Source organism: Microbacterium sp. EYE_78 (assembly GCF_023149035.1).
Lineage (GTDB): Bacteria > Actinomycetota > Actinomycetes > Actinomycetales > Microbacteriaceae > Microbacterium.
This window is the reverse complement of sequence record NZ_JAHXMY010000002.1, coordinates 170474-285118: the sequence shown is the minus strand read 5'-3', so window position 1 is coordinate 285118 and position 114645 is coordinate 170474. Positions and strand designations below refer to the sequence as shown.

At 69.9% G+C, this 114645-nt stretch carries 105 protein-coding genes and 1 pseudogene (2 of these 106 only partly in view); 47 read left to right on the top strand and 59 right to left on the bottom strand.

Annotation, left to right across the window (positions count from 1 at the left end; all coding sequences use genetic code 11):
* Positions 1–608, top strand: the 3' portion of a protein-coding gene (gene rsgA / locus KZX17_RS08390; protein WP_248172053.1) for a ribosome small subunit-dependent GTPase A. 436 nt of this gene lie to the left of the window's left edge; only the last 608 of its 1044 coding nucleotides appear in the window; the start codon falls outside the window, past its left edge; it ends in the stop codon at positions 606–608.
* A 22-nt stretch (positions 609–630) separates the two neighbouring features.
* Positions 631–1095: a thioredoxin-dependent thiol peroxidase gene (gene bcp / locus KZX17_RS08385; protein ID WP_248172052.1), complete on the top strand. Its 465-nt coding sequence runs from the start codon at positions 631–633 to the stop codon at positions 1093–1095.
* On the opposite strand, the gene KZX17_RS08380 is transcribed toward bcp, so the two are convergent.
* Positions 1096–1497, bottom strand: coding sequence for a histidine kinase (locus KZX17_RS08380; RefSeq protein WP_282443654.1), 402 nt, complete (start codon positions 1495–1497; stop codon positions 1096–1098). It abuts the gene before it with no gap.
* Between the two features lie 234 nt (positions 1498–1731).
* Between KZX17_RS08380 and KZX17_RS08375 the strand changes: the two genes are divergently transcribed.
* Positions 1732–1980 carry a WhiB family transcriptional regulator gene (locus tag KZX17_RS08375; protein WP_248172050.1) on the top strand — a complete coding sequence of 83 codons (249 nt, stop codon included), beginning with the start codon at positions 1732–1734 and terminating at the stop codon, positions 1978–1980.
* Between the two features lie 51 nt (positions 1981–2031).
* Here KZX17_RS08375 and KZX17_RS08370 read toward each other — a convergent pair whose 3' ends face one another.
* The 3 genes from KZX17_RS08370 to KZX17_RS08360 are packed head-to-tail and all read right to left on the bottom strand — an operon-like array spanning position 2032 to position 5449.
* Positions 2032–3525, bottom strand: coding sequence for a PAS domain-containing sensor histidine kinase (locus tag KZX17_RS08370; protein WP_248172048.1), 1494 nt, complete (start codon positions 3523–3525; stop codon positions 2032–2034).
* Between the two features lie 53 nt (positions 3526–3578).
* On the bottom strand, positions 3579–4823 hold the full coding sequence (locus KZX17_RS08365; RefSeq protein ID WP_248172046.1) for a hypothetical protein: 1245 nt from the start codon (positions 4821–4823) through the stop codon (positions 3579–3581).
* Positions 4820–5449, bottom strand: a complete 630-nt coding sequence (locus tag KZX17_RS08360; protein ID WP_248172044.1) for an SAF domain-containing protein — start codon at positions 5447–5449, stop codon at positions 4820–4822. The genes KZX17_RS08365 and KZX17_RS08360 overlap by 4 nt, the downstream gene beginning before the upstream one ends.
* A gap of 120 nt (positions 5450–5569) precedes the next feature.
* Between KZX17_RS08360 and KZX17_RS08355 the strand changes: the two genes are divergently transcribed.
* Positions 5570–5818, top strand: a complete 249-nt coding sequence (locus KZX17_RS08355; protein WP_248174742.1) for a helix-turn-helix domain-containing protein — start codon at positions 5570–5572, stop codon at positions 5816–5818.
* 20 nt (positions 5819–5838) lie between these two features.
* Here KZX17_RS08355 and KZX17_RS08350 read toward each other — a convergent pair whose 3' ends face one another.
* Complete coding sequence (locus tag KZX17_RS08350; RefSeq protein ID WP_248172042.1) at positions 5839–6303, bottom strand: hypothetical protein; 465 nt, start codon at positions 6301–6303, stop codon at positions 5839–5841.
* Positions 6304–6523: 220 nt separating this feature from the next.
* Between KZX17_RS08350 and KZX17_RS08345 the strand changes: the two genes are divergently transcribed.
* The 3 genes from KZX17_RS08345 to KZX17_RS08335 are packed head-to-tail and all read left to right on the top strand — an operon-like array spanning position 6524 to position 8829.
* Positions 6524–7072 (top strand): hypothetical protein, encoded by a 549-nt coding sequence (locus KZX17_RS08345; protein ID WP_248172040.1) that lies wholly within the window; start codon positions 6524–6526, stop codon positions 7070–7072.
* 35 nt (positions 7073–7107) lie between these two features.
* Positions 7108–7989 (top strand): hypothetical protein, encoded by an 882-nt coding sequence (locus tag KZX17_RS08340; RefSeq protein WP_248172038.1) that lies wholly within the window; start codon positions 7108–7110, stop codon positions 7987–7989.
* Positions 7990–8004: 15 nt separating this feature from the next.
* Positions 8005–8829 carry a DUF3800 domain-containing protein gene (locus KZX17_RS08335; RefSeq protein ID WP_248172036.1) on the top strand — a complete coding sequence of 275 codons (825 nt, stop codon included), beginning with the start codon at positions 8005–8007 and terminating at the stop codon, positions 8827–8829.
* A gap of 14 nt (positions 8830–8843) precedes the next feature.
* Here KZX17_RS08335 and KZX17_RS08330 read toward each other — a convergent pair whose 3' ends face one another.
* Entirely contained in the window at positions 8844–9626 is a 783-nt protein-coding gene (locus KZX17_RS08330) for a hypothetical protein (protein ID WP_248172034.1), read from the bottom strand.
* A 411-nt stretch (positions 9627–10037) separates the two neighbouring features.
* Complete coding sequence (locus KZX17_RS08325) at positions 10038–10403, bottom strand: hypothetical protein (protein ID WP_248172032.1); 366 nt, start codon at positions 10401–10403, stop codon at positions 10038–10040.
* Between the two features lie 128 nt (positions 10404–10531).
* On the opposite strand from KZX17_RS08325, the gene KZX17_RS08320 reads away from it, so the two are divergent.
* A complete protein-coding gene (locus KZX17_RS08320; protein WP_248172031.1) occupies positions 10532–10735 on the top strand; it encodes a hypothetical protein in 204 nt (67 codons plus the stop codon).
* A 105-nt stretch (positions 10736–10840) separates the two neighbouring features.
* Here the strand turns inward: KZX17_RS08320 and KZX17_RS08315 are convergent, their stop codons facing one another.
* From KZX17_RS08315 to KZX17_RS08305, 3 genes are all read right to left on the bottom strand, one after another.
* On the bottom strand, positions 10841–11716 hold the full coding sequence (locus tag KZX17_RS08315) for a hypothetical protein (RefSeq protein ID WP_248172030.1): 876 nt from the start codon (positions 11714–11716) through the stop codon (positions 10841–10843).
* 224 nt (positions 11717–11940) lie between these two features.
* A complete protein-coding gene (locus tag KZX17_RS08310; RefSeq protein ID WP_248172029.1) occupies positions 11941–12222 on the bottom strand; it encodes a hypothetical protein in 282 nt (93 codons plus the stop codon).
* Between the two features lie 395 nt (positions 12223–12617).
* A complete protein-coding gene (locus KZX17_RS08305; RefSeq protein ID WP_248172028.1) occupies positions 12618–14204 on the bottom strand; it encodes a recombinase family protein in 1587 nt (528 codons plus the stop codon).
* 195 nt (positions 14205–14399) lie between these two features.
* On the opposite strand from KZX17_RS08305, the gene KZX17_RS08300 reads away from it, so the two are divergent.
* Positions 14400–14837: an Rv3235 family protein gene (locus KZX17_RS08300; RefSeq protein WP_248172026.1), complete on the top strand. Its 438-nt coding sequence runs from the start codon at positions 14400–14402 to the stop codon at positions 14835–14837.
* 11 nt (positions 14838–14848) lie between these two features.
* On the opposite strand, the gene KZX17_RS08295 is transcribed toward KZX17_RS08300, so the two are convergent.
* On the bottom strand, positions 14849–16072 hold the full coding sequence (locus KZX17_RS08295) for a pyridoxal phosphate-dependent aminotransferase (RefSeq protein WP_248172024.1): 1224 nt from the start codon (positions 16070–16072) through the stop codon (positions 14849–14851).
* Between the two features lie 93 nt (positions 16073–16165).
* A complete protein-coding gene (gene secA, locus KZX17_RS08290; RefSeq protein ID WP_248172022.1) occupies positions 16166–18946 on the bottom strand; it encodes a preprotein translocase subunit SecA in 2781 nt (926 codons plus the stop codon).
* 177 nt (positions 18947–19123) lie between these two features.
* Here secA and KZX17_RS08285 point away from each other — a divergent pair, with 177 nt between their 5' ends.
* Both KZX17_RS08285 and KZX17_RS08280 read left to right on the top strand, forming a co-directional pair.
* Entirely contained in the window at positions 19124–20452 is a 1329-nt protein-coding gene (locus KZX17_RS08285) for a hypothetical protein (protein ID WP_248172013.1), read from the top strand.
* Positions 20452–21279, top strand: a complete 828-nt coding sequence (locus KZX17_RS08280; protein ID WP_248172010.1) for a serine hydrolase — start codon at positions 20452–20454, stop codon at positions 21277–21279. Before KZX17_RS08285 ends, KZX17_RS08280 begins: the two co-directional genes overlap by 1 nt.
* A gap of 73 nt (positions 21280–21352) precedes the next feature.
* Here the strand turns inward: KZX17_RS08280 and hpf are convergent, their stop codons facing one another.
* From hpf to KZX17_RS08220, 12 genes and pseudogenes are all read right to left on the bottom strand, one after another.
* The gene (gene hpf, locus KZX17_RS08275; protein WP_248172008.1) at positions 21353–22012 is read right to left on the bottom strand and encodes a ribosome hibernation-promoting factor, HPF/YfiA family; all 660 of its coding nucleotides are present in this window, start codon (positions 22010–22012) and stop codon (positions 21353–21355) included.
* Positions 22013–22150: 138 nt separating this feature from the next.
* Positions 22151–22798, bottom strand: coding sequence for a ComF family protein (locus KZX17_RS08270; protein ID WP_248172006.1), 648 nt, complete (start codon positions 22796–22798; stop codon positions 22151–22153).
* Between the two features lie 94 nt (positions 22799–22892).
* Positions 22893–24563, bottom strand: coding sequence for an LpqB family beta-propeller domain-containing protein (locus KZX17_RS08265; RefSeq protein WP_248172004.1), 1671 nt, complete (start codon positions 24561–24563; stop codon positions 22893–22895).
* Complete coding sequence (mtrB, locus tag KZX17_RS08260) at positions 24560–26239, bottom strand: MtrAB system histidine kinase MtrB (protein ID WP_248171995.1); 1680 nt, start codon at positions 26237–26239, stop codon at positions 24560–24562. Before mtrB ends, KZX17_RS08265 begins: the two co-directional genes overlap by 4 nt.
* A gap of 38 nt (positions 26240–26277) precedes the next feature.
* Positions 26278–26958, bottom strand: coding sequence for an MtrAB system response regulator MtrA (mtrA, locus tag KZX17_RS08255; protein WP_248171986.1), 681 nt, complete (start codon positions 26956–26958; stop codon positions 26278–26280).
* A gap of 142 nt (positions 26959–27100) precedes the next feature.
* Complete coding sequence (gene katG, locus KZX17_RS08250; RefSeq protein ID WP_248171977.1) at positions 27101–29440, bottom strand: catalase/peroxidase HPI; 2340 nt, start codon at positions 29438–29440, stop codon at positions 27101–27103.
* 40 nt (positions 29441–29480) lie between these two features.
* The gene (locus KZX17_RS08245; RefSeq protein ID WP_248171975.1) at positions 29481–29918 is read right to left on the bottom strand and encodes a Fur family transcriptional regulator; all 438 of its coding nucleotides are present in this window, start codon (positions 29916–29918) and stop codon (positions 29481–29483) included.
* Positions 29919–29978: 60 nt separating this feature from the next.
* The gene (ahcY, locus tag KZX17_RS08240; protein WP_248171973.1) at positions 29979–31436 is read right to left on the bottom strand and encodes an adenosylhomocysteinase; all 1458 of its coding nucleotides are present in this window, start codon (positions 31434–31436) and stop codon (positions 29979–29981) included.
* Between the two features lie 22 nt (positions 31437–31458).
* Positions 31459–31665, bottom strand: coding sequence for a DUF3499 family protein (locus KZX17_RS08235; RefSeq protein ID WP_248171972.1), 207 nt, complete (start codon positions 31663–31665; stop codon positions 31459–31461).
* Positions 31666–31736: 71 nt separating this feature from the next.
* Entirely contained in the window at positions 31737–32333 is a 597-nt protein-coding gene (locus tag KZX17_RS08230; RefSeq protein WP_248171970.1) for an energy-coupling factor transporter transmembrane component T, read from the bottom strand.
* Positions 32327–32923: pseudogene (locus tag KZX17_RS08225) on the bottom strand (energy-coupling factor ABC transporter ATP-binding protein); the annotation flags it as partial. The pseudogene KZX17_RS08225 and the gene KZX17_RS08230, both read right to left, overlap by 7 nt.
* An 83-nt stretch (positions 32924–33006) precedes the next feature.
* Positions 33007–33606 (bottom strand): biotin transporter BioY, encoded by a 600-nt coding sequence (locus KZX17_RS08220; protein WP_248171966.1) that lies wholly within the window; start codon positions 33604–33606, stop codon positions 33007–33009.
* 52 nt (positions 33607–33658) lie between these two features.
* Here KZX17_RS08220 and KZX17_RS08215 point away from each other — a divergent pair, with 52 nt between their 5' ends.
* Together KZX17_RS08215 and KZX17_RS08210 are read left to right on the top strand one after the other, a co-directional pair.
* Positions 33659–34261 (top strand): TetR/AcrR family transcriptional regulator, encoded by a 603-nt coding sequence (locus tag KZX17_RS08215; RefSeq protein WP_248171964.1) that lies wholly within the window; start codon positions 33659–33661, stop codon positions 34259–34261.
* Between the two features lie 26 nt (positions 34262–34287).
* A complete protein-coding gene (locus KZX17_RS08210) occupies positions 34288–34713 on the top strand; it encodes a metallopeptidase family protein (protein WP_374107963.1) in 426 nt (141 codons plus the stop codon).
* Positions 34714–34738: 25 nt separating this feature from the next.
* Here KZX17_RS08210 and KZX17_RS08205 read toward each other — a convergent pair whose 3' ends face one another.
* The 4 genes from KZX17_RS08205 to manA form a co-directional block, all read right to left on the bottom strand.
* Complete coding sequence (locus tag KZX17_RS08205) at positions 34739–36133, bottom strand: DUF5719 family protein (RefSeq protein WP_248171963.1); 1395 nt, start codon at positions 36131–36133, stop codon at positions 34739–34741.
* Entirely contained in the window at positions 36130–38970 is a 2841-nt protein-coding gene (locus KZX17_RS08200) for a glycosyltransferase (RefSeq protein ID WP_248171961.1), read from the bottom strand. Before KZX17_RS08200 ends, KZX17_RS08205 begins: the two co-directional genes overlap by 4 nt.
* 66 nt (positions 38971–39036) lie before the next feature.
* Positions 39037–39357, bottom strand: coding sequence for a WhiB family transcriptional regulator (locus tag KZX17_RS08195; protein WP_248171959.1), 321 nt, complete (start codon positions 39355–39357; stop codon positions 39037–39039).
* 153 nt (positions 39358–39510) lie between these two features.
* Positions 39511–40662 carry a mannose-6-phosphate isomerase, class I gene (gene manA, locus KZX17_RS08190; protein WP_248171957.1) on the bottom strand — a complete coding sequence of 384 codons (1152 nt, stop codon included), beginning with the start codon at positions 40660–40662 and terminating at the stop codon, positions 39511–39513.
* A 39-nt stretch (positions 40663–40701) separates the two neighbouring features.
* On the opposite strand from manA, the gene KZX17_RS08185 reads away from it, so the two are divergent.
* From KZX17_RS08185 to KZX17_RS08170, 4 genes are read left to right on the top strand one after another with little or no spacing between them, the layout of a single operon-like run.
* Complete coding sequence (locus KZX17_RS08185; protein WP_248171955.1) at positions 40702–42102, top strand: O-antigen ligase; 1401 nt, start codon at positions 40702–40704, stop codon at positions 42100–42102.
* A complete protein-coding gene (locus tag KZX17_RS08180) occupies positions 42099–43418 on the top strand; it encodes an O-antigen ligase (RefSeq protein ID WP_248171949.1) in 1320 nt (439 codons plus the stop codon). Before KZX17_RS08185 ends, KZX17_RS08180 begins: the two co-directional genes overlap by 4 nt.
* 37 nt (positions 43419–43455) lie before the next feature.
* Positions 43456–45837: a CDP-glycerol glycerophosphotransferase family protein gene (locus tag KZX17_RS08175; RefSeq protein ID WP_248171947.1), complete on the top strand. Its 2382-nt coding sequence runs from the start codon at positions 43456–43458 to the stop codon at positions 45835–45837.
* A 55-nt stretch (positions 45838–45892) separates the two neighbouring features.
* Positions 45893–47287, top strand: coding sequence for a bifunctional cytidylyltransferase/SDR family oxidoreductase (locus tag KZX17_RS08170; RefSeq protein ID WP_248171945.1), 1395 nt, complete (start codon positions 45893–45895; stop codon positions 47285–47287).
* 18 nt (positions 47288–47305) lie between these two features.
* On the opposite strand, the gene KZX17_RS08165 is transcribed toward KZX17_RS08170, so the two are convergent.
* From KZX17_RS08165 to KZX17_RS08150, 4 genes are read right to left on the bottom strand one after another with little or no spacing between them, the layout of a single operon-like run.
* Complete coding sequence (locus tag KZX17_RS08165; protein ID WP_248171943.1) at positions 47306–48019, bottom strand: IspD/TarI family cytidylyltransferase; 714 nt, start codon at positions 48017–48019, stop codon at positions 47306–47308.
* Complete coding sequence (locus KZX17_RS08160; protein ID WP_248171941.1) at positions 48016–49812, bottom strand: CDP-glycerol glycerophosphotransferase family protein; 1797 nt, start codon at positions 49810–49812, stop codon at positions 48016–48018. Before KZX17_RS08160 ends, KZX17_RS08165 begins: the two co-directional genes overlap by 4 nt.
* The gene (locus tag KZX17_RS08155) at positions 49809–50927 is read right to left on the bottom strand and encodes an NAD-dependent epimerase/dehydratase family protein (protein WP_248171939.1); all 1119 of its coding nucleotides are present in this window, start codon (positions 50925–50927) and stop codon (positions 49809–49811) included. The genes KZX17_RS08160 and KZX17_RS08155 overlap by 4 nt, the downstream gene beginning before the upstream one ends.
* A gap of 51 nt (positions 50928–50978) precedes the next feature.
* A complete protein-coding gene (locus tag KZX17_RS08150) occupies positions 50979–52910 on the bottom strand; it encodes a glycosyltransferase family A protein (RefSeq protein ID WP_248174738.1) in 1932 nt (643 codons plus the stop codon).
* A gap of 87 nt (positions 52911–52997) precedes the next feature.
* Between KZX17_RS08150 and rfbA the strand changes: the two genes are divergently transcribed.
* From rfbA to KZX17_RS08135, 3 genes are read left to right on the top strand one after another with little or no spacing between them, the layout of a single operon-like run.
* Positions 52998–53867 (top strand): glucose-1-phosphate thymidylyltransferase RfbA, encoded by an 870-nt coding sequence (gene rfbA, locus KZX17_RS08145; RefSeq protein ID WP_248175594.1) that lies wholly within the window; start codon positions 52998–53000, stop codon positions 53865–53867.
* Positions 53868–53869: 2 nt separating this feature from the next.
* Entirely contained in the window at positions 53870–54868 is a 999-nt protein-coding gene (rfbB, locus tag KZX17_RS08140; protein WP_248174736.1) for a dTDP-glucose 4,6-dehydratase, read from the top strand.
* Positions 54865–56268, top strand: a complete 1404-nt coding sequence (locus KZX17_RS08135) for a bifunctional dTDP-4-dehydrorhamnose 3,5-epimerase family protein/NAD(P)-dependent oxidoreductase (RefSeq protein ID WP_248171937.1) — start codon at positions 54865–54867, stop codon at positions 56266–56268. The genes rfbB and KZX17_RS08135 overlap by 4 nt, the downstream gene beginning before the upstream one ends.
* A gap of 51 nt (positions 56269–56319) precedes the next feature.
* Here KZX17_RS08135 and KZX17_RS08130 read toward each other — a convergent pair whose 3' ends face one another.
* From KZX17_RS08130 to KZX17_RS08080, 11 genes are all read right to left on the bottom strand, one after another.
* Positions 56320–57099, bottom strand: coding sequence for a polysaccharide pyruvyl transferase family protein (locus KZX17_RS08130; protein WP_248171936.1), 780 nt, complete (start codon positions 57097–57099; stop codon positions 56320–56322).
* Positions 57074–57664 carry a hypothetical protein gene (locus tag KZX17_RS08125; protein ID WP_248171935.1) on the bottom strand — a complete coding sequence of 197 codons (591 nt, stop codon included), beginning with the start codon at positions 57662–57664 and terminating at the stop codon, positions 57074–57076. The genes KZX17_RS08130 and KZX17_RS08125 overlap by 26 nt, the downstream gene beginning before the upstream one ends.
* 61 nt (positions 57665–57725) lie before the next feature.
* Positions 57726–58475, bottom strand: a complete 750-nt coding sequence (locus tag KZX17_RS08120) for an ABC transporter ATP-binding protein (RefSeq protein WP_248171934.1) — start codon at positions 58473–58475, stop codon at positions 57726–57728.
* Complete coding sequence (locus KZX17_RS08115) at positions 58475–59365, bottom strand: ABC transporter permease (RefSeq protein ID WP_248171933.1); 891 nt, start codon at positions 59363–59365, stop codon at positions 58475–58477. Before KZX17_RS08115 ends, KZX17_RS08120 begins: the two co-directional genes overlap by 1 nt.
* A 105-nt stretch (positions 59366–59470) precedes the next feature.
* Entirely contained in the window at positions 59471–61627 is a 2157-nt protein-coding gene (locus KZX17_RS08110) for an SH3 domain-containing protein (protein WP_248171932.1), read from the bottom strand.
* An 80-nt stretch (positions 61628–61707) separates the two neighbouring features.
* Positions 61708–62820 carry a glycosyltransferase gene (locus KZX17_RS08105; protein WP_248171930.1) on the bottom strand — a complete coding sequence of 371 codons (1113 nt, stop codon included), beginning with the start codon at positions 62818–62820 and terminating at the stop codon, positions 61708–61710.
* A 19-nt stretch (positions 62821–62839) separates the two neighbouring features.
* A complete protein-coding gene (locus tag KZX17_RS08100) occupies positions 62840–64291 on the bottom strand; it encodes an LCP family protein (RefSeq protein ID WP_248171929.1) in 1452 nt (483 codons plus the stop codon).
* 22 nt (positions 64292–64313) lie between these two features.
* Entirely contained in the window at positions 64314–64781 is a 468-nt protein-coding gene (gene purE / locus KZX17_RS08095; RefSeq protein ID WP_248174734.1) for a 5-(carboxyamino)imidazole ribonucleotide mutase, read from the bottom strand.
* A 97-nt stretch (positions 64782–64878) separates the two neighbouring features.
* The gene (locus tag KZX17_RS08090) at positions 64879–66006 is read right to left on the bottom strand and encodes a 5-(carboxyamino)imidazole ribonucleotide synthase (protein ID WP_248171927.1); all 1128 of its coding nucleotides are present in this window, start codon (positions 66004–66006) and stop codon (positions 64879–64881) included.
* Between the two features lie 54 nt (positions 66007–66060).
* Positions 66061–66627, bottom strand: a complete 567-nt coding sequence (locus KZX17_RS08085; protein WP_248171925.1) for a PH domain-containing protein — start codon at positions 66625–66627, stop codon at positions 66061–66063.
* A gap of 64 nt (positions 66628–66691) precedes the next feature.
* Positions 66692–67474, bottom strand: a complete 783-nt coding sequence (locus tag KZX17_RS08080) for a biotin--[acetyl-CoA-carboxylase] ligase (protein ID WP_248171923.1) — start codon at positions 67472–67474, stop codon at positions 66692–66694.
* A 139-nt stretch (positions 67475–67613) separates the two neighbouring features.
* Between KZX17_RS08080 and KZX17_RS08075 the strand changes: the two genes are divergently transcribed.
* Positions 67614–69203 (top strand): acyl-CoA carboxylase subunit beta, encoded by a 1590-nt coding sequence (locus tag KZX17_RS08075; protein WP_374107956.1) that lies wholly within the window; start codon positions 67614–67616, stop codon positions 69201–69203.
* Positions 69200–69427, top strand: a complete 228-nt coding sequence (locus tag KZX17_RS08070; RefSeq protein ID WP_248171919.1) for an acyl-CoA carboxylase subunit epsilon — start codon at positions 69200–69202, stop codon at positions 69425–69427. Before KZX17_RS08075 ends, KZX17_RS08070 begins: the two co-directional genes overlap by 4 nt.
* Before the next feature lie 291 nt (positions 69428–69718).
* Here KZX17_RS08070 and KZX17_RS08065 read toward each other — a convergent pair whose 3' ends face one another.
* Genes KZX17_RS08065 through KZX17_RS08050 form a run of 4 tightly spaced genes read right to left on the bottom strand, consistent with a single transcriptional unit; the run spans position 69719 to position 73931 of the window.
* Positions 69719–70777: a hypothetical protein gene (locus KZX17_RS08065; protein ID WP_248171917.1), complete on the bottom strand. Its 1059-nt coding sequence runs from the start codon at positions 70775–70777 to the stop codon at positions 69719–69721.
* Positions 70774–71988 carry an ATP-binding protein gene (locus KZX17_RS08060; RefSeq protein WP_248175596.1) on the bottom strand — a complete coding sequence of 405 codons (1215 nt, stop codon included), beginning with the start codon at positions 71986–71988 and terminating at the stop codon, positions 70774–70776. Before KZX17_RS08060 ends, KZX17_RS08065 begins: the two co-directional genes overlap by 4 nt.
* Positions 71978–72634 (bottom strand): response regulator transcription factor, encoded by a 657-nt coding sequence (locus KZX17_RS08055; protein ID WP_248171912.1) that lies wholly within the window; start codon positions 72632–72634, stop codon positions 71978–71980. The genes KZX17_RS08060 and KZX17_RS08055 overlap by 11 nt, the downstream gene beginning before the upstream one ends.
* A gap of 22 nt (positions 72635–72656) precedes the next feature.
* The gene (locus KZX17_RS08050; protein WP_248171910.1) at positions 72657–73931 is read right to left on the bottom strand and encodes a class I SAM-dependent RNA methyltransferase; all 1275 of its coding nucleotides are present in this window, start codon (positions 73929–73931) and stop codon (positions 72657–72659) included.
* A gap of 143 nt (positions 73932–74074) precedes the next feature.
* Here KZX17_RS08050 and KZX17_RS08045 point away from each other — a divergent pair, with 143 nt between their 5' ends.
* The 7 genes from KZX17_RS08045 to KZX17_RS08015 all read left to right on the top strand — a co-directional run bounded on the left by KZX17_RS08045 (position 74075) and on the right by KZX17_RS08015 (position 81506).
* Positions 74075–75337: an extracellular solute-binding protein gene (locus KZX17_RS08045; protein WP_248171908.1), complete on the top strand. Its 1263-nt coding sequence runs from the start codon at positions 74075–74077 to the stop codon at positions 75335–75337.
* 20 nt (positions 75338–75357) lie between these two features.
* Positions 75358–76302 (top strand): sugar ABC transporter permease, encoded by a 945-nt coding sequence (locus tag KZX17_RS08040; RefSeq protein ID WP_308194629.1) that lies wholly within the window; start codon positions 75358–75360, stop codon positions 76300–76302.
* A gap of 8 nt (positions 76303–76310) precedes the next feature.
* The gene (locus KZX17_RS08035; protein WP_374107957.1) at positions 76311–77150 is read left to right on the top strand and encodes a carbohydrate ABC transporter permease; all 840 of its coding nucleotides are present in this window, start codon (positions 76311–76313) and stop codon (positions 77148–77150) included.
* Between the two features lie 57 nt (positions 77151–77207).
* On the top strand, positions 77208–78455 hold the full coding sequence (locus KZX17_RS08030; RefSeq protein ID WP_248171904.1) for an ABC transporter ATP-binding protein: 1248 nt from the start codon (positions 77208–77210) through the stop codon (positions 78453–78455).
* Positions 78456–78477: 22 nt separating this feature from the next.
* Entirely contained in the window at positions 78478–79125 is a 648-nt protein-coding gene (locus KZX17_RS08025) for a nucleoside triphosphate pyrophosphatase (protein WP_248171902.1), read from the top strand.
* 78 nt (positions 79126–79203) lie between these two features.
* The gene (locus KZX17_RS08020; RefSeq protein ID WP_248171900.1) at positions 79204–80988 is read left to right on the top strand and encodes a biotin carboxylase N-terminal domain-containing protein; all 1785 of its coding nucleotides are present in this window, start codon (positions 79204–79206) and stop codon (positions 80986–80988) included.
* A 44-nt stretch (positions 80989–81032) separates the two neighbouring features.
* Positions 81033–81506, top strand: a complete 474-nt coding sequence (locus KZX17_RS08015) for a hypothetical protein (protein WP_248171898.1) — start codon at positions 81033–81035, stop codon at positions 81504–81506.
* Between the two features lie 23 nt (positions 81507–81529).
* Here KZX17_RS08015 and KZX17_RS08010 read toward each other — a convergent pair whose 3' ends face one another.
* Entirely contained in the window at positions 81530–83695 is a 2166-nt protein-coding gene (locus KZX17_RS08010; protein ID WP_248171896.1) for an FG-GAP-like repeat-containing protein, read from the bottom strand.
* A gap of 105 nt (positions 83696–83800) precedes the next feature.
* Entirely contained in the window at positions 83801–85261 is a 1461-nt protein-coding gene (locus KZX17_RS08005; RefSeq protein ID WP_248171894.1) for an NAD(P)H-quinone dehydrogenase, read from the bottom strand.
* Between the two features lie 70 nt (positions 85262–85331).
* Here KZX17_RS08005 and KZX17_RS08000 point away from each other — a divergent pair, with 70 nt between their 5' ends.
* Genes KZX17_RS08000 through KZX17_RS07990 form a run of 3 tightly spaced genes read left to right on the top strand, consistent with a single transcriptional unit; the run spans position 85332 to position 88422 of the window.
* Positions 85332–86162: a purine-nucleoside phosphorylase gene (locus tag KZX17_RS08000; RefSeq protein ID WP_248171887.1), complete on the top strand. Its 831-nt coding sequence runs from the start codon at positions 85332–85334 to the stop codon at positions 86160–86162.
* Positions 86159–87826, top strand: a complete 1668-nt coding sequence (locus KZX17_RS07995) for a phospho-sugar mutase (RefSeq protein WP_248171885.1) — start codon at positions 86159–86161, stop codon at positions 87824–87826. The genes KZX17_RS08000 and KZX17_RS07995 overlap by 4 nt, the downstream gene beginning before the upstream one ends.
* An 11-nt stretch (positions 87827–87837) precedes the next feature.
* The gene (locus KZX17_RS07990; protein ID WP_248171883.1) at positions 87838–88422 is read left to right on the top strand and encodes a GNAT family N-acetyltransferase; all 585 of its coding nucleotides are present in this window, start codon (positions 87838–87840) and stop codon (positions 88420–88422) included.
* Positions 88423–88429: 7 nt separating this feature from the next.
* Here the strand turns inward: KZX17_RS07990 and KZX17_RS07985 are convergent, their stop codons facing one another.
* Positions 88430–90322, bottom strand: a complete 1893-nt coding sequence (locus KZX17_RS07985) for a transcription antiterminator (RefSeq protein ID WP_248174730.1) — start codon at positions 90320–90322, stop codon at positions 88430–88432.
* A gap of 141 nt (positions 90323–90463) precedes the next feature.
* On the opposite strand from KZX17_RS07985, the gene KZX17_RS07980 reads away from it, so the two are divergent.
* From KZX17_RS07980 to KZX17_RS07950, 7 genes are all read left to right on the top strand, one after another.
* Complete coding sequence (locus KZX17_RS07980; RefSeq protein ID WP_248171881.1) at positions 90464–90799, top strand: PTS sugar transporter subunit IIB; 336 nt, start codon at positions 90464–90466, stop codon at positions 90797–90799.
* Positions 90796–91071 carry an HPr family phosphocarrier protein gene (locus KZX17_RS07975; RefSeq protein ID WP_248171878.1) on the top strand — a complete coding sequence of 92 codons (276 nt, stop codon included), beginning with the start codon at positions 90796–90798 and terminating at the stop codon, positions 91069–91071. Before KZX17_RS07980 ends, KZX17_RS07975 begins: the two co-directional genes overlap by 4 nt.
* 7 nt (positions 91072–91078) lie before the next feature.
* Complete coding sequence (gene ptsP, locus KZX17_RS07970; RefSeq protein ID WP_248171876.1) at positions 91079–92746, top strand: phosphoenolpyruvate--protein phosphotransferase; 1668 nt, start codon at positions 91079–91081, stop codon at positions 92744–92746.
* A 6-nt stretch (positions 92747–92752) separates the two neighbouring features.
* Complete coding sequence (locus KZX17_RS07965) at positions 92753–94330, top strand: PTS mannitol transporter subunit IICB (RefSeq protein ID WP_248171874.1); 1578 nt, start codon at positions 92753–92755, stop codon at positions 94328–94330.
* An 80-nt stretch (positions 94331–94410) separates the two neighbouring features.
* Positions 94411–94851, top strand: a complete 441-nt coding sequence (locus tag KZX17_RS07960) for a PTS sugar transporter subunit IIA (RefSeq protein ID WP_248171872.1) — start codon at positions 94411–94413, stop codon at positions 94849–94851.
* Complete coding sequence (locus tag KZX17_RS07955; protein WP_248171870.1) at positions 94848–96011, top strand: mannitol-1-phosphate 5-dehydrogenase; 1164 nt, start codon at positions 94848–94850, stop codon at positions 96009–96011. The genes KZX17_RS07960 and KZX17_RS07955 overlap by 4 nt, the downstream gene beginning before the upstream one ends.
* Positions 96008–96769 carry an alpha/beta hydrolase gene (locus KZX17_RS07950; RefSeq protein ID WP_248171869.1) on the top strand — a complete coding sequence of 254 codons (762 nt, stop codon included), beginning with the start codon at positions 96008–96010 and terminating at the stop codon, positions 96767–96769. Before KZX17_RS07955 ends, KZX17_RS07950 begins: the two co-directional genes overlap by 4 nt.
* A 70-nt stretch (positions 96770–96839) precedes the next feature.
* Here the strand turns inward: KZX17_RS07950 and KZX17_RS07945 are convergent, their stop codons facing one another.
* From KZX17_RS07945 to KZX17_RS07905, 9 genes are all read right to left on the bottom strand, one after another.
* A complete protein-coding gene (locus KZX17_RS07945) occupies positions 96840–97673 on the bottom strand; it encodes an endonuclease domain-containing protein (protein WP_248171867.1) in 834 nt (277 codons plus the stop codon).
* A gap of 238 nt (positions 97674–97911) precedes the next feature.
* The gene (locus KZX17_RS07940; RefSeq protein WP_248171865.1) at positions 97912–99027 is read right to left on the bottom strand and encodes an adenosine deaminase; all 1116 of its coding nucleotides are present in this window, start codon (positions 99025–99027) and stop codon (positions 97912–97914) included.
* Between the two features lie 23 nt (positions 99028–99050).
* Complete coding sequence (locus KZX17_RS07935; protein ID WP_248171863.1) at positions 99051–100343, bottom strand: thymidine phosphorylase; 1293 nt, start codon at positions 100341–100343, stop codon at positions 99051–99053.
* A complete protein-coding gene (locus KZX17_RS07930; RefSeq protein WP_308194628.1) occupies positions 100340–100765 on the bottom strand; it encodes a cytidine deaminase in 426 nt (141 codons plus the stop codon). The genes KZX17_RS07935 and KZX17_RS07930 overlap by 4 nt, the downstream gene beginning before the upstream one ends.
* Positions 100766–100787: 22 nt before the next feature.
* Positions 100788–102074: an ABC transporter permease gene (locus KZX17_RS07925; RefSeq protein WP_248171861.1), complete on the bottom strand. Its 1287-nt coding sequence runs from the start codon at positions 102072–102074 to the stop codon at positions 100788–100790.
* Positions 102071–103381: an ABC transporter permease gene (locus KZX17_RS07920; protein WP_248171859.1), complete on the bottom strand. Its 1311-nt coding sequence runs from the start codon at positions 103379–103381 to the stop codon at positions 102071–102073. The genes KZX17_RS07925 and KZX17_RS07920 overlap by 4 nt, the downstream gene beginning before the upstream one ends.
* Entirely contained in the window at positions 103378–104892 is a 1515-nt protein-coding gene (locus KZX17_RS07915) for an ABC transporter ATP-binding protein (protein ID WP_248171857.1), read from the bottom strand. The genes KZX17_RS07920 and KZX17_RS07915 overlap by 4 nt, the downstream gene beginning before the upstream one ends.
* 112 nt (positions 104893–105004) lie before the next feature.
* Entirely contained in the window at positions 105005–106126 is a 1122-nt protein-coding gene (locus tag KZX17_RS07910) for a BMP family protein (protein WP_248171855.1), read from the bottom strand.
* A gap of 194 nt (positions 106127–106320) precedes the next feature.
* Positions 106321–107436, bottom strand: coding sequence for a mannose-1-phosphate guanylyltransferase (locus tag KZX17_RS07905; protein WP_248171853.1), 1116 nt, complete (start codon positions 107434–107436; stop codon positions 106321–106323).
* 291 nt (positions 107437–107727) lie between these two features.
* Here KZX17_RS07905 and sdhC point away from each other — a divergent pair, with 291 nt between their 5' ends.
* The 8 genes in view from sdhC to KZX17_RS07865 are tightly spaced (at most 59 nt apart) and all read left to right on the top strand, a layout consistent with a single transcriptional unit that may run on beyond the window.
* The gene (gene sdhC, locus KZX17_RS07900) at positions 107728–108162 is read left to right on the top strand and encodes a succinate dehydrogenase, cytochrome b556 subunit (RefSeq protein ID WP_248171851.1); all 435 of its coding nucleotides are present in this window, start codon (positions 107728–107730) and stop codon (positions 108160–108162) included.
* Complete coding sequence (gene sdhD / locus KZX17_RS07895; protein ID WP_248171849.1) at positions 108162–108626, top strand: succinate dehydrogenase, hydrophobic membrane anchor protein; 465 nt, start codon at positions 108162–108164, stop codon at positions 108624–108626. Before sdhC ends, sdhD begins: the two co-directional genes overlap by 1 nt.
* A gap of 49 nt (positions 108627–108675) precedes the next feature.
* A complete protein-coding gene (gene sdhA, locus KZX17_RS07890; RefSeq protein ID WP_248171847.1) occupies positions 108676–110502 on the top strand; it encodes a succinate dehydrogenase flavoprotein subunit in 1827 nt (608 codons plus the stop codon).
* Positions 110502–111269 (top strand): succinate dehydrogenase iron-sulfur subunit, encoded by a 768-nt coding sequence (locus KZX17_RS07885; RefSeq protein ID WP_248171845.1) that lies wholly within the window; start codon positions 110502–110504, stop codon positions 111267–111269. The genes sdhA and KZX17_RS07885 overlap by 1 nt, the downstream gene beginning before the upstream one ends.
* Before the next feature lie 22 nt (positions 111270–111291).
* Complete coding sequence (locus KZX17_RS07880) at positions 111292–112431, top strand: YhjD/YihY/BrkB family envelope integrity protein (protein WP_248171843.1); 1140 nt, start codon at positions 111292–111294, stop codon at positions 112429–112431.
* 51 nt (positions 112432–112482) lie between these two features.
* Positions 112483–113322 carry an exodeoxyribonuclease III gene (locus KZX17_RS07875; protein ID WP_248171841.1) on the top strand — a complete coding sequence of 280 codons (840 nt, stop codon included), beginning with the start codon at positions 112483–112485 and terminating at the stop codon, positions 113320–113322.
* Between the two features lie 59 nt (positions 113323–113381).
* Positions 113382–114386 carry a tryptophan--tRNA ligase gene (gene trpS / locus KZX17_RS07870; RefSeq protein WP_308194555.1) on the top strand — a complete coding sequence of 335 codons (1005 nt, stop codon included), beginning with the start codon at positions 113382–113384 and terminating at the stop codon, positions 114384–114386.
* A protein-coding gene (locus KZX17_RS07865) for a hypothetical protein (RefSeq protein ID WP_248171840.1) crosses the window boundary here: on the top strand, positions 114379–114645 show its 5' portion. 183 nt of this gene lie beyond the right edge of the window; 267 of the gene's 450 nt are visible here — the first part of the coding sequence; the start codon lies at positions 114379–114381; the stop codon falls past the right edge of the window. Before trpS ends, KZX17_RS07865 begins: the two co-directional genes overlap by 8 nt.

The following is a 114645-nucleotide window of genomic DNA, read 5'->3' as shown; positions in this document are numbered from 1 at the left end:
CTCGCCCCCGACTCGTCGACCGCTACCTGATCGCGGCCCTCGACGCAGGGATGCATCCGATGCTCGTCGTGACCAAGACGGACCTCGCCGACCCGAGTGGCTTCCTGGCCCACTTCGAGGGTCTCGACGACCTGGAGGTGTTCCGCAGCGGGCGGGAGCAGATGCCGGTGGACGCCATCGGCGAGCGTCTCGCGGGGCACGCCACGGTGTTCGTCGGGCACTCCGGCGTCGGCAAGTCGACGCTCGTGAACGCCCTCGTCCCGACGGCTCTGCGCGCGACTGGACATGTCAACGAGGTCACCGGCCGCGGCCGGCACACGTCCAGCTCCGCGGTGTCGCTGCGCTACGCCGGGCCGGCGGGCCGCGGATGGGTCATCGACACCCCGGGCGTGCGGTCGTTCGGACTCGGACACGTCGACCCGGCGAACATCCTCAAGGCGTACACCGATCTCGCCGTCATCGCCGAGGAGTGCCCACGCGGCTGCACCCACCTCCCCGATGCCCCCGACTGCGCGATCGTCGAGGCCGTCGCGGAGGGCAGACTCGGCGACCGCGGCGCTGCGCGCCTGGACTCGCTGCAGCGGCTGCTGGCGACGTTCGCCTCCTAGCGGACCGGCCTACACTGGGCGGATGCCCCGACTCGAGACCGGAACACCCGCGCCCGACTTCTCCCTCGTCGATCAGGACGGCGCGCCCGTCGCACTCGCGGATCTTCGCGGGCGGAAGGTCATCGCCTTCTTCTACCCCGCGGCGATGACCCCCGGCTGCACGACCGAGGCCTGCGACTTCCGCGACAGCATCGCGCCCCTGCAGGACGCCGGATACACCGTCGTGGGCATCTCGCGCGACGATCCGTCGAAGCTCCGCGAGTTCCGCGAGCGGGACGCACTCCCCTACTCGCTGCTGAGCGACCCCGATCACGCCGTCCATGAGGCGTACGGTGCGTGGGGCGAGAAGATGAACTACGGCAAGCTCGTCGAGGGCGTCATCCGCTCGACGTTCGTCATCGACGAAATCGGAACCATCACCCACGCCCTGTACAACGTGAAGGCGACCGGCCACGTCGCACGGATCCGGGGCCTGCTCGAGGTCTGATCAGGCGTCGGACGATGCTCCACGGGACCGCGCACCGGCGGCGCGCGCCGCAGCGATGAGCAGGACGAGTCCCACGATCGCCGGCACCGCGACGGCTGCGGCACGGGAGGCATCCGCCCCTTCACCGGTCAGCAGGCCGATCGCGATCGACAGCACGAGGAGCTGCACGACGACACCTCCCGAGCGCCCCCAGGACCCTCCCCGCCAGACGGCGACGGCGAATCCCGCCACCGCGGCCGCGCCGATCAGGGTGAGGACGAGGAGAGCGACCGAGCTGCTCGCCGACCCACTGTCGCCGCGCACCAGCGCGACGAGCTCCCACACGGCGAGGGTCAGGATCGCTGCGGCCTCGAGTCCCAGCCAGACGGCTGCGCCGCGCTCCACGCCGGTCGTCCGGATCATCGCCACCTCCTGGGCGGGACTGCCCCGCGGCGCCGGGCGCACCCGGTTCCGGGCAGGGCGACGCGCCGAAATACTCCGTTAACCCTTGATTCACATGCCGGGGCATGGGAATATTGACGGGCAAGTGTGCTCCCACAGCGGCGTGGGGCGAGCGTCTGCTCGCACACCACCACCAGGTTAGACGACGTCGCCCGGCGTCGCATCCCGACCAATGATCCCCCAAGGAGCACCGCTATGGATTGGCGCGACAAAGCCGCCTGCCTGACCGTCGACCCGGAACTGTTCTTCCCCGTGGGGAACACCGGCCCCGCCGTCGACCAGATCGAGAAGGCGAAGACCGTCTGCGCCCGGTGCACCGTCACCGAACTCTGCCTCCAGTACGCCCTCGAGACCGGTCAGGACTCGGGCGTGTGGGGCGGCCTCTCCGAAGACGAGCGCCGCGCGCTCAAGCGCCGCGCCGCTCGCGCCCGCCGCGCCTCCTGAGCCGGCTCGCCGCGGCGCGCAGTGCCGTGCCGCGGCCGGACGGGTTCTCCGTCAGCTCCGCGACCGCTGGATGTAGCGCAGCGGGATCTCGATCGTCACTTCGGTGCCGCTGCCCATCAGGGTGTGCCAGTCGATGGTCCCGCTGAGCTCGCCCTGGATGAGCGTGCGGACGATCTGCGTCCCGAGCCCGCGACCCACCTGACCCTCCGGCAGGCCGACGCCCGTGTCCCGCACGCGGACGAGGAGTCGTTCCTCGTCGCGCTCCGCGATGATCTCGACCTCGCCCTCCTTGTCGGCGAGACCGTGCTCGACCGCGTTGGTCACGAGCTCGGTCAGCGCCAACGCGAGCGGCGTCGCGTATTCGCTCGGCAGCGTGCCGAACGTCCCCGTCTTCAACGTGCGCGCGCGGGTGTTCGGTGCGGCCGCGACCTCGGCGACGAGCTTGAGCACCCGCTCGAAGACGTCGTCGAAATCGACGACCTGCGCGAGTCCCTCCGAGAGGGTGTCGTGAACGACGGCGATCGCCGAGACACGACGCATGGCCTGGGTCAGCGCGTCGCGACCCTCGTCCGAGTGCGTGCGGCGCGCCTGGATGCGCAGCAGCGAGGCGACCGTCTGCAGGTTGTTCTTGACGCGGTGGTGGATCTCGCGGATCGTCGCGTCCTTCGTGATGAGCTCCTGCTCCTGGTGACGGATCTCGCTCACGTCGCGGCACAGCACGATGGCGCCGATGCGGTTGCCGTTCTCCCGCAGCGGGATCGTCCGGAGCGACACCGTGACGCCGCGGGCTTCGACGTCGGCGCGCCACGGCGCGCGCCCCGCCATGACGATCGGCAGCGACTCGTCGAACTGGCGCGACGCCGGCATGAAGGTGCTGGCGACCTCGACGAGCGACTCGCCCTCGAGTTCGTCGTCGAACCCGAGTCGATTGAAGGCGGACAGGGCGTTGGGACTGGCGAAGGTGGTGATGCCGTCGACGTCGAGACGGATGAGTCCGTCCGATGCACGCGGCGCGCCGCGGCGCGGGGAGGTCGGCGCCGTGAGGTCCGGGAAGTCCGCCGACGCGATCATGCCGAAGAGGTCGTCCGCGCATTCGTTGAAGGTGATCTGCTGCCGCGACGGCGTGCGAGCCTCGCCGAGGTTGGTGTGGCGCGTGAGGACGCCGATGACCCGGGCATCCCTCCCCTGCGCCGCGCGCTCCCGAACGATCGGCACCGCGCGGACGCGCGTCGGGGTCTCCTCGAACCAGTCCGGCGACGCGGAGTCGACGACCCGGCCCTGCACGAAGGCGTCCTTGACCTGCGTGCGCCACTGCGGTCGGACGAGGTCGCCGACGATGTCGCGGTAGAACAGGGTCGCGGCCCCGCTCGGGCGGGTGTGGGCGACGGCGATGAACGAATCGTCTGCGGTCGGCACCCACACCACGATGTCCGCGGAGGCCAGGTCGGCGAGCAGCTGCCCGTCTCCGGCGAGGCGATGCAGCCATTCGACGTCTTCCGCCGTCGATCGGCCTTGGGCGTAGACGAGGTCGCTGAGCGTGGACACGACCTCCAGCCTAGATGCTGGAGATCGCCGGGCATCGAGGACTCGGGTCGCCCTCAGGCGGTGCGCGCGAGTCGGCGCCGCGACTGTCTGCGCAGTGGGAGCTCGCTCTCCTCGCGCGGGACTCGGACGGACTCGGAGACGAACCGTCGGACGGCGGCGGGCACCGCCGAACGCGGAGCGACGTGGGCGATCGGGCGCGCGGAGAGCATCGCGGCATCCGTCCCTCGCGGGTCCCACGGCACGAATGAGACGTCCGAGACGCCGGTGTAGCGCTCGAGCGTCCGGCGCACCTGGCCCCGCGCGTCGACGCCGAGGGCGCCGGCGCGCGTCTTGTTCACCACCACCCGCACGGGGGCGGTGCCGGTGGCCGCGCGGAGGTCCGGCCACGCCCGCACGAACCGCGACACGCCGACCGCGTCCGCCGAGAGGACGGCGACGACGAGATCCGCGGTCTCGAGGGTCGCGAGGGTCGCCGCGTTGCGACGCGGGCCGTCGACCAGGTCGCTGACGATCTCCTCGTCGCGCTCGAGGGGCGCCGCCAGGTCGACGACGGTGTCGTCGACCCAGTCACGGCAGACGTCGAGGGCCGCCAGCACCCGGGGGTGGGAGAGCTCGGGCCAGCGGCCCGGACGGTTGAGGCCGGCGAGGACCTCGACGTCGCCGAGGGTCGCGGCGATGCGCGCGAGTTCGGCGACCGTCAAGGCGCCGCGCTCGGCCTGACGGCACGCGGCCGCGAACCCCGGGCCCTCGTCGGGCAGCCCGGTCGCCAGTGCGACCGACGGAGCGTGGGAGTCGGCGTCGACCAGCGCCACCTGCCGCGTGCCGTCCGCGAGCGCGCAGGCGATCTCGACGGCGAGCGTGGTGCGCCCCGGTGCCCCGTGGGGTCCCCAGACGGCGATCACGCGTCCTCGCCCGGGGGCGGTCACGGCCTCGGAGGGGACGGGGATGGCCAGCAGCACGGATGCCGGCGCATCGAGCTCGTGCGGGATGAGACCGAGCGAGGTGGCGAGCCGCCGCTCCGATCCGTTCGCGCACAACGGCACGAGCCGGACGGAGAGTCGATCGCACGCCGCGACGAGCGCCGCGGTGACCGTCGCAGACCGCCCCTCGACGATCAGCAGGTCGGCGCGGGAGAGTTCGGCCAGCAGCTCTGCCGCGTCGGGCCCGGCCGTCGCGTCCTGCACCGCAGCGGCGGGTGCGGACGCGGCGACCACCGCGCGCACCTCGACGCCCTCGGCCGCAGCATCCGCCGCGAGTTCGCGACCGCGGCGCCCGTCGACGGCGACGACGACCCTCATCCCTCGGCTCCCGCGACCGGGACGACCGACAGCCCGCTGCCGTCCGCGATCGCCGCGAGCGTCGCGGCGACGTCGGCGCGCGGGATGACGAGTTCGAGCGAGACCTCCCGGCCGGAGACGACGGCGTCGTCCCGCGCGACCGAGACGACGGTGGCCGAGGGGACGAGGATGGCGGGCACGGCGAACGCACCGCCCTCCTCGGGGGCGGCCGCCCAGACCTCCACGAGCGAGCCCGCGTCGATCGACGCGGAGATCTCGCCCGCGGTGTCGATCACGACCGTCGTCGTGGTCGCGGCATCCGCCTCGTCCACGGCGGCGACCGGGACGAGTTCGCCCTCCTCGATCGTGCGGGTGGCGATCACGCCCGGTGCGAGCGACGCGGGCGAGACGTAGGCCTCTCCCGAGGGGCCGAGGGCGACGTCGACGACGCGCAGGTCGTCGGCGGTCACGGCCTGACCCGGCACGATCGTCCGCGCGGCGGCGAAGACGGGGGCCGTCTGGCGGGCCGACGCGACGACCAGCCACACCCCCGCGACCGACGCGACGATGAGGACGATGCCGAGCAGGAAGCGCGCGTCCGCCCAGAACGCACGGGGCTTCGGGCGGACCGTATCCGGTGTGGTCATGAGGTCATGCTGACCCAGCGGCGGTCGACGCGATCCGATTATCCACAGCCCGGTGCGGCTCGGATCGTGCCCCGCCACCGGCACCATAATGGCCTCATGCCCGACGGAACGCCTGTGCGCATGCTCACGCCGTCCCAGGTCGCCGACATGCTCGCCCTGGACGTCGACGAGGTCGTCGCCCTCGTGCTCGACGGACGGCTCCGCGGTGCGAAGCTGGGCTCGCCCGCCGTGTGGCGGATCGAGGCGGACAGTGTCGAGGACTATCTCGACGATCAGGCGGAGGATGCTCGGCTGCACGCGCTGTGGCGCGAGTCGAACGCCGCGAGCTTCCCGGAGCTGTGGGGGCGAGGGCGCCGCGGCCGCGAGTGACGCGCGACTGCACGGCACGATCACACCAAGTCGACCGTGGCCTCCAGCCGGATCGACGAGATCGCCGCGAAGGGGACCAGGCGGTGCCCGCTCACGAGGTCGCGGCGACGAGGAGCGCCGCGGTCGTGGAGTGCGAGATCGAGGTGATCGGATGCCGCACGGTCGATCGTGCCGGCCAGTTCCCGCCCGCCTCGGAGTGACACGGTGACGGGGACGCGTCGACGGGCGAGGTCACGTAGGACGAAGCCGAGGGTCATCCTCTCGCGCAGACGGCTCGGTGATGCCCCGCGTGCGCTGAGCAGCACATCCTCATGACGCGCGCCGATCGCGACGACGGCCTCGACGGGCACGATGAGCGCGCCGCGCGCCGGGCCGTCGCCGAGCGCGAGCCAGTCGGGACCGGTCGCGGCGACGGTTCCGTCGACCCCCGTCCCGTCCGTGAGCTCGCACGTGATCCGCGCGTCCGACGCGGCGAGCGCCGTCATCCGTTCGCGCAACGACAGGCGCGCGACTCGGAGACGCTCTGCCTCGGTGTCCAGCGCAGCGCGCTCGGCCTCCCATTCGGAGTCGAGCTGATCCTCGAGGTCTTCGAAGACTCAAAACCTAATTATCGACATATTTCTGATCAGGTTTTTTCGAGTTCGACGCCCGTTTCGCATGCCGCCAATAGCCGATCGCGCTCAGCCCGCTTATTATGCTCCGACTGTGGCCCCGAACCTCCCTGGCATCGATCCGCTGACCCTCGCTCTCTTATCCATCTTCGGCGGCGCCGCGCTGACTGCGGGCGCTGGCCTTCTCGGCGCCTGGCTGCAGGGCAGGAAGGAACATAATCGGTGGGTTCGTGAACGTCGATTCGAGGCGTACGTTGCCTATAGTCAGGCGGATGATTCGTACAACCTCGTCCGGAAGAAGCTAGATCGCCTTGGGGAAGCGAAAACGGATATCGAGGAGTGGCTGAGGCTTCGCGCTCAATCTCCGGGGGCTGCGGGTGAGGCACCAACGGGCCTTCGGGAACTCGGGACCACGGTCGAACGTCAACTAGAGGCTTTCCAAGAACTCGAGGCGCGGTTGGAGGCAGCCCACGCAGTCACCATCCATGCGATCGCGCCATTCACGATCCTTGGTCCCGAGTCGGTGATCGACAAGGCGCGTGCGGTAGTGACAGCGGACGTCAAGGGCCGGCAGGCCGCCGTGTTCGCGCTGGAGGCGGAGATGAGTCGAACGCTGGGAATCAAGCGCAAGCGTCGACGGTAATGAGTCGTGACTTTCCCGCCGTGTAGCTTGACCTCGTGACTGTTCTTGACGACATCATCGAGGCGAGCACTAGCGCTGAGGTAAGCACGGCCGATCTACTCCGGAAGGTGAAGGTCGTCGCGCATCGGCTGGGTGCAGTCGATGTATTGCGGTGGGTCGACTACGAACTCAGCGGCTATCCGGAGGACGCTCCGCTGCCTGACTACAGAATCCGGAAGACGAACGTCATTGGTCAATATTCCGGGCCTATGCGCACTTTCACGCCGTATCCGTTGGTCCCGCCCGCTGGCATGGAGGACTTGTGGCAAGTCAATCTGCGGGAGCCTCTGTCGCAGATACAAGGCCTATCCGAGATGGACGAAGATCCGGGTAGGTCGTGGACACCCTTCGACATCCAACGCTACGAGAAGAGCGGGATTTTTCGGCTCGAGTTTCATTTCCTCTACTCAGCACACAATGTCCTCCCGCGTGAGATGCTCCGCGGGATTCTCGACATCATCCGGACGAAAGCCCTGGACCTCGCGCTTGATCTTCAGTCAGTGGATCCCCAGGCCGGGAGCGCTGGCGGTCCAACGATCGAGTCACCCGCCGTTTCGACAGTGGTGTTCAACGTCAAGCAAAACATCTACGGGAACGGCAACAACATCGCGACGGGGCGGGATATCACCCAGGAGGCCGCCGTCGCGATCGGTGACGTCGAGGCGCTGCGCAAAGTCGCAGTTCAACTCGGATTGACCGACAGAGATGCGAATGAGTTCGTGTCCATCGTGCAGGAAGAGCGTTCGCTTGAGAGCACCCGGGTACGAGGGTTTCTGGAGCGCGTGAGAGATGGGGCGATCTCGCTCGCCGGAGGCGTCGCTTCGAACGCTGCGGCGACCGGTTTGATTGAAGCGACCTCAGCCTTCCTTGGACTTTGAGGGAGGATCGCGACCATGCACTTCGCATTCGCTGACGACACTAAGCAGAGGGGCCTGCGCGATGGCATGGGGCAGCTCCTAGCGCTAGGGGCGGTTGTGTTCCCAGAGGACCAGCTTCGCCCTTTCTCGCAAGGAATGAGCGATCTGCGTAGCGCGCATTCGATACCCGCTGATGTTGAGCTCAAGTGGTCGATGCCAGCCGGAGCAGCAAACTACTTCCGCCAACGCGACGAGCCGGGACTGCAAGATGAGGTCCGAAGGCGAACGCTAGAACTGGCCGCGGAGCACGGCGGCAAAGCGGTCGTAGTCGTGTTCGATCTCGGAAGGACGACGGTGCAGGGCCGGCAGGCGGAGGCTCAGGTCCTGAAGTATCTCTACGAGAGGATCGTCGGTGCGCTCGAACGCACGCACATGGGCGTTGTCGTCTTTGACAAGCCTGGGGGCGATCATCGAGCGGAAGACACGTGGATCGCCGAGACGCTGACCCTCACGAACTACGGCACGGAGTACGTCGACCCCGACGCCATCGTCCTCCCAATCTTGACTGCGCCCTCACACCACCACGAGCATCTGCAGTTGGCAGACCTCGTGGTCGGAGCTGTTACCGCGGCTTGCGCGGGTAACCGCTACGGCATGCAGCTGGTTCCATCTCTTCTTCCGTTGCTGCACCGCAATGCCCTGAACACCATCGGTGGTGCTGGGTTGAAGGTGTTTCCCGACACTCTCACCAACTTGTACTTCCATGTCCTCGGTGAGGACACCTTCTGGAAGGTCGCGGGGAGGAATGGATACACCCTGCCAAGCGAGCGCGCCGCCTACTATGCGAACGACGGACTCTAGGGCGTTGAGATCCGCTACGCCTCACGAAGTCGAGCAAAGCTCAAATGAGCCCACGGGTCGCGGTTCGGCTTTGCAGCGTACCCGAGGGCAGCCCAACCCCGGAGGTTCTCGAGTTCCAGCATTCCTAGGTTGACTCTCTCCATACCCAAATGCTTCACGACAGCCCGAGACATGGCGGGCTCCCCCACTGCCCCGACAACCCAAATTGCGTGCGAGCACGGTGGGCAGGTCACGCCGTAGATCAGTTCTGAAGATGGCGCCCCGCCGAGGCTACGAGCGCTCGCACTTTGTTCCATCCACAGGCTGTCGGCAGCGCTACGCGGTGCCCGGAACGCGCCGACGCCGCAAAGCATGCAGGCGACATAACCCTCCGGCGGCGAGATTGGGATGGGTGTGTCCACGCGCTGCGCCATCAGTGCAACGTAGGCGTCGCGAAGTTCCTGGCGCGCCGCCTCTCCGACATGTGCCCATCGTCCACTTCCCGAGGCCTTCGAGGTTGCCGCCTTGAAGGGCGAGTAGCGACGCACCCACATAGTCGCCACCCCAACACTCGTCATCCCTGCGATCAGCATCCGGATATCGCGTGCGGTCGCGGTGAGCCGGTCGATCGTCCCAGCATCCTTCACCCCAAGCGCATCGAGCGCGTAGAGCGCGGCGCTCACGCGGTGCTGCGCAATCTCGCGTGAACCAATCCGCTGACGAACCTCGGGCATCGCCATCAGCAGGTTGTCGGCCGCCTCAAGGATCGAACGGCACTGGTCACACCGGGTCACCGTCACCGTGTAGACCTCCGGCACCCCAGTGCTGGTCAAAAGTGCAACTTCTACTTCCTCAACCCGGCCTGGGCGTACCAATGTGTGCACCCCGCACGCCAGGCAGGCCAAGAATCCGGACACCTCCGGAGCAATTTCAGAAGCCGGTCTGCTCAGTAGCCCCATCATCGTCTCCTCGCTCGTGCTGCGTCCTCCTGCGCCTGAAACCGCGCAATGTGACTTCGCACCTGACGCGCGTACTCAGCGGACGCCCGCCGTTGGAGCGTCATCTGCTGCGTCCGGTTTCTCACATCGACCGCCGGCGATGCCTCCGGTGCTGGCGCGGGCGCTGCGGGAGCGGCAGGAGGCTCCGATCGCGAGCGCGGGGTTCGGAGAATTTCTGCCCTCACGGTGGCGGCGTGCGAGGCGGGAATGTGTGAGACGAGCCCGAAGCGCTTAGGCATCCGTGGTCACCACCGACGCGGCGTGCACGTCGTGCATCGCTCGAATGCGTCGCCGGACGCGGCGGCGCTGGCTCGCAGCCTTCGCCTCTCGCGCACCCCGTTGCCGCTCGAGATTGGCGCGTTCCTCGCGAGTGTCGATTTCGAGCGCGATCCGCTCGAAGCACACGCGCCCCCAGGGATGGGCATCAGTTGGCTCCTCGCACGGGATGCCCACCGCAACGGTCCTGTGCTGGTTGTTCGAGCAGCGCACGCGGAGCGTCTTGAGGATCAGGCGCCGTTCCGCGGCCAGCTGCTCGAGCCTGGACCAGGAGCGGCGGATGGGTGAAGGGGTGGTGGTCGTCGGACTCGCAGGGATCATGGCAGGCCAATCGGCTCGTGCCCGGCCCAAGGTCCAGCGGCATCTGGAGGACGCAGTACGTCTAGGTCACTAGCGTACTACGTATGTATGCGTTTGAATGGAAATGAGAACGAGCGAGGAGCCTTGAGATGACCACTCAGCAGATGAACGCCAAGACGATGTCCATGACGGCAGGGGCGAACCCGCGGTCGCAGAACGTGATCGTGACTGCCGTACGAGAGATCAAGGAAGCGCAGTCGTCACTCACCGCACGCCAACAGGCGATCCGCGATGCGGGCCGACGACGGGTGGCCGCGCTCGTGGCGACGGGCGCCTATTCGCTGTCGCGCTAGCCCCGGCTACGGCCTCGGAGTGCTGGAGACGTTGCCCTGCACTGACCTGCCCTGCCCCCTTGTACGTAGTACAAGAAGGGGCAGGAAGCAGGTCAGTGCGGGGCGTTAGTCTCCTGTGCTCCGAGCCTTGCGAACGCTCTGCGCCTTCTCGAGGACATTCTTGGGAGGTCTGCCCACCATCCCCTCAGTCAGCCTCAACGCTTCCCTCTGCGTGACGCGAGGAAGGACGAGCGGCGCCCCGTCCTCGGTCGTCAGCCTGTCGAGCCAATCGACAGCGCGTTCGACCGTCCACGGTGCCTCCTTCGTAGCCAGCGGCGCGCCGCATCCGGTCCCCAGCCGCTCCTGGGCCCACCTGCGCTCGAACTCGCCTCGCGTGATATCGCCGAACTTCGTTCGAACGCGACGATCGACGTCCATCCCGTCGGCGCGGGCGTAGTGGACGGCCTCCTCGTAGCGCTCGACCCACACACGAGCCCGAGCGATCCCCGCCCGACGCTTCATCTCGTGCTGCACGCGAGCAAGGATGGAACGATCGCCGTCTTCCCAGCAGAACGCCTCATGCTCCGGGTCGTGGTCGTCGCTGTCATCACCCACCTCGCAGAGCGGACAGGTCAGCAGGTACGTCTCGAGGGAGGCCGCGTCACACTCCATGCACGGCGAATCCGCATCGAGGCCGACCCACCCGTCGTCATCCACAATCAGGCGCACCTTCGCGTAGTCGCGTCGGTCCTCAGTCCGATGGTCGAACGGACACGGAAGCTCGATCACGAACGGCAGCGCGGCGCGGTACTTACCGGCCCAGGCGCCGGTCGCATGCTTCGCCTGTACGCCCGCAGCCTTGAGCTCAGAGATCCAGACGTCGGTAGCGTGATGCGGTCGCCACGGCTCGTCGAGCCGCCGCAGCCACGTGACCAGGGCCCCGAGCGTGCTGACGAACTCGGCGGGGACCGCGAGCGGTTCAAGCTGATACTGCTCAGTCATCGGACAACTCCTTAATGATTGGTCGATTCAGAAGCTCCTCAAGCGCCGCGATCGCAGCCTCGAGCCTGGGGCGCCATACCTCGCTGTCGAAGGCTTCTGGCTCGGTCATCACTTCCTCCCCTTCGGCTTGTGAGTGACCGAGGCGAGCAACGCCGCAACGCGGCGGCACTGCTCGTCGGTGAGCACGAGTCGGGGCCGGGTGGTCGTCGCCTCGGTGGGCGCGTTCACTCTGCGCTCACCTTCGCGGTGATGAGACGGACGACCTGGCCCTTCGTGCCGCGGCGGCGTCCGTCGCGCATCTTTGAGCCGCGCAGCTTCAATGCGCGCTCGATCTCATCGAGGTCATAGAACAGCGAGCGGCTGAAGTCGAGGCGGTACGCCTTGATGTAGCCACGACTGAGCCAGTTGTCGATGGTCGCCGGGTTCACCTGGAAGTGCAGCGCGGTGTTGCGGCGGTCGAGAAGCCGAGGTGCGGACGGGGTATCGGTAATCGGATCGGAGGACATGAAAAAGCTCCCTGAGGTGCTCGTTCGACGTCTTGGCTGTCGCTGTGCCGCTACTGGCCGATTCGTCTAGTCATGCACCGCAGGGAGCTCGAGTGAGTCCCGCATGCGCCACCGGAGGGCGCTCGATCCGTCCTTTTCGCCTCCCACCCCGTGCGCGGGGTTGGCTCCTACTTCGACCGCTTCGAGAGGTCCGACGGCTAGCTCGAGCGACCCGGTCGGCGTGGCCTTGGGCCCGCCTTCCGATAGGTCTAGTTTACGGCGTGATTGGGTTCCTGCACTAGTTCGAAAGTCCGTCAAATGCGCCCTTCTCCGCCGTTCTGACGAATCGGAAATCCACCCCGAACCTCGGAGCTGACGAACGCCGGAGAAGCCCGCATATGCCAGATTTCGAACAGCTACGCGAGACTCGGGCTGAACTTCACACGCGCCTCCGTCCACGCGGACCCTCGGCGCATGTTCGGCTCAATCTGAACGCGCACGACTGAAGCGACCACCGAACGCTGCACGTCGAGAGGCGCATCGAGGAACGCTTGACCAGGGTCGACGGCGGAAAGCACGTCCGACGACGTCGAGCGTCGGACAGCCGCCGCGATCTTCGCCTCGATCTCGTTGATCTCCGCCTGCACGACCGTCTCAGCCTTCTTCCGCTGAGCTCCGTCGATGTTGCCCTCAATGTAGTCGCGTTCGAACCGACCGAGACGCGCTCTCAGTGTTGCCTGCCGCTCGCGGTCGGCAGTCAGATCCGGAGCCGCGGGCGTCAGCGCAGCGACCACACGCGGGTCGCGAATGAGTTCAGCCACCTCCCGCCGCACGAGTTCATCGGTCTTCTCGAGAACGACCATGACGTGCCCCTTGCCTGGCAGCCGACACCGATAGTGACCGTGCCCGCCGCCATGCGTGCCAGAGCGCATGAGCGTGCCGCACACCACCGGATCTCCAGCCTCATCGAATGTCTCGTTGCCGTCAGCATTAAGGACTCGACCCCCGCACACGTAGAGGCCGCTCCCGAGGTGCTTGCGGTCCCGAACTCCATCGGAGGATCGGCGAGAGGACTGCATGAGGTGAGCGACAACGGCGCGCCACTCATCCTCCGGAACGATCGCCGGCCACTTCGCCGCACCCAGTTCCTCGTACCCCCGCTGCCGCGAGACGGTCGCGTCCGAGGCCTTTCGATCGGGCATGCCGTGGGCCAGGATGCCCGCATTCCGAGGGCGCAGGAGCAGTTCGCGCACGGTGAGCGCAGTCCACTCCTTCTTCTCAATGCGCGTCAACGTCCGACCCCGCTCGTCGCGGACCTTCTGGCCAGCGTCATCTCGGACGAACCGGCGACGCCTAGCCTGCTTGCCTGCTTCATTCCATTCAGTCGCGATGCCGCGGAGCGAACGCCCGGCGAGAACTGCCCGGGTGGCCTCGAGGACCATTGCCGCTTCGGGCTCGCGCACTCTCATCCCGTCCTTCTCATAGCCGAAGGGGCGCGGACCGCCGCGGTACTCCCCCGCCTGTGCGGCTCTGAGTTTCTGTGCCGCGATGCGCGTGCGCGTCTGATCGACCTCGTGGCGGGCGGCGGCACCGAGCATCCGAGCAACCATCTGGCCCGAAGGTGTCGAGAGATCGACCGTTCCCGCCTTCACCGTCTGGATGAGCAACCTGTGAGCCTCCGCCACGCCGATGAACTCTTCGAGCTCAACCGGACGGCGGTGCAGACGGTCGGTGTGCCACGCGAGGATCGCGTCGACGCGCCCCGCGCGCACGTCGTCCAGCATCCGGCGGTACTCCGGGCGCACCTTTCCCGAGGCGGCGGAGATGTTGTTATCGATGTAGATCGCCACGGCGTCCCACCCGAGACGGTCGGCCAGTGCCTGGCAGTCAGCGACCTGACGCTCGACGCCGAGCCCGTCGCCGTCCCGGTCTGCCGAAATGCGCGCGTAGATAGCCGCTCTCGGTCGATCTGCGACGCGATCACTTGCCGACTTATCGTCCATATGTCCATTTTATTGGTTTGCAGAAGCGATCCCAGCGCACGCGGGCGACGTTAGGCCATCCGGCGGCGGGTCGCAGCGTTCGTCCACAGGTTGGAGTATTCTCATCCCTCCTCTCCACGGGCTGTGTTGTACTCGATCCACTTACCGAGCACCACCCGACCGAACACCGACACCTGTCGCCCGAGAGGAACCGACATGGCCCTTTCCGTCACCGACGACATCCGCATCCCGCGCTCCGGCACCGCTCTCGAGGTCGCCGAATACTTCGCACCGCAGCGGAGCTCGTCCCGCGACCTCCCCGACCCGCTCCCCCTCGTCAAGAACCTGACGATCGGGGTCCTCGAAGTCCTGGCGGGAGTGAGAGACGTCGATCAACTGGCTCGGTGGCTCGGCGAGGACGCCTATCGTGCTCTCGTGACACGTGCGAACCTCTCGGCTCGCGCGCGCTCGGCACGCGGCGTCGCCGCGGTCAGGCCCGCCCACCGCATCCTGTCGGAGCGCACCTGCGTTCCCGCCGACGGTGTCGTCGAAGCCGTCGTCATCGTCGAGGGGCCGATCCGCACCCGAGCCGTGGCGATGCGACTCGAAGGGTGGGATGGGCGCTGGCGCGCCAGCTCACTCGCCCTGCTCTGACGGGGACCCCGCTACTGCTTGTAGGACGCCAGGAAGTTCCCGAGCCGTTCGATCGCCTGGGTCAGCACGCGCGCCTCGGGCAGGGTCACGATCCGGAGGTGGTCGGGCGTCGGCCAGTTGAAGCCGGTCCCCTGCACGAGCAGGACGTGCTCGGCGACGAGGAAGTCGTAGACGAACTTCGCGTCGTCGTGGATCTCGTGGACGTTCGGATCGAGTCGGGGGAAGGCGTAGAGCGCGCCGGTGGGCTTGACGCAGTCGACGCCGGGGATCGCCGTGAGCCCCTCCCACGCGGCATCCCGCTGCTCGTGCAACCGCCCCGTCGGTGCGATCAGCGCATCGATGGACTGCACACCTGACAGCGCGGCCTGCACGGCGAACTGCGCCGGGACATTCGGACACAGCCGCGTCGAGGCGAGCAGCTGGATCCCCTCCAGGAATCCCGCGGCGTGCTTCTTGGGTCCGGTGATGACCATCCATCCGGAGCGGTAGCCCGCCACCCGGTACGTCTTCGACAGACCGTTGTACGTCAGGCAGAGCAGGTCGGGGGCGAGGCTCGCAAGCGGGATGTGCGTCGCGCCGTCGAACAGGATGCGGTCGTAGATCTCATCGGCGAGCAGGAGCAGGTCGTGCTCCCGGGCGATCTCGACGATGCCCTGCAGGACCTCGCGGGTGTACACCGCCCCGGTGGGATTGTTCGGGTTGATCACGACGATGGCTTTGGTGCGCGGGGAGACCTTCGCGCGGATGTCCTCGAGGTCCGGCTGCCAACCGTTCTCGCTGTCGGCGAGATAGTGGACGGGCGTTCCGCCGGCGAGGCTCGTCATCGCCGTCCACAGCGGGTAGTCGGGCGCCGGGATGAGCACCTCGTCCCCCTCGTCGAGGAGCGCCTGCATCGTCATCGTGATGAGCTCCGACACGCCGTTGCCGAGGTACACGTCGTCCGGGTCGAATTTGGGGAAGCCGGGCTCCTCCTCGTACCGGGAGACGATCGCACGGCGCGCGGACATGATGCCCCGCGAATCGGAGTAGCCGTGCGCGTGCGGGACGGCCTCGATCATGTCGCGGACGATCTGGAAGGGCGCCTCGAAGCCGAACACCGCCGGGTTGCCGGTGTTGAGCTTGAGGATGGTGTGTCCCTCGTCCTGCAGCCTGTCGGCCTCGACCAGGGCGGCTCCGCGGATCTCGTAGAGGACGTCCTTGAGCTTGGTCGACTGGTCGAGGATGCGCGGGGTCATCGGATCAGGATATCCGGGGTCGCGAGAGCCAATCGATGCCGGGTGGACCGGCCCCACGCATCGCCGTCCCTCCCGAACGGCCGCGCTCTGCGGTCAGCGCTTCTTGCCGGCCGCCCGACGCTGCGCACGGTTGCCCGCCGCCGCATCCTCGCCGCCGTCCACGGGCTGCCCGAACGCGCCCCGCGGCGCGTCCGCGGGCGCCTCCTGCTCGGCCTCGCGCTGGCGCGCCTTGCTCGTCGCCGCCTTCTGCACCTGGCCGCGGTCGTTGCGGACCTCGACCTCGCCGGCGTCGTTGGGGGCGGTGTACTGCAGCTTCTGCGCGTCGATCGTCGGCGTCGCGAGACCCTTGGCCTCGATGTCGCCGCCGTCGGTCTGTCGGACCTCGACCTCGAGGTTGAAGAGGAACCCGACGGACTCCTCCTTGATCTGCGCCATCATCGCCTGGAACATCTGGTACCCCTCGCGCTGGTACTCGATGAGCGGGTCGCGCTGCGCCATCGCGCGCAGGCCGATGCCGTCCTTCAGGTAGTCCATCTCGTAGAGGTGGTCGCGCCACCGGCGATCGAGCACCTGCAGCACGACACGGCGTTCGAGCTCGCGCATGGCGGGCGTGCCGAGCTTCTCCTCGCGTGCCGCATAGGCGATCTTCGCGTCGGAGAGGAGCTCCCGCTTGAGGAGCTCGGGGGTCACCTTGCCCTTGCTGCCGCTCTCGGCGACGACCTCGTCGATCGTGACGCCGACGGGGTACAGGGTCTTCAGCTCCGTCCACATCGCATCGAAGTCCCAGCTCTCATTGTGACCGGAACCGGTGTGCTCGTCGATGATGGTGCCGATGGCGTCCTCGAGGAAGTGCTCCACCCGGTTCGAGAGGTCGTCACCCTCGAGCATGTGACGGCGGTCGGCGTAGATCGCCTCACGCTGACGGTTGAGGACGTCGTCGTACTTCAGGACGTTCTTGCGGATCTCGGCGTTGCGCGCCTCCACCTGGCTCTGCGCGCTCTTGATCGCCCGGGTGACCATCGACGACTCGATCGCGACGTCGTCGGGGAAGTTGGTGCGCGCGAGGATCGCCTCGGCGGCGCCCGACTGGAACAGTCGCATCAGGTCGTCGGTGAGCGACAGGTAGAAGCGGCTCTCCCCCGGGTCCCCCTGACGGCCGGAGCGACCGCGCAGCTGGTTGTCGATGCGGCGCGACTCGTGGCGCTCGGTGCCCAGCACGTACAGGCCGCCGGCGTCGACGACCCGATCGGCCTCCTCCTGCACCGTCTCCTTCACCGAGGCGTAGACCTCGTCCCACGCGGCCTCGTACTCCTCGGGCGTCTCGACGGGGTCGAGGCCGCGTGAGCGCATCTCCTGCACCGCGAGGAACTCGGCGTTGCCGCCGAGCATGATGTCGGTGCCGCGGCCGGCCATGTTGGTCGCGACGGTGACGGCGCCGTGTCGACCGGCCCGGGCGACGATCTCAGCCTCGCGCGCGTGGTTCTTCGCGTTCAGGACCTCGTGCTTGATGCCCTTCTTGGCGAGCAGGCGCGACAGGTACTCGCTCTTCTCGACGCTGACGGTGCCGACGAGCACGGGCTGGCCCGCTTCGTGGCGCTCCGCGATGTCCTCGACGACCTGCGCGAACTTCGCCCGCTCGTTCTTGTAGACGAGGTCGGACTGGTCCTTGCGGATCATCGGCTTGTTCGTCGGGATCGGCACGACCCCGAGCTTGTAGGTCGACATGAACTCGGCGGCCTCGGTCTCGGCCGTACCGGTCATGCCCGAGAGCTTCTCGTAGAGGCGGAAGTAGTTCTGCAGGGTGACGGTGGCGAGGGTCTGGTTCTCGGCCTTGACCGCGACGCCCTCCTTCGCCTCGATCGCCTGGTGGATGCCCTCGTTGTAGCGACGACCGACGAGGATGCGTCCGGTGTGCTCGTCGACGATCATCACTTCGCCGTTCATGACGACGTAATCGGTGTCGCGCTTGAAGAGGGCGAGCGCCTTGATGGAGTTGTTGAGGAACGAGATGAGCGGCGTGTTGGCCGACTCGTAGAGGTTGTCGATGCCGAGGTAGTCCTCGACCTTCTCGATGCCGGGCTCGAGCACACCGATGGTGCGCTTCTTCTCGTCGACCTCGAAGTCGACCCCGGCCTCGAGCGTCCGCGCGATCTTGGCGAACTCGGTGAACCAGCGGTTCGCCTCGCCCGACGACGGGCCGGAGATGATGAGCGGGGTGCGCGCCTCGTCGATGAGGATCGAGTCGACCTCGTCGACGATGCAGAAGAAGTGGCCGCGCTGCACGAGGTCCGACTGCTGCCACGCCATGTTGTCGCGCAGATAGTCGAAGCCGAACTCGTTGTTCGTGCCGTAGGTGATGTCGGCCTCGTACTGCTGGCGACGCACCTCGGGGTTCTGCCCCGCGATGACCGTGCCGGTGGTCATGCCGAGCGCGCGGTACACACGACCCATGAGCTCGGACTGGTACGACGCGAGGAAGTCGTTGACCGTGATGACGTGGACGCCCTTGCCGGCGATGGCGTTGAGGTATGCCGGCAGCGCCGCCGTCAGGGTCTTCCCCTCACCCGTCTTCATCTCGGCGATGTTGCCGAGGTGCAGCGCCGCGCCGCCCATGATCTGGACGTCGTAGGGCCGCTGCCCGAGCGTGCGCTTGGCGGCCTCACGGACGGCCGCGAACGCCTCGGGCATGAGCTTGTCGAGCGACTCGCCCTGTTCGAAGCGGGCCCGGAGCTCAGCGGTCTCGCCGCGCAGTTCCTCATCCGTGAGGTGCGCGTAGTCCTCTTCGAGCGCGCCGACGGCCTTGACGACCTGCTGCAGCCTGCGCAGGACGCGGCCTTCACCGGCACGAAGCAGTTTCTCGAGGGGGTTCGCCACGGAGGATCTCCATCTGTCGATTCGTCATCACGACCTGCGATGTCGGATGCCGGTGCGCGGGACGCGCGGACATACACCGCCATGTTATCCGTCCGTGACCTACGAAGTGGCTGGACGGGTGGGTGCCGCGCCGCGGGTGAGGAGCCCCGGCATCCGTCGCCCCGTAAGATCGGGCGCATGGCGGGTTTCTGGGGACGACGCAAGCGCGAAGAAGCGGAAGTCGAGGCGCAGGATGCCGAGCTCACCCGGAAGGCCGGCGTCGCCCTGGTCTCCGCCGACGAGCGCATCCGTGTCACCGACGACGAGCTGACCTATGCGGAGATCGAGCTCGGGCGCGACGCGACGAAGGACCTCCGCGACGCCCTCGCGGCCGTCCGCGAGCACCTGGGCGAGGCGTTCCACCTGCACCAGCTGAACCACGACGAGATCCCGGACACCCCCGAGGAGCTGCGCACCCGCAACGCCCGCATCGTGCAGCTGTGCGAGTGGGCCGAGGACCTCCTCGACGACCGGACCGAGGCGCTCGCGGAGTCGATCGCGCGTGCGCGTCGCGCACCCGAGATCATCGAGGGCATCCGGAAGGACGTCGCTCGGCTGCGCGAACGCCTGCCCGCGCTGAACGCGAGCCTCGAGCGCTTGTCGGAGCGGTACTCGGATGCCGCCATGCGCACCGTGCTGGGCAACGCGGCCGAGGCGGCGCAGCTGCTGGACTTCGCCGAGCACAGCTCCGCCGTCTCGGAGCGCCGTCGTGACGCCGGGCAGCGGGAGCAGGCGAACCTCGCGCTCGAGACCGCGATCGAGGCATCCCGCCGCGCCGGCACCCTGGTCGAAGCGGTCGACACCTTCGAGATCGAGGCGCTCCGAGCGGAGTCGACCCTCGCGGCCATCGTCGACGACTCGCGCGACGACCTGATCGTCGCGCAGCCCATGCGCAGCAACCGCGAGGTCGCGACCGCCGCCGCCGAACTCGAATCCGCGCTCGGCGCCCTGACCCCCGCGGGGAGCAAGCCCGATCCCTTCACGGAGCTCAGCCGCCTCCGCACCGCGAACGCGGCGCTCGACGCCGCCGTCGCGAAGGCCCGCGCCCGAGCGGAGCGCCCCGTGCCGACCGAGGACCACGTCCGTCACGCGATCGACGACGCCGACCGCCAGATCGGCGTCGCCCGCAGCGTCATCTCCGGCCACCGGGGATGGATCGGTGCAGACGCCCGCACGCGTCTCGCTGAGGCCGAGCGCATCCGGAACGACCTCATGCGATTCGCGGGTCCCATCCCGGAGGACGACCGCGAGCAGGCGATGACCTACGCGCGGCGTGCAGGGCAGCTCGCAGCCGAGGCGTTGGACCTCGCGCAGCGCGACATCGACTCCTCCCGCCCGAACGACTGGGGCGGCGGCGGGTACGGCGGCGGTCGCGGGATGGGCGGCGGCATGGGCGGCGGCAGCCTCGCGGGCGGATTGCTCGGCGGTCTCGTGATCGGCGGGCTCCTCGACGGCATGTTCGACTGATGGCGGGGCTCGACGAGGCCGTCGCACAGTCGCAGGCGTGGGACGTGCCGCACGCATCCGTCGCGGTCGTCACCGCCGAGGGTGTCGTCGCGGCCACCGCCGGCGACCAGCAGCGGGTCTATCGCCTGGCCTCCGTGACGAAGCTGCTGAGCGCGTACGCCGTCCTGGTCGCGGTCGAAGAGGGTGCGCTCTCGCTGCAGCAGCCCGCGGGTCCCGAAGGGTCGACGGTCGAGCATCTGCTCGCCCACACCGCCGGGTACGACTTCTCCTCGACCGCCCTGCGATCGGGGCCCGGGGAGCGGCGGCTGTACTCGAACACCGGCTTCGAGGTGCTGGCCGACCTGCTCGAGTCCGAGACCGGATTCTCGTTCGGGGACTACGCCCGCGAGGCCGTCTTCGAGCCGCTGGGGATGCCCGTCACCACCATCGGCGATTCGGCGGCCGCGGGCGGTTCGTCCTCGGCGGCCGACCTCTGCCGGTTCGCAGCCGAGCTGCAGGCCCCGAAGCTGCTCGATCCCGCGACGCTCGCACGGGCGACGTCGGTGGCATTCCCGGGCCTGCGCGGTGTGCTCCCCGGCTTCGGCCAGCAGCCGCGGAACGACTGGGGCCTGGGTCTGGAGATCCGCGGCGAGAAGTCGCCCCACTGGACCGGCTCGCACAACTCCCCCGCGACCTTCGGGCACTTCGGCCAGTCCGGCACGTTCCTGTGGGTCGACCCCGAGGCGCACCTGGCCCTCATCGCCCTCACCGACCGCCCGTTCGGCGACTGGGCGGCGCAGGCGTGGCCACCGTTCAGCGACGCGGTCCTGGCGGCGCACGCGGGGTGACCCGATCCGGACCGGGAACGACAGAAGGGGTGGATGCCCGTGGCATCCACCCCTTCTGCGTCTCCCGCTCAGCTCATGAGGCGAGCTCGGCGGGTGCGGCGGTCGTGGTCAGGGAGATGACGCCGTAGTCCCAGCCCTTGCGCCGGTAGACGACGCTCGGCTGATCGGTGCGGGCGTCGATGAAGAGGAAGAAGTCGTGACCGACCAGCTCCATGCGGTCGACGGCGTCCTCGACGGTCATCCACTCCGGGTCGAAACGCTTGGTCCGGATGACCACGGGCGTGTAGTCCGCCTCGTCCTCGGCGCCGGTGACGACCGGGACCTCCCCGGTGGCCACGGCACGGAGGACATCGACGGATGCCGGCTGGACGTCGATCCCCTGCAGGGTGCCGGTGCCCTTCTCGAGCTTCGCTCCGCGCGGATGGTTGCGGGCGTCGACGCGCTTCTCCTTCGCGCGCCGGATCTGCTCGCCGAGCTTGGTCATCGCGAGGTCGAGCGCGGCGAACTTGTCGCCGTCCACGGCCTCGGCGCGGACGAGAGGACCCTTGCCGGTGAGGGTGACCTCGACGGTCTCATCCTCGCGTCCACCGTTGTGATAGGCGCGATGCGTGACCTTGATGTCGAGCCGCTGGGCTCGCGGGGCAAGGTGCTCGATACGGGCGGACTTCTCCTCGACAACGGTGCGGAAGCGATCGCTGACGCTCACTCCGACACCGACGATGCTGATCTCCATCCCATGACCTCCTTGTTCCGGTCCACCCGGTCAAGGGCGGACCTCGGTTCGCCTTGTGTCCCCCCACGGTAGTGCCGTCGTCGGCGGATGTCACGGCCCGGTCACGATGAGTCTCGTATGTGACGACGGCGGGCCGCCTCACCCGAAGCGTCGCGGCGTCGAGGCGACCGTGAGCGCGCCTGCGACCGGGATGCCGACGGACCGGAGCGCCCGATGCGCCTCGGACAGGGTGGCACCGGTGGTCACGACGTCGTCGAGGAGCATCACCGCCCGGGATCCCACGCACGCCGCCGCTCCGCCCCGGACCGTCATCGCGCCCGCCACGTTCTCCTCCCGCCCCGCGCTCGAGAGCAGGCGCTGGTCGTCGGTCGACCGAGCCAGTGCGAGCAGCGGCAGGCAGCGCCATCCTGCGCGCCGTGCGATGAGCTCGACGGGGACGAACCCACGCCGCCGGAGCGACGCGCGCGAAGACGGGACGGCGACCGGGACGGCGTCCACACCGGCCGGCCACGTGTCTCGGAGGACGGCACCGAGCGGGCGGGCGATCCCGGTGCGCCCCTCCTCCTTGAGCGCGCGCAGCACCCGGGCGGGCACGCCGTCGAAGGTGACGGCGCTTCGCACCCCGAGTCCGTCGGCGAGGACGCGTCGCGTGGGTGGACCGCCCAGCGCGTCGCGGCAGGCGTCGCAGAGCTCGACGTCAGGCGCGTCGCATCCCGCGCACTCGACGGCGAAGACCACCGCCAGCGCCTCGGCGGCCGCGCGTCGCACCGTCGCCGTCCAGGTCATCCGCCCAGTGTCGGGGAGTGGGATGCCGCCGGCGCCACCCGAGCCCGCGGCGGGGACGCCGGCGGACCACCGCCCGATGTGGAGGAGGCGCTCCTCAGTCAGGCAGTCCCTGCTGGACAGCCAGCACCCGCACATCGTCGGCGAGGAACTGCCACGACCCGCGCTGCACGTAGAGGCCGCCGTCGGCGGTCAGCAGCCGGACGCTCCCTCGCTGGTTGCCGCCGGCGATGGCGACGACGCCGTCGGGAGCGCGCACGTCCGTCCCCTGGCCGCCGATCGTCTGCTCGCGCATGCTGCGCTGCTCGCCGTCGATCGAGATGAGCGCCAGCGTCGCACCGTCGATCCAGCTGAGGGCGATGCCGCGGCCGCCGAGCGTCGCGACCGGGACCGGCGCGGACATCGAGGTGGGGACCCCGTCGTCGTCGCGGACGATGCCCGCGACGCGCACGACGGACTGCCCGCCCTCGGTGACGAGCGCCGCGATCCGCGTGCCGTCGCGCGAGACCCGCATGGCCGCCACATCGGTCGCTCCCAGCCACCCCGTCGGCACCGTCCGGGCGCTGCCGTCGGCGCCGTACGCCACCACCTCCTCGGGGCTCTCCCGCGGAACGGTCCAGATGTACCCGAAGGTGTCGATGGACGGTGCCGTGAGGCCCGCCCGCGTGTCGAGGGTGGCCACGCCGTCCGCGCGCACGCGCAGGACCGCGCCCGTCGAGGTCTGCACCGCCGCGGTGGTCCGCGCCGCATCCGTCTCGATCGCATCGGCGTCCAGACCCGGCAGGACGTCGTCGAGCCCGGGGACCCGCTCGACGTCGGAGCCGGCGAGGAAGCCGAACTCATCCCCGCGCAGGACGAGGGGACGGGCGTCCACGGTCGTGCTGCGCGTGGGCGCCGCCGTCACGTCCAGCGGCTGGTCGCCGACCAGCATCTGGACATCGAGGATCCCCGCCCCCGCCAGACTCTCCTCGAGCTGGGTCTTCATCCGCGCGAGCGTCTGCTGCCCGAGGTCCCGCACCGCCGGCTCGAACGTCACCTGCGCCACCCCGGACTCCACCGGCACCGCCGGCTGCGTGAGCCCGACGTCGCCGGTGAACGCGGTGCGGACGGACGGCGCCAGCCACGGGCTCGGGGTGCCGGACACGAGCGCCGCCGCGATGCGGGTGGCGGGGTTCGTCGCGGGGAACCAGCGCACGTCCGGGACGATCCGGCTCCACTCGCGGTCGAAGTAGGCCAGCTCGTAGCTCCGGAAGACCGACCCGAAGCGGTTGGCGTCGAGGATGACCCCGTCCGGCGCCTGCGAGATGCGCCACTGGCCGCGCTCCTGCTCGAGCGTGAACGAGAACGGGATCGCCCCCGACCCGACCGGCTCGTACCTGCCCGTCGCGTCGACCGTGCCGACGGGTTGCACCGAGAAGACGATCTCGTCCTCCGCGGACTCCGTGACCGCGGTCTCGCCCGGGCGGTAGACGGTGACCCCCGCCTGCGGCTGCCACTGCTCACGGAAGGACCGCGTGAGGAACTCCTGCGCCACCTCCCAGTTGCCGCGCGGACCCGAGCCGGCGGCGACGAAACCCTCGACGATCTGCTGCGGCGTGGCGTCCGCGACCGGGCCGTCGGGGACGAAGGCGAAGTCCGGCAGGCCCTCGACCTCGTCGATCGATTTGCCGACGTGGACGGGCCCGGTGACCGGGAGCCCTGCGCACGCGGCGAGGAGGACGGCGAGCGCGAGGGCGAGCAGGACGGATGCGGGTCGTCGGGCGCTCACGGTCGGTCTCCCCGCTCGGGCAGCACGATCGGCTGCGTCAGTCCCAGGTCCTCGAGCGGCGCGGCGTCGCGCGGGTCGAGCTCGATCGGCGAGCCGCCCGAGAGCTGCTCCCCCGCCCGCCGCGGCAGCGTCAGGACGAAGTGCGTCCCCCCGCCCGGTTCGGACCACACGGCCAGCGTGCCGCCGTGCAGGCGCGCATCCCCGAGGGCGATGGAGAGGCCGAGGCCCGTCCCGCCGATGGTGCGTTTGCGCGACGGGTCGGCTCTCCAGAACCGGTCGAAGACGCGTTCGGTGTCCTCGTGGCGCATCCCGAGCCCGAAGTCACGCACCCCGAGGGCGACGGCGCGCTGATCGCTGTCGACGCTGACGACGATGGGGCGCCCCTCGCCGTGCTCGATCGCGTTCCCGAGAAGGTTCCGCACGATCCGGCGGACGCGCCGGGGATCCATCTCGACCGGCGAGTAGCCGCCCGGGGCGACCAGACGCACGTGGCTGCCGTGCTGTTCGGCGAGCTGCGCCATGGACTCGATGACGTCCTCCGCGAGATGCGCGAGGCTCGTCGGCTCGAGCTCCAGCTGCACCGAACCCGCGTCGTAGCGGCTGATCTCGAGGAGATCACCGAGGAGCACCTCGAAGCGCTGCACCTGCGCGTGCAGCAGTTCGGCCGCGCGTGCGGTCGACGGATCGAACTCGTCGCGCTGATCGTTGATCATGTCCGACGCGAGTCGGATGGTCGTGAGCGGTGTGCGCAGTTCGTGCGACACGTCCGACACGAAACGCTGCTGGACGAGCGAGAGCTCGGCGAGCTCCTTGATCTGGTTCTCGATGCTGTCGGCCATGGCGTTGAACGACCGGCCGAGCGTCGCGAACTCGTCCTCGCCCCGCACCGGCAGGCGCACGCCGAGGTCGCCGGCGGCGAGCTTCGCGCTGGTCTCGGCCGCCTGCGCGATCGGGACGGTCACCGAGCGGAGGACGAACAGCGAGATCGCCCCGATGAGCACGAGCAGCGAGATGCCGACGACCCACAGCGTGACCTGGACGAACTGCAGCGTCTGCGCCTCCGACCCGAGGCCGTAGGCGAAGTACAGCTCGTACGCCCCGGCTTCGGGCAGGACGAGCTGCTGCCCGACGATGATGCCCGGCGTCTCGCCGCCGTCCGCCTCGGGGAGCCCCAGCGACTGCCACCACTGCCGGTCGCTCGTCAGCCGCACGCTCTCGCGCAGCTCGGGGCTGATCATCGACTCCGAGAGCCCGCCGGCTTCGAAGCCCTGCGGGGCGATCGCGGAGGGCTCGTCGTCGATGCGGAAGACGGCGAGCATCGTCGTGCCCGCCTGCCGCGACAGGATCTCACGCCGGACCTCGTCCATGAGCACCTGGAGCGCGACCTGATCACCTTCCACGACCGCCGCGTCGAACGTGCTCTGCGCGGCCTGGGTGGCGCGCTGAGCGGCATCCTGCACCTGGTCGGCGCGAGACTCGTACAGGTCGTTCAAGATGGCCAGCGACATCCAGACGAGGGCCACGAGGATCGTCAGGGCCGTGAGGGCGAGGGTCATCACGAGCGTCCGGAACCGCAGCGAGCGGCGCCACGCGAGGAGCACCCGACGGCGCCACGAACGCCAGTCGCGCCACGCCGGCACGACGGTGTGGGTGCCCGTGCGCGTCGTCACCGACACGGCGGCACCGGAAGGGCGGGCACGATCGGGTCCGAGTGTCAGACGGCGGCGCCGGCGCGGTAGCCGACCCCGCGCACGGTGGTGACGATCTGCGGGTTGTCGGGGTCGCGCTCGACCTTGGCGCGCAGGCGCTGCACGTGGACGTTCACGAGGCGGGTGTCGGCTTTGTAGTGGTAGCCCCACACCTGCTCGAGGAGCATCTCGCGGGTGAACACCTGCTGCGGCTTCGAGGCGAGCGCGACGAGCAGCTCGAACTCCAGCGGTGTGAGCGCGATGGCGTCGTCGCCGCGACGCACCTCGTGGGCGGCGACGTCGACCGACAGGTCGCCGATCCGCAGGGTCTCGGCCTGCGCATCCGTCGACGGGCGCAGGCGGGTGCGGATGCGCGCGACGAGCTCCTTCGGGTTGAACGGCTTGACGATGTAGTCGTCCGCCCCCGATTCGAGGCCCCGCACGACGTCGGCGGTGTCGGTGCGCGCGGTGAGCATGATGATGGGCACCCCGGACTCGGCACGCACGCGCGTGCACACCTCGATCCCGTCGATCCCGGGCAGCATCAGGTCGAGGAGGATCAGGTCGGGTCGCGACTCGCGCCACATGTCCACGGCTTCGTCGCCGTCGGCGCAGAACACCGTGTCGAAGCCCTCGGTGCGCAGCACGATGCCGATCATCTCGGCGAGGGCGGTGTCGTCGTCGACCACCAGGATTCGGGATGTCATGAGGCCGGGTTCGTCCTTCTCACATGGCGGATGCCGGTGCTCCGCCGTCGGGTGATTCCACAGTAACCGAACCGTGACCTTCCCGGGCAGGACGACGCACGGCCCGCCCCTGACAGGGACGGGCCGTGCGGTGCAGCGGGACTCAGCGGTGCAGATCGAAGCGGTCGAGCTCGGTGACCTTGGTCCAGGCGGCGACGAAGTCGCGCACGAACTTCTCCCCCGCGTCGTCCGAGGCGTAGACCTCGGCGATGGCGCGGAGCTCGGAGTTCGAGCTGAACAGCAGGTCGGCGCGGGTGCCGACGCCGATCTCCGACCCGTCGGCGGCGACACCGCGGAAGGCGTGCGAGCCGGGGTCGAGCGGGGTCCACGTCGCACCGAGGTCGAGCAGGTTCACGAACACGTCGTTCGTGAGCGCACCGGGCCGATCGGTGAACACTCCGTAGGCCGAACCGTCCCAGTTCGCACCGAGCGCGCGCAGGCCGCCGACGAGCACCGTCATCTCCGGCGCGCTGAGCGTGAGCAGGTTCGCCTTGTCGACGAGGTGGTGCTCCGCCGGGAGGAACGCGTCCGGCCCCTGGTAGTTGCGGAAGCCGTCGGCAGCCGGCTCAAGGTAGCCGAACGACAGCTCGTCGGTCTGCTCCTGGGTGGCGTCGGTGCGGCCGGGGTGGAACGGCACGGTGACCGATGCCCCGGCATCCTTCGCCGCCTTCTCGACGCCCGCGTTGCCCGCGAGCACGATGAGGTCGGCGAGGGAGACCTTCTTGCCGCCCTGCTGCTCGGCGTCGAAGGCGGCCTTCACGTCCTCGAGTGCGGCGAGGACCGTCTGCAGCTGCTCGGGGTTGTTCACCTCCCAGTCCTTCTGCGGCGCGAGGCGGATGCGGGCGCCGTTGACGCCGCCCCGCTTGTCGCTGCCGCGGAAGGTGGATGCCGCGGCCCAGGTCGTCGAGACCAGCTGCGCGACCGTGAGGCCGGTGGTGAGGATGCGCTCCTTGAGCAGCGCGGCATCCGCGTCGTCGATCAGCTCGTGGTCGACCGCGGGCACCGGGTCCTGCCAGATGAGCTCCTCCTGCGGCACCTCGGGTCCGAGGTAGCGCGCGACGGGACCCATGTCGCGGTGGGTGAGCTTGAACCAGGCGCGGGCGAACGCGTCGCCGAAGGCGACCGGGTCGTCCTTGAAGCGGCGCGACACGGCGTCGTAGGCCGGATCGGTCCGCAGCGCGAGGTCGCTCGTCAGCATGCGCGGCTCGCGGCGGCCGTCGGAGTGCGCCAGCGGGACCATGTCGGCGCCGCCGCCGTTGGTGGGACGCCACTGGTGCCCGCCGCCGGGGCTGCGCATGAGCTCCCAGTCGTAGGCGTAGAGGATGTGGAAGAACTCGTTGTCCCACCGGGTCGGGTGGTAGGTCCACGTGACCTCGAGGCCCGAGGTGATCGTGTCGTCGCCCTTGCCGGTGCCGTGGCTGTTCTTCCAGCCGAGACCCTGCTGCTCGAGACCGGCGGCCTCGGGGTTGTCGTCCACGTTCGTGTCGGGGGCCGCGCCGTGCGTCTTGCCGAAGGTGTGACCACCGGCGATGAGGGCGACGGTCTCCTCGTCGTCCATCCCCATGCGGCCGAAGGTCTCGCGGATGTCGCGGGCCGACTTCAGCGGGTCGGGCTCGCCGTTGGGCCCCTCGGGGTTGACGTAGATGAGGCCCATCTGGACCGCCGCGAGGGGCTTCTCGAGGTTGCGGTCACCGCTGTAGCGCTCGTCGGCGAGCCAGGTGGTCTCGGGGCCCCAGTACACGTCGTCGTCCGGCTCCCAGACGTCGGGGCGTCCGCCGCCGAAGCCGAAGGTCTCGAAGCCCATGGTCTCGAGCGCGACGTTGCCGGCAAGGATCATGAGGTCGCCCCACGAGAGCGCCTGGCCGTAGGTCTTCTTGACGGGCCAGAGGAGGCGCCGCGCCTTGTCGAGATTGACGTTGTCGGGCCAGCTGTTCAGCGGCGCGAAGCGCTGCTGACCGGTGCCGCCGCCGCCGCGACCGTCCGTCGCGCGGTAGGTGCCGGCCGAGTGCCAGGCCATGCGGATCATGAGGGGGCCGTAGTTGCCGAAGTCGGCCGGCCACCAGTCCTGGGAGGTCGTGAGGACCTTCGCGATGTCGGCCTTCACGGCGGCGAGGTCGAGGGCCTCGAAGGCGGCCTTGTAGTCGAAGTCCTCGCCGACGGGGTTGCCGACGGCCGGGTTCTTCTTGAGGATGCGGAGGTTCAGCTGATTCGGCCACCACACCTGGTTGGCGGTGCCGACGGTCGGATGCGGCTGGCCGCCGTGGTTCTGCCGGTCGGCCCCCGGCGCGCCGTGGAACACCGGGCAGGCGTCGGCGTCGTTGGGACGGGGACGGGTCTCGCCGTCGCCGCGCTCGTCGACGGGGGTGTCGATCGGGGTGACGGCCTGGTCGACATCGGTCGCGTCGGCGCCGATGGGCAGGGCCTCCGGGTCGCGGTCGCTCATGGTGATCCTTCCGGTTGGGGGTGTTCGGGTGGAGAAATGGTCACGCGGCGTCAGCGGATGCCGCGCAGGCGCCGCACAGGCCCCAGTACGTCACCTCGGCGGAGGCGACGACGAAGCCGTGGTCATCGGAGGGGTGCAGACACGGCGCCGCGCCGACGGCGCAGTCCACGTCCTGCACGGCACCGCACGAGGTGCAGACGAGGTGGTGATGATTGTCGTCGACACGGAGCTCGAAGAGCATCGGGCGACCGGCCGGTTCGATGCGCCGGACGATGCCGGCGTCGACGAAGTCGCCGAGCGCGTTGTAGACCGATTGACGACTCGCTTTGGGGAGCCCCGGCGCCACCTCGACGAAGACCGCGTCGGCGCTGGCGTGCGGCGCTCGGGCGAGGGCGTCGAGCACCGCCACCCGGGATTCCGTCACCCGCAGCCCGGCGTCGCGCAGCGTCGCCGTCGCGTCCGGGCGGGTGGTGGTCATGGCACCCAGCCTACCCGCTCGTTTGACAGATTCAAAAGAGCGGGAAGGGCGGGCGTGTCGTCAGTAGCGGTAGTGCTCGAGCTTGTAGGGGCCCTCGACCGGCACACCGATGTAGGCGGCCTGCTCGTCGGTGAGCTGCGTCAGCTGCACGCCGAGCGCCGGCAGATGCAGGCGCGCGACCTTCTCGTCGAGCGCCTTCGGCAGGACGTACACGCCCGTCGGGTAGGCCTCGGTGCGGGTCCAGAGCTCGATCTGCGCGAGCACCTGGTTGGTGAACGAGGCGCTCATCACGAACGAGGGATGCCCCGTCGCGTTGCCGAGGTTCAGGAGCCTGCCCTCGGAGAGGACGAGGATGCTCCGCCCGTTCGGCAGACGGTACTCGTGGACCTGCGGCTTGATCTCGACCTTCTCGACCCCGGGGAGGGTTTCGAGCGCGGCGATGTCGATCTCGTCGTCGAAGTGCCCGACGTTGCCGACGATCGCGAGGTGCTTGAGCGCGAGCAGGTGGTCGAGCGTCACGACGCGGGTGTTGCCCGTGCCGGTGATGACGATGTCGACCTGGTCGGCCACGTCCTCGAGGCGCGCGACCTGATACCCGTCCATCGCCGCCTGCAGCGCGCAGATGGGGTCGACCTCGCTGACGATGACGCGGGCGCCTTGACCGCGGAGCGCCTCGGCTGCGCCCTTGCCCACATCGCCGTATCCGACGACGAAGGCGACCTTGCCACCCATCAGCACGTCGGTCGCGCGGTTGATGCCGTCGGGGAGGGAGTGGCGGATGCCGTACTTGTTGTCGAACTTCGACTTCGTCACCGAGTCGTTGACGTTGATGCCGGGGAACAGCAGCTTCCCCGCGGCGTGCAGCTCGTACAGGCGGTGCACCCCGGTCGTGGTCTCCTCCGTGACGCCGAGGAGGCCCGCGGCGATGCGGGTGAAGCGCTGCGGGTCCCGCGCGAGACTCTTCCGGAGGGTCTGGAGCACGATGCGGTACTCGGCCGAGTCGGTAGGCGCGGCATCCGGCACCGCACCGGCGGCCTCGAACTCGGCACCCTTGTGAACGAGGAGCGTGGCGTCGCCGCCGTCGTCCAGGATCAGGTTCGGACCGTCGAACCCCTCGGCGGACCAGTCGAAGATGCGGTCGGCGAGGTCCCAGTACTCCTCGAGCGTCTCGCCCTTGAACGCGAAGACCGGAACGCCCGCGGGCGCGTCGACGGTGCCGGTCGGCCCCACGACGATGGCCGCGGCGGCTTCATCCTGCGTCGAGAAGATGTTGCAGCTGGCCCAGCGGACCTGCGCGCCGAGGGCGACGAGGGTCTCGATGAGGACGGCCGTCTGCACCGTCATGTGGAGCGACCCGGCGATGCGCGCGCCGGCGAGCGGCTGCGACGGGCCGTACTCCTCGCGGAGGGCCATGAGTCCCGGCATCTCGTTCTCGGCGAGGCGGATCTGATGGCGTCCGGCCGGCGCGAGGCTCAGGTCGGCGACGACGTGGTCGAGGGTCTTCACGGGAGTGGGCACCGGCCCATTCTCCCACGACCGGTCAGACGCGGAGCGTCTCGTGACGCACGACGACCCAGCCCTTGGGCACCGACATGCGTGCGGTGTGGACGGCGCACAGGTCGTGGGCGTGCGGATCGTTCCCCGCCCCGAGCGGGCCGAGCACCGCCATCTGATCGCCGTAGTCGTACGTCAGGGTCGTCACGGCCTCGCGGGCGCAGCCCACCTTGGAGCAGAGTCGTTCGAGCATCGGGTCCACGCTAACCGCGGGTCCGGACCTGTCGCGGACGCCGCGCCGCCCAGGTGCACGGACGGATGCGGTCAGCGCACCCCGCGTGCAGTCAGCGCGTCACCGAGCTGGTCCGCGTGCCGGAGGGCGAGGACGAGGAACGGCACGGCGAAGAAGCGGATTCCCCGCCCGGCGCCGCGGGCGCGCTGCGCGTCACGGACATCGCGGGCGAGCCGGGTCAGCGTCGGGACGGCCCCCAGGGCGACGACGAGGAGGAGGGCGACGCGGTCGGGGTCGACCCCGACCCGCCGGAGGGGACGGATCGCCCGCTCGACGGCGTCGAGGAGCTCCGAGGCGGGGGTGGTGAGCGTCAGCAACCCTGCCAGGAGCACTGCGGCGGCGATCCGCGCCGCACCCGCCGTCGCCGCCTCGATGCCCAGGAACACCGCGGGGAGGGCGAGGGCGACGCCGAGCATCCAGCGGAGTGCCCACAGCTGGCGCAGGACGTCCCTGGCGCCGACCCCGGGCAACGCGTAGCAGACCGCGCACGTCGCCGCCGCGGCGGCGGCGGCCGCCCAGACGCCGGGGAGCAGCGAGACGCCGACCACCAACAGCAGGAGGATCGCCGTCTTGGGGGCCGGCGGCATCCTGTGCCACGGTCCCCGGCCGGGCCGATACAGGCTCAGCATCGCCAGGACGCCTCGTGCGTCGCGGCGATGTCGTCGGCGTCGCCGACCTGTGCGACGCGGCCGCGCTCGATCCGGACGGCGGCGTCGCATCGGCGGACGAGCGTCATGTCGTGGGTGACGAGCACCATCCGATGCGTGCCCCGGAAGAGGTGGTCGGCCACCCGCGCGGAGTTCCTGCCGTCGAGGAAGGCGGTCGGCTCGTCCGCCACCACGAGCTCCGGCGCGCGCACGAAGGCGCCAGCCAGCGCGAGGAGCTGCTTCTGCCCGCCCGACAGCTCGTGCGCCGGGTGCGCGGCCAGCTCCGTCAGCCCGAATCGATCGAGGGAAGCGGCGACGCGGGCATCCCGCTCGCGGCGATCGAGCCGGGCGGAGCGCAGCGAGAAGGCCACGTCCTCGGCGACGGTCGGCATGACGATCTGCGCATCCGGGTTGCTGAAGACCGCTGCCACGCGTCGACGGAGGTCCGCCGCACCCGCCGCGACGTCGAGACCCAGCACGCGGGCAGTGCCGGACGTCGGGCGGACGAGGCCCGCGATCACCCGGGCGAGCGTCGACTTGCCCGACCCGTTGTCGCCCACGACCGCGACGGTCCGGGCGTCGAGGTCGAGATCGACGCCCGTCAGCACGTCGACGTCGGCGAGGCGGACCGAGACGCCCGCCAGCGACAGCGCGTTCACGGGGCGGGGACGAGGACGCGCGACGGCGCGGCCCACGTCCTGCGGAACGCTCGCGGATACCCGCGGACCAGCGCACCGACGATCACCGTCGCGATCACGGCCTTGACGATGTCCCCCGGCACGAAAGCGAGGTTGGCGAGGGCGGCCTGATCGACGCTGATCCGCATGACCAGGCTCTGCACCGGGATGCCGCATGCGTAGATCACGACGACCCCACCCACCAGCATCCCGGCGGCGGTGCGCCACCAGACGGGACGGCGACCGCGGGCATGCACGATCAGCCCGACCACGACGGCGCCCAGCACCCATCCCAGCAGGTAGCCCGCCGTGGGACCCACGAAGACCCCGGGTCCGCCGCGTCCGCCGGCCAGCAGCGGCAACCCGATCGCCACCAGCGCGAGGAGCGTGGCCACGGAGATCGCGCCGAGGGCCGGTCCGAGGACCGCGCCGGCCAGCATCACGCCGAGCGTCTGCGCGGTGATCGGAACGCCGCCGAACACGCTGAACGAGCCGGGCAGGCCGAGCACCGCGATCACCGCGGCGAAGACGCCGGCTCGGGCGAGGTCGGTCGCGTCGAAGCGAGCGGAACGGGTCATCACATCCTCCTGAACAGCGTTCACGTGAACACTGTTCAGGTACGGTAGTGGCATGGTGCCCCGCGAGCCAAACCCGACCCCCGCCGCACGCCGGTCGCGGGACGACATCGTCGACGCGGCGCTCGCGCTGCTCGACCGCGTCGGGCTCCCCGATCTCTCCATGCGACGGCTCGCAGACGACCTCGGTGTGCAGCCGAGCGCCCTGTACTGGCATGTCGCGAGCAAGCAGGACCTCCTGGCAGCGGTGAGCAGCCGCATCCTCTCCCCCATCGAGCTCGATCCCGGACTGGATGCGGCGACCGCCGCCGTCGCGCTGGGACACCGCCTGCACGACCTGCTCCTCGCCCACCGGGACGGCGCCGAGGTGGTCTCGAGCTCGCTCGCGCTCGGGCTCGTCGAGCCGCCGCTGCGCGGACCGTTCGCCGAGGTGGAAGCCGACCCCGGGGCGGCCGCCGCGATCGCGGATGCCGTCACGCACTTCGTCGTGGGCTTCACCTTCCACGAGCAGCAGCGGCGAGCCGCCGACGCCCTCGGCGCCGCCGCCACCGGAGCGCGCCTGTCTCCCGATGAGGTCGCCGACGGGACCGACGGCGGCTTCGACGCGGCCCTCGAGCTCATCTCCGCCGGCATCCGCGCAGGGTCGACCCGCGCCTAGGATGGGCGCATGCCCGCAGGGACCCGATCGTGAGACGACGCGCGCGCACCGCTGCGCGGCCCGACCGCCACGGGCGACACGGGCGCCTCGATCGCAGCTCCGTGGTGCGCCCGCCGCTGCCGGCCATCGAGACCCGCGCCGAGCGGTTCGATCTGACCGTGGGCACCGCGGTGGAGTTCCTCCGGAGCGCTTGGCCCGAACTGCGGGACGTGCGATTCGACGTGGGGTGGATGCCGGAGGCCAGCGACGAGGACGGCATCCCGCGCTGGTCCGTCGACACCGGCACGCAGCGCATCATCCTCTTCCGGCTGCCGATCGAACGTCTCGCCCGCCTGCACCGCAACGACGAGCTGCACCGTCGCATGATGATCGAGAGCTGCGTCTTCCGTGCCGCCGCGGAGTATCTCGACCGCGACCCGTGGGACCTCGGCCCCGACCGATTCCGGTTCTGAACGGCCCAGCGTTTCGCCGGCGTCCTCAGCGGGGACGGACCTCGATCGGAGCCGCTGCGGCATCGGCGGGGACGACCGCGTAGCCGGCGATCCCCTGCGGCGACGTGAAGGTCACACCCGCGCGGAGCGTGCCGCCCGCGGGATCGAGGTGGTAGAGCTCGCCGGCTCGGAGGTCGACGGACACCGAGCCGCCACCCGGCACCCGCACCTCACGCGGATCGCCGCCGCCGGCGCCGTCCGTGAGCACCGCCGCCACCTCGTCGTCGCCCGGGTTCACGAGCGCCAACTGGGGCTCGGGTCCCTCGGCGACCGCCAGCAGGGTGGGAACGGAGATGTCGTCCGCCGATCCGTACCACGCGAAGTCCGACCCCGCCCCCGCACCCGTGGCCGCGTGGACCGCGGTGACGACGGGGGCGTCGGCCGCGACCTCGACCCGGTAGCGCCCCTCGGGCAGCGACTCGAGGTCGACCTCCGCCGGGACGCCCGCCTCGAGCGCGAGGTCCGGGAAGGATGCGGCGGCGGAGCGGCCGCCGAGGGGCGTGATGGTCACCGTCGCGGTCGTCGCGTCCGACGGCGCCAGCAGGCGGACACTGGTGTCGGACGGCTCGTCGCTGCCACCCACGACGGAGAAGGCCGGCACCGTCTGCGAGGTCGTCGGCAGTCCCGTCGCGCCGACCACGTCGAGGCCGACGGGGACGAGGGTGCGGGTCAGCGAGGTCTGCAGGACCGCGTCGACGGGCGCCTGGGTCGAGGACACGAGGACGACCGGGTTCGATTCGGCCAGCGCGACCGACGCGAGGGGGATGACCCGCTGCTGCCCCGCCGGGACGAGGAGCCCCGCGCCCGCGTCGGGCGTCACGCGTCCGGTCGCACCGAAGACGGTGAGGTCGACCTGCGCCGCCACCTGGCCGGGATTGGTCAGGACGATGAGGTCCGCCGCCCCCGTCGCGCCGCTGCCGCCCACGAGCCAGGACTCCATGGCAGGCGGTGCACACGACGACGCGGCGAATCCGACGAGGTCGTCGGCGTCGGCGACCGCCGACTGCGCGGCCGCGAGGTCGGTCCGGACCCGGTCGATCGGCTCCGCCGTGACGGAGCGGGCGGTCGGCTCCCCCGAGACGTCGACCGAGGTGGTCTCGCCGTCCACGGCTTCGGGCGAGCCGGCGGCGGTCCCGGTCACGACGTCCGGCGCCGCCGCGACCTCGAGCGCGGCCGCATCCTCCGCATCGCGGCCCGCGGCCAGGATGGGACCGGAGCAGGCGAGGACGGAGGTCGCCGGCTGCGGCCGTGTGGTGAGCGAGAGCGGATCGCGCTCCGCCGTCGGCCAGTCGACCAGGGCTCCGGCAGCGACGACCGCCGCGACCGCGAGTCCGGCGACCGCGCCGGCCGCGCGACGCACAGGTGTGGGGGCGCCGGTCACGATCCGCTCCGTTCTCCGATGACACGCGGGTACCGCCGACCGGTCCGCAGGCTCGTCCGCGTCGGAATGGCGAGGAGGAGTGCGATGGCCGCGACACCGAGCTGGAGCAGGGCGATGCGGCCCGCCTGCGGCCCGGCATCGTCGTCCGCGGAGCGCTGCGCCACATCGCCTTCGACGCTCCACAGCGACCCGCGCGCCGTCTCGCCGACGCTCACCAGTTCGGATCGCTGGTCGAGGAGGGTCTGCGCCTCCAGCCGGGTCGCCCGCGCCAGGTCGCTCTCCCGCGGCGCGCTCTCGAGCACGACGTAGGCGATGCCGTGCTCGGCCAGCCGCGCGACGACGTCGCCCGACGGCGTCGAGACGAGGTCGGCCGTGGCGTGCGCGAGTTCGCGGTCCGCATCGGTCAGCGCGGCACGGGCCGACTGCAGCGTGGATTGTCCGCCGAGGGTCTCGCTGGCGCCCCAGACGACGGATGCGGCGTAGGCGCCGTCCGCCTCGACCGTCAGCACGAGCGTCGCCGTCTGCTCACCGTCCCGCTCCCCCTCGGCGCCCGCCGTCTGCACGTACGCGGGGAGCGTGCTCGCCGGCCCGTTCTGCAGTTCGGCCGTCCCTCGGTGCACGGCGGTGAACGCGGGCACCGCACCGATCGCGAGGAATGCGATGACGACGGATGCCGCGACCGGCACGAGCGCTGCGGTTCGACGCATCCCGTCGAGTCCTGCGACCGCGGCCAGGAGCAGTCCCGCCCATGCGAGGCTCAGCGGGGCACCGGGCCAGATCGTGATCGGGCCGTCGGTGCCGACGCTGAGCGAGATGCCGGAGGCGACGACCGCGGTGAGGATGCCGAGGGCCGCTGCGACGAGCGCCACGAGGGCCGGCAGCACCCGTCGGCCGAGCGCGGGCGCGAGCACCGCGAAGACCAGGACCGGTGCGGTCAGGACGGCCACCCACCAGGCGGGGAAGACGGCGCCGAGGAGGTCCGACCATCCCGCAGCGTCCACGTCGGGGTATCCGAAGGCGAAGAGGATCCGTGCCCAGGGCTCGTGCGCCGGCGCGCCTCCGAAGGACGCTCCCGGATCGGCGAAGAGCGCCAGGAGGTCTCCCGCGACCACTCGGTGCCACGCCAGCGGGAGGAAGAGCGCGGCCGCCGGGATCATCAGCCAGACGATGCGGAGCACGCCGCGCCCGCGCCGCAGGACCAGGCACAAGAGGATGCCGACCACCCAGAGCGCCACGATCGCGGGGGCGACCGACGGGGCGCACGCGAGCACGATCGCCACGAACAGCGAACCGAGCGCTGCGCTGCTCCACGAGCGCCGCGCGGCCGCCGCCGTGTAGACGACCCAGGGCAGCGCGAGGTGCAGGACGAGCGCCGCGGGGCGCCCGTCGACGAGGGCGGCGAGGAACGGCGGCGCCACCGCCCAGCCGAAGGCCGCGGTGCAGCGGAGCACGGAGCGCTCGGTGACGCGGGTCGCGGCGAACCAGCCGCCGAGAGCGGCAAGCGGGAGGGCGAGGAGCCAGAGCACGACGAGCGCGCGGGACGGAGCCAGCGGAGAGAGGGATCCGATGAGGGCGACGACCGCGGCGAACGGGTCCGCCGGGCCCGCCGTGTCCCACCCCACGGCGCGGGCACCGAGGGCCGCGTCGCCCCACAGCGCGAGGACGCCGCTCCGGAGAGGAAGGAGTCCGCCGCCGCCGAGGACCGGCCACGCCAGCAGTGAGGCGAACGCGATGGCCGACGTCGCAAGCGCGCCGAGCACGACCCACGCTCCGCCGCCGCTGAAGAAGCGGAGCTCCGCTCTCGCGGTCGAGGCGTGCAGCGAGTCATCCTCGAGTCGCTGCCGGACCTCCCGTCGTCCGATGCACAGCGGCGCGATCGCCGCCCACGACGCGGAGCGGGTCCGCCGGATGATGCGACGTGCGCGGGCGATCGCCGGGATGCGGAGCATCACCGTGATCGCGGCGAACCACTCCGGGCCGATCCTCGACGGGGTCTTCGCGACCAGATGCAGGACTGTGCGCCACAGCGCGATCGGCAGGAGCGTCAACCACAGCGGCACCACGGCTGCAGCCGGCGCGAAGACCAACCGCCGGTGGAGTTCCGCGGCACGACCCGCGTACGCTCGGCGACCGCGCGCGCCGGCGGAGCGACCCGACGGCGTGCCGGCGACGCCGTCGCCGGCTACGGCGACGAGGGCGGTCGGCGCGAGCACGACACGCCCTCCCGCCAGGCGAGCACGGACGCCGAGGTCGAGCCCCTCGTCGGCCCCTGAGAGGGCCGGGTCGAGACCTTCCAGCGCCGTCCACACGTCGGTGCGGACGAGGACCCCGCGGATGTCGCTGGCGAGGACGTCCTCGCCGGCGTCGTGCTGCCCCTGGTCGAGCTCGCCGTCGGCGAGTCCCACGGTCCGGCCCCCGCGCGTCATCGTCACGCCGAGGGAGACGATGCGGCCGGCGTCGTCCCAGTCGACGAGCTTGGGCGCCGCGAAGGCGACGGACGGCGCTGCTTCGAGCGCGCCGGTCAGGCGCGCGAGCGCGTCGGGAGCGGGTGCCGTGTCCTGCGCGAGCAGCCACACCGCATCGCCCGAGACCCGCCGGGACGCCAGACGCAGCGCATCGGCGAAGCTCGTCGCGCGGCCGGCCACGATGACCGCCTCGGCCCCCGACTCGGCGGCCAGGCGCCGCATGGCGTCATCCGCACCGCACAGGACGACGGTCAGCGCGTCGGCGCGCCGAGTCTGCGCGGCGAGCGCGCGCAGCGTCCTGCTCAGGTGCAGGTCTGTGGATCCCCGTCCGTGGGGGCGGACGACGAGAAGAGCATGGACTCGGGCGGGCATGACCAGGTCAGCCTAGGCGGGCTGCATCCGTCCGAGCGGAGGCCGCCCGGGGTGGCGCGGATCGGATCAGGACGCGCGGCGCTTGAGCTTCCGGCGCTCGCGCTCGCTCAGTCCACCCCAGATGCCGAACCGCTCGTCGTTCTGGAGGGCGTACTCGAGGCACTCCCCACGCACGTCGCACGAGGTGCAGATACGCTTCGCGTCACGAGTCGACCCGCCCTTCTCGGGGAAGAACGCCTCGGGGTCCGTCTGCGCGCAGAGCGCGTCCGCCTGCCACGCGAGGGCCGTGTCCTCGTCGGACTCGACGGGCCGGCGAACACCGGGGACCCCGAGGTTGACCGGGTCGACGAACCAATTCTCGGGAACGCCGGAACGGTAACCCGCCATCTTGCTCTCCCACCTGTAGACCCTCGCCGCTGGGCGGCTCGTGGCCTTAATTACACCCGTGTGATTCGCCTGGGTCAAGTCGCAAATCGTAAACCCTCAACCCGACATTGAATCTTCTTGTCGCGCTGCGGCGTGTCGCGCGGGACCCGCGACTCACTCCGCAGTGCCCGGGCGCGCGACGTAGGCCGTCCCGCGCCCAGAGATGCGCACCTCGGGCTCGCCGTCGACGACGGCGGCGCGGCCGGGCGTCAGCGTGAGTCGCACGTCGCCCCCCACCACGGTGAGCTCGCCCGCGGCGGCCAGCACGATGGTGGGCACCGCGGCATCGAACGCGGCGTCGTCGCCGTCCAGCACGTGGCGCACGAGCGTGAAGTCCGGCACGCCCGCGTCGAAGACGTCCGCGTCGCCGCGCCGTTCGGGAACGAGGACCGGGGCGTCACCGGGTCGGGTGTCGATGATGCGCATGAGTTCCGGCACGTCGATGTGCTTCGGGGTCAGTCCCCCGCGCAGGACGTTGTCGCTCGCCGCCATGAGTTCCACCCCGAGACCGTCCTGGTACGCGTGCAGCACTCCTGCGGGAGCGAACACCGCGTCGCCCCGACGGAGGACGACGAGGTTCATCAGCAGCGCGACGACGAGGCCGGGGTCGCCCGGGAAGTCCTCGGAGACGGCCCGGAGGACGTCGATCTCTTCGGCATAGGGCGTCGCGGGATCGACTCGCACCTCGCGGAGCGCCGCGGCGAGGTCGGCGACGACGTCAGCGGAACGGCCGCTCAAGGCATCCTCGATGATGCGCCGCAGCGCACCCGCCGCATCCTCATCCGTCAGGGCATCCTGCAGCAGGCGCACACCCTCGCGATCGCCGAGTCCCGCGAGGAGCTCGCGGGTGCGCGCGACCGGCCGCAGCCCGACCAGCGCGCGGAACCGGTCGCTCAGCGCGACGATGATCTCCGGCTTGTGGTTGGCGTCGCGGTAGAGACGATCGGGTGCATCGATCGGGATGCCGGCGGCCTCCTCGCGCGCGTAGCCCTCACGAGCCTGCGTCAGATCGGGATGGGCCTGGATCGACAGGGACGAGGACGCCGCGAGGATCTTCAGCAGATACGGCAGCGGCGGCGCCCCGGCATCCCCTCGCGCTTCCGCCAACGTGCGGCCGTCGCCCAGCCGGGCCGGGCTGCCCGGGTGATCGCCGAACCAGACCTCGGCCTCAGGGGCGCCTGAGGGCGTCCGACCCTGCAGCGCCGGGATGAGGGTGGGGGATCCCCAGGCATAGTCGCGGGGGTCGTTCGACAGCGTCTCCAGCACACCGTCAGCCTAGGGGGCGCGCGATACCCTGCTGTCACGATGGCCGTCCATACGAAGCACCCGATCTCGGCTCCGCCGAGTGCGCCGCCGCGCGAGCGGACGGGCCATATCCTGCTGCGCGGCTGGTGCGTCGTCCTGCTCGTCGTCACACTGTCGGGGACGGCGCTGCCGCTCGCGTTCGGTGTTCCGGTCGCCGCCGGCATCGGCGTCGCCTCCTTCCTCGTGTCGGTCATCCTGTGGACGATCCTGCGGCCCCGAGTGCAGTGGCGGCGGCTCCCCTGGTACGCGATGGCGTACATCGTCTGGGCCCTGGCATCCCTCATCTGGACCGCGTGGATCGAGGCGACCGCTCTCACCGTCTCGTTCATGGTCGTCACGACCGTCGGCGCGCTGTTCGTGGGCGCCGTGCTGACGTGGCGGGAGCTCGTGCGCGCCCTGGCTTCGGCCCTGAAGTGGATGCTGTCACTGTCGCTGCTGCTCGAAGCGTGGGTCGCTGTGGTCTGGGACGGACCGATCCTTCCCGGATTCGTGCGGCCGGAACGGCCCGCCGACGACCCGATCGTCTATTGGGTGCGGAGCAACCTGCTCGACGGCGGCCGCATCCAGGGTGTCTTCGGCAATTCGAACGCGCTGGCGTACGTGGCTCTCCTCGCGGTCATCGTCTTCGCGATCCGCATCGCCTCGCGCGCGCCCCGACGACCGGCCCTGGCCCTCTGGACCCTGCTCGCGCTGTACCTCTTCGTCCGCGCCGGCTCCGCGACGGCGACGGTGGCCGCGGTGATGGTCGTCGTGGTCCTCCTCACCGTCCTCGTCATGCGGACGACCACCCGCGCAGGGCAGCGCACGCGCTACTACGTCGCCTACGCCGTCGTCGCCCTCGGCGGACTCGCCGCCGCGTGGGCGTTCCGCGATCGCCTCTTCTCCACCCTCGGCCGGTCGACCGACCTCACCGGGCGCGAGGGGATCTGGGAGCAGGTGCTGGCTCGCGCCTCGGAGCGGCCGATCGTCGGATGGGGCTTCTCCACCCCCTGGATCACCACGGACCCCGCCTTCGACGGGTGGATCATCGACCACGGACAGTCGGTCATGCAGGCCCACAACATGTGGATCGACGTCTTCCTGCAGCTCGGGATCGTCGGGGTCGTCCTGATCGTCGCGGCCTACCTCGCCTTCGTCTGGCGATCCTGGTTCTTCGCCGTCGACCGTCCCCGCTGGGATCTCGTGGCCGACCGCCCGTACTCCGCCGTCACGCTGCTGCCGACGCTGACCGGCGCCGTCCTGCTCGTCCAGGGTCTGGCCGAATCCACGCCGTTGCTGAACTGGGGGTGGTTCCTGCTCATCCTCTTCGCCTTCAAGATCAAGCAGGCTCCGCTCATGGGTCGGGGTCCCTCCGAGGAACGTCTGCTCGGCGAACAGGGCGACAGGCCCGCCGACCGATGACCGCCGAGGAGGTCCGTCCACGCGCCGCCGCGTTCCTCGCGTCGGCCGACTTCATGGCGGTCTACACGGTGACCACCATCGGAGCCCTGTTCGCGACGCCGGCGCTTCGAAGCCTGATGGGCAACGCCGGCTACGGCGCCATCCTGACCGGGCTGTGCGTCCTCGGCGGCGGGATCATGTACGCCCGTCGTGCGGAGCTGCGCCTCATCCATCTCGTGCCGACGACGCTGCTGGTGCTCCTCGGGTGGCTGCTGGTCACGTCCACCTGGTCGGCTTCTCCGACCGCGTCGCTCACCGGCTGGCTGCAGCTCGGCGCGCCCACCTTCCTCGCGGTGGTCGTCGCGCAGTTCCGAGACACGCTGCAGACGGTGCGCGCCACCGGTGACGCCCTGCGCCTCCTCCTCACCGTCTCACTGGGACTCGAGATCCTCAGCGGCATCCTGCTCGACGTCCCCATCGCCTTCCTCGGCATCGCGGGCAACCTGGCCGAGGGCGGACCGGTGCAGGGTGTCTTCGGGTCGCGGACCGTCCTCGGGGTGGTGACCATCGTCGCGCTGGTCACCTTCCTCGTCGAATGGCGCACCCGCTCGGTCTCGTCAGGCGCCGCGGTGTACTCCGTGTCGCTCGCGGCGATCCTCGCGGTCTTCACCGACTCGCCGCTCGTGCTCGGGATGGCGTTGGCGTCGGGGGCTGCGACCGGGGCGCTGGCGATCCTGCGTCGCGTCTCCCCCCGCGTGCGCCCCCTGCTCCAGGGGGCACTCGCGGCAGCGGTCGTCGTCGGACTGCTCCTCGCCTACGTCTTCCGCCGACCGCTCGTGTACTGGCTGAACGCGGAGCCGGACTTCCTGACGCGCTCACGGCTGTGGAACGTGATCCTCGACATGTCGTCACTCCGGCCCGTGCAGGGTTGGGGGTGGGTCGGGACCTGGCCCGAGTTCCTTTCGCCCTTCAGTTACGTCCGCATCGCGACGGGCCGGCCGCACGCCTCTGCACTGAACGTCTGGATGGACGTGCTCCTCCAGGCCGGCATCGTGGGCGTCGTCCTCCTCGTCGCGTTCGTCGGCATCGGGCTCACCCGCGCCTGGTCCGCGGCGAGCGAACGACGCTCGACGGTGCACGTGTGGCCGGCACTGGTCATCATCGTCCTCCTGTCGGATTCGATCGTGACGAGCTCGCCGCTCGGCGGTTTCGGCTGGTTCCTGCTCGTCCTGTGCGCGACCCGCGCCTCGCTCGTTCGAGGGTGGCGTCGCGAGCGCCCACTGCCTGAGGCATCCGTGCGCCTCCCGCCGACATCGGGGCCGAACCCGGCGGTCTAGACTCGGTCGGTACCGTCAGCCGCCAGGAGGTCCCACCGTGCGATCGCTTCGCAGACGCCTGCGAGGGAACGCCTTCCTCCAGAAATGGCGGTTCCTCATCCCGATCTTGCAGTACGCGGTCGCCGTCCGTCTGGTGCGCGTGTCGCCCGCTCGCGTCCTGTTCCTCTCGGATTCGCGGGTCGGCTTCTCGGGCAACTTCGCCTTCCTCCGCGATGAGATCCGTCGCCAGGATCCGGATGCGGCGATCGTGGGCATCTTCAAAGCCCGACTGTCCGCACGACGGCCGCTGCGCGATGCGCTGCGGCTGCCGTGGGAGCTGGCGCGGGCGCAGACGATCGTCCTCGACGACTACTACCCACTCGTCTACCCGCTCCGCCTCCGCCCGGAGACGCGACTCCTGCAGGTGTGGCATGCGACCGGAGCGTTCAAGCGGGTCGGGTGGAGCAGGGTCGGCCTCCCCGGAGGTCCGCTGCCGGGGTCGGTCGCGCATCGCAACTACACCGATGTGACCGTCAGCTCCGAGGGCGTCCGAGCCGACTACGCCGAGGCGTTCGCCGTCGATCCCGCCCGCGTCCGCGCGGCCGGCGTACCGCGGACGGACGTGTTCTTCGATCGCGGCGTCGTCGAGCGGACGGCTACTGAGGTCCGGTGCCGGCTGGGCGTTCCCACGGATCGCAAGATCGCGCTGTTCGCCCCGACATTCCGAGGCAACGGACAATTGAGCGCGCACTACGACATCGATTGGGTGCCGTGGCTGCGGATGGTCGAAGACCTGGGCGATGAGTGGACGGTCGTCGTCAAACTCCACCCGTTCGTCTCTCGCGCCGAAGCGGAGATCCCGCAGCACGAACGCATCGTGCACGCATCCCACGAGCGCGAGCTCAACGACCTGCTCATGGCCTCCGACGTCCTCATCACCGACTACTCATCGTCGATCTTCGAGTACTCGCTCCTGGACCGCCCGATGGTCTTCTTCTGCCCGGACCTCGAGACCTACTCGGCGGAGCGGTCCTTCTACCACCCCTTCGAGAGCTACTTGGCAGGCCCCGTCGTGACCGACGGTGCGGCGCTCGCCGACGCGGTGCGGTCCGCCCGTGCAGGCGCAGACCTCGCCGCGTTCCGGGAGATGTTCATGTCGGCTTGCGACGGGCGGTCCTCGGAACGGATCGTGCGCGAGGTCATCCTCACTCCTCGGGACGTCGCTGAGCGACCGAGGCTGCTGGACGATCCACCGGCACAGCCGACCCGGATCGACGGATCGGTCGGTCGACACCTCGTCGCCGCCCACGTCCTGCGCTGGACGCTCCGGGCGATCTACGCACCCTTGAAGATCCTGCCCTCCCGCCGGAAGATCGTCATGATCAGCCGAGAGCACCCGCAAGAACCCGACGACTTCGTCGATCTGCGACGCGCCATCGCCGCCCAGGACCCCTCGGTGCGCGTCGTGAGCCTCGTCCGGATGGTGCCGCCCGGTCTCGCGAGGAAGGTGGGGTATGCGGCGCACCTCGTGGTGCAGCTCTACCACGTCGCCACCGCGCGCGTGCTCGTCGTGGACACCTACTCGATGGTCGCGAGCATGCTCACCCACAAGCGCGAGCTCTCCGTCGTGCAGATCTGGCATGCGCTCGGTGCGTTCAAGAAGTTCGGCCTGAGCATCGTCGGACACGGCGAAGGTCGTGATGAGCGGATCGCGCAGGCGATGCGCATGCACGAGGGCTACGACCTCGTCCTGGCCAGCGGTGAAGCATGCCGCGCCCCCTACGCTGAAGCGTTCGGGACCGACCCCGACCGCGTCGTCATCGCACCCCTTCCCCGCGTCGACCGCCTGCGCGACCCCGAGCGCACCGCACAGACGCGGGAGCGGATCCACCGGGCGCACCCGCACCTTCGAGGCGCCCGGGTCGCGGTCTTCGCACCCACCTTCCGGATCGAGGACACCTCGATGGCCGCGCCCGAGCAGATCGTGGAGTCACTCGCCGCCATCGGGGTCCATGTCGTGGTCAAGCTCCACCCGTTGATGACGCTGCAGGACGACGCGATCGACACGGCCGACGGGTTCTCGACACAGGAGATGCTGACCGTCGCCGATCTCTTCATCACGGACTACTCCTCGACACTGTTCGAGGCGGCGGTCCGCGGCATCCCGACGTACTTCCTCGCGCCCGACCTCGACGAGTACCTCGCCACCCGCGACTTCTACCTGGACTACCGGAGGGATCTGCCCGGCCCGGTCTGCACCTCGGTGGACGGCCTCGCCGATGCCATCGCCGCCGAGGCCGCGGATGCGTCGGATGCCGCTGCATTCGCCTCGCGATGGGTGGCCGACGCGGGCTCGGGGAGCAATCGCAGCGCCGACCGCATGGCGCGGATCCTCCTCGGCGAACTCGTCCATCCCGGCTCGAGCCGCGCCCTCGCATAGGATGGTCGGGCGCGTGCGCAGCACGCCACGCATCGAATCACGAGGAGCTCGCGCCGTGAGTAGACCCCGAACCGTCGCCGTCGTCCTCGCAGGAGGCATCGGAGTCCGGGTGGGCCTGGGGATCCCGAAGCAGCTCATCAAGATCGCCGGGAAGGCGATCGTCGAGCACACGCTCGAGGCTCTCGAGGCGAGCGGTCAGATCGACGAGATCGTGATCATGATGAACGCGGCAGCGATCGGCGAGCTCGACCACCTCGTCGAGAGTGGACGGTTCGCCAAGCTGAGCCGCATCCTCCCCGGAGGCGAGACCCGCAACGACACGACCCGGCTCGCCATCGACGCGCTCGACGGCGACGACACCAGGGTCTTGTTCCACGACGCGGTGCGTCCCTTCATCGACGATCGCATCATCGAGGACTGCGTCCGCGCGCTGGACGACTACGAGGCCGTCGACACGGCGATCCCGTCGGCGGACACCATCATCCAGGTCGATGCGGACCGGCGTATCACCGGCATACCGGACCGTTCCCTCCTGCGTCGCGGCCAGACGCCGCAGGCCTTCCGGCTCGGCACCATCCGCCGGGCCTACGAGATCGCCGCGACCGACCCGGATTTCCGCGCGACCGACGACTGCGGCGTCGTGTTCACCTATCTGCCGGAGGTCCCGATCTACGTCGTGGACGGCACTGCGGAGAACATGAAGGTCACCGAGCCGATCGACGTCCACATCGCCGACAAGCTGTTCCAACTGCAGTCCGCCAGCCTGTCCCTCGAGAGCATGACCTCGGTCCCCGACCTCGCAGGGAAGTCCGTCGTGGTCTTCGGCGGCAGCTACGGCATCGGCGAGAGCATCGTGACGCAGGCCACGGCCGCCGGCGCCACCGTGCACGAATTCAGCCGGACGACCACGGGGACCGACATCCGGTCGGCGAAGGCGGTGCGGTCCGCGCTGGCGGCGGCGCACGGCGCCAGCGGCCGCATCGATGTGGTCATCGTGACCGCGGGCGTCCTTCGGATCGCACCGCTGATCGAAAGTCGCAAACGCGACCTGAAGGACACCATCCAGGTCAACCTCATCGCGCCCGCGATCGTCGCGCGCGAGGCGCACCCCTACCTCGCCGAGACCGCCGGGCAGGTGGTGCTCTTCACGTCGAGCTCATATACACGCGGGCGCGCGGGCTACAGCGCCTATTCGGCGACGAAGGCCGGCGTCGTGAACCTCACGCAGGCGCTTGCCGAGGAGTGGGAGGCGTCGCGCGTGCGCATCAACTGCATCAACCCGCAGCGCACCCGAACCCCGATGCGCACGCAGGCGTTCGGCGAGGAGCCGGCCGACAGCTTGCTGGACCCGGCGGACGTCGCCAGGGTCACGCTCAATGTCGCGGCATCCGATCTCACCGGACAGATCGTGACCGTGAACGTGGCCGCGATGCGCGGCGCTGCGGGGTGACCCGGGCCCCGCGGGGCCTCAGCCGCCGATCTGATTGCGCTCGATCACGTCGAAGAATGCCCGGCAGACGTAGTAGTCCTCCGCCGTCGTGATCTTGATGTTCGAACGAGGACCGTCGACTCGGTAGAGGGTGTGCCCGTACCGCCGCAGCAGACTGCAGGTGTCGATCGAGTCGTTCTCGCCGTCCGCGACGGCCTGGTCGTACGCGCCGAGGACGGTGTCGAGCCGCCCGCTCTGCGGCGCCTGCGCGACGTAGAGGAGGTCGCGCGGGATGACGTCGTCGACCCCACCGGCACTCGAGGCGATGATCGTCTCGTTGAACTTCGTGCTCGTGATCGCCGGGCCCTTGGCGCGGACGGTCTCGATGTTCGCCGAGATGACGTCCGCGTTGATGAGGGGGCGGACGCCGTCGTGGAGCAGCACGACCGTGTCGGCCGGCGCCTCGTTGGACACGGCACGCAGGGCGCGATGACGGGACTCCTGTCCCGTCGCGCCGCCGTCCACGATCCAATTCACCTTCGTCAGCTCGTAGCGAGCCACCAGTCGCGCGAACCGCTCGCGCCATTCCGGGAGGATGGAGACAGCGATCCGGTCGATCTCCGGGTGGTCCTGGAAGTGCTGGATGGTGTGGACGATCAACGGGGTGCCGTGGATCTCCAGGAACTGCTTCGGGAGGGTCGCGGACGTCATGCGCGATCCGATGCCGCCGGCGAAAATGATGGCGATGTTCACGCGATCTCCTCTTCTGGGATGTCGTTCTCTGCCGAATCCTCGTGCGCGGATTCCTCAGCGGGCACCGGACTTTCGGTGATCTCCTCGGTCTCTGGCTGTCCGAGGATGAGCCAGTCGATGACTCGATCGGCCGCGCCGGTGTCGACGCGGTCGAAGTTCAGCCGACGGAATTCCGCCACCTTCTCGACCTCGAACTCCCCCGTCCGCAGCGCATCGACGACCTGCGCGAACGTGTCCGCGACACGTCCGGGGGCGGTCTCGACGTAGTCGCGGTGGAAACCGCGGGTCGCAGCGTAGTTCACCCGGTCCGGGGCGAAGAACAGCATCGGACGGTCCAGGAGGGAGAACTCGTAGATGATCGACGAGTAGTCCGTGATGAGCACGTCGGTCGCGTGCAGCAGGTTCAGCCCGTCGGGGTAGTGGGTGAAGTCGAAGAACCGATCGCGGTACTCCTCGGGGATCTCGATGGGATCCTTCACGAAATGGTGCATGCGGAAGAGCACCACGGTGTCGTCCCCGCAGGCCTCGTACAGCGCATCGAAGTCGATCTGGCTGTAGTCGTAGAAGGCGGTGTAGATCGAGCGTCCGCGGAACGTCGGCGCGAACAGGACGACGCGCTTGCCTGCGATCTGCGGATGTTCCGCGGCGAACGAGCGGAGGAAACCGTCCCGAAGCTTCTCGTCCAGGAACCAATCGACTCGAGGCAGTCCGGTCGGGATGACTGCCGCCTCCTCGATCCCGAACGCCTCGGCGTAGACGTGGCGGAGGTGCTCGGAGCCGGTGATCGCGTACGTGTACTGGCGATGGGGATGCCACAGCTTCGGCGATCCGAGGTTTCCGAACCGGCTGTATCCGACGGATTTGAACCCGCTCCCCGCGTGCCACAGCTGGATGACCTTCGTGCGGGGGTCCATCCGCAGGCTCTTCAGGATCCCGAAATAGTCGTCCAACAGGACGATCTCACTCGTCGCCAGGAGGTAGATGATGCGGATGGTGGTCCGCCATCCTCCAGAGCGCGGCAGTCGGAAGGAGTACTTCAGCTCGAAGCGCCGTTGAAGGCCGCGTTCGAAGATCCGCTCCTGGACGCGCCGGAGGTTGCCTTCGATCTTGAGCCGCTGGTCCGAGGCGAAGAGGATCCGGCCGGGCTTGACCCCGACCGTCCGATTGATCATCTGATAGATCCACCCGGCGTACCGCTGCTTCGCCGGTGCGCCCAGGAGCAAGCCCCGCAGTCGCTTGAGGGGACGGAACTTCTTGGGCTTCGGCCGGGAGCGGAACAGGTGGTAGGTCCGCATGAGGAAGTCGAGGCGCTCCAGGTCGAGCGCGTTCTCCGCGATGCCGAACGACACCGTCGTCACGGCGCGGTTGCCGTCGTAGAGGAAGACGCGGGAGCCTTCGTCCAATTCGAGCAGGGAGGCACCGTCGAAGCGTGCTGGTGCCGCACGCTCCCCATATGCCAGCAGCACGATGCGCCAGGTCCCGTTGGGGATGGCCTGACGGTCGATGTACGTCGGGACGTCGACGTGGAGCTCATAGCGACCCGGACCCGCGGCCACGAACGGGACGGGCAGTCGCCGCTTCCCGTCGATCAGGCGGAAATCCAGCGCAGGCGCCGGATCCTCCCCTTCCTCCGGTTCGAGCGGGATCCAGGTGTCCGTTTGGACGACACGCACACGCACGGTGAGCTTCGCGCGCTCCCAGGCCAGGCTCTCGATCTTGACGTCGAACGGCGGGAGGGGTCGCACGACCTCCTCCGAGGTGTCCGCGACGACTCCGACGGTGGTGTCCGTCATCGGCTCGATCCCTCCCCGCGCTCCTCATGCCAGGCGATCGTGCGATCGACCCCGCGCGACAGGCCGACGTGAGGCTCCCACCCCAGCGACCGGAGCCGTGCGTCATCGAGTCCCTGACCCTTCACGCTGTTGTAACGGCTGTGGTCGACGTCCTCCCTGAACCGGACGGTCAGACCCTTCTGCGGACGCGCGCGGGTGAAGGCATGAGCGAGGTCGCGGATGCTGATGAACCCGTCGCGGTCCGCGACGTTGTACGCCGTGTGCTCCCCGTCGAGGATCGCGGTGAACATGCCTGTGATCGCGTCGGCGAGGTAGGTGTAGGTTCGTCGGGCGCTGCCGTCGCTGTTGAGTGTGATGTCCCGGCCGGCAAGGACGTCCGCCGTGAAGTCCGCCTGGACTCGGCCGTCGTCGAGCGCCATTCCCGGCCCGTAGATGTGGCCGAATCGGGCGATCGTGATCGGCACGTCGTGCTGAGCGTGATAGCTGACGGCGATCGTCTCGGCGGCTCGCTTCCCCTCGGTGTACGACGCGCGCGGGGTCAGGATGTCGACCGAACCGTATTCGTCCTCGGCGACGAGCGAGCCGTCCGACACGCGCTGACCGTACACCTCGGCGGATGACATCAGCACGAACCGAGCGCCGCCCGCGGCGACGCAGAGGTCCAGCAGTCCGAACGCGCCCATGACGTTGGCGCGGATGGTGTCCACGGGGCTCGCGGCGTGCAGGGAGGGCCGCGCAGGTGACGCGCCGTGGATGACGAGATCGACCTTCGCATCGATGTCGATCGGACGCTGGACGTCGCCTTGGACGAGGACCAGGTCGTCCCGCTCGACTGCCCGGCCGAAGACGCGCCTCGCCTTCTCGAGATCCCGCACCATCGCGAGGACCGTGATTCCCGCTCTGCTGGCCTCATTGACGGCCAGCAACGTGAAGACGGCGTAGGCCGGGATCATCCCCGACCCGCCCGTCACAAGGACCGTCTTACCCGCCAGCCGTTCCCACGGCAGCGGCTGCGAGATGATCTCGGCGAGGTCGCGGTCGATGGTCGCACTTCCGGTCACGACGGGAGTCGCCACCGCCTCGGCAGATGCGTCGCCGGATGTCTGTTCAGGCATTTTGCCGATTCTACGGCACCGGCTTGCGACGGCACCGAGTCTCGGACGCCCTCATCGCAGCCCGAGTCGGCGCAGTACCTTGCCAGCCGTGCGACGAAGCGTCTTCGTCGGACGCGGAGCAGGGTCCGGCACCGGAGAGGGGGCCGCGGCTGATGCACGTGAACTTCGCTCGAGGGTCACGTGGCCGCCCTCCGTGCGAAGAATCCATGAGAGCGGGCCTCCCGGCACTCGGTCACCGACCCGAAGTTCGCTGGATGTCCCTCGCGTCATCGGGAGCCTCAGCCGCGCCACGCCATCGGAGACCTCCAGGCGCGCCGGCACTTCCTTCGCGGACGTCGACGCCTGTGTCCAAGACCCGACGACCGTGTCGACTGTGCCGGAGCCATCGTGCTGACCGGAGAGCGTGATGACGAGGTCGTCGTGGGCCAACTCCGCGCTGATCGGCGTGAGTCGCCGCACGGCCTCCCGCTGTCCCTCCGGGATCACCGTCGCAGAGCCTCCGTCGTTCGGATACACCAGGTGGAGCAATCCGCCGGAGATAGAGAAGGATGCGGGCACCGCAGATGAAATGGCCCGGTCTGTCGTCCCACTGCCGAAACGAGTGTGGAGCCGCAGATCCCAGTGCGTGCCGCCGTCGAGGGCCCCGCCCCAGGCGGCCGACACGGGATCGATCGTCAGACGCGCCCGGGCACCGATACCGACGGTGCCATCTTCTCTGTCGGAGACGTCGATCTGCCGCTCGAAAGGAATCGCCCAGGCAACCCGCGATCGACGGGAGTGCACGAACGGGGTCAACCCGATCTGCTCGATCTCGTCTGTCACGTCGGCGGCGTCCGCACTGATGGCATCCGCGATGTCCTTCGGGAGGTCCTTCCGGACACGCGTACCCACCCGCCGCAGGGCTGGACGTCGTCCCGTCGAGTCGGACCAGTCGACCGACACGTCCACGTGCAGCTTGCCGTCCCGCCAGATGGCTGTCTCGGCGCGGCCCCAGCCCGGAACCGCGGCGTCGATCGCGCAGACCTGCTCCAGGAGGTCCTGTCGGCCGGTGCGGAGCAGCTCAGCCCGGATGCGACGGGAGGAGGCCAGCCTCTCGTCGAGACGGGCGTATCCGAAGTCCTCCTGCAGAGAGCGGGAGTGCTCGAAGATGAATCGTCGATTGCGCTCGGACCGCTGCGTGTACTTGAGATCGAAGACGCCGACGACCCGAGTGTTGTACTGATGCAGCTCGAGCTGATCGCGCTGCAGGACGTTCTCGTCGCCCCGCAGTTCATCCGCCGTCGCATCGCACACCTTGCGAAGCCACTCCCAGTAGTCGTCATTCGACTTCACGAAGGTGGTCGAACCGCTGCCCTCGGTAGTGACCCAGTGGTAGTAGGGAACGCTGGCCAGCGACGACACCACGCGCGCGTGGCGGGCGACCTGCAGATTGAAGAAGATGTCCTCCCAGAGCACGCGACGACCCTCGGGGAACCGGATCCCGTGCTCGTTCAGGAACTCCCTGCGGTACAGCTTGTGCGGGTTCATCGGCAGGAGCGGATGGACCTCGGTGCGCCCGCGCGCATTCGCACGATCCTCGTCGTAGGTCCCGAGGGCCCACGCCGGTTCGGTCGTACGGGACTCCTTGCCGCTGACGACGTCGGAGCGGTTCGCGACGGCGAACTCGTAGGCACCGCGGAGCGCGTCGGGGTAGAGCTCATCGTCGTGATCCATGAACGCGACGTATTCCCCCTGCGCGAGGTCGATGCCGATGTTCCGCGGTCGCGACGGCCACCCGGAGTTCTCGATGCTCTCGACTCGCACGTTGACGTGCGTCTCGGCCACGCCTCGCAGGCGCTCGAGCGTGTCATCGGGCGAACCGTCGTCGACGAAGATCACCTCGAAATCCGCGGCCCGCATGGTCTGACGGTCGAGCGATCCCATGAGTCGCTGCAAGCCCTCGGGGGCGGTCCGATATGTGGGGACGACGACCGATACCTTCATCACCCGTCCACTGTACGGCGGGCACGCCGCGACGAACGGGATACCCGCGGTCCGAGCGGCGAGCACCCGTGTGGAACGATGGGTGCCATGAAGGGAATCATTCTCGCGGGGGGTTCGGGGACGCGGTTGCATCCGATCACGTTGGGTGTGTCGAAGCAGTTGATCCCGGTGTATGACAAGCCGATGATCTATTACCCGTTGACCACGCTGATGTTGGCGGGGATCCGGGACATCCTGATCATCACGACGCCGCATGATGCGGAGCATTTCGAGCGGCTGTTGGGTGATGGGTCGCAGTTCGGGGTGTCGTTGTCGTTCGCGCAGCAGCCGTCGCCGGATGGCCTCGCCCAGGCGTTCACGATCGGTGCGGATCACATCGGTGGCGACAAGGTCGCGCTCGTGCTGGGTGACAACTTGTTGTACGGGCCGGGGTTGGGGTCGCAGTTGCAGCGGTACCGGGATGTCGACGGTGGTGCGGTGTTCGCGTATTACGTCGCGGAGCCCAGCGCGTACGGTGTGGTCGAGTTCGATGGTGATGGTCGGGCGATCTCGTTGGAGGAGAAGCCTGCCGCACCGAAGAGCAGTTACGCGGTGCCGGGCCTGTATTTCTACGACAACGATGTCGTGCAGATCGCACGGGACCTCAAGCCCTCACCTCGTGGCGAGTACGAGATCACCGATATCAACAGTGCGTATCTTGCGGCGGGGAAGCTGCAGGTGCAGGTGCTGCCGCGGGGGACGGCGTGGTTGGACACCGGGACGTTCGATCAGATGCTCGATGCCGGTGAGTACGTCCGCACGATCGAGCGGCGCACGGGGCTGCGGATCGGGGTGCCCGAGGAGGTCGCGTGGCGGCAGGGGTTCCTCACCGACGACCAGCTGCGCGAACGCGCCGACAGGCTCACCAAATCCGGGTACGGCACGTACCTGCACGACATCCTGAACAGGGGCGCATGACCATGGCACACCTTCTCGTGACCGGCGGTGCCGGATTCATCGGCTCGAACTTCGTCCACCACGTGATCGGCCACACCGACCACACCGTGACGGTGCTCGACAAGCTCACCTACGCCGGGAACGAGGCGTCGCTGGCTGGGCTGCCCGAGGACCGGGTGTCCCTGGAGGTCGGGGACATCGCCGACGCGGAGCTCGTCGACGGGTTGTTCGAGCAGGCGGATGCCGTGGTCCACTACGCGGCGGAGTCCCACAACGACAACTCGCTCCACGACCCGCGCCCGTTCCTGGACACGAACATCATCGGGACGTACACGCTGCTCGAAGCGGCCCGCCGTCACGACACCCGGCTGCACCACATCTCTACCGACGAGGTGTACGGCGACCTGGAACTCGATGACCCGGCCCGGTTCACCGAGCACACCCCCTACAACCCGTCGTCGCCGTACTCGTCGACCAAGGCCGGCAGCGACCTGCTCGTGCGGGCGTGGGTGCGCTCGTTCGGGGTCCGCGCGACGATCAGCAACTGTTCCAACAACTACGGCCCGTACCAGCACGTGGAGAAGTTCATCCCCCGCCAGATCACGAACGTGCTGCGCGGCATCCGGCCCAAGCTGTACGGCAAGGGCGAGAACGTGCGCGACTGGATCCACGCCGACGACCACTCCTCCGCCGTGCTCACCATCCTCGAGAAGGGCGAGATCGGGGAGACCTACCTCATCGGCGCGGACGGCGAGAAAGACAACAAGACCGTCGTCGAACTCATCCTCCAGCTCATGGGCGAGTCGCCCGACGCCTACGACCACGTCACCGACCGCGCCGGCCACGACCTGCGCTACGCGATCGACTCCACCAAACTCCGCACCGAACTCGGCTGGACCCCCACCTACCAGGACTTCGACGCAGGCCTCGCCGCCACCATCGACTGGTACCGCCACAACGAACCCTGGTGGGCACCCACCAAAGACGGCGTCGAAGCCTTCTACGCCACCAAAGGACAGTGAGTGTGACGGAGTTCGGCAAGACGCTCACGCCCACCGAGACCGGCATCCCCGGGCTCGTCGTCTGGGATCTCCCGGTGCACGGCGACAGCCGGGGGTGGTTCAAAGAGAACTGGCAGCGCGGGAAGATGACCGCGCTGGGGCTCGAGGACTTCGGGCCGGTGCAGAACAACATCTCCTTCAACGACGCCGTGGGGACGACCCGCGGTATCCACGCCGAGCCGTGGGACAAGTGGGTGTCGGTCGCGACGGGGCGGATCTTCGGCGCGTGGGTGGACCTTCGCGAAGGCCCGTCGTTCGGGGCCGTCTTCACAACCGAGCTCGATGCTTCGAAGGCGATCTTCGTTCCCCGTGGCGTCGGCAACTCGTACCAGACCCTCGAGCCCGACACGGCGTACACCTACCTCGTCAACGACCACTGGTCCCCCGAGGCGTCGTACTCCTTCCTGAACCTCGCCGATGAGACGGCGGCCATCGCATGGCCGATCCCCCTCGCCGAGGTCGAGATCTCAGCGAAGGACCTGGCGCACCCCCGCCTCAACGACGTCGTGCCGATCCCGCCGAAGAAGACGCTCGTCGTGGGAGCAGGCGGACAGCTCGGCCGCGCCCTCCGGGCGTCGTTCGGAGACCACCCCGGTGTCGAATTCGCCACGCGCGATGACCTGGACTTGACCGCCGACCTCACCGGCGCCCGCCGGTGGCGCGACTACGGCGTGATAGTCAACGCAGCTGCGTACACGGCCGTCGACGCCGCCGAGACCGACCGCGCCGGCGCTTGGGCGGGCAATGTCACCGCCGTCGCGCAGCTCGCCAGGATCGCCGCGGCATCCGGCATCACCCTCGTGCACGTCTCGAGTGATTACGTGTTCGACGGCTCGTCGGACCGTCCGTACCGCGAGGAGGACGACGTCGCGCCACTCGGGGTGTACGGACAGACCAAGGCGGCTGCCGACGCGGTGGTGTCGACCGTCCCTCGCCACTACATCGTCCGGACGTCCTGGGTCATCGGCGATGGGAAGAACTTCGTCCGCACCATGGCCACGCTCGCCGAGCGCGGGGTCGCTCCGAGTGTCGTGGACGATCAGGTCGGTCGTCTGACCTTCACCGAGGACATCGCGCGCGGCATCCGCCACCTCGTCGAAACGGCTGCGCCGTTCGGGACGTACAACCTCACCGGCTCGGGAGAGCCCTCGTCGTGGGCGCAGATCGCCTCCGACGTGTACGAGCTGACGGGGAACGATCCCGACCGCGTGTCGGGCGTCTCGACCGAGGCCTACTTCGCCGGTGCGGACGCTCCCGTTTCGCCTCGGCCGCGGTGGTCGGTGCTCGACCTGACGAAGATCGAGGCGGCGGGCTTCACGCCCACGCCCGTCGACGAATCGCTCCGTCGCTACCTCGCCTGACTCTTCGACTCATTGCGGCGACGGGTCATTCTCCCCGTCGCCGCAAGCGTCTCACTCGATGAGGCGTGCGATCTTCCGAAGCGCACGAGCAGAGAGGTTGCGACCGCGGCTGACGAAACCTGCTGACGACGAGGCACGGGCCGCCTTCGCGGCTGCTTTGGCCGCCTCATCCGCCTTCCGCAGAGCATCGACCTTGGAGATCTCAAGCGTCATCCGCGACCACTGCAGGTTGCGCGCGTCGAGGATGCGCTCGAGGCGGTCATCCGGCGCACCGGTGTTCGCCCACGCCCGCACGTGCTCCGCGACCCGCTGAATGTTCTCGTGTGCGCGAATGCCGTAGGCGGCACCGCGTCCGTCGTCCTCGAGGGTCAACGCGTGCGCCGCCGCGCTGCCCATCCGGAGATGGTCGATGCCCCACGGCATCTCCTCATCCCACGTCCGGATGTAGTCGTCCACCTTGCGCTTGGCGAAGCTCACCCGGGGGACCCCATACGCGCAGGAGATGATGCGGCCGTGCAAGGAACTGCCGATCCACAGCTTGGCCTGGGCGATCTCATCCACCCGCTCCCACGGATCGATGGTGTGGCTGATGGTGATCCGTCGCTCAGGGTCGGCCTGCTTCACGAGCTCCAGGATCTGCTCGTACATCTCGAACGAGTCGTGCCCGGGCGCGGTCCCCGCGGTGAAGAGACGCACGGGGTTCTCGCGGAGGACGTCACTCTCGATGATCGCCCGTGCGAACTCCGGGATCCCGTACTTCTTGAGGTGGGCGATGGATGCTTGCAGCAGGACATAGTCGCCGCGATCATTCCCCGCGTCGGGGCGGGTCACCGAGATCGAGTGGACGAGGTCCGGTTCGAGCGCGTGGGGGGATGCCTTCCTTCTTCAGGAAGGCGCTCGCATACTTGTCACGGACGGTGATGCTCGTCGCCTCGTGCAACAAGCCGATCATGCCCGACTTTCGGACTGCGCCGAGACTCTGGATACCTGCGAGGCCGACGGAGTTCATCACGGCCGCGGAGGTGCGGTTGCGGGCATAGGCGCTCATCCGCGGGAGGTAGGGAGACTCGATCGGCACGGAGCCGTTTTCGGTCGAGAGCAGTGCGCGTCGTTCATCAGGCGACATCTCCGTGTAGGCACGGTATGCCTCCTCGCCATGCGCGGTCCGGTACGCGTAGTCCAGCCCCGTGCCGCCCACCTCGCCGCCGACCGTCCACACGGCATCCCAGTCCTCGTTCTCAAGCAGCGGGCCGTACGCCGGGACGTGGAAGCCCAGGAGGTCGGTCATGTCCGCGTCGAAGGGCGCGGCGTAGACGACGTCGGCGTCCTGCAGGTACTGAGCCGTGATGATCTGGAAGAGCAGGTCTCCGAAGTTCTCACGTTCGTATGCGCCCACGCAGAGGATACGAGGGCGACGCGTGGCGTCAGCGGGTTTCATGGATTCCTTCGGCGCTGGGTCAGCGGGTCTCGACGTGCTCGAGGGCCTCGTCGATGGGGCCGTCGAAGACGACGCGGCCCTTCCGGATGACGACACCCCTGGTGCACAGGGTTTTCACAATGTTCTTGCTGTGGCTGACGATCATCATCGTCACGCCTCTCTCGGCGAGCTCCTTGAGCTTCGCGTTGCACTTCGCACGGAACGGCGCGTCTCCCACGGACAGCACCTCGTCGACGAGGAGGACGTCCAGCTCGACATGGATGGCGACGCTGAACGCGAGACGCATGAACATCCCGGAGGAGTAATGCTTGACCTCCTGATCAATGAAGTCGCCGATCTCGCTGAAGGCGATGATCTCGTCGAAGCGCTCCCGGGTCTCCTTCTCGGTCATCCCGAGGATCGCGGCGTTCAAGAAGACGTTCTCCCGACCGGTCAGGTCGGGATGGAACCCGGCCCCGACCTCGATCAGGCCGGCGACGCGACCCCGGGTGAAGACGCGGCCCTCATCGGGTTCGAGGACACCTGACACGAGCTTGAGGGTCGTCGACTTGCCCGATCCGTTGAGGCCCATGATGGCGACCGACTCGCCCTCGCCGATGTGGAAGGACACGTCGTCCAGGGCCTGGAACTGCGACGCCCGCACGGGGCGCCGCTTGATCAGGTTGATGAACGCGTCCTTCAACGACCGCGAGCTGCGGCGATTGAACCATTTCGAGACGTGCTCGACGATGATGCGGGGCTGCGGGTCTGCCGCGGTGCGTGTAGCCATCACAGATCCTGGGCGAAAGTGCGCTCGAAGCGGCGGAAGACGTACTGGCCGACGAGGAGCGACACGACGATGACTGCGAGCGCGGCCGCGGCGTTCCACTCGAAGCCGGGGGGCCACGACAGGTTGTCCGGAGCGTCGGCTGCACCGGTGACGTCGGGGAGGGTCCCCCAGAAGGCGTGGTGGAACATCTCCACGGCGACCGCCAGCGGGTTGGAGATGTAGATCTGGAACAGCCACGGGATGGACTGGGTCCGCTCGTACACCATCGACCAGGTGTAGAGGATCGGGACGGACCACGTCGCCACCGTCCGGATGATGTCGACGGTGTTGCCGGCGTCGCGGAAGCGGACGTTCACCGCGGCGAAGAACAGGCCGACGCCCATGACGAACAGGAGCACGAGCAGCATCCCGCCGAGGATCAGACCGAGGGATGCGAACGAGGGGATCCAGCCGAACAGCACGCTCACCAGGATGAGGACGGCGAGCTGAGGGAGGAAATGGGTGAAGGCACCGATGATCGCTGCAAGAGGGAACAGCTCCCGCGGGAGGTAGATCTTCCGGACCAGCGCCTTGTTGGCGACGATCGACTGCGTCGCCGCGGAGAGCGTCTCATTGAAGAGGTTCACCAGGACCAGGCCGCTGAAGAGGTAGAGCGGGAACGCCGGCAGGTTGCGGTGCATGCCCAGGATCTCGCCGACGACGAGGAAGTAGACGAGGAACTGGATCGTCGGCCGCACGTAGGACCAGAACCACCCCAGCACGGAGTTGCGGTACCGCAGGGAGGTGCTCTTGCCGATGAGGAGACGGAGCAGGTAGCGGTACTCGAAGACGTCGAGGATGCCGCGCCCACGCCCAGGCGTGTCGAAGACGCTGTAGTCGATCTGAGTCACAGGTTTCCTAGGGGAATCGCGGTGCCGCACCGCGGCCGGGGCCGTGGCGGGCCGTCGATCATCCTAACGGACGGCCGGCTGGGATCCCGCTCGGAGGCCGTCGTGTCAGCGGAGGTAGGTGCCGTGCACCCAACCGGTCCGGCTCCCCGCGGTGACCTTGCGCCAGACGCCCTTGGATTCGGTGACCTTTACCTTCGTCCCCTTCGCGAGGACGACGACGACCTTGGCCGTCGTCGACGGCGCGGCCCGGAGATTCAACGCCGCAGTCGTGGTCTTGGTCGTGGAGGCAGGTGCCGCGGTGAGACTGGATGCCGGTACCCAGGCCGACCGCGACCCGTAATCGATGACCCGCCACGCGCCGCGAGCGGCGAAGACCGAGACGGGATGCCCCTTCTTCAACGTCCCGTAGGCACGGCTGGTGGCGGAGGACTGCGACCTGACCGTGACGGTCGCGTCCTTGACGCGCATCGGGGTGCGGGTGAACAGAGCGGCGACCTCGTTCTCGCGGATCCACCCCTTCGTCGAGCCGAAGCTCACCGCTCGCCACACACCGAAGCTGTCCTCGACGGAGACTCTGGTCGCCTTCGGGACGCCCGCCAGGACCTTGCCGGTTGCCGAGGCCGTCGCCCGGATGGCCGTGCTCTGGGTGGTGAGGCGAGTCCGAGCGGTCTCCGAACCGGGATTCTTCGGCGTCAGCTTCGACGAGACCACCCATCCCTTCGTCGACCCGAACGCGACTTCGGTCCATTCGGCGGAGACGGCACCGGTGGTCACCTGCTGTCCGCGGCGCAGTGTCTGCTGGAGGACGGCGGACCCCGCGCTCGGTCGGAGATGGGTCGGCGCCGACACGTACTGCGTGCTCGGTGCCGGGGTCGTGGGCTGCGGCGCGGCGGTGGGGGGCGGTGTCGGCGACGGCGCAGGCGCGGACGTCACGACGGCGAGGTAGTCACTGTGGGCCCAGTACTGGGAACCGCGGACGGAGATACGCCACCACTGCCCGTAGATGCCGTCACGCGTGTAGGACTCGCCGCTCTTCACGGAGCTGAGTCCAGTCGCACACGCCGTGGACGGAGCTTTGCGGATGTTCAGGGAGGCGGTGGTCACCCGCACGGTCCCCGAGCTCTTGGTGATGCTCGCTTCCGGCGGCACGGCGCACGCGCCGCTTCCCGCGGCGGGAGCACCCGAGACGAGGGACGAGGACGGGATCCAGACCGTCGACGAACCAGCGCGGACGCGACTCCAGGCGCCGTACTTGCCGACGAGGGTCACCGTCGACCCCTTCGCGAGCGAGACGGTGCCGCTGCCGCACATGGAGGTCGGGGCCTTCCGCCCCGTCGCGGCGGCGCTGATCGTGCGCGAGCCGGACGCGGCGACGACGTCCGCCCCGGCGGGCGCGGTGCAGGCGTCGATCCGGGCCGGAGCACCGCTCGCGTTCGGGGAGGCGTCGGGCGCGAACCACTGCACGAAGTAGTTGTAGAAGTTGCGGTTGCCGTATGCCGAGCAGCTGTCACCGGTCGCGTACCCGGCCGCGAGGGCCGCGATGTTCGCGCGGTACGGCGTGTAGATGTAGAGGTTCGCCGTCGCCTGGTTCTCGATGTAGACCTTCGAGGACCCGCACGCGCTGTTCGGGTGCCACTTGATCGTGTTGACCCGCCCCGCACGGTAGCTGTACGAGTTCGGGTTCTTGGCGTAGACCTGCTGCTGGCGTGCGCCGAGGTAGACCTGGTTCACGAAGCCCGCGGATGCCGCGCTGCAGGGCGCGGTGTCGGGGCAGTTCATGCCCATGGAGGCTCGATAGCTCCAGTCCGAGGGCCTGGTCGAGGTGACCAGCCCCTGCTCCTTCTGCAGCATCGTGAGGATCACCTGCGGGTTGACCTTGCACGCGCGGGATGCGGCGACGATGATGTGCGCCGCAGAAGCCGCCTTCTTCGCGGTGATCGAACCGCAGTACTTGTCGGCCGCCTTCGCCGGCAGGTCCGCCGTGAAGTGACGCAGGCAGGTCGGACCGTCCGTCGCCCGACAACTCGGCACTCGCTCGTTCAGGAACGCCTGGACCTCTGCCACCGTCATCGTGCTCGAGTCGAAGAACGCCTCATCGCTGATGATGTAGCCGCCTTCGAGGATCGACGCCGGCAGGTCGGCCGCACGAGCGGTCTGCGCCGGAGCGAGCGCGGACAACACTCCGGCGATCACCGCGACGACGACAGCGCCCACCGACCACCGGTACATGGGCGAACGCCGGGGGTTCAGTGTGAGACGCATGTGAACAGTGTTACGGATGTCGACGCTTGATACCAGTCGAGATGGCGCTCTTCGTGTCAGACACGCCGTCGCGGCACCGGTCAGAGCTCCGCGTGGAGCTGCCAGACCCGCTCTGCGGCCGCCTGCCAGGAGAACGCCCGTCCGCGATCTGCCGCCATCACGGCGAGGCGCTCGACGGCGGCGGTGGAGGCGAGCGTGGCCGACAACTCTGCGCCGAGCGACTCGGGGTCGCCTCCCGAGTAGGTCGCACCGTCGAGGAGGACCTCTCGGTGCGTCGCGCTGTCGACCGCGACCACGGGGACACCGATGCGCAGCGCGTCGAGGACCCGCCAGGGGAACCCGGCGGACTCCGAGGGTGCCAGGAACGCGACGGCGCCCCCGAGGACGGCAGCCCGGTCCGCGACGTCGAGACGGCCCCGGACGTGCAGTCTGCGTTCCGGGATGCCTGCGGCCGCCGCGAGGTCGGCCAGGACGGGCTCCTCCCCCTCGCCGGCGTCGAGGACGACCACCGCGGTGTCGCGCTGCGACGCCGCGATCGCATCGAATCCGGCGCGGAGCCGGTCGGATGCGGCGGAGGTCCCCGACATCATCACGTACCCCTCCGGGAGCGCGAGGTCGCGGCGCCGCCCCACGTCGTCCGACGGGACGCGGAGCTCGGTCGCCGGCGCTCCGGCGATGACGCGGATGCGGTCCCCGAGCGGTGCGAGCTCCGCGAGCCGCCGAGCGAGCTCGTGCGTGGGCACCACGACGGCGTCCGCGTGGCGGACGGCGCGACGGAGCATGGCCCGAGCCCACGCCCCCTCCGCGCGCGACACCTCGTCGGGATGCTCCCAGGCGCGCAGATCCCACATCGTGACGACGGTCTGGTCGTGGTCGTGGACCCGGTCGTGCCGCACGAGCGGCGCTGCGGGCGTCGCGGAGTGGATGAGCCCGTCGCCCGCGCCGGCGCGCATCCCTGCGCGCCACAGCGCGGCCACCGCGCGTGCCGGGACGGGGAGGCGATCCGCTCCCGCGATCCCGAGGTCCGCGACGGCGGCATCCACGTCGGTGTCGCTCGGAACGATCGCGCGAACATCGCATCCGCTCGGAGCCGCGGCGGCGAGCGCGCTCGTCAGTTCGAGGATCGCCTCCGACACGTCGGCATCCACCCCGGGCGAAGACGGGTCGAGGACGACCCTGAGCGTGGTCGTCATCGGACCTCCAGTGTTGGCGTCACGGCGCGGGCGTCGGTGTCGGCGGGTGGAGGAGGGCGTCAGCCTCGGCGCGGATCTTCTGCCAGTCGTCCGACGTCGGGTTCTCGGGGTCGATGCCCACGCCCTTTGGGGTGAGTTCGAGGTCCTGCACCTTCTCGTCCTTCGCCTTGGCCGCGAGATCCACGAGGAACGGGAGGAGCGAGTTCGGGATGTCGGTCTGCACGAGATTCTTCCCCGCAGCCACCACCTCGTTGAAGCGGGTCAGCACCGTCGACGGGGAGGCCTGCGCGAGGATCGCGGTCTGCAGTTCGCGTTGCCGCCGCATCCGGTCCCAGTCGCTCGTCGTGTAGCGCGACCGCGCGTACCACTGGGCGGTGCTGCCGTCCATGCGCTGCTCGCCCGCCTCGATCCACCCCGTGGCCCACTCCTCAGCGGGCTGCCCCTTGTACCGGGGCCCCGGCCCTTCGGGCAGGCGCTCCTTCACCGTGATCTCGACGCCGCCGAGCGCGTCGACGAGGTCCGCGAAGCCGTGCATGTCGATGAAGACGTGATACGGGATGCTGATGCCCAGGATGCCTTCCGCGGCATCCTTCGTGGCCTCGATCGCAGGGCTCGAGTTGTTCGCCGCAGCATCCGGGTAGAGCCCGGCGCCGCGATCCTCGCGGCAGACCTCGGCCGCATTCATCAACTGGTTGATGCCTGAGGACCATCCGCACGTCGCGGAGGTCTGGCCGTCGAACCCGTCGGGGTAGAGCTCCTGCATCGGCCCCTCGGAGAACGGCGCGTGCCTCAGGTCGCGGGGGATGCCGAAGATCGTCACGGCGCCGGAGTCCGCATTCACCGAGACCACCGAGATGCTGTCGAAGCGCATGGAATCGCGCCCCTGACCGCTGTCGGCGCCGAGGAGGAGGAAGTTGTAGTACCCGTCCGACGGCGGGACGCTCGGCCCCGCAGCGAAGATCGACAGCCCGGATCGCAGCGGTGCGACGACCGACTGCGCGCTGTAGGCCGCGGCGGATGCGGGGACGAGCGAGAGGATCAGGGCGACGACCACGACCGCGGCCCGGGTGCGTCCCGGGACGCGCCCGAGCCGAACGAGCCGCAGGACGTCCACGGTCAGCACGACCCAGAGGACCGCGTACGCCCAGAGCAGGACCTGCATCAGCGTGAGCGTCCACCACGAGGCGACGATCGTCGTCAGGAGCGACCGCCACATGAGACCCGTCAGCACCGCGGCGGCGAGCAGCGTCCACATCACGATGGTCGCGACGATCCCGACCCGGCCGAGTCGTCGGTTGCCGGCAAGGATCTGGCCGGCTCCGGGGAAGAGGAATCCCGCGACGACCAGCCACCACGCGCGGCGTGACATGAATGCGGCCGACGACGCGTCGGGATTCCGCAGCGGACGCTCCTCGACCGCGCGCGGTCGTGCACCCGCCTGCGGCGGCCTCGGGGGGCTGCTGACGCTCACCGGATCGGTCCTGCGGCGCGCGTCACAGCGAATCCTTCAGACGCCGGTTCTTCTCCTCGACCTGCGCCTCGAGGTCAGCGGCGTACCGGGCGACGAGGTCACCCACGGCCGGATCGGAGGCGCCCAGGATCCGCGCCGCGAGCAGGCCGGCGTTCTTCGCGCCGTTGATCGAGACGGTCGCGACCGGGATCCCCGCCGGCATCTGCACGATGCTCAGGAGGGAGTCCAACCCGTCGAGCGTCGCGAGCTGCACGGGCACGCCGATCACCGGGAGCGTCGTGACGGACGCCAGCATGCCGGGAAGGTGGGCGGCGCCGCCCGCGCCGGCGATGATCGCCCGCAGTCCGCGGCTCCTCGCTTCGCGCCCGTAGCTGAGCAGCTTGTCGGGCGTGCGGTGGGCGGAGACGACCTCGACCTCGTGCGGGATGCCGAAGTCGGTGAGCGCCTGCGAGGCGTCGGACATCACACGCCAGTCTGAGTCGGAACCCATCACGACGCCGACGAGCGGGTCCGAGGAGGAGTGGAGGGGGCGGGTCACTCGACCAAGGCTAGGCGGATCGACCTGAGGATCCACGGAGCGGCACGGGTCAATCGAGGAAGAACGCCGCGGCGGCCCGCGCCTCGTAGACGACCGAGTCGAGGTCGTCCCCGGCGACGTTGACGTGCCCGACCTTGCGGCCGGGGCGCGGGTCCTTGCCGTACGTGTGGATCTTCGCGGACGGATGCGCCGCCAGGGCGTCCGGCAGGCGCGCGGCCAGCGTGTCCTCGGCCGGTCCGCCGAGGATGTTGATCATCACGGCGTGCGGGGCGCGCAGGGCGGTGTCGCCCAGGGGGAGGTCGAGGACGGCGCGCAGATGCTGCTCGAACTGGCTCGTGATCGCGCCGTCCTGCGTCCAATGGCCGCTGTTGTGCGGGCGCATCGCGAGCTCGTTGACGAGGAGTCGCTCATCGCCCGTCTGGAAGAGTTCGACGGCGAGCATCCCCGTCACTCCGAGGCCCGTCGCGATCGCCTCGCCGATCTCGGCGGCGACGTCCGCGAGGCGGCCCGCGGAGTGCGGCGCGGGCGCGACGGCCTCCGCGCACACCCCGTCTTGCTGGACGGTCTCGACGACGGGGTAGACGACGAGCTCCCCGGAGGGCCGGCGCGCCACCTGCTGCGCGAGCTCACGACGGAAGTCCACGAGTTCCTCGACGAGCAGCGCCCCGCCCGGGGCCGACGTGTCGAACCAGTCGGCGACCTCGTCGGCGGCGGAGACCACCCGCACGCCCTTGCCGTCGTAGCCCCCGCGGGGGGTCTTGACGACGGCTCGGCCGCCGTGCTCGGCGATGAACGCGTCGAGGGACGCGGCATCCGTCACCGCCGCCCAGTCGGGTTGCGGCATCCCGAGCTCCGCGAGCCGGGTGCGCATGTCGATCTTGTCCTGCGCGTAGGCGAGGGCGTCGGGACCGGGGTGCACCGTGACACCGGCGGCGACCAGCCCTCGGAGGACGTCCTGCGGCACGTGCTCATGGTCGAAGGTCAGGACGTCGACATCCTTCGCGAAGGCGAGGACCGTGTCGAGATCGCGGTAGTCGCCGACCGCGGTCGCAGCCAGACCTGCGGACATGCCCGGCTGCTCGGCGAGCACGCGGACGTCGATCCCCATCTCCACGGCGGGCGCGATCATCATCCGCGCCAGCTGTCCGCCTCCGACGATTCCGACCTGCAGTGCCATGCTGCTCCTCCCGTCGACACCATCTTCCCGCATCCCGCGGCGAGGCCGAGCCGGTCAGCCGTCGGCGCCGACGATCGGGATGCCGTGGGAGTCGCGGTGGGCGAGGATCTGGCTGACCTCCACCTGGTCCGACAGCGTCTCGTGCACGAGCCGCACCGAGGGGATGTCGACCAGGCGCACCGGCTCGTCGACGCCGTTCGCGAGCGTGAGGCTCCCGCTCCCCCACAGGCGCTGGATAGGCCCCCGCCGCTCGGAGATCGTGTACCCCCGGGCGTGGGAGATGTCGACCCGTCGCCGCTGGAGCAGGCCGCTGCGCTCGATGACCCGGCGCGTCGTGACCGTGTAGGTGTGGGCGAGCCAGCGGAGGTACGGGATGAACGCGAACAGCAGGACGATGACGGATGCCGCGAGCCACAGCATCCAGTCCTGCAGCCACCCGGCGACGGGGCCCGGGATGTTGCCGGTGAAGTAGCCCGTCGCGGCGGCGACGGCGATGAGGACGAGTGCAGGCCACAGCAGCCGGCGCGCGTGCCGGCGGAATCTGGCGACCTTGTACTCGGGCGACGCCGTGCCCGGTGCCGGCGTGCTCGGGCGCCCGGGGTACGCGGTCGGCTGGCTCACACCCTCATCATGGCGTGGCGGGCGGACACCGCCGGGGCGACGCGCCCGGATGCCCGAGCGCGGGTCAGCGGACGTGCACGACGTCGCCGGCGGAGACGACGTGTCGGACGCCCGCGGCGACCACCACGAGCCGGCCGTCCTCGTCGATCTCGTCCGCGCGGCCCACGAGGCTCGCACCGTCGGGAAGCGAGACGGAGACCGCCGCGCCCACCGTCGCGCACGCGTCCCTGACCTCCTGCTTCACGCGCGCCGCACCCTCGCCCCCGACGGCGAGTGCGGCGACGGCGTCGCGGAGCGCGGTGAGGTACTCGGCGAGCAGGCGGTCCTCATCCACATCGCGCGTGAGGGCCGCGAAGGACGTCGCGGTCGGGACCGGGAGCTCGGCCGCGGTCATCCGGGTGTTGACGCCTGCGCCGACGACCACGGCCTGGGCGTCGCCGGTCACCACCTCGGCGAGGATGCCGCTGATCTTGAGCCCTCCGACGAGGACGTCGTTGGGCCACTTGAGGCGGACGTCCAGGCCATCGAGCTGGCCGGCGACGGCTCGGGTCATCGCGCCGCCCGCGACGAGGGGGATCCAGCCCCGATCCGCGAGCGAGATCGCCTCCGACCGGAGCAGCACCGAGACGGCGAGCGCGGAGCCGGCCGGGGCGACCCACGCGCGGTCCAGTCGGCCGCGGCCCTTCCGCTGATCCGAGGTGACGATGGTCGACAGGTGCGGCAGGGACGCCGGGTCGTCGAGTGCCTGCGTGAGCAGCGTCGCGTTCGTCGAGTCCGCGCTGTCCATGACCTGCAGGCGCGGGCTGACGGCGGCGGCGAGGGGGTAACCGTGCGAGGGGATCGTCATGCGGCCACCCTAGAGCGGGTCGGGGCGACGATCCGAGCGGCTTGACACCCTTCACGCTGAGGGATGCCACAGCGGATCGCCGCCTCGATTGTCGCTCGGCGCCAACGTGGGCGGTGGTGCGCTCGCTAGGGTGGAATCCGTGACCGATCAGCCCGACCTGTTCACGACCGCCGGCAAGATCGCCGACCTGCGTGCACGCTACGAAGAAGCCGTCGTTACCGCCGAGGAGACCGCCCGCGCCAAGCAGGGTGCGAAGGGCAAGCTGACCGCTCGCCAGCGGATCGAGCTCCTGCTCGACCCCGGCTCGTTCGTCGAGCTCGACGAGTACGTCCGGCACCGGACGACGGCCTTCGGGATGGATCGCGCGCGCCCGTACGGCGACTCGGTCGTCACGGGCGTCGGGACGATCCACGGCCGGACGGTCGCCGTCTATTCGCAGGACTTCACGACCTTCGGCGGGTCCCTCGGCGAAGTCGCCGGCGAGAAGATCATCAAGGTCATGGAGCACGCCCTGCGTGGCGGGATGCCGATCATCGGCATCCTCGATTCCGGTGGCGCACGCATCCAGGAGGGTGTCGTCGCGCTCGGCAAGTACGGCGAGATCTTCCGTCTGAACACGGCGGCCTCGGGCGTGATCCCGCAGATCTCCCTCATCATGGGACCTGCGGCGGGCGGCGCCGTCTACTCCCCCGCCCTGACCGACTTCGTCATCATGGTCGACAAGACCAGCCAGATGTTCGTCACCGGCCCCGACGTCATCAAGACGGTCACCGGCGAGGACGTCGGGATGGAGGAGCTGGGCGGCGCCTACACGCACAACACCCGGTCGGGGGTGGCGCACTACCTCGCCGACGACGAGGACGACGCGATCGACTACGCGCGCACCCTCATCGGCTTCCTCCCGGACAACAACATGGCGGATGCCCCCGGGTACGAGAGCACGTTCGAGTTCGAGACCACGGACAGCGACCGCACGCTGAACACCGTCATCCCCGACTCGCCGAACCAGCCGTACGACATCCACGAGGTCATCTCCCGCGTCGTCGACGCCGGCGAGTTCCTCGAGGTCCAGCCGCTGTTCGCCCCGAACATCGTGATCGGCTTCGGCCGGGTCGAAGGCCGCACGGTGGGCATCATCGCCAACCAGCCCTCGCAGATGGCGGGCACGCTCAACATCGACGCCGGCGAGAAGGCCAGCCGGTTCGTCCGATTCTGCGACGCGTTCTCGATCCCGATCCTCACCCTCGTCGACGTGCCGGGCTATCTCCCCGGTACCGACCAGGAGTGGACGGGCGTCATCCGCCGCGGCGCGAAGCTCCTCTACGCGTACGCGGAGGCGACCGTGCCGCTGGTCACCGTCATCCTCCGGAAGGCGTACGGCGGCGCGTACATCGTCATGGGCTCGAAGCAGCTGGGCGCCGACATCAACCTCGCGTGGCCGACCGCCGAGATCGCGGTCATGGGCGGACAGGGCGCGGTCAACATCCTCTACCGCGGTGAGATCAAGCGCGCCGAGGAGGCGGGCGAGGACGTGGCCGCGGTCCGGACCAAGCTCGCGAACGAGTACACGTACAACGTCGCGTCGCCGTTCCTCGCCGCGGAGCGGGGCGAGCTGGACGGCATCATCGAGCCGGCGCAGACCCGCGTCGCCGTCGCCAAGGCGCTCCGTTCCCTGCGCGGCAAGCGCTCGGCGCAGCCCGCCAAGAAGCACGGGAACATCCCGCTGTGAGCGACGAGGGCGACGCATCCGGCGCAGTGCACCTCGAGGTGCGCCGGGGGGATGCCACACCCGAGGAGCTTGCTGCGGTCATCGCCGTCGTCTCGGAGTCCTACGCCCGCGAGGTGACCACGGCCGTCGCCGAGGATGCGCCGGTCTCGGCGTGGGCCCGCTCGGCGCGAGGCGTGCGCGGCCCGCTGCGACGCGACGTCCGCTGGGGACGCTGGGCCGGCTGAGGCCTCCGCCCGAACGGCGGACCGTCCTCCGACAAGCCCTGCGAAGTGTCCCCCAAAGTACCTACAGACAGCGATTTGACGATCAGCGAGACTAATACCGCTGGAACGCTTCTGCGTTCGGCCGGACGGTATCCCTCAGAACGCTGTCCGGCCATGCGAGCCGGTTTTCGGGTAACCGCTCGCTAGGCGAGGGGCGGGCGGCTTCGCCGCCCCTCGCCTTCCTCTTTCTCAGCACCTGTTGCCACCGGACCGCGGGGCAGGCCGTAGGAAACGGCCGCTCCGTCCTGCCGGTCAGCGCTCGGCACCGGGCCGTGGGTGGGAGATCTCGTGCCAGAGGTCGACGACCTCTTCGCCGTCGGGGTCGTCGCGCCGGCGCGAGCGCCCGACGACGGTCACCGCGACACGGGGATGCGGCGACGTCCGGATGTAGATCCGCTCCGACGACGCGCCCTCGAGCGCCTCTGCGAGGTCGGCCCGGATCCGGTCGAGGGCGTCGGGGGCGGCGCCGTCGAGTCCGCCCTCGTCGAGGACCGTGACGGTGCTGCCGCGGCGGCGGGCCCCCTGCAGCATGGCGCGGACCGACTCGTCGAGCAGGCGCGGGCCCCGGAGCTCGTCGCGGAGCGACCCCTCCGCCAGGCGCGCCTGCTCCCGCTCCTCCGGCTCGAGTCCACCGTCGGACTCGATCGTGCGGATGAGGATGGGCCCTGCGACGGCGAGCGCCTGCTGGACGCGGACCCGCCGCTCCCGGCGGCGCCCCTCCTGGCTGGCCAGCCACTCGAAGGATCGACGTTGGATGCCGGTCAGCTCGGCGGTGTCGACGGCGGCGCGGTCCACGAGCATGGTGAGCAGCTGCGCGGCGACGACCCAGACGGCGGCGCCCACCATCCCGAGCGTGAGTGCGTCGAGCACGCCGATCCAGAACGCCGCCGACACGCCGAGGACGAAGACGCCGATCCATGCGATGAGGGCGCGCCGTCGCACGGCGACGATCGTCAGGAGCGCACCGATGCCGCCGAGGCTCCACGTGGCGAAGGGCGCCAGACGGGCACTCTCGTCGACGGCCGACCACGTCGCAAGCGGCACCAGTGCCGCGGTGGCGAGCACGAGGAGACACAGCCACATCGGCAGCGCCTCTCCGCGGCGGAGGGACCCATCGGCGACGGGGGCGGCTGCCCTCGGCGTGGCGCCCCAGAAGACGCACAACCAGGTCGTCGCGAGATAGAGCGACAGCGCGGCGATGAAGACGGCGGGCTGCCGGACGGGAGCCGTCCACACCAGACCGCCGACGGCGAGGTAGGCCGTGAAGACGACGGCGACGATCGAGAGCCCGGTCTGCACGCGCACGTTCATCGGGGGTGCTCCCATCGCAGTTCGACGGCGGTCCCCCGTCGCGAGCTTCGGACGCGGGCCTGACCACCCACGGCAGCCGTCCGCGCGACGATCGAACCGCTGATGCCGAGTCGGTCTTCGGGGACACGTGCGACGTCGAATCCCTCGCCCGTGTCGGACACCCGGACGATGATCCGCTTATCGTCGGCCGAGACCTCCGCATGCAGGCCCGCACCGTCGGCGTGCTCGAGCGAATTCACGACCGCCTGCGCGGCGGCGAGGACCAGGGCCCTCGCGACCCGCCCGGGAAGCGCCGTCGCACGTGCGTCGACGGACGTCCGCACCTCGAGGCGATGCCCGTGCTCGGCGGCCGCGGCGGCGATCCCATCGACGACGAACGCGGGCGCCACGGGTTCGTCAGGCCCCTCCTCGGCCTCGCGATCGGCGTTCGCCAGCCGGGTGAGCGCCTCCCGCGCCATGGCGACCGCGAGGTCCCGCTCCCGCGGGCTGCTGGCCCGCTCCGCGGCGATGAGCGCGGCGAGCACGCTGTCGTGCATGAGCGCCGCGACCGAGATGCGCTCCTGCTCGACCGCGTCGGCGGCAGCGGCAGCGGCGTACGAGCGCACCGCCTCTTCGCGTGTGCGGTCGAGTCCCTCCGCAAGCCTGCGGAGCATCCATCCGATCATGATCATGACGACCGCGAGGATGATCGCGAAGACGACCTGGCGGGTGACCTGGATGACGCTCTCGACGGTGGAGCCGATCTGCACGAGACGCACGACGCCGTAGAGGACCGGGATCAGCGCGCACCAGACGTACTGGAGGATCAGAGGGAACGAGAGTGCCGTGGCGACGGTGGCGACGTTCAGGAGATACCAGACCCACGGCTCACCCCCCGACTGGGCGACCCGCCCCGCAGTGGCGAAGGGCCACGCGAGCAGGACGAGCGGGAAGATCACCGCGAAGATCGCGCTGAGCGGCCGGTAGAAGCGGCCGATGACTCCGGCGGCGATCATCAGGCCGAGCGGCACGAAGGTGACGAGCATCAGCGCAAGGTTCCACGTCGGAGCCTCCTGGTCCGATGCGATGCCGTTGACGAAGGCCTGGAAGCCGAGGGCGGCGCATCCGACACCGATGACCAGCGCGAGGATGCGTTCCACCCGCTCCCGCGTGAAGAAGGTGGAATCCGGCGGGATCGTCAGCGTTCCCGTCGTCGAGGCGTCAGAGACCACCGGACTCCTCCGCCACGAGGCCGTCCTCCATCGCCCGCCGCAGGAGGTCCACCTTCGTGGGAGCCGGCCGACCGACCTCGACGTACTTCACGCGGACCCGGGTGATGTTCTCCTTCGCCGTGGAGTAGGCGATCCCCAGCCGTTCGGCGACCGTCTTCAGCGGCAGCCCAGCCGCGTACAGGCGGAGCACATCGCGTTCGCGCGCCGAGAGCTGCGCGTCTGCGAACGCCCGGTCGCCGTCGATCGCGGACGCCCACTCGACGTTGTCCAGCGGCTCGCCGCCAGCCACCGTCATGATCGCGGCGATGACGTCGTCCGTGCGCGAGGCCTTGCTCACGACGCCCGCGGCTCCGGTGACCAGGGCCTCGCGGACGGCGGCGGGACGGTCGGCGACGCTGTGGATGATGACGGGTGAGCCGTCGTGCACGAGCCGCGTGACGTTCTCGGTCACCGTGGCACCGTCGCCGAGCGTCAGGTCGAGGACCACGACGTCGGCGGGGTGACGGAGCGACGTCGCCCGGACCTCGAGATAGGCGGACACGGTCTCGCCCGAGAAGACGACCTGCATCCTCCCCGTCCTGGTGCAGGCGGCCTCCAGGCCGAGGCGCACGGACTCGTGGTCGTCGATGAAGGCCACGCGGATCATGCGCTCACCCTATCCGTCGCGATCACCGCGTCAGTACCGCGATCGCCTCGACATGGTGCGAATGCGGAAAGAGGTCGAAGGCGCGGACGGAGGGTGCGTCGTACCCGAGCGCCGCGAACGTCCCGAGGTCCCGCGCGAGCGCGACCGGGTCGCAGGCCACGTAGACGATGCGCGCGGGCTCGAGCGCGGCGATCCGCTCGACGACCTCGCGTCCGGCTCCCGAGCGGGGCGGATCGAGGACGACCACACCGCGGCGCAGCCGGTCCCGCTGCGCGGACGACGCTGTTCCCGCCAGCGCGCCGAGCCACCGCTCGACGCGCGCCGTCTCGGCGCGGGCGCCGATCCACTCGGACAGGTTCTCGCCGGCGTGCTCGGTGGCCCGGGCATCGGACTCGATCGTCGTGATGCGGGTCGACTCGCCGCCTTCGGCGGCGACGGACGCCGCGAGCAGCCCCACGCCGCCGTAGAGGTCCAGATGCCACGCGTCCGGGTCGACGGCGCCGCGGACGGCGTCACCGACGGCGTCGTGGAGCGTACCGGCGGCGAGGCGGTGGACCTGCCAGAATCCGCCCGCGTCGACGCGGAACTCCCGACCCCCGGCGAGCTCGGTCACGACCTCGCGCGCGGCCGGATCGGCGGGCGTCCGCCGGCGGCCGTCGGCGGGACGCGGGATGACGCGGACCCGACCGTCCGCCGGCTGCACGAGGTCGAGGCGTCCCTCCGCTCCGCCACGATGACGAGCGGCGGCGCGGGCGATGGCAGCCGTGGCGAGCGGGTGGTCGTCGACGGGGATGACACGGTGGCTGCGGGCGGCGAACGGCCCGACACGGCCCTCGTCGTCGACGTGGAGACTGACGCGCGTACGCCAGCCCGTGGCATCCTCCACCTCGCCCTCGAGACGGCCCGCGAGGGTCTGCGCCAGCGGGGGCTCGATGGTGACAGGAACCTCGGAGCGGGCGAAGCGCGCGAGGCCGTCGCGCACGACCTCCGCCTTCAGCTCGCGCTGCCGGGCCAGCGCGATGTGGCCGAAGTCGGCTCCGCCGGGACGCGCCTCGGGAGGAGCGGTGACGTCAGCGGGAGCCCAGATGTGCGGGCGGCGGTCCGCGGAGGCGTCGAGGACCTCGAGGACGTCCGCGCGCCAGAAACTCGATTTCCGCGTATCGGTGAGCCGCGCGCGGACCCGTTCCCCCGGCAGGGTGTCCGGCAGGAACACGACGCGGTTCTCGTGCCGGGCGACGAACACCCCGCCGTGGGCGACCGCGGTGACGTCGAGATCGAGGAGGTCTCCGGACTGCATCCTCCGATGCTGTCACACGCGGGCGGGCGCGTTCGTATCGCATGGGCCGACCGCCGTGCAACCACCTGCCGGTCCCGCGCCGTCTCGGCGAGGCTGGGGACGTCCGCACGCCGGACGGGACGACCGCACAGCGAGGAGGCACGATGCGACGGGCGCGATGGATGGCCGGGATCTCCGCCGTGGCGATGGCCGCGGCGCTCGGCGGATGCGCCGCTGACGACGGTCCGCCGACCCTCACGTGGTACATCAACCCCGACGCCGGTGGGCAGGCGCGTATCGCCTCGGAGTGCACCGAAGCCGCCGACGGCGCCTACCGCATCGAGACTTCACTGCTCCCTCGCGACGCAGCCTCGCAGCGCGAGCAGCTGGCCCGGCGTCTCGCGGCGAACGACCGCTCCATCGACATCATGAGTCTCGACCCCCCGTTCATCCCGGAGCTGGCCGAGCCCGGCTTCCTCTCCGCCGTCCCCGACGACCTCAGCGACACGGACGGCGTCGTGCAGGGTGCCGTCGACTCGGCGAGCTGGAAGGACGAGCTCGTGACCGTGCCGTTCTGGGCCAACACCCAGCTGCTCTGGTATCGCGAGTCGGTCGCGGAGCAGGCGGGGCTCGACCTCAGCGAGCCGGCGACCTGGGACCAGCTGATGGATGCCGCGGAGGAGAACGACCTCGTGCTCGGCGTGCAGGGCACGCTGGCCGAATCGCTCACGGTGTGGATCAACGCGCTCGTCGCCTCCGCAGGCGGCGAGATCCTGGAGAACCCGGATGCCTCACCCGACGAGATGGCGCTGGGACTGGACTCGGATGCCGGTCGCGCTGCGGCCGAGATCCTGCACCGGATCGGCTCGGAGGGACTCGGCGGACCGGGATTCTCGACCGCGGACGAGAACGCGAACCTCGCCGCCTTCCAGCGTGACGGCGGCTCGTTCATGGTGAATTGGCCCTTCGTGTGGCCCGCGCTGAAAGAGGCGGCGCCGGACATCGCCGACGACCTGGGGTGGGCCGTCTACCCTCGCGTCGACGAGGGGACGGATGCGGCGCCCCCCGTCGGCGGGATCAACCTCGGCGTCGGCGCGTTCACCGAGCACGAGGAGCTCGCCTGGCAGGCGGTCGAGTGCATCGTGCAGCCGGAGCATCAGGCTGCGTACTTCGTGAGCGACGGCAACCCGCCGTCGAGCACCGCCGCCTACGACGACGAGGCGGTGCGAGAGGAGTTCCCCATGGCCGACACGATCCGGGAATCGCTCGACCTCGGTGCGCCGCGTCCGCAGACCCCGTACTACAACGAGATCTCGATCGGCCTGCAACGCACCTGGCACCCGGCGGGCTCGGTCGATCCCGAGCGGACGCCGGAGACATCCAGCGAGTTCATCCTCGCCGTCCTCCGCGGGGAGCGACTCCTGTGAGCGTCGCGACCGAGACCTCGGTGCCGGCGGCGCGGGTGGCGGCAGACGAGAAGAAGCGGACTCGCCGATCGCCGCGCGCACGCGCCGAGGCGCGCCTCGGATGGATGCTGGCCGGCCCCGCGTTCGGGCTGATGCTGCTCGTGACGCTCTACCCGATCGGTCAGGCGCTCTACGACTCGCTCTTCAGCCTCCGACTGACCGCACCTGACGAGCGGGAGCTCGTCTGGTTCGGCAATTACGCCGTGGTCCTCGGCGACCCGGCGTTCTGGGAGTCGATGGGCGTCACGCTGCTCATCACGGTGATCACCGTCATCCTGGAGCTCATCCTCGGATTCGCGCTCGCCCTCGTCATGCACCGGGCGGTCAAGAAGCTGCGCGGGCTCGCCCGGACGGCCATCCTCGTGCCGTACGGCATCGTGACCGTGGTCGCGGCCTTCGCCTGGTTCTACGCGTTCGACATCAACTCGGGCGGGTACATCAACAACTGGCTGTCGTGGATCCCCGGGTTCGACCCCGACCTCAACTGGTTCGCCCACCCCGAGACATCGCTCTTCGTCATCATCCTCTCCGAGGTCTGGAAGACGACGCCGTTCATCTCGCTGCTGCTGCTGTCGGGGCTCGCCCAGGTGCCGGGTGACCTCGAGGAGGCTGCGAAGGTCGACGGCGCGACCGGTGCCGAGGTGATGCGGCGGGTCATCCTGCCGAACATGAAGGCGGCGATCATGGTCGCCGTGCTGTTCCGCACGCTCGAGGCGTTCCGCATCTTCGACAACATCTACATCATGACGGCCGGCGCGAACGGCACCGAGGCGCTGTCGCTGCTGGCCTACAACACGTCGATCGGGCGTCTGGAGATCGGACTCGGGTCCGCCATCTCGGTGCTCCTGTTCCTCAGCGTGCTGATCATCGCGGGGATCTTCATCAAGGGGTTCAAAGTGGATCTGGCCGGGGGGAAGAACAGCTGATGCGTGCGATGACCTGGCCCCAGCGGATCGGCTGGATCGCGATCACCGTCCTCGTGCTGGTGTGGTCGCTGTTCCCCGTCTTCAGCATCCTCATGACGTCGTTCAAGACGCCGGCGGGTCTGTTCTCCGGCACCCTGCTCCCCACGGAGTGGACCCTCGACAACTACGCCGAGATCCTCACGCCCGGCGGCAGCGCGCAGGAGCTCTTCCTCACGTCGCTGCGCAATTCGATCGGCATCTCGCTCATCGCGACCGCGATCGCCGTCATCCTCGCGACGCTCTGCGCCTACGCGATCGCGCGGCTCGACTTCCCGGGCAAGCGCATCATCCTGGTGACGGCCCTCGCCGTGTCGGTCTTCCCCGTCGTCTCCATCGTCACGCCGCTGTTCAACCTGTGGCGCTCGGTCGGCCTCTACGACACCTGGCTCGGCCTCATCATCCCCTACCTGTCGCTGACGCTGCCGATCTCCATCTGGACCCTCGCCGCCTTCTTCCGCCAGATCCCATGGGAGCTGGAGCAGGCGGCCCAGGTCGACGGGGCGACGCCGTTCGAGGCGTTCCGCAAGACCGTGGTCCCGCTCGCCGCACCCGGCGTCTTCACCACCGCCATCATCGCGTTCTTCATCGCGTGGAACGATTTCGTCTACGGCATCTCGCTGACCTCGACCGACGCCGCCCGACCGGTGCCGGCCGCCCTGTCGTTCTTCACGGGCGCGTCGCAGTTCGAGGATCCGACGGGGGCCGTCTCGGCTGCGGCGATCGTCGTGACGATCCCCGTCGTCGTGGTGGTGGTCATCTTCCAGCGGCGCATCGTCTCGGGACTGACCCAGGGCGCGGTGAAGGGATGATCCGCGTCCCCGTGCGCGCCCCCGCATCCGTCCCGACCTCCCCGGAAAGGCTCTGACATGGCATCCATCACCCTGCACAACGTCGTCAAGACCTACGACGACGGCTTCACCGCGGTGAAGGGCGTCGACCTCGACATCGCCGACGGCGAGTTCGTGATCCTCGTCGGACCCTCCGGATGCGGCAAGTCGACCCTGCTGCGCATGATCGTCGGCCTCGAGGACATCTCCGACGGCGAACTCAAGATCGACGACGAGGTGGTCAACGACAAGACGCCGAAGGACCGGAACCTCGCCATGGTGTTCCAGAACTACGCGCTGTATCCCCACCTCACGGTCTACGAGAACATCGCCTTCCCCATGCGGCTGAAGTCCAGCAACGTGGGCGACAAGGAGATCGACGAGCGCGTCCGACGCGCCTCGAAGCTGCTCGAGCTCGACGAGCACCTGGAGCGCAAGCCCGCCAACCTCTCCGGTGGGCAGCGGCAGCGCGTCGCGATGGGGCGAGCCATCGTCCGCAACGCCGACGCGTTCCTCTTCGACGAGCCGCTGTCGAACCTCGACGCGAAGCTCCGCGGACAGATGCGCACGGAGATCGCCCGCCTGCAGCGATCCCTCGGCATCACGACCGTCTACGTCACCCACGACCAGACCGAGGCGATGACGCTCGGCGATCGGGTGGCGGTGCTCCGACGCGGTGAACTGCAGCAGGTCGCGAGCCCGCGGGGGCTCTACGACCAGCCCGTGAACCTGTTCGTCGCGGGGTTCATCGGCTCGCCGCCGATGAACTTCCTGCACGGCACGGTCGAGGGCGACGTCCTCCGGCTGCCGATGATGGACGTCCCCCTCGACGACCGGCTCCGCGCAGCGATCGGCGACCGGAAGCTCGTGATCGTCGGGGTGCGCCCGGACGCGTTCGAGGACGCCGCGACGCTCGAACGCGAGCCCGAGAACGGGGTCACCGTCGAGCTCGAGTTCGAGATGACGGAATGGCTCGGCGAGGTGCTCTACGCCTACGTCCCGTTCGAGGTCGACGAGTCGGTGCGCGAGAAGCTCGCCGAGCTCGACCGCGACCTCGACGGCGAGGGGCTGCGCACCGAGCTGGTGGTGGCGCTCGACGCGATGAGCCCGATCCGCGGCGGCGACCGGGCCACGCTCTGGTTCTCCCCCGACAAGCTGCACGTCTTCGATCCCGAGAGCGGCGCCAACCTGACCCGCGACGAGGCGAAGGCAGAGGAGCTCGAGGAGGACGCGCGGCAGCAGCGGACGCGTGCGCTGGAGCGGGCGAAGGCGCGCGCGGCGGGCTGAGCCGCCCGGCTAGCGTGGACGCATGCGCGTCTGCCTCGCCTCCACCTCCCCCGCCCGGCTCATGCTCATGCGGCAGGCGGGGATCGAACCGCTGACGCGCGCACCGCAGGTCGACGAGGAGGCCGTCATCACGGCGGTGGAAGCCGCCGAGGGTCGGATGCTTCCGCCCGACGAGCACGTGCTGCTGCTCGCACGCCGCAAAGCAGCGGACGTCGCGACGGCGGTCGCTGCGGACGGCTTCGACGGCATCGTCGTCGGCGGCGACTCGATGTTCGAGCTCGACGGCGAGATCCTCGGCAAGCCGTATACCCCCGACGCGGCGCGCTCGCGCTGGCAGTCGATGCGCGGACGCACGGGCATCCTGCACTCGGGCCACAGCGTCTTCCGAGTGACGCCGGGCGCGACACCGATCGAGGCGCATGCGGTGGCCGCGGCATCCGTCACCTTCGCCGCCGATGTCACGGATGCCGAGATCGAGGCCTACGTCGCCACCGGCGAACCGCTGCTGGTCGCCGGCGCGTTCACGGTCGACAGCCTGGGCGGCGCGTTCATCGAGCGGGTCGAGGGTGATCCGTCGACGGTGGTCGGGATGTCGCTGTCGACCGTGCGGCGCCTCGCCCGCGAGCTCGGGGTCGAGTGGACCTCGCTGTGGAACCGGCCCGCTTCGTAGGGTCGGCCACACGAAACACGGGTGATCTTGTGCGGGTGATCCAAAGAGAGTGGGGTCGACCTGGGTAGGCTCGAATCCATGCCTCAGAGCGTGACGACTCGGATCTCGAAAGTACTGATCGCCAATCGTGGTGAGATCGCCGTGCGCATCATCCGCGCCGCCCGCGATTCCGGCAAGCAGTCGGTCGCCGTCTACGCCGACCAGGACCGCGATGCCATGCACGCCCGCCTGGCCGACGAGGCATACGCCCTCGGCGGGTCGTCGAGCGCCGAGACCTATCTCGTCATCGAGAAGATCCTCTCCATCGCGCGGCGCTCGGGCGCGGACGCGGTGCACCCGGGCTACGGCTTCCTCGCCGAGAACGCCGACTTCGCCCGCGCCGTCATCGACGCGGGCCTCGTGTGGATCGGCCCCTCCCCCGAGGCCATCGAAGCGCTCGGCGACAAGGTCACGGCTCGCCACGTCGCCGAGAAGGTCGGCGCGCCGCTGGCGCCCGGCACCCCCGGTCCCGTGAACGGCGCCGACGAGGTCGTCGCCTTCGCGCGCGAGTTCGGCCTGCCGATCGCGATCAAGGCGGCGTACGGGGGCGGCGGACGCGGTCTGAAGGTCGCGCGCGAGCTCGACGAGGTCGAGGAGCTCTTCGAGTCGGCCACCCGCGAGGCCATCGCCGCCTTCGGCCGCGGCGAATGCTTCGTCGAGAAGTACCTCGACAAGCCGCGCCACGTCGAGACCCAGTGCCTGGCGGATGCCGACGGCAACGTCGTCGTCGTCTCGACCCGAGACTGCTCGCTGCAGCGCCGTCACCAGAAGCTCGTCGAAGAGGCTCCCGCGCCCTTCCTCACCGCCGAGCAGAACGAGATCCTCTACTCCGCCTCGAAGGCGATCCTCAGAGAGGTCGGGTACGTCGGAGCGGGCACGTGCGAGTTCCTCATCGGCGCCGACGGCACCATCTCGTTCCTCGAGGTCAACACGCGCCTGCAGGTCGAGCACCCGGTGTCCGAAGAGGTCACCGGCATCGACCTCGTGCGCGAGCAGTTCCGCCTCGCGGAGGGCGGCACACTGGACTACCCGGACCCCGAGCCGGTGGGCCACTCCTTCGAGTTCCGCATCAACGGCGAGGATGCCGGTCGCGGGTTCCTCCCGGCTCCCGGCAGCATCCACGTCTTCAAGACCTTCGGCGGACCGGGTGTGCGCCTGGACTCCGGTGTCACCGCCGGCGACAGCGTCTCGGGCGCGTTCGACTCGCTCCTCGGCAAGCTGATCGTCACCGGTCGCACCCGCGAGGAGGCGTTGGAGCGGTCGCGTCGCGCCCTCGACGAGTTCGAGGTCGCAGGCATGCCGACCGTCCTCCCCTTCCACCGCAAGGTCGTCCGTGACCCGGCCTTCACGGCCGAGGACGGCGCCTTCGGCGTCTTCACCCGCTGGATCGAGACCGAGTTCGACAACGACATCCCCGCCTGGGACGGCGAGGCCGGCCCGGCAGCCGAGCCCGAGGCGCGTCACACCGTCGTCGTCGAGGTCTCCGGCAAGCGGCTCGAGGTCAGCCTCCCCGACCGGATCGCGGCGGCACCCAGCGCCGTCGGTCGTCCCGTCGCGGTGCCCCCGTCGCGCCGATCGCATGCGTCGACCGCGACCTCGGGCGGCGCGAGCGGTGACGCCGTGGCATCCCCCATGCAGGCCACCGTCGTCAAGGTGGCCGTGGAGGAGGGCCAGCAGGTCGTCAAGGGCGACCTCGTCGTCGTCCTCGAAGCGATGAAGATGGAGCAGCCGATCCAGGCGCACAAGGACGGCACCGTCGGCTCGATCAACGCCGACCCGGGCACCACGGTGTCGGCAGGCCACCAGCTGCTCACCATCTCCTGACCCGCGGGGTGTCGCCGCACGGGCGTCGCCCATATCGTGTGGGGATGAGATCCGCACCCGCAGTGCTCGTGGTCGCCGCAGCCTCGGTGCTGTTCCTCAGCGGGTGCGCGCCCACGCCGTCAGTGGACCTGGCGGCCGCACAGGAGTGGATCGATTCGATCAGTGCGTCGGAATCAGACGGTCCCGGGGCAGCCGGCACCGCGGCCGCCGAGATCGGCCCTGAGGACACCGGCGCGACCGTCGTCCGCCTCGACTTCCCTGAAGCGACCGTGCTCAGCCGCCTCGACCTGCGATGCTACGGCGACGCCGAGGACGACATCACCGCGAGGATCTCGGTGACGATGCAGACTGCTGCCGGCGACACGATCCCGCTCGAGCAGGAGATCCCCTGCGACCGCGACGCGCACGAGGTGGAGCTCGACCCATCACCCGTCGACAGCCTGGCCGTCGAGGGCACCGCCTCGGCGCAGACGTACATGCACGCGACGGTCATCCAGCAGCTCGTCGTGGAACGCTGAGCAGAGGCTCCGTCGGAGTCCCTTCAGAAGGCGACCGCGCGGACGTGCCGCGCGACCCGCCAGGCGCCGGACGACGCATCCCAGCCGTAGGACCGCGTGGCGTGCGTCGCAGCACGGAACCTCGACCCCGTGCTCAGCGCGATCTGCACACCGTCACGGGCGAACCCGACGACGTCCGCCCTGCCGTCGCCGTTCACATCGGTCACGGATCGCGGCATCCACCCGCGCGTCCACTCCCGCGAGTCGAACTGCGCCGTCCAGGACGACGCGGCTGCGAAGGACGACCCCCGGCCGAGGGCGACGAGTGTTCCGGACCCGGCGAATCCGACGACGTCCAGCCGCCCGTCGCCGTTCACGTCGGCGAGCGTCCGGGCGTTGCGGTCTGCGCGCCATGCACCCGAGGCGGACGACCGGAACTGGGAGGACCAGAGCCTCGGAACGGCGAAGTTCGATCCGGTGTTCAGCGACACCCAGATCCCCTGAGGACCGAAGCCGACGATGTCCGGGCGGCCGTCACCGTCGATGTCCGTCACGTGACGTGGCGTCTGTCCGACCGTCCATCCCTTCGCCGTCCCGAAGCTCGCCACCCACCGCACCGGGTCGGCGAACCCGCCGCCGGTGTTGCGCGCGACGTGGACCCCGTCATCCCCGAAGCCGACGAGGTCGGGAAGACCGTCGCCGGTGACGTCGACGACGCGACGCGGATGCCGCGACTCCACCCATCCACCGGCTGCGGCCGACGAGCCCATCGTGTCCGTCCAGAGGGTGGGAGCGGCGAAGGACGATCCCGTGTTGCGCGACACGAAGACCCCCTGCGGGCCGAAGCCGACGACGTCCGGCCGCCCGTCCCCCGTGACGTCGACCACGGTCCGCTGATGCGTGCCGACCCGCCACCCCCGGTTCGTGCCGAAGCTCGCCACCCACACGCGGGCGGTGGCGAAGGACCCGGATGACCCTGCCGCGACGTACACGCCCGCCGGGCCGAACGCCACGACGTCGGGTCGACCGTCGCCGGTGACGTCGACCGTCATCCTCGGATGCGAGCGCGACCACCCGGTCGCGCTCCCGAAGGCGGTGGTCGCCCGACTGGCCGACGTGAATCCGGTTCCCGTCCCCGACGAGGTGTAGACGCCATCGGACCCGAACGCGACCAGGTCGGGGCGACCATTGCTGTCGAGGTCCGTGTCCCACACCGTCGCGTCGGTGTGATCGTCGATCCCGTCCCCGTCCGTGTCGGGCGCGGTTCCGGCGGCGGGCGCGGGTCCGACACGGGAGGAGGCGGTCAGGCAGCAGGTCACACCGCGCGAGGTCAGGACGGTGTTCCCGGCGAGGTTCCGCCAGGAGCCGTTGTAGGCGCCGCTGCTGTCACGCAGCGTGAAGGTGTCGAATTGGATGCCGCTGACCGCGACGTACTTGCGTTTGCCGCTCGGGACGTCGACCGCCGAGTTCAAGATCGACAGGTGGACGTGGGCGCTGCTGCCGGGCGTCCCGCCGCAGGGCAGGGTCTGGCCGGCGTTGCCCAACGGCGTCCCCGCCTCGACCCACGTCCCCACGAGGCTCGATCGGGCACTCGTGAGGTGGTAGTACTCGGACATCCACCCGCCGCCGTGGTCCACGCCCAGGAACCATCCCGATCCGCACGTCACGCGGTAGACCATTCCGGATGCCACCGCGAGGACGCGCTTGTCCGAGGAGCTGAGGGGTGCGAAGTCGATCGCGCCCCGGTTGATGCCGTCGCTGTCGGAATGCGACCCGCTGACACCCCAGCGGCGGCTCGGCGCGTAGGGCAGCCGGAAGACCGGTTGCGGACCGTAGGCCGGCACCGTCAGCCGCATGGTCGACATCCCGGACGTGGGGCTGAGCGGCTCGAGCGACGGCGACCCCGGCGGCAGTTCGCGGGTCAGCGGCTCCGTCGGGCCGTCCGTCTCGTGATCGTGATCGTCCTCGATCGGTTCCGGGGACGGCGTCGGAGCGCCAGCGGACGGTGCCGGCTCCGGCGTAGCGATGCCGGGGGTCGGCGTCGCGGGCGGCGGCGCGGCGGGACTCGGGGACGCGGTCACGGTCGGCGACGCGGTCGGCGTCGACGGTGACGTCGGCGTCATGCCGAGGGCCATCGGCCCCGCGCACAACGCGCCGACCAGCCCCGCGATGATCCCGGTCAGGGTGATCCGACGGGTCGTTCTGGGCATCGCTCCTCCGCGTCTCCCCAGACGTTCGCCCTCCCCAGGACGATCCCACTGTACGCCCGGAATGGCGCGGTCGGAGGGACGGGATGCCGGCGTGTACGCGTCGGCTCAGCTGTAGGTGTCCTCGTCCCGGCCCACCTGGTGCATCGCGCGAGTGGCATCGGTGATGCTCCCCGCCAGCGACGGGAAGACGGCGAACACGCGCGAGAGCTGGTCGACGGTCAGACGCCGCTCGACAGCGATCGCGATCGGGTAGATGAGCTCGGAGGCACGCGGTGCCACGATGACGCCACCGATGACCGTGCCCGATCCCTCGCGGGCGATGATCTTCACGAAGCCGTCCTTGACGCCCATCATCTTCGCGCGGGCGTTGGCTGCAAGCGGGAGCTTGTGGACCGTGCCGTTGACCGCCCCGGACTCGATGTCGCGTTCCTGCCGTCCGACCGTGGCGATCTCGGGAGCGGTGAAGATGTTCGCCGTGACGCGATGCTTCTCCAGCGGGATGACGGTGTCGCCGAGCGCGTGGAAGACCGCCATGCGGCCCTGCATGGAGGCGACGGACGCAAGCGGCAGGAACGTCGTGCAGTCCCCCGCCGCGTAGATGTTCGGCACCGAGGTCCGGGCGACGCGGTTGACCTGGATGTGCCCCGAGTCGGTGAGCTGGACGCCGGCCTCCTCCAGGCCGATGCCCGCGGTATTGGGGATGGAGCCGACCGCCATGAGGCAGTGGCTGCCCTCGACCGTCCGCCCGTCGGCGAGCGTGGCGATGACGCCGTCCGCCGTCCGCTCGACCTTCTCGGCCCGGGACTTCGACAGCACCTCCATCCCGCCGCGCGTGAAGACCTTCTCGATGACCGCCGCGGCGTCGGAGTCCTCGCCGGGGAGGACCTGGTCGCGGCTCGAGATCAGCGTCACCTTCGACCCGAGGTTCATGTAGGCACCGGCGAACTCGGCGCCGGTCACGCCCGAGCCGACGACGATGAGGTGCTCGGGGAGGGTCGTCATGTTGTACAGCTGCGTCCACGTCAGGATGCGCTCGCCGTCGGGCTTCGCACTGTCGATCTCGCGCGGCGACGCGCCGACGGAGACGACCAGCGTGTCGGCCTCGATCCGGTCGAAGTCGGTGCCGCCGGGGCCGGTCGAGACGACCACCGCATGGGTGCCGTCGAGGCGCCCGTGGCCGGAGATGATCCGCACGCCGGCGTCGACGAGCTGCGCCCGCTGGTCGTCGGACTGCTGGCGGGCGAGCGAGAGGAGCCGCTTGTTCACTGCGCCGAGATTGATCGCGATCTCGGGCTTCAGGGGCGTGCCGCTGGCACCCCGCGCGAACAGCTGCACACCGAGGTCGGACGCACCCCGGATGGCGACAGCGGCGTCGGCCGTGGCGATGAGCGTCTTCGAGGGGACGACGTCCGTGATGACGGCGGAGCCGCCGATCCCCGCCCGCTCGACGAGGGTCACCTCGGCGCCCAGCTGGGCCGCTGCGAGAGCCGCCTCGTATCCGCCGGGCCCGCCGCCGAGGATGGCGACGCTCTGAGTGGTCTCGAAGCTCACAGACATGCGGACCATTCTTCCAGTCCCCGCGGGTGCTCGCGGCGCCGTGTGGCTGAGAGGCCCGGCGGTTCCTAGAGTGGGATCCATGTCCGACCACACGCATCCCCTCGACGACCCCTCCGCCGACCCGTTCGAGGTGGCCGCCACCGCAGCAGCCGACATTGCGCGACTGACCGGCGTGGAACGCCACGACATCGCCCTCACGCTCGGGAGCGGATGGGGGAAGGCGGCGGAACTCATCGGCGAGACGACCGCCACGATCCCCGCCACCGAGGTCACCGGTTTCAGCAAGCCGGCGCTGGAGGGGCACGTCGGGTCGCTGCGCAGCATCCTCACCCCGGGCGGCACCCGCGTGCTCGTCATCGGCGCGCGCACGCACTACTACGAGGGGCACGGCGTCCGGCGCGTCGTGCACAGCGTGCGCACCGCGGCAGCGGCCGGCGCGAAGATCATGGTCCTGACCAACGGCGCCGGCGGCATCAAGACGTCCTGGACGCCGGGACAGCCCGTGCTCATCAGCGACCACATCAACCTGACCGCGGACTCGCCGCTCGAAGGCGCGACCTTCATCGACCTCACCGATCTCTACTCGTCGAGGCTGCGCGACATCGCCCGCGGCATCGATCCGAGCCTCGACGAGGGGGTCTACTGCCAGTTCCGCGGACCGCACTACGAGACGCCTGCCGAGGTGCAGATGGCGAAGGCGATCGGCGGCCACATCGTCGGCATGTCCACCGCACTCGAGGCGATCGCGGCTCGTCAAGCGAGCATGGAGGTGCTCGGCTTCTCGCTCATCACGAATCTGGCCGCCGGCATCCAGACGACCCCGCTCAGCCACGAGGAGGTCCTCGAGGCGGGCCGCGAGGCGGAGCCCGTCATCTCGGATCTGCTCGCGCGCGTGATCGGCGCACTGTGACAACGGTCGACGTGCGCGCGGCGGCGCTGTCCTGGCTGGCGCAGGACCCGGATGGGACCACCCGCGCCGAGCTCGAGGACCTCATCGCCCGCGCCGACGCGGACGACCGCGCGGCGTGGGACGAGCTGCACGACCGCTTCGACACGCGCCTCGCGTTCGGCACCGCGGGGCTCCGCGGCGCGCTCGGTGCCGGATCGAACCGGATGAACCGCGTGCTCGTGGGGCAGGCGGCCGCCGGCTTCGCCGCCTACCTGCGTGAGCAGCAGCCGGACGCGACGCCGTCCGTCGTCATCGGCTACGACGGCCGCCGGAACTCGGACGTGTTCGCGCGGGACAGCGCGGAGATCTTCGCCGGAGCGGGACTGCGCGCCATCCTCCTCCCCCGCCTGCTGCCCACACCCGTCCTCGCCTTCGCGGTGCGCCACCTGGGCGTGAGCGCCGGTGTCATGGTGACGGCGTCCCACAATCCGCCGGACGACAACGGCTACAAGGTCTACCTCGGCGGGTCGGATGACGGGGCCCAGATCGTCTCGCCGGCCGACGCGCAGATCGCGGCGCACATCTCCGCCGTCGCCGATGCCGCAGACCTCGGCGCGATCGCGCGGTCGGATGCCTACGAGGTCGCCGACGAGGCGGTCCTCGACGCCTACGTGGCCGCCACCGCGCTGGTCGCGCCCGCGCCCGCCGGCGCTGCCGGCCTCCGCTGGACCTACACGGCGATGCACGGCGTGGGCTGGGAGACGCTCCGCCGCATCCTCGAGACCGCCGGATATCCGCTGCCGACCGTCGTCGAGGCGCAGATCGCGCCGGACGGACGCTTTCCCACCGTCGCGTTCCCCAATCCCGAGGAACCCGGGGCGATGGACCTCGCCTTCGAGACGGCACGCAGCAGCGACGCCGAGCTGATCCTCGCGAACGACCCCGACGCGGACCGCCTCGCCGTCGCGATCCCGGATGCCGGTGCCGCGGGAGGCTGGCGTCGGTTGACCGGCAACGAGGTCGGGCTGCTGCTCGGCTGGCGCGCGGCGCGGACGGCGACGACGGGCACGCTGGCGTGCTCGCTCGTCTCCTCCCCCGGCCTGCAGACGGTCGCGGCGCACTACGGGCTCGACTTCGCCGCGACGCTCACCGGCTTCAAGTGGATCTCGCGCGCCGAGGGCCTCGTCTACGGCTTCGAGGAGGCGCTCGGCTATCTCGTGAACCCGGGGACGGTCCGCGACAAGGACGGCATCTCGGCGGCAATCGCGGTGCTCGGCCTCGTGACGGAGGCGCGCGAGGAGGGCCGCTCCCTCGGAGATCTGCTGGAGGAGTTCAGCTCGACCTTCGGTCACTTCGCGAGCGGTCAGGTCTCCCTGCGGGTCGACGATCTCGCCCTCATCGGGCGCATCATGTCGGCCTTGCGCGCCGCCCCGCCGACGTCTGTGGGGACGGTTCCGGTGGAACGGATCGACGACCTGCGGGATGCCCCCGCCGGAGAGCCCCGCGGCGATGTGCTCCGCCTGTGGCTCGCCGACGGCTCTCGTGTGATCGTGCGCCCCAGCGGAACGGAGCCGAAGCTCAAGGCCTACCTCGACGTGCGCGGCGAGACGGCCGAGGACGCCGCGCACCGGCTCGCCGATCTCGACGCCGGCGCCCGCACGCTGCTGCGCGCCGCGCAGGCATGAGCGGAGCAGGCATGAGCGGTCCGGCCGCGTCCCTCCTCGCACCCGTCGTGCTCGAACGTGGACGCGTCCGACTCGAGCCGCTCGACGCGTCGCACGCCGATGAGCTCACGGCCGCGCGAGCGGGCCTCGAGTACGCCTGGTACACGTCGATCCCGGCATCCGTCCCCGATGAGATCGCCTGGCGTCTCGCGGAGCTCGAGGCCGGACGGATGAATCCGTTCGCCGTGGTCGTCGACGGCACGGCGGTCGGCATGACCACCTTCTGCAGCGTCGAGGTCGACCATCGCCGGGTCGAGATCGGCTACACGTGGCTCGCACCCGCGGTGCAGCGGACCGAGGTGAACACGACGGCGAAGCTCCTGCTGCTCGGCCACGCGTTCGAGGCGTGCGACGCGATCGCCGTCGAATTCCGCACGTCGTGGCACAACCGCCAGTCCCAGGCGGCCATCGAGCGGCTCGGCGCCCGCCGGGACGGCGTGCTCCGCAACCACCGGATCGGCCCCGGCGGATCGATGCGCGACACCGTCGTGTACTCGATCCTCCCGCACGAGTGGCCGGGGGTCCGGATGGGGCTCGAGGCGCGCCCGGCGCGCTGAGCATGGCTCAGCCGTCGACGACGGCGACGAGCTCGTCGAGGAACGCGCCGAAGGTCGTGCCGCGCCGGACGATCCGCTGCACGCTGTCGCGTTCGCTGAACACCTCGACGAGCTGCTCGAACACCGTCTGGAACGCCTCGCGGTCGGATTCCGAGAAGGCGACCATGGTCACGACCTGCACCCGGCCGTCGCCCCACGCGATCGACGGATCGGCGAGCCCCACGGCGATGGCGGTGCGGGTCGCCGTCATCCCGATCGCATGCGGGACGGCGAGCGCATCGGTGAAGGCGGTCGACGAGATGCGTTCGCGGTCGAGCGTGCGCGTCACGTAGTCGTCCGCGATCACGCCCTGCGCCGTCAGGAGCGACCCGAGCCCGCGGATGACGGTCTCCTCGTCCGCGCCGACGGGCAGCCGGGGGACGAACGCATCGGCGGAGAAGTACCGCTCGAGCTCCGCGCGGAGCCCGGCCAGGCGACGGGCGCGGCGGGCGCGAGCGGCGGCCTGCTGCACGCGTTCGACGTCCGACTCGGTGAGGAACGGCTGGATGCGGACGACGCGATCGGAGTGGGAGGGCGGGTCCATCGTGCTGAGCACGAGATCGGTGTCGATGCCCGCCCAGTCGGGGTCGGCGCGCGTCTCGACGGCGACGACCTCGATCTCACGGCCGAGCGCTCGGTCGATGCTCGCGTGCAGGAGCTCGTGCATCTCGTAGTACCCCGGCGAGACGAGGGTCGCCGTGAGGAGCCGGCCCGCCTGACGGGACCGCTCCAACCGGCCGCCGACGTGCATCGCGATGTAGGCGATCTCGTCCTCGTACAGCGGCGCGCCGATGAGGGCGCGCAGCTGCTCGGCGATGTAGACGGCGACCTCGAAGATCATCGGGTAGCTGGACTTCAGCGAGCGCGTCAGCGCGTTCCTCGACCACGCCTGGTCCTGTGCCCGGTGCCGGAGGTTCTGGACGTGCAGCGCGAGGCGCAGGGCGAAGTCGTCGTGGTCGATGTCGACGAGGAATTCGGATGCCGCACGCGCGACGACCGAGCGGACGGCCGCCTCGACGTCGGGTTCGAGCCGGTCGCGGATCACCGCCTCGGGTTCCGCCGCCCCCGGGGCGACGACCCGGGTCTGCACGAGGGCCGCGAGGTGGTCGCGGTCGCCGCGACCGAGGTGGACGTCCAGATGCCGGCGGGCGAGCTCGTCCAGGAGGTCGCCGATGCGCGTCCGCGCCGGCGAGTCCCCCGCGGCGGCCTCGTCGAGGGCGTGACCGCGATGCACACGGTCGGCCGTGATGGCGACGTGCATGATGACATCGCCGATGCCGAACTCGTTGACGAGGTATCCCTGCTCGCCGAGTCTCAGGACGAGGTCCGCCTTGAACGCGCCGAGGGCACCCGTCTCGGCGGCGCTCTCGCCGAGGGCGCGGCGGAGCGCCCGCAGATCGAACGCGCCCTGTTCCATCTCGTCGTGCGCGAGGCGGCTGAGGAGGCGGCGCTGCGCCATCTCGGTGCCGGTCAGGCGCACCCGGGACGCCGAGCGCTCGAGCGTCAGCCGGGTACCGCCCAGCAGGCCCCGCACCCTGCCGAGGTCGGCCTCGAGGGTCGCGTCGCTCACGTGGAACCGTGCGGCCGTCTCGTGGACGTCGATGCCGTCCGGGTCGCCCAGGATCTCGCGCACGAGGCGGTGCAGGCGATCCCGCGGCGTCTCGTCGGAAGCGGCGCGGAGCGCGCCCGGCGCTCCGCCGCCGGCACGGTAGCCGAGCGGACCGGACTCGACAGCGTCGCCGCCGGGGACCCGGGCGTTCAACGCGGCGACGTAGGAGCGGATGCTGCGCGGCGTCACGCCGACGAGGTCGGCGAGCTCGCCCGCGGTGCGCCACCCGGCATCCTTCGACAGGAGCGCCATGACGCGGTCCTGTCTCGTCCGGCTCACCCGACCAGTCAACCATCTGCGCACCCAACGGGCTTTCCTCCCCCGCGGAAGAAGGACTGGTTGTCGCTTCCTGGGAGTCGGATGAGAATGGCACGGAGACAAGGAGGCGGATCGATGAAGATCCTCGTCGTCTGCGGCGCCGGTGCGTCGAGCACGTTCGTGGCCCAGCGTCTGCGGCACGCCGCACAGCGCCAGGGCATGGACCTGCTCGTCGAAGCGGGGATCCCCGGCATGGTTGCCACAGGGGTGGATGCCGGCGACGTGGTGCTCGTGGGTCCGCATCTTGCCTCCGCCCTCTCCGACGTGGAGCAGGACGCCGCCGCCCGACGGGCGCGCGTCGTGCTGCTGCCGGAGGACATCTTCGGCGATCGCGACGGGACCCGTGCGCTCGCTCTGGTGACGGCCGCCGCCCCCGACGCGGCCGCTCCGATCGAAAGGACCCCGCGATGACCGCGCCCGCCAGCCGGACAGTGAGGATCGGCTCGTCGAACGGCCTCCATGCGCGCCCCGCGAAGCTGTTCGCGCAGGCCGCGAAGGACGCCGGCATCCCGGTGACGATCGCGAAGGGCGCCGGCGGCGCCGTGAACGCGGCCAGCATCCTGAGCGTGATCTCGCTCGGCGCGGAGAACGGCGACTACGTGACGCTGACCGCGGACGGCCCGACCGCCGAAGAGGTGCTCGACGCCCTCACCGAACTCCTGACCACCGACCACGACGCCTGAGGGATACATGACTGAGCTTCGAGGAGTAGGAATCGGCCTGGGCGTGACCCACGGCCCCGTCGCACGGATGGCGGAGCCGCTTCCGGCACCGCAGGACGAGAAGAGTGCGCTGACGGCCGACGAGGAGACCGCGCGCGTCCGCGCGGCGGTCGACGCCGTCGCCCGCGAGCTCGAACAGCGCGGCGAGACCGCCGGCGGCGCCGCGCAGGAGGTGCTCGAAGCGCAGGCGATGATGGCCGAGGACCCGGCCCTGGAGGACGAGGTCGCGACCCGCATCGCGGCCGGCAAGACCGGCGAGTTCGCCGTCTTCGACGCCTTCGCGTCCTTCCGGGACTCGCTCGCCGCGATGGGCGGCTACCTGGGCGAACGCGCCGCCGACCTCGACGACGTCGCCCAGCGCGTGATCGCCAACCTCCGGGGTGTCGCGGCTCCCGGCGTGCCCGACCCGGGGCATCCGTTCGTGCTCGTCGCCAAGGACCTCGCGCCCGCCGACACCGCGCTGCTCGACCTCGACAAGGTCCTCGCGCTCGTGACGACCGAGGGCGGGCCGACCTCGCACACCGCGATCCTCGCCCGCGAGAAGTCGATCGTCGCCATCGTCGGCGTACACGGTGCAGCCGACCTCGCCGACGGCGAGACGGTGATCGTCGACGCCGCCGGCGGCGTCGTCACGACGGAGCCGACCGACGACGACATCGCGCAGGCCGAGCGCCGCGAGGCCGACCGCGCCGCCGCCGCCGACGCACCGATCACCCCGGGCGCGCTCGCCGACGGCACCGCGGTGCCCCTCCTCGCGAACCTCGGCAAGCCGCAGGACGCCGCCAAGGCCGTCGAGCTCGGCGCCGAGGGCGTCGGACTGTTCCGCACGGAGTTCCTCTTCCTGAGCTCGTCGCAGGCGCCGACCGTCGACGAGCAGACGAAGGCCTACACCGAGCTGCTGCAGGCGTTCCCCGGCAAGAAGGTCGTCGTCCGCGCACTCGACGCGGGCGCCGACAAGCCGCTCGCCTTCCTCAACGACGCCCACGAGGAGAACCCGGCCCTCGGGCTCCGGGGCCTCCGCGCGCTCCGTGCCAGCGAGGACATCCTGCGCGAGCAGCTCACGGCGCTCGCGAATGCGGATGCCGCCGCCGACGCAGACCTCTGGGTCATGGCGCCGATGGTGTCGACGGTCGAGGAGACCGAGTACTTCGTCACCCTCGCGAAGGAGTACGGTGTCAAGACCGCAGGCGTCATGGTCGAGGTCCCGTCCTCGGCGCTCATGGCCGACAAGGTGCTCGCGCACGCGGACTTCGCCTCGATCGGCACCAACGACCTGACCCAGTACACGCTCGCCGCCGATCGACTGCTCGGCTCGGTGGCGTCGTTCCAGGACCCGTGGCACCCCGCGGTCCTGCACCTGGTCAAGGCGACCGCGGACGGCGGACGCACCAACGGCAAGCCGGTCGGCATCTGCGGCGAGGCCGCCGCCGACCCGCTGCTCGCAGTCGTCCTCGTCGGCCTCGGCGCGACCACCCTCTCGATGGCACCGACGGCGCTCGCGGACGTGCGCGCCACCCTTCTGCACCACAGCTTCGACGACGCCCAGCGCATCGCCGAGGCAGCCCTCGCCGCATCCGATGCGGCATCCGCCCGAGCCGCGGCCCAGGAAGCCGCGACACAGCACAAGGAGAACTGACACACCATGACAACGACGTCCCCGGCACAGACCCGGGGAGGCACGCGGGTCGCCGTCCAGCGATTCGGCACGTTCCTCTCGGGCATGATCATGCCGAACATCCCCGCGCTCATCGCGTGGGGCATCTTCACCGCGTTCTTCATCGACGTGGGCTGGACCCCCAATGCGGACCTGGCGACCATCGTCGGCCCGTTCATCCACTACCTGCTGCCGCTGATCATCGCCTACACGGGCGGTTACATGATCTACAAGCAGCGCGGCGGTGTCGTCGGCTCCATCGCGACGATGGGCGCGATCGCCGGCTCCGACCTGATCGTCAAGAACTTCAACGACGCACTCCTCGCGGCGAACCCGGATGCATCCGAACTCGGTCAGGTCCACATGTTCATCGGCGCCATGATCCTCGGCCCGCTGGCGGCCTGGACCATGAAGAAGCTCGACGCCCTGTGGGAGGGCAAGATCCGCGCCGGCTTCGAGATGCTCGTGAACATGTTCTCGGCCGGCATCTGGGGCTTCATCATGGCCGTCGTCGGGTTCTACCCGATCGCGTGGCTCGTGAACGGCCTCATGACGATCCTCTCGAACGCGGTGAACTTCCTCGTCGAGACGAATCTGCTGCCGCTGACGAGCATCCTCATCGAACCCGCCAAGGTGTTCTTCCTGAACAACGCGATCAACCACGGCGTGCTCACTCCGCTGGGGATCACCGAATCGGCCGAGGAGGGCAAGTCGATCCTCTTCCTCCTCGAGGCGAACCCCGGACCCGGCCTCGGGCTGCTTCTGGCATTCACGTTCTTCGGCATCGGCGCCGCTCGTGCGTCGGCTCCCGGCGCGGCTGTGATCCAGTTCCTCGGCGGCATCCACGAGGTGTACTTCCCGTACGCACTGATGAAGCCCACCCTCATCCTCGCCCTCATCGCGGGCGGCATGACCGGCGTCACCACCAACATGCTGTTCGGCGCGGGCCTGCGCGCACCGGCAGCACCCGGCAGCATCATCGCGGTCCTGCTCCAGACCGCGAACGACAGCTTCCTCGGCGTCATCCTCTCCGTGATCCTGTCGGCTGCGGTGACCTTCGTCGTGGCGTCGATCATCCTGCGGGCATCGCGCAAGCGCGACCTCGCCGCGGAAGGCGACTCCTTCTCGGCGGCGGTCGCCCAGACTGAAGCCAACAAGGGCAAGAAGTCCGACGCGCTGTCGGGCCTGCGCGGTTCGGCCACCGCTCCTGCAGCGACGAACGACGCCGCAGCTGCGGCGTCCACCTCGGCAGGCACCGCCGTCGCCGAGCGGGAGATCTCGAACGTCGTGTTCGCATGCGACGCGGGCATGGGCTCGTCGGCGATGGGTGCGAGCGTCCTCCGCAACAAGTTCAAGAAGGCGGGCGTCGAGGGCGTCACGGTCACCAACAAGGCGATCGCGAACCTCGACCCGTCCGCTGACCTGGTCATCACCCAGGCGCAGCTGACCGACCGGGCGCGCGGGGTCACCCCCGACTCCGTCCACGTCTCGGTCGACAACTTCATGAACTCGCCGAAGTACGACGAGGTCGTCGAGATGGTGCGCCGCCAGCGCGGCGACGCCTGATGCACTCCGCTGCGGGGTCGGGAACAATGGTCCCGACCCCGCAGCGGCTTTTCCACCCCCGTCCCCAGAAGGAGAACCTCATGGCTCGCGACGTCCTCACCCTCGGCCAGATCCGCATCCACTCCGGCTCAGTCAGCCAGGAGCAGGCGATGAAGGAGGCCGCCGACATCCTCGAGGCCTCCGGCGCCGTGACCGGCGCCTACTTCGACGCCATGCAGCAGCGGGAGGTCGCCGTCTCGACCTACATGGGAAACGAGCTCGCGATCCCGCACGGCACCAACGAGACGAAGGACGCGATCCTCGATTCGGCGCTGTCCTTCGTCCGCTACGACGGGGGCGTCGACTGGGCGGGTGAGCACGTCACCTTCGTCGTCGGCATCGCCGGCAAGGGCGACGAGCACCTCGAGATCCTGTCGCAGATCGCGCTCCTGTTCTCCGAGGACGACGAGGTCGCCAAGCTCAAGGCCGCGCAGACGCCGGAAGAGCTCTACCAGCTGCTCTCGACGGTGAACGAGGCATGAAAGCCGTCCATTTCGGCGCGGGCAACATCGGCCGGGGCTTCGTGGGACTCCTGCTCCACGAAGGCGGCTACGACCTCGTCTTCTCCGACGTCGCGCCCACGCTCGTCGAGACCATCAACGCCGCATCCGAGTACACGGTGCACGAGGTCGGACCGGGGGGTGGCGACAAGACGGTCACCGGTTTCCGCGCGATCAACAGCCAGTCCGATCCCGATGCCGTCGCCGACGAGGTCGCGTCGGCCGACGTGGTGACCACCGCCGTCGGCCCGACGATCCTGCCGTTCGTCGCTCCGCACATCCTCGAGGGGCTCGCGCGCCGGGACGCCGACGCGAAGCCGCTCCAGGTGATGGCCTGCGAGAACGCCATCGGCGCGACCGACACGCTGCGCGGCGAGATCGAGAAGCTCGCCGGCGACGCGTGGGGCGACCTGTCCACCCGAGCCGTGTTCGCCAACACCGCGGTCGACCGCATCGTCCCCGGGCAGCCCGCAGGTGCGGGCGTCGACGTCACCGTCGAGCCGTTCTTCGAGTGGGCCATCGAGCAGGGTCCCTTCGGCGACGACCGGCCGAACATCCCCGGCGCGCACTTCGTCGACGACCTCGCCCCCTACATCGAGCGAAAGCTGTTCACGGTCAACACCGGCCACGCGGCCACCGCCTACCTCGGCTACGTCGCCGGGATCACCCGCATCTCCGACGCACTCGCCGACTCCGGCATCCGTGCGAAGGTCGAGCAGGCGCTCGAGGAGACGTCCGGGCTGCTGACCGCCGTCCACGGACTGGACGCCGCCGACCTCGCCGAGTACCGGGCCACGATCCTCGACCGCTTCTCGAACGAGGCGCTCCCCGACACCGTGCAGCGCGTCGGCCGCCAGCCGCTTCGCAAGCTCTCCCGCCACGAGCGCTTCATCGGCCCGGCCGCCGGCGCGGCGGAGCGAGGACTCCCTGTCGACGGGCTCGTCGGCGCGATCGCGGCCGCGCTGCGGTTCGAGGACGCCGCGGACCCGCAGGCGGTCGAGCTGCAGGAGCGGATCCGGACGGAGGATGCGGCGGCCTTCACGGCATCCGTCACCGGTCTGGACGCATCGCACCCGCTCTTCGCGCGCGTGCAGGAGGCGGTCGCCCAGCGGCAGACCGAGCTCGGCGTGTACCGCGCGTGACCACCGAGCGGAAGCGGCCCCGCTCGCGCGCACGCCGCGTCGCCTTGATCGTCGTCCTGACGGTGGTCGGGCTGCTGGTCGCCGGCGTCGTCGGGATCGTCATCTGGAGTCAGGTCGGCGTCATGGATGCCGAGGCCGGCCCCTGGGACGAGGTTCGGCAGGACGACCGCATCGCCGTGTCGGACACCGGCGGCAACGTCGTGCTCACGCCAGCCGACGGCGCGAGCGAGACCGGTCTCGTGTTCGTCCCCGGCGCGAAGGTGCAGGCCGAGGCCTACGCGGCGAAGCTGTCGGGACTCGTCGCCGAGGAGGGGATGACGGTGGTCATCACCCGCCCGTGGCTGAACCTCGCGTTCTTCGACCCCCGGCCGCTGTCGACCTTCACCGATGCGGCACCCGACGTCGACACCTGGCTGGTCGGCGGTCATTCGCTCGGCGGCGTGCGCGCGTGCCAGCTGGCGGGCCACGCCGACGGACTGGTGCTGTTCGCGTCCTACTGCTCGAACGACGTCTCGGACAGCGGGCTGCCGGTGCTCAGCATCTCGGGTTCCGAGGACGGCCTGTCGACGCCCGAGAAGATCCGGGATGCCGCGCCCCTCCTCCCCCCCGATGCCGAGTTCGTCGAGGTCGCCGGCGCTGCACATGCCTCGTTCGGTGACTACGGCCCCCAGGCCGGCGACGGCACCCCGACGATCGACGACGCCGACATGGCGGCCGAGATCACGGCATCCGTCGCGGAGCTCCTCCCCCGCCTGTAGCGCGTCGCGTTGAGGTCCCACTCGGACCGGGAACGCACCGACGATTCCCGGCCCGTGTGGGACCTCGGCTTCATCCTGGCCATCCGGCGCGCCGGAGGGCAGCCTGCACCATGCCGACAGCGGCGCGCCCTTCACCCAGCAGGTGATGGCGGAGCACGCGCACGAGCACCCAACCCTGCTCACGGATGTCGTGCCAGCGGTCGGAGTCGCGCTCGAACTGCGCACGGTCCTCGGCGTGCTGCCGGCCGTCGTACTCGACAGCGACGCGCCACTGTTCGTACGACAGATCGAGCCTCGCGACGAACCGGCCGCCCGGCGCGCGAAGAGCCGTGTTCAGCGCCGGCTCGGGAAGCCCCGCGGCGCCGAGCACGAGCCGCAGTCGCGTCTCGGTCGGCGACTCCGCGCCGACGCGCACGTCGACGAATGCGGCTTCGAGCGCATGCTGGCCCCGTCCACGCCCCGCTGCCAGTTCGGCGGCCAGGTCGTCGAGCGTGAGCAGACCACGCGCGCCGACCAGGAAGTCGCCCGCGGCGGCGAGATCCGCATGTCCCCACGAGGAGGCGACATGGCGCCACGCGCGAGCCGGCTCCTCGACGCGCAGGCCGTCGACCAGACGGATGCCGTGGGTCGCAGGCCCGAGGCGGTGCCCGACGACGCCCGCCACCCTGGGCTCCCGGTCGGGGCGGTGCGCGGCGACGTGCAGTCGCTGGGACGCGCGGTCGCCCGGGATCGGCGCGCCGTATAGCGCGAGGGCGGTGCTGTGGCTGAAGAACTGCCAGGGCCGCATCCGCTCGGCGAACTGCTCCGCTCGGGCGTCTACCGTCTCGAAGTCGGCATCCGCAGGCGCCCGCACACCGGGGTACGGGATCGCCAGGTCGCTCGCATCCAGCCGGCCCGGGGCCACTCCGGCGCTCCGGGCATCACCGATGCTGAACGCCCGGCCTCGCAGATGGTCGGGAAGGGGATTCGGCCGCCGCATCCCACGAGACTGCAGCGCCGTCGCGCGTGGACAGGGACGGCGTCACCGCCACGGGGACGGCCGAGCGCGGACGGCCGCCGTGGAGAAAGACCGAGGTCCCCATCGGGCCGGGAATCGGGTGCTCATTCCCGGCCGGATCGGGACCTCGACCCCAGCCCGACACTCAGCGCGCGAAGCCCTCGCCGATGAGCTCGATGAGCTCCTCGCGCTCCTCGACCGTGAGGAAGGCCGCCGCGGCGGCGTTCAGCTGGAAGACCTCGAGGTCGTCGAGCGTGTACTCGAATGCGTCGGAGAGGAGCTTCAGCTCACGCGTGAGCGAGGTGCGACTCATCGTGCGGTTGTCGACGTTCACCGTCACGGTGAAGCCCAGCTGGTAGAGGAGGTCGAACGGGTGGTCCTCGAGCTGCGTGCCCCATGCGGCGATCGCGCCCGTCTGCAGGTTCGACGACGGCGAGAGCTCCAGCGGGATCTCCCGGTCCCGCACCCAGCGAGCGAGGTCGCCGAAGCGCACCTGGACCTCCTCGCCCTTCTGCTCGACGACGTCGAGGTCCTCGGCGATGCGCACGCCGTGTCCGAGCCGCAGCGCGCGGCCGTCGATGAGCGCGGAGCGGATCGAGTCGAGCCCGGCCGCCTCACCGGCGTGCACCGTGGTGGGGAAGAAGGAGGATGCCAGGTGGTCGAACGCGGGCCGGAGGTTCGACGGCGGGAAGCCCGCCTCGGGACCTGCGATGTCGAAGCCGACGGCGCCGCGGCCGCGGTGGCGGACGGCGAGCTCGGCGATCTCGAGCGACCGGTCGGTGTGACGCATCGCGCTGATGATCTGCCCGACGCGGATATCGCGGCCCGACGCGTCGACGGCGTCCTCACCCTCTTCGATGCCCTCCTGCACGGCCTCGACGACCTCATCGAGGCTGAGACCGCCCTGCAGGTGCTGCTCGGGCGCCCAGCGGACCTCGCCGTAGATGACACCGTCGGCCGCGAGGTCCTCCACGAACTCCTTCGCGACGCGGCGCAGCCCCTCGCGGGTCTGCATCACGGCGATCGTGAGGTCGAAGGTCTTCAGGTACTCGACGAGCGAGCCCGAGTCGGACTGGTCCTCGAACCAGTCCGCGAGGTCGTCGGCCGCGGCCTCGGGGACCTCGACGCCCGCACCGTCGGCGAGCTCGATGATCGTCTGGGGACGCAGCGCGCCGTCGAGGTGGTCGTGCAGCGACACCTTGGGGAGTGAGCGGATCGACACGCCCTCGAGCTGTGCGTCGCCGTGCTGATCGATGGCCATGGGGCGTTCCTTACGGTGGAGGGTCAAGCGGTGATGCGCTCGAGGACGAGCGGTGTGGATGCCGGTGCCTCCGCACCGATCTCCCAGGCGCCCTCGAGCGCCTCGGCGGCCCGCGCGAAGCGGTTCTCATCGTCGGCCAGCAGGGTGAACAGCGGCTGTCCGGCGGCGACCGTGTCGCCCGGCTTCACGTGCAGGTCGATGCCGGCGGCGTGGATGACGGGGTCCTGCGCACGGGCACGTCCGGCACCGAGGCGCCAGGCCGCGATCCCGAACGGCAACGCTTCGAGCCGCGTGACGACGCCGGACTCGGTCGCCGTGACGGTGTGCGTCTCGCGTGCGGTCGGCATCGCGGCATCCGGATCACCGTCCTGCGCGCGGATCATCCGGCGCCAGGAGTCCATGGCACGGCCGTCCTGCAGGGCGGCCTCCACGTCGGCGTCGGGCTGGCCGGCGAGGGCGAGCATCTCGCGCGCGAGGGCGACGGTGAGCTCGACGACGTCCGCGGGGCCGCCGCCGGCGAGCACCTCGACGGACTCGCGGACCTCGTTCGCGTTGCCGATGGCGAGGCCGAGCGGTGTGTTCATGTCGGTGAGCAGCGCCGTCGTGGCGACACCGGAGTCGGTGCCCAGGGCGACCATCGTGCGGGCGAGCTCGCGGGCCTTGTCGACGTCGCGCATGAACGCGCCGGAGCCGAACTTGACGTCGAGGACGAGTGAATCGGTCCCCTCCGCGATCTTCTTCGACATGATGCTCGACGCGATGAGCGGGATCGCCTCGACGGTCCCGGTCACGTCGCGGAGCGCGTAGAGGCGCTTGTCGGCCGGGGCGAGTCCCGACCCGGCGGCGCAGATGACCGCGCCCACGTCGCGCATCTGCGCAACCATCTCGTCGTTGCTGAGGGCAGCGCGCCACCCGGGGATGGCCTCGAGCTTGTCGAGTGTGCCACCGGTGTGCCCCAGGCCGCGGCCCGAGAGCTGCGGCACGGCGACGCCGAACGCGGCCACCAGCGGGGCGAGCGGCAGCGTGATCTTGTCGCCCACGCCGCCGGTCGAATGCTTGTCGACGGTCGGCTTGCCGAGACCGGCGAAGCTCATCCGCTCCCCCGAGGCGATCATCGCGTCGGTCATGACGCGGATCTCGTCGCGGGTCATCCCGTTCAGCAGGACCGCCATCGCGAAGGCGGCCATCTGCGAGTCGGCGACGTACTCGCGCGTGTAGGCGTCGATCATCCAGCGCAGCGCATCCTCCGGAACCGCCCCGCCGTCTCGCTTGGTGCGGATGACGTCGACCGCGTCGAACGCCTCGACGGCGCTCATCGGGCGGCCTCGAGGTCGCGGGGACCGAAGGCATCCGGGAGGACCTCGTCAATGGTGCGGATGCCCGAGACGGTCTCGAGCAGCATCCCGGGGATGGCGAACTCATTGAGCAGCTGCCGGCAGCGCCCGCACGGCATGATCGTCTCGCCGTCGTTGTTGACGCACACGAACGCGACCAGCTCGCCGCCGCCGGTCATGTGGAGATTCCCGACCAGGCCGCACTCGGCGCACAGGCCCACGCCGTAGGACGCGTTCTCGACGTTGCAGCCGGTGACGATGCGGCCGTCGCTGACGAGGGCGGCCGCCCCCACGCGGTATCGCGAGTACGGCGCGTACGCCTTCTCCATGGCCTCGACGGCTGCGGAGCGCAGCTCGTCCCAATCGATGTCGGTCACGTCTGTCTTTCTGTCGTGGAGATGGATGCCGCGGGTCGCCGCATCCGGGTCAGCCCTTGATGTAGGGCTTGCCCGCCGCCGCGGGACCGCGGATCTGGCCGGCGAAGCCCGCCACCGCGAGGATGGTGACCACGTACGGCAGCATGAGCATGAACTCGCTCGGGATCGGCGTGTTGAGGATCGTGAGCTGGTTCTGCAGGTTCGTCGCGAAGCCGAACAGCAGCGCTGCCAGCGTCGCGCGGATCGGGTCCCACCGTCCGAAGATGACGGCCGCCAACGCGATGAAGCCGAGGCCTGCGGTCATCTCCTTGCCGAACTGCGGCACGGAGACGAGCGTGAAGTACGCGCCGCCGATGCCGGCGATGGCCCCGGCGAGCGACACGTTCCAGAAGCGGGTCGAGGTGACGTTGATGCCGACCGTGTCCGCGGCCTGAGGATGCTCGCCGACGGCACGGAGCCGCAGACCCCACCGCGTGCGGTACAGCCCCCACGCGACGATCGCGACCGTCACGTACATCAGGTAGACGATGAAGGTCTGGTTGAACAGCACCGGACCGATGACCGGGATCTCGCTCAGCAGCGGGATCTCGATGCGCCCGAAGCGCTCGGGGCGGTTGAGCTCGTTCTCGTTCGGCACCAGCAGCGCGCCGTAGAGGAAGCCGGTCAGGCCGGTCACCAGGACATTCAGGACGACACCGACGATGACCTGGTCCACGAGGTACTTGATCGCGAACGCCGCAAGCACGAAGGAGACGAGGACCCCGCCGAGCATGGCGCCGATGAGGCCGACGAAGGGGTTGCCCGTGATGCTCGAGAGCAGGGCCGCGGCGAACGCACCGAGCAGCAGCTGGCCCTCGATCGCGACGTTGACCACGCCGACGCGCTCGCCGATCACGCCGCCGAGCGCGCCGAAGACGAGCGGGACCGAGAGCGACACGGCGCCGAACAGCAGGCTCGTCACCGGGAAGACGCCGCCGGCGGCGGCCCACACGATGAACGCGAAGACCGCGAGGAGCGCGAACACCGTCGTGAGCCACAGCGGCGTGCGCCGGTAGTTCCACCCGTTCCAGAAGGCGAGGCCGGCCAGCAGGGCGAGCACGACGACGAGTCCCCAGCTGGTGGGCCCGGTCGGCAGCTCGACGTTGGGCACGGCGATCGACGACGTGGAGTCGCCGAGCCGGAACGCGGTGATCACCCCGCGCGGAACGGTGAGGAAGAGCACCGCCATCAGCGCGACGACGACGCCGAAGACGATCGGCACCTTGAAGTGCCGTTCTTTGACGACGGTCAGCTGGATGGTGCCGTCGGCTTCGAGTGCGGGAGCCGATGCGCTCATGCCGCCACCGCCTTCTTCGCGGCCTTGGCTCGCGCCTTCTCCGCCTTCTCTGATTCGGTCTTCGGAAGGAAGAACACGGCGCGCAGGAGCGGCGGCGCCGCGATGAACAGCACGATGAGCGACTGGACGACGAGGACGATGTCGACCGGGATGCCCTGCGCCTGCATCGAGAACGAGCCCGCTTTGAGCGCGCCGAAGAGGATGCCGGCGGCGAACGTGCCCCACGCGCGGCTGCGACCCAGGAGGGCGACCGTGATGGCGTCGAATCCGATGCCCGCGTCGATGGTGGCGGCGAACCCCGTGGTGACGTTGCCCTGGATCTGGTTCATCGCCGCGAGGCCCGCGAGTCCGCCGGCGAAGAGCATCGCGTAGACGTAGATGCGCTCGACGTTGATGCCGCCCGCGCGGGCGGCGTGCGGGTTCTCGCCGACCGCACGCATCCGCAGGCCCAGGCTGGATCGCTCGATCAACCACCACACGAACAGGGTCGCACCGATGACGAGGACGAAGCCCCAGTCGAGCTGCGGGAACAGCGGCCCCAGCAGATCGGGGAACTGCGCCGAGGCGGGCGTCGGCTGCGACTGCGGCTGGTTGCTGCCCTCAGCCTGCAGCAGGCCGGGGGTGCGCAGCATCCACAGCAGCAGGTAATAGGCGACGTAGTTGAGCATGATCGTGAGGATCACCTCGTGGGCGCCGGTGCGTGCCTTCAGGAGACCGACGATGCCGCCCCAGATCGCTCCGCCGAGGATGCCCGCCAGCAGCGTGATCGGCAGGTGTACGAGCAGCGGCAGGTCGAGGTTGAAGGCGAAGAAGCCGGCGAACAGCGCACCGACGAGCATCTGACCGCGGGCGCCGATGTTGAACAGGCCGACACGGAACGCCAGCGCGACGCCGAGACCGGCGGCGATCAGGGGCGCCGCGAACCCGAGCGAGTTCGTCAGGGGCCGGATCTGCGCAGCGGCGTCGGCTGCACGCGGGTTGAACACGGCACCGCGGAAGAGCGCCTCGTACCCGTTGTAGATCGAGTTCCAGGCCGCGATGAGCGTGTCGGTCGGACGGGCGAAGAAGTAGCCGCTGGTGCGCTGCACGTCCTCGTTCGTCACGGCGATCAGGATGCCGCCGACCACCATCGCCAGCACGATCGCCAGGATCGTGGTGACGGCGCTCCCGCGCATCAGCTCGCGGAAGAAGACATCCGTCCGCGTGGGCGGCGGGGGGGCGTTCTCCCCCGTGAGGGGGCCGCTCGCGGAAGGGAGCTGCGGGGCGGGATGCGCCGCGTCGGCGGCGCCGGGCGTCGTGCCGCTCATGCGGCCACCTCCGGGTCGGTTGCGCCGGCCATCATCAGGCCGAGGGTGTCGCGAGGGGTGTCGCCGGGGACGATGCCCACGATGCGACCGCGGTACATGACGGCGATGCGGTCGGCGAGGGCGGTCACCTCGTCGAGCTCCGTCGAGACGACGACGACCGGGATGCCGGCGTCGCGGGTCTCGACGATGCGCTTGTGGATGAATTCGATGGAGCCGACGTCCACACCGCGTGTGGGCTGCGCGGCGACGAAGAGCTTGAGGTCCCGGCTCATCTCACGTGCGATGACGACCTTCTGCTGATTGCCGCCGGACAGTGTGCCGGCCGGCGTCTCGGGGCCGCGGGTGCGAATGTCGTACTCCTCGATCCGCGCGCGGGCGAACGCGTCGAGCTCGGCGCGCCGGATGGTGCCGCCGCGGGAGAACGCAGGGTCGGTGGAGCGGTCGAGGATGAGGTTCTCGGCGACCGAGAAGCCGCCCACCAGGCCGTCCTCCTTGCGGTCCTCCGGAACGAAGCCGACGCCGGCATCGAGGATGCTGCGGACGCTCATGCCCACGAGCTCGGTGCCGTCGAGCCGGATCGAGCCCTCGGTGCGCGCTGCGAGTCCGACGATCGCCTCGACGAGCTCGGTCTGACCGTTGCCCTGCACGCCGGCCACCGCGAGGATCTCGCCCGGCCGGACGTCGAAGCTGACATCGTCGACCACGATGGCGCCGCCCGGGGTGAGGACCCGCAGATCACGGACCTCCAGGCCGCCCTCGCCGACGCGCGGCGCGTCCTTCTGGACGGTCAGCTCGACGGCCCTGCCGACCATGAGCGAGGCGAGTTCCGCGTTGCTGGCCGTGGGAGCTGCGGTCCCGACGATCTTGCCGAGACGCACGACGGTGATGCGGTCCGCGACTTCGCGGACCTCGCGGAGCTTGTGGGTGATGAAGACGATCGAGGTGCCCTCGTCACGGAGTTGACGCATGATGCCCATGAGCTCGTCCGTCTCCTGCGGGGTGAGCACCGCGGTCGGCTCGTCGAAGACGAGCACCTTCGCGTCACGCGAGAGCGCCTTGATGATCTCGACCCGCTGCTGGACACCGACGGGGAGGTCGCCGACGAGGGCGTCGGGGTCGATTTGGAAGCCGAACCGGTCGGCGACCGAGCGGACGTGCGCGCGAGCCTGCGCGAGGTCGAGGCGACCGAGCCCCTTCGTCTTCTCGTGGCCGAGCATGACGTTCTCCGCGACGGTGAACACCGGGATGAGCATGAAGTGCTGATGCACCATGCCGATGCCCGCGGCCATCGCGTCGCCGGGACCACGGAAGCTCTGGACGGCGTCGTCCAGGAGAATCTGCCCCTCATCGGCGCGGTACAGGCCGTAGAGGACGTTCATGAGCGTGGATTTGCCGGCGCCGTTCTCACCGAGGAGAGCGTGGATCTCACCCGGCTCGACCACCAGATCGATGTGGTCGTTGGCGACGAGGCTGCCGAATCGCTTGGTGATCCCGCGGAGCTCGAGCTTCATGTACAGCACCCTATCCGGCGGGTGTCAGGGCGCACCCGCCATCGAACGTTGAGCGAACGGCACTCGGGGCGGGCAGCTGCGCGCTGCCCGCCCCGAGTGCACGTCATTCAGATCACGGCGAGTTCTTCGACTCCACCGTGATGTCGCCGGCGATGATCGACTCCTGCAGCGCGGCGAGCTCGTCGGCCAGGCCGTCGGGCAGCTGCGACTCGAAGTCGTGGAAGCCCGAGAGCTTGACGCCCTCGTTCTCCAGGGTGCCGATGTACGGAGCGGCGTCGAAGTCGCCCGAGGAGGCGGCGACGGTCGCGTCGTAGACGGCGACGTCGATCGCCTTCATGATCGAGACCAGCGTGATGTCGGCGACGCTGTCGTCGGCGACGGCCAGGTCGCTGTCCACACCGAGCATGAGGGTGTCCTCACCGCTGTCGCTGATGGCGGCTGCGGCGCTCTGGTAGATCGGGCCGCCGACGGGCAGGATGACGTCGACGCCCTGGTCGAGGACCGACTGCGCGGTCTGCTTCGCGGTGTCGTTGGCGTCGAAGCCGCCGGTGAAGGCGCCCTTCTGGCCCGCGACATCCCAGCCGAAGAGCTGGACGTCAGCGCCCTTGTCCTCGTTGTACTTCTCGACGCCGAGCGCGTAGCCGTCCATGAAGACCGCGACGGACGGGATCTGCAGGCCGCCGAAGGTGCCGACCTTGTTGACACCGGCCTCCGCCGACCACGATGCGGCTGCGTAGCCGCCCAGGTAGGCCGCCTCGGCCGTGTTGAACACGAGGGGCTTGATGTTCTCCGCGTCGGTGGCGCCGTCCTGGTCGGTGTCCGCGTAGTCGTCGATGATCGCGAACTGCAGGTCGGGGTTGGCCGTGGCGGCCTCGACCGTTGCGGCGGCGAGCTTGAAGCCGACCGAGACGATGAGGGTGCAGCCCTCGGAGACCGCCGTGGTCATGTTGGGCTCGTAGTCGTTGTCGTTGGTCGACTCGAACTCGAGGGGCTCGATGCCGAGCTCTTCAGCGGCCTTGTCCATGCCGTTCTTCGCGGACTCGTTGAACGACTTGTCGTTCCACCCGCCGGCGTCGGAGATCAGGCAGGGCTTGAAGCCGTCGACGACGTCACTGGAGCCACCGGGGGCCGCGGACGGGTCAGCCTCGGGTGCGGTGCCGCAGCCGGCGAGGGCGGCGAGGAGAAGCGCGGCACCGGCGATGCCGGCGAGCTTCTTCGGGTTCGAGATGGTCAAAAGTGCCTCCACGGAAGAGAACCCGCGGACTTCGCGGGCGTGCGCAACCGAAGTTACCTACTGTGACGGCGACCGGGCACCCTGATCAGGCCGTTCCCGCGAATGGTTACAAAGCCGCAATCAACCCGTCACGCGGACGCCATCGTGCGCAACGCGAGCGGCATCCCCGGTCGCACAGAACGTGGGACGGAGTGTCAGAGGACGTCTCCGCGGCCCGTCACCTTCAGGGCGTCGACGACGCTCTTGACCCGCTGCGCGTGCTCGCTCGTGGTGACCAGCAGTGCGTCGTCGGTGTCCACCACGACGATGTCCTTCACGCCGATGATGCTGATGACGCGACTGGTCTGCGACACGACGATCCCGCTCGCCGCGTCCGAGAGCACACGAGCGTTCTCGCCGAGGATCGCGAGGTCCGTGCCGCGACCGCCCGAGTTCAGCTTGGCGAGGCTTGCGAAGTCGCCGACGTCGTCCCAGTCGAAGTGGCCCGGCACCACCGCCAGCTTGCCCTTCTCCGCGGCGGGCTCAGCGACGACGTAGTCGATGGCGATCTTCTCGAGGGTGGGCCAGATGCGGTCGACGGCCGGACCCCGACGGTCGCGGTCGTCCCACGCCTCGGCGAGCTCCATGAGACCCGCGTGCAGCGCGGGGCTGTTCGCCTCGATCTCGGCCAGCAGCACGTCGGCTCGGGAGATGAACATGCCGGCGTTCCACAGGTACGAGCGGTCTGCGACGTAGCCGCGGGCGGTCTCGAGATCGGGCTTCTCGACGAATCGCTCGACGAGCGAGGCATCCCGCGCGCCGTCGACGATCAGCTCCCCGCCTCGCTTGATGTAGCCGAATCCGACCGCCGGCTCAGAGGGCTGGATGCCGATGGTGCAGATGTAGCCCTCGCGCGCGACCTCCACGGCGTCCCGGACCGCGAACTCGAACACCCGGCTGCCGCGGATCACATGATCGGCCGCGAACGAGCCGATGACGACGTCGGGGTGCCGTCGGTGCAGGATCGCGGCGGCCAGTCCGATCGCGGCCGCGGAGTCACGCGGCTCCGACTCGAGGATGACGTTCTTGTCGGGGATGCCGGGGAGCTGGGACTCCACCGCGGCACGGTGCGCGCGCCCGGTCACCACGGCGATGCGGTCGGGACCGGTGAGCGTTTCGAGGCGGTTCCAGGTGTCGCGCAGGAGCGAGTGGCCCGAGCCGGTGAGGTCGTGGAGGAACTTCGGGGCGTCAGCCCGGGACAGCGGCCACAGCCGCGATCCCACCCCTCCTGCGGGGATGACGGCGTAGAAGTCCTCGATGCGGTCGACCATGTTCCGAACCCTACCGGCCGCGGATGACGCTCCCGTGCCGCGGCCGTGACGGCCGCCGCTCAGTCGGCGGCGACCGCGGTGGCGTCCTGGAAGCCGCCGAGATAGGCGAGCAGTCGCGCCGTGACGAAGCCGTAGCTGTACCCACCTTCTAAGGCTCCCCTTCGTCGCCCCCTCCCTTCCGCGACACCTAGGATGGAGGGTGCGCCCGAGTGCGACGACGGGCGACATTCCCTGGGATGCCGCGATCTCGCCGTACGGACGGCGAACCATCTCACCCAAGGGAGGACGACCGTGTCTGCACCAGCACGCGTCACACCGTCGGTAGCTGAGACCACGTCCAAGACCCCCCGCGGCACGCTGTACCGCGGGAACGAGGGTATGTGGTCGTGGGTACTCCACCGCATCACCGGCGTCGCCATCTTCTTCTTCCTGCTCGTGCACGTCCTCGATACGGCGCTCATCCGCGTCTCCCCCGAGGCGTACGACGCGGTCATCGGGACGTACAAGAACCCGATCATGGGCCTGGGCGAAGTCGCCCTCGTCGGCGCGATCGTCTACCACGCCTTCAACGGGCTGCGCATCATCGCCGTGGACCTGTGGCCGTGGGCGACCCGCCACCAGCGTCAGCTGTGGTGGGGCGTGCTGGCCGTCTGGGCCGTCACCCTCGTCGCCTTCTCGGCGCGCCACCTTCCGAACGTCTTCTCGCACATGGGAGGCGAGCACTGATGACCGCCGACACCCTCGTTCCGCCGCGCACCCCGCAGGGCAAGGCCGCCGTCCGCAAGAAAGGCCCGAACCTCGAGAAGTGGGGCTGGGTCTTCATGCGCGTCTCCGGCGTGCTGCTGATCGTGCTGATCTTCGGCCACCTCTTCGTCAACCTCATGGTGGACGAGGGCATCTCGGGCCTCGACTTCGCATTCGTTGCCGGCAAGTTCGCAAACCCGTTCTGGCAGGTGTGGGACGTCCTCATGCTGTGGCTGGCGTTCATCCACGGCACGAACGGCATGCGCACGATCGTCAACGACTACGTCACCAATGCCAAGGTCCGGAAGGTCCTCGTCACGTCGCTGTGGGTCGTCGCTGCGTTCATGATCCTCCTCGGCACGCTCGTCGTCTTCACCTTCGACCCCTGCATCCCCAACCTCAGCGACGGCTCGATCGTCGCCGAGGTCTGCGCGGCGCAGGGCTGACGCCGGTCGCATCCGGCTCCCCCACAGACAGAACAGAGGCATCCCGCACGTGAGCACCCAGACCGCGGACTCCGTCGTCAAGGACGGCGTCCACTACCACCAGTTCGACATCGTCATCGTCGGCGCCGGCGGCGCCGGCATGCGAGCGGCGATCGAGGCCGGCCCCGGCGCGAAGACCGCCGTCATCACCAAGCTGTACCCCACCCGCAGCCACACCGGCGCGGCGCAGGGCGGCATGGCGGCGGCGCTCGCGAACGTCGAAGAGGACTCCTGGGAGTGGCACACCTTCGACACCGTCAAGGGCGGCGACTACCTCGTCGACCAGGATGCGGCGGAGATCCTCGCCAAGGAGGCCATCGACGCGGTCATCGACCTCGAGAACATGGGTCTTCCGTTCAATCGCACGCCCGACGGCAAGATCGACCAGCGGCGCTTCGGCGGCCACACCGCCGAGCACGGCAAGAACCCGGTCCGTCGCGCCTGCTACGCCGCCGACCGCACCGGCCACATGATCCTGCAGACGCTCTTCCAGAACTGCGTCAAACTGGGCATCAACTTCTTCAACGAGTTCTACGCGCTCGACCTCATCACGGTGAAGGACGCACTGGGCCGCACCCAGATCGCGGGTGTGGTGGCCTATGAGCTCGCCACGGGCGAGCTGCACGTCTTCCACGCGAAGGCGGTCGTCTTCGCGACCGGCGGCTTCGGCAAGATCTTCAAGACGACCTCGAACGCCCACACCCTCACCGGCGACGGCGTCGGCATCATCTGGCGCAAGGGCCTGCCGCTCGAGGACATCGAGTTCTTCCAGTTCCACCCGACCGGACTCGCCGGCCTCGGCATCCTCCTCACCGAGGGTGCGCGCGGTGAGGGCGCGATCCTCCGCAACGCCTCGGGTGAGCGCTTCATGGAGCGCTACGCACCGACGATCAAGGACCTCGCACCCCGCGACATCGTCGCCCGCTGCATGGTCAAGGAGGTCCTCGAGGGCCGTGGCGCGGGTCCGAACAAGGACTACGTCTACCTGGACTGCACCCACCTCGGCGCGGAGGTCCTCGAGACCAAGCTCCCCGACATCACCGAGTTCGCCCGCACCTACCTCGGCGTCGACCCGGTCGTCGAGCCGGTGCCGGTCATGCCGACCGCGCACTACGCGATGGGCGGCATCCCGACCAACATCAAGGGCGAGGTCCTCGCCGACAACGACACCGTCGTCCCCGGCCTCTACGCCGCCGGCGAGTGCGCGTGCGTGTCGGTGCACGGCGCGAACCGCCTCGGCACCAACTCGCTGCTGGACATCAACGTGTTCGGCAAGCGCTCCGGCCAGAACGCCGTCGAGTACGTGCAGACGGCCGACTTCGTGCCCCTCCCCGAGGACCCGGCGAAGGAGGTCCGCGACATGATCGAGGGCCTGCGCAACAACGCCGGCACCGAACGGATCGCGACCCTCCGCAAGAAGCTGCAGGAGGAGATGGATGCCAACGCGCAGGTCTTCCGCACGGAGGAGACCCTGACGAACGTCATGGGCACGATCAACGACCTGCGCGAGCGGTACAAGCACGTCCACGTCGACGACAAGGGCAAACGGTACAACACCGACCTGCTCGAGGCCGTCGAGCTCGGCTTCCTGCTCGACATCGCCGAGATCGTCGCCTACGCCGCCCGCAACCGCAAGGAGAGCCGCGGCGGTCACATGCGCGAGGACTACCCCGACCGCAACGACGACGAGTACATGCAGCACACGATGGCCTACCTGACGGGCGACCCGCACTCGGCGAACCCCGAAGACCACATCCGCCTGGATTGGAAGCCCGTCGTGTTCACGAAGAACGACAAGGGCGAGTACAACTACCCGCCGATGGAGAGGAAGTACTGATGACCATCGTCGATTCCGACGCTCCGACCGGCGTGCAGGAGTCCACGGACTCCGGCATCCAGTCGTACCTGGTCACCTTCATCATCCGGCGCTTCGACCCCGAGGTCGACGCCGAGCCGCGCTGGGTCGACTACGACGTGGAGATGTACCCGACCGACCGCGTGCTCGACGCGCTGCACCGGATCAAGTGGGACGTGGACGGCACGCTGAGCTTCCGTCGCTCGTGCGCACACGGCATCTGCGGCTCGGACGCCATGCGCATCAACGGCCGCAACCGCCTCGCCTGCAAGACGCTGATCAAGGACCTCGACATCTCGAAGCCGATCTACGTCGAGGCGATCAAGGGCCTGCCGCTCGAGAAGGACCTCATCGTCGACATGGACCCGTTCTTCGAGTCCTTCCGCGACGTGCAGCCCTTCCTGCAGGCGAACACCGCGCCGGAACCCGGCAAGGAGCGCATCCAGTCCATCAAGGACCGCGCCGTCTACGACGACACCACCAAGTGCATCCTCTGCGCCGCGTGCACGTCCTCGTGCCCCGTGTTCTGGACCGATGGCCAGTACTTCGGCCCCGCGGCCATCGTCAACGCGCACCGCTTCATCTTCGACTCGCGCGACGACGCGGGCGACGTGCGACTGGACATCCTCAACGACAAGGAAGGCGTGTGGCGCTGCCGCACGACCTTCAACTGCACCGAGGCATGCCCCCGCGGCATCGAGATCACGAAGGCGATCGCCGAGGTCAAGCAGGCGGTCCTGCGCGGCTGACCCGGCCCGATAGCCTCGAGGCGTGACCTCGGACGACACGACGCCTCCCCTGCGCGAGCGGTGGGAGGCGTCTCGTCTGCGCGAGCGGCTCGACCAGCCCATCGAGCGCGCGACGGAGCTCACGCGGCGCACGGTCGGCTCGTTCCCCGTCCGCGTCTGGCGACACTTCCTGCGGCGGAACGGGTTCCTCCTCGCGGCATCCATCAGCTACCAGTCGCTGTTCGCCCTGTTCGCGACGCTCTACTCGGCCTTCGCGGTCGTCGGGCTCTGGCTCGGCGGCTCGCAGGACGCGATCGACGGTCTCATCCGCGTGGTGAACTCCTACATCCCGGGCTTCATCGGCGAGAGCGGTCCGGTCGACGCCGACGACGTGGCCTCGATCGCGCGCGACAGCGGCAGCCTGCTCGCCGTCACCGGATCGATCGCCTTGGCAGTGGCCGTCTGGACGGCGATCGGCTTCGTCACCTTCACCCGCCGCGCCGTCCGCGGCATCTTCGGACTGCCGTTCGACACGCGCAGCTTCGTGCTCCTCAAGATCGGCGACCTGGTCGCTGCCATCCTGTTCGGCGCCGCCCTCGTGCTGGGCGCAGCGCTCGGGCTCGTAGCGGGCGGCATCGTGTCGCAGGTGCTCACGTGGCTGCAGATCGACGTGCCCTCGTCGGCCGCCGACCTCGTGAGCCGGATCGGATCGGTGCTCGTCAGCATCGCGCTGAACTCCGCGGCCCTCACCCTCCTCATCCGCTTCCTCACCGGCACGTCGCTCCCGTGGCGATCGATCATCCCTGGAGCGACGGCGGGCGGCGGGGCGCTGGCCCTGCTGCAACTCGGGTTCGGGTTCCTCGCGGTCTACTCTCCCAGCAACCCCCTGCTGGCCACCTTCTCCGTCGTCATCGGTCTGCTGCTGTGGCTGCGCCTCGCGGGCATCGTGATGCTGGTCGCCGCCTCGTGGATCGCCGTGGCGGCCACGGATGCCGATATCCCGCTCGCGACGCTCTCCGATGCCGAGCGGCGCGACGCCGAGCAGCGGGCACTGCGGGTGGTCGCCGAGGCGGGTGTCCGCGAAGCCAGGTCGGCCCTCGCCGCCGCCCGGTGGTGGGAGCGACCGGGTGCCCGCCGCGACCTCCGCCACGCTGCCGAGCTGCTCGAGCGGACCCGCGGCTGAGCGCACCTGTGCGGCGGAGGCGTGTCCGGTGCCCCGCCTAGGCTGGAACGCGTGCCTCGAACCGTCCGCATCGCATCCGTCAACGTCAACGGCATCCGCGCCGCCGCCCGCAAGGGCATGCACGAATGGCTCGCCACGGCGGGTGTCGACATCCTCACCCTGCAGGAGGTGCGGGCCGAGGCATCCGATCTGGCGGCCGCGCTCCCCGGCTGGCACGTCGTGAGCGACGAAGCGCTGGCGAAGGGGCGCGCCGGGGTCGCGATCGCGGCGCGCGAGCCGCTCGACGTCTGGCGCGTCGAGCTCGGCGACGAGGCGTTGGACTCGAAGGGCCGCTGGGTGGAGGCCGACGTCGAGGTAGATGGCGAGACGCTGACCGTCGTCAGCGCCTACGTCTTCACGGGCGAGGCCGGCACCGAGAAGCAGGTCGCGAAGTACGCCTTCCTCGACGCCATGGAGGAGCGGATGCCGCACCTCGGCGACCTCGCCCTCATCACCGGTGACCTCAACGTCGGCCACCGCGAGCTCGACATCCGCAACTGGAAGGGCAACGTCAAGAAGGCCGGCTTCCTGCCGCGCGAGCGCGCCTACTTCGACCGCTTCACCGGTGCCGCCGGGGAGACGGTCGCGACCGTCGACGGCGAGCGCGGCCGAGGGCTCGGCTGGGTCGACGTCGGCCGTTCCTTCGCCGGAGAGGTCGACGGGCCGTACACGTGGTGGTCGAACCGCGGGAAGGCCTTCGACAACGACACCGGCTGGCGCATCGACTACCACCTGGCCTCCCCCGAGCTCGCGACCCGCGCCACGGACTACCGCGTCGTGCGGGCGCCGTCGTGGGACACCCGGTGGAGCGATCACGCCCCGGTGATCGCGGACTACACCCTGGGAGGCTGAGGCGGTCCGCGGCGCAGGCCCGCGGGGGCGCGGCATCCGTTCGCGCCTAGGATCGTAAGGTGAGCAAACCCCGCCTGTACTCCGGAATGCAGCCGTCCGCCGACTCCCTCCAGATCGGCAACTACATCGGAGCGCTCCTGCAGTGGCGGGACCTGCAGGAGTCCTACGACGCGTTCTTCTCCGTCGTCGACCTGCACGCCCTCACCCAGCCGAACGACCCCGCCGAGTTGCGCGCGAAGACCCGCCGCACCGCGGCGCAGTACATCGCGGCGGGCATCGAGCCGTCGAAGTCGACGCTGTACGTGCAGTCGCACGTCCGCGCCCACGCCGAACTCGCCTGGGTCCTCTCGACCGTCACCGGCTTCGGCGAAGCCGGCCGCATGACGCAGTTCAAGGACAAGTCGGCCCGGTACGGGTCGGATGCCACCAACGTCGGGCTCTTCACCTATCCGATCCTGATGGCCGCCGACATCCTGCTCTACCAGACCGACATCGTGCCCGTCGGCGACGACCAGAAGCAGCACGTCGAGCTGACCCGTGACCTTGCCGAGCGCTTCAACAGCCGGTTCGGTGAGGCGTTCGTCGTGCCGAAGCCCGTCATCCAGAAGGAGACGGCGCGCATCTACGACCTGCAGAATCCCACCGCGAAGATGTCGAAGTCGGCGGAGTCGGATGCCGGTGTGCTGTGGCTGCTCGACGACCCGAAGGTCTCGGCGAAGAAGATCATGCGCGCGGTCACCGACTCCGAGGGTGTCGTCCGCTACGACCGCGACGAGAAGCCGGGCGTCTCGAACCTGCTGGTGATCTACGCCGCCCTCACCGGGCGCTCGATCCCGTCGATCGAAGACGAGTACTCCGGTCGCGGCTACGGCGACTTCAAGAAGGGCCTCGCCGAGGTGGTCGTCGAGGAGTTCGGGCCGGTGCGCGAGCGCGCACTGCAGCTGCTCGACGACCCCGCCGAGCTCGACCGTGTGCTGGCGACCAACGCCGCGCGTGCCGACGAGGTCGCCGACCGCACCCTGGGCGACGTCTACGACAAGATCGGGCTGCTGCGCCGTGGCTGACGAGCCCCGCCTCGACCCGGACGCCGCACTCGTCGACGCGATCGACGCCGCGGCATCCGTCTCGATGGCGTCACCGGAGGATCCGGCGGCGCAGGAGCGCCTGTGGCGCGCGGTCTTCGCGCTGGAGAAGTGGATCTTCATCGCGCGCGGCACCGACGAGCAGCCGACGCCGTTCGCGGCGACGACCGAGCAGGGGCCGGCGATCTTCGCCTTCTCGACCGCGCAGCGAGCACAGGCCGCCGCGGTGGGCTTCGGCATC

Excerpts from the sequence above, each read along its gene's own strand:
- KZX17_RS08280 (WP_248172010.1), top strand. The coding sequence starts at position 20,452 with ATGGCGGGGCTCGACGAGGCCGTCGCACAGTCGCAGGCGTGGGACGTG.
- KZX17_RS08350 (WP_248172042.1), bottom strand. The coding sequence starts at position 6,303 with ATGACGGCGCTCGCCGCGTCGGACGCGCGGATCACGTGCGAGCTCACG.
- KZX17_RS08230 (WP_248171970.1), bottom strand. The coding sequence starts at position 32,333 with ATGCTGAGCCTGTATCGGCCCGGCCGGGGACCGTGGCACAGGATGCCG.
- KZX17_RS08300 (WP_248172026.1), top strand. The coding sequence starts at position 14,400 with ATGGCCCTTTCCGTCACCGACGACATCCGCATCCCGCGCTCCGGCACC.
- KZX17_RS08010 (WP_248171896.1), bottom strand. The coding sequence starts at position 83,695 with ATGCCCAGAACGACCCGTCGGATCACCCTGACCGGGATCATCGCGGGG.
- KZX17_RS07990 (WP_248171883.1), top strand. The coding sequence starts at position 87,838 with ATGAGCGGTCCGGCCGCGTCCCTCCTCGCACCCGTCGTGCTCGAACGT.
- KZX17_RS07975 (WP_248171878.1), top strand. The coding sequence starts at position 90,796 with ATGACCGCGCCCGCCAGCCGGACAGTGAGGATCGGCTCGTCGAACGGC.
- KZX17_RS08065 (WP_248171917.1), bottom strand. The coding sequence starts at position 70,777 with ATGAACGTGCGCGTGCAGACCGGGCTCTCGATCGTCGCCGTCGTCTTC.
- KZX17_RS08090 (WP_248171927.1), bottom strand. The coding sequence starts at position 66,006 with ATGGCACTGCAGGTCGGAATCGTCGGAGGCGGACAGCTGGCGCGGATG.
- hpf (WP_248172008.1), bottom strand. The coding sequence starts at position 22,012 with ATGGAGATCAGCATCGTCGGTGTCGGAGTGAGCGTCAGCGATCGCTTC.
- KZX17_RS08335 (WP_248172036.1), top strand. The coding sequence starts at position 8,005 with ATGCACTTCGCATTCGCTGACGACACTAAGCAGAGGGGCCTGCGCGAT.
- KZX17_RS07955 (WP_248171870.1), top strand. The coding sequence starts at position 94,848 with ATGAAAGCCGTCCATTTCGGCGCGGGCAACATCGGCCGGGGCTTCGTG.
- KZX17_RS08325 (WP_248172032.1), bottom strand. The coding sequence starts at position 10,403 with ATGATCCCTGCGAGTCCGACGACCACCACCCCTTCACCCATCCGCCGC.
- KZX17_RS08150 (WP_248174738.1), bottom strand. The coding sequence starts at position 52,910 with ATGAAGGTATCGGTCGTCGTCCCCACATATCGGACCGCCCCCGAGGGC.
- KZX17_RS08295 (WP_248172024.1), bottom strand. The coding sequence starts at position 16,072 with ATGACCCCGCGCATCCTCGACCAGTCGACCAAGCTCAAGGACGTCCTC.
- purE (WP_248174734.1), bottom strand. The coding sequence starts at position 64,781 with ATGGGTTCCGACTCAGACTGGCGTGTGATGTCCGACGCCTCGCAGGCG.
- KZX17_RS08315 (WP_248172030.1), bottom strand. The coding sequence starts at position 11,716 with ATGACTGAGCAGTATCAGCTTGAACCGCTCGCGGTCCCCGCCGAGTTC.
- KZX17_RS08020 (WP_248171900.1), top strand. The coding sequence starts at position 79,204 with ATGCCTCAGAGCGTGACGACTCGGATCTCGAAAGTACTGATCGCCAAT.
- KZX17_RS08305 (WP_248172028.1), bottom strand. The coding sequence starts at position 14,204 with ATGGACGATAAGTCGGCAAGTGATCGCGTCGCAGATCGACCGAGAGCG.
- KZX17_RS08320 (WP_248172031.1), top strand. The coding sequence starts at position 10,532 with ATGACCACTCAGCAGATGAACGCCAAGACGATGTCCATGACGGCAGGG.
- katG (WP_248171977.1), bottom strand. The coding sequence starts at position 29,440 with ATGAGCGACCGCGACCCGGAGGCCCTGCCCATCGGCGCCGACGCGACC.
- KZX17_RS08245 (WP_248171975.1), bottom strand. The coding sequence starts at position 29,918 with ATGACCACCACCCGCCCGGACGCGACGGCGACGCTGCGCGACGCCGGG.
- KZX17_RS07925 (WP_248171861.1), bottom strand. The coding sequence starts at position 102,074 with ATGAGCGCATCGGCTCCCGCACTCGAAGCCGACGGCACCATCCAGCTG.
- KZX17_RS08160 (WP_248171941.1), bottom strand. The coding sequence starts at position 49,812 with ATGACGGACACCACCGTCGGAGTCGTCGCGGACACCTCGGAGGAGGTC.
- KZX17_RS07915 (WP_248171857.1), bottom strand. The coding sequence starts at position 104,892 with ATGAAGCTCGAGCTCCGCGGGATCACCAAGCGATTCGGCAGCCTCGTC.
- KZX17_RS07885 (WP_248171845.1), top strand. The coding sequence starts at position 110,502 with ATGACCATCGTCGATTCCGACGCTCCGACCGGCGTGCAGGAGTCCACG.
- KZX17_RS07985 (WP_248174730.1), bottom strand. The coding sequence starts at position 90,322 with ATGGCGCTCCTGTCGAAGGATGCCGGGTGGCGCACCGCGGGCGAGCTC.
- sdhD (WP_248171849.1), top strand. The coding sequence starts at position 108,162 with ATGACCGCCGACACCCTCGTTCCGCCGCGCACCCCGCAGGGCAAGGCC.
- KZX17_RS08015 (WP_248171898.1), top strand. The coding sequence starts at position 81,033 with ATGAGATCCGCACCCGCAGTGCTCGTGGTCGCCGCAGCCTCGGTGCTG.
- ptsP (WP_248171876.1), top strand. The coding sequence starts at position 91,079 with ATGACTGAGCTTCGAGGAGTAGGAATCGGCCTGGGCGTGACCCACGGC.
- KZX17_RS08270 (WP_248172006.1), bottom strand. The coding sequence starts at position 22,798 with ATGACCTGGACGGCGACGGTGCGACGCGCGGCCGCCGAGGCGCTGGCG.
- KZX17_RS08365 (WP_248172046.1), bottom strand. The coding sequence starts at position 4,823 with ATGAGGGTCGTCGTCGCCGTCGACGGGCGCCGCGGTCGCGAACTCGCG.
- KZX17_RS08155 (WP_248171939.1), bottom strand. The coding sequence starts at position 50,927 with ATGCCTGAACAGACATCCGGCGACGCATCTGCCGAGGCGGTGGCGACT.
- KZX17_RS07965 (WP_248171874.1), top strand. The coding sequence starts at position 92,753 with ATGACAACGACGTCCCCGGCACAGACCCGGGGAGGCACGCGGGTCGCC.
- rfbA (WP_248175594.1), top strand. The coding sequence starts at position 52,998 with ATGAAGGGAATCATTCTCGCGGGGGGTTCGGGGACGCGGTTGCATCCG.
- KZX17_RS08355 (WP_248174742.1), top strand. The coding sequence starts at position 5,570 with ATGCTCACGCCGTCCCAGGTCGCCGACATGCTCGCCCTGGACGTCGAC.
- KZX17_RS08235 (WP_248171972.1), bottom strand. The coding sequence starts at position 31,665 with ATGCTCGAACGACTCTGCTCCAAGGTGGGCTGCGCCCGCGAGGCCGTG.
- KZX17_RS08185 (WP_248171955.1), top strand. The coding sequence starts at position 40,702 with ATGGCCGTCCATACGAAGCACCCGATCTCGGCTCCGCCGAGTGCGCCG.
- KZX17_RS08025 (WP_248171902.1), top strand. The coding sequence starts at position 78,478 with ATGCGCGTCTGCCTCGCCTCCACCTCCCCCGCCCGGCTCATGCTCATG.
- KZX17_RS08045 (WP_248171908.1), top strand. The coding sequence starts at position 74,075 with ATGCGACGGGCGCGATGGATGGCCGGGATCTCCGCCGTGGCGATGGCC.
- KZX17_RS08220 (WP_248171966.1), bottom strand. The coding sequence starts at position 33,606 with ATGACCCGTTCCGCTCGCTTCGACGCGACCGACCTCGCCCGAGCCGGC.
- KZX17_RS07940 (WP_248171865.1), bottom strand. The coding sequence starts at position 99,027 with ATGGCCATCGATCAGCACGGCGACGCACAGCTCGAGGGCGTGTCGATC.
- KZX17_RS07980 (WP_248171881.1), top strand. The coding sequence starts at position 90,464 with ATGAAGATCCTCGTCGTCTGCGGCGCCGGTGCGTCGAGCACGTTCGTG.
- KZX17_RS07905 (WP_248171853.1), bottom strand. The coding sequence starts at position 107,436 with ATGGTCGACCGCATCGAGGACTTCTACGCCGTCATCCCCGCAGGAGGG.
- bcp (WP_248172052.1), top strand. The coding sequence starts at position 631 with ATGCCCCGACTCGAGACCGGAACACCCGCGCCCGACTTCTCCCTCGTC.
- KZX17_RS08180 (WP_248171949.1), top strand. The coding sequence starts at position 42,099 with ATGACCGCCGAGGAGGTCCGTCCACGCGCCGCCGCGTTCCTCGCGTCG.
- KZX17_RS08110 (WP_248171932.1), bottom strand. The coding sequence starts at position 61,627 with ATGCGTCTCACACTGAACCCCCGGCGTTCGCCCATGTACCGGTGGTCG.
- mtrA (WP_248171986.1), bottom strand. The coding sequence starts at position 26,958 with ATGACATCCCGAATCCTGGTGGTCGACGACGACACCGCCCTCGCCGAG.
- KZX17_RS08360 (WP_248172044.1), bottom strand. The coding sequence starts at position 5,449 with ATGACCACACCGGATACGGTCCGCCCGAAGCCCCGTGCGTTCTGGGCG.
- KZX17_RS08380 (WP_282443654.1), bottom strand. The coding sequence starts at position 1,497 with ATGATCCGGACGACCGGCGTGGAGCGCGGCGCAGCCGTCTGGCTGGGA.
- rfbB (WP_248174736.1), top strand. The coding sequence starts at position 53,870 with ATGGCACACCTTCTCGTGACCGGCGGTGCCGGATTCATCGGCTCGAAC.
- KZX17_RS07920 (WP_248171859.1), bottom strand. The coding sequence starts at position 103,381 with ATGAGCGGCACGACGCCCGGCGCCGCCGACGCGGCGCATCCCGCCCCG.
- KZX17_RS08375 (WP_248172050.1), top strand. The coding sequence starts at position 1,732 with ATGGATTGGCGCGACAAAGCCGCCTGCCTGACCGTCGACCCGGAACTG.
- KZX17_RS07960 (WP_248171872.1), top strand. The coding sequence starts at position 94,411 with ATGGCTCGCGACGTCCTCACCCTCGGCCAGATCCGCATCCACTCCGGC.
- KZX17_RS08080 (WP_248171923.1), bottom strand. The coding sequence starts at position 67,474 with ATGACGATCCCCTCGCACGGTTACCCCCTCGCCGCCGCCGTCAGCCCG.
- KZX17_RS08035 (WP_374107957.1), top strand. The coding sequence starts at position 76,311 with ATGACCTGGCCCCAGCGGATCGGCTGGATCGCGATCACCGTCCTCGTG.
- KZX17_RS07935 (WP_248171863.1), bottom strand. The coding sequence starts at position 100,343 with ATGAGCGCCGTCGAGGCGTTCGACGCGGTCGACGTCATCCGCACCAAG.
- KZX17_RS08030 (WP_248171904.1), top strand. The coding sequence starts at position 77,208 with ATGGCATCCATCACCCTGCACAACGTCGTCAAGACCTACGACGACGGC.
- KZX17_RS08285 (WP_248172013.1), top strand. The coding sequence starts at position 19,124 with ATGGCGGGTTTCTGGGGACGACGCAAGCGCGAAGAAGCGGAAGTCGAG.
- KZX17_RS08105 (WP_248171930.1), bottom strand. The coding sequence starts at position 62,820 with ATGACGACCACGCTCAGGGTCGTCCTCGACCCGTCTTCGCCCGGGGTG.
- KZX17_RS08120 (WP_248171934.1), bottom strand. The coding sequence starts at position 58,475 with ATGGCTACACGCACCGCGGCAGACCCGCAGCCCCGCATCATCGTCGAG.
- KZX17_RS08200 (WP_248171961.1), bottom strand. The coding sequence starts at position 38,970 with ATGCCCGCCCGAGTCCATGCTCTTCTCGTCGTCCGCCCCCACGGACGG.
- KZX17_RS08000 (WP_248171887.1), top strand. The coding sequence starts at position 85,332 with ATGTCCGACCACACGCATCCCCTCGACGACCCCTCCGCCGACCCGTTC.
- KZX17_RS08005 (WP_248171894.1), bottom strand. The coding sequence starts at position 85,261 with ATGGTCCGCATGTCTGTGAGCTTCGAGACCACTCAGAGCGTCGCCATC.
- KZX17_RS08195 (WP_248171959.1), bottom strand. The coding sequence starts at position 39,357 with ATGGCGGGTTACCGTTCCGGCGTTCCCGAGAATTGGTTCGTCGACCCG.
- KZX17_RS08310 (WP_248172029.1), bottom strand. The coding sequence starts at position 12,222 with ATGTCCTCCGATCCGATTACCGATACCCCGTCCGCACCTCGGCTTCTC.
- KZX17_RS08215 (WP_248171964.1), top strand. The coding sequence starts at position 33,659 with ATGGTGCCCCGCGAGCCAAACCCGACCCCCGCCGCACGCCGGTCGCGG.
- KZX17_RS08050 (WP_248171910.1), bottom strand. The coding sequence starts at position 73,931 with ATGCAGTCCGGAGACCTCCTCGATCTCGACGTCACCGCGGTCGCCCAC.
- KZX17_RS08055 (WP_248171912.1), bottom strand. The coding sequence starts at position 72,634 with ATGATCCGCGTGGCCTTCATCGACGACCACGAGTCCGTGCGCCTCGGC.